This is a genomic window from Microbacterium abyssi (assembly GCF_015277895.1).
GTDB classification, from domain to species: domain Bacteria; phylum Actinomycetota; class Actinomycetes; order Actinomycetales; family Microbacteriaceae; genus Microbacterium; species Microbacterium abyssi.
Window position 1 is genome coordinate 2,032,521 of the sequence record NZ_CP063815.1, and the last position, 111,433, is coordinate 2,143,953.

Here is a 111,433-nt window from a genome sequence, read left to right on the forward strand (position 1 = left end):
GAGATGCGGCGACGCTCGAGGTCGATGTCGATGACCTTGACGAAGACCTCTTCGCCGACGGAGACGACCTGCTCAGCCAGCTCGACGTGCTTGCTGGAGAGCTCGGAGATGTGCACGAGGCCCTCGATGCCGTCTGCGACGCGGACGAACGCACCGAACGGAACGAGCTTGGTGACCTTGCCCGCAGCGATCTGGCCGATCGCGTGGGTGCGGGCGAAGACCTGCCACGGGTCCTCCTGCGTCGCCTTGAGCGACAGGGAGACGCGCTCGCGGTCGAGGTCGACCTCGAGGATCTCGACGGTGACCTCCTGGCCGACCTCGACGACCTCGGAGGCGTGCTCGATGTGCTTCCAGGACAGCTCGGAGACGTGCACGAGGCCGTCCACGCCGCCCAGGTCGACGAACGCACCGAAGTTGACGATCGACGAGACCTGGCCCTTGCGGACCTGGCCCTTGTGCAGGTTGTTGAGGAACGTCGTGCGCGACTCGGACTGCGTCTGCTCGAGCAGAGCGCGGCGGCTGAGGACGACGTTGTTGCGGTTCTTGTCCAGCTCGAGGATCTTCGCCTCGATCTCCTGGCCCAGGTACGGAGTCAGGTCACGGACGCGACGCAGCTCGATGAGCGATGCCGGCAGGAAGCCACGGAGGCCGATGTCGACGATGAGTCCACCCTTGACGACCTCGATGACCGTACCGGTGACGACGCCGTCGTCTTCCTTGATCTTCTCGACGTCGCCCCAGGCGCGCTCGTACTGCGCGCGCTTCTTGGAGAGGATCAGACGGCCTTCCTTGTCCTCCTTCTGGAGAACGAGAGCCTCGACCTCATCGCCGACCTTGACGACCTCGTTCGGGTCGACGTCGTGCTTGATTGAGAGTTCGCGGGAGGGGATGACACCCTCGGTCTTGTATCCGACGTCGAGCAGAACCTCATCGCGGTCGATCTTGACGATCGTGCCTTCGATGATGTCGCCGTCGTTGAAGAACTTCAGAGTCTTCTCGACCGCGGCCAGGAAGTCCTCAGCAGATCCGATGTCGTTGATGGCGACCTGCTTGGTGGCCGGGGCGGTCGTTGCGGTAGTCATGTAGTGGGTTGTCCTTGTTGGGTGGATACTCGGGCCCGCCCGGTTTCACGCACGCGTGATCTCACCGGAAGAGCGAATGGATTTGGTTGGATGACACTCAGGCATGCGTGTGCACGCCACGAGTGACACTTCAGAATACCAGAGAACGCGGCATAACGATTCTGTGGATAAGTCGGACGGGATTCCATGGGTTCGCGTTAGCGTGAGCGGGTGACCCTCCTCCGATCGAAGACGAGCCGGTTCCGGATGCTGGCGCTGCTGGCTATGGCCGGAGCGACGCTGAGCGCCTGCAGCCCGACACCGGAGCCCAGCCCCACGCCGACCGCCGCCTTCGCCAGCGAGGAGGAAGCCTTCGCCGCAGCGGAAGAGACCTATCGGGCGTACAACGACGCGGTGAACCGGCAACGAGACGGGGATGAATCCGTTGATCCTCTTGATTACCTGACGGGTGAGATGCTCGACTCGGAGATCGCTTCTATACGCGAACTCGAGGCATCCGGCATAACGCTCGAAGGCGACACAAAGATCATGAGCTTCACGGGGACAGAAGCCCAAACAGATCACGATGTCGCCGCAGTTGACGCACTGGTCTGCCTCGACATCACAAACGCGCGAGCAATCGATGCTACAGGAGTCGACGTCACCGCCGTAGGTCGCAGCGATGTCTACGGGATCTCTGTCACTTTCACTGGTAACCCTGATCACCTACTCATTAGCGAGTATGAAGTGGTTGCTGATACGCAGTGCTGACCGCACTTCTTCTCAGCGCGCTCCTGCTCGTTCCCGCTTCGGGCGGTACCGGAACGGGCTGCAGTGATTCTGTACTCGTCACCGGCGGGTGCGGCGTCGACAACAACGGCACCGAGATCGTCATCGACGGCTCGCACGACACCGAGCAGAATCCCGGCACCTCCCCCGTCAACGATTGGCAGCCGCCGCTCGACGACGCGTGGACTCCTCCGACACCGGAAGAAGAGCTCGACGAGTGCCTGCGCGAGTGGGACTCCTACATTCGCTGCTACGAGGCGTCCAAGGAGACCGAAGGCGAAGAAGCAGAAGAAGAGCCCGCCATCCCCGCGATCACGATCACCGATCTCGCACGGTTCGCCCCCGCCGGTTCCACCGTGACCGGCGAGCCGGACAATGTCGGCGTCGCGGGTCTGCCGACGAACTTCGTGACGACGGCATCCGTCCAGACCGTCACGGGCGACCTCTTCGGCTTCCCCGTCTCAGTGCGCTTCACGCCCTCCGCGTACGACTTCTCATTCGGCGACGGTGCGACGACGACCACGACTTCGGGCGGCACAACGTGGGCGGATCTCGACCAGGCGCAATTCACGCCGACCGAGACGAGCCACACCTATCGCGACCGCGGCAGCTACATCGCCCGGGTCGACGTCCGGTACACGGCCGAGGTCGACTTCGGAATCGGCTGGTTCCCCGTCAGTGGCGAGGTCACCTCGACGGGCGCGGAACAGGAGGTGCGCATCTTCGAGGCGCACACCGCGCTTGTCGCCCACACCTGCGCGCAGGCGCCCAGCTCCCCCGGCTGCTGACGTCCACTGGCCGCTCCGGCCGTGTCGTCGCCCTGTGACATGCTGAACGCATGAGCGACAAGCTGATGCTGCTGGACACCGCATCCCTCTACTTCCGGGCCTTCTACGGCGTGCCCGACAAGGTCAAAGCCTCTGACGGCATGTCCGTCAACGCCGCCCGCGGCCTGCTCGACATCATCGCGAAGCTCGTCACGCTGTACGAGCCCACCCACATCGTCGCCTGCTGGGACGATGACTGGCGCCCGCAATGGCGCGTCGACCTGATCCCGACCTACAAGACGCATCGCGTCGTCGAGGTCGTCGAGTCCGGCCCGGATGTCGAAGAGGTGCCTGACCCGCTCGAGGCGCAGATCCCGCTGATCCGCGAGGCTCTCACCACGCTCGGCATCCCGATCATCGGCGTGACCGCACACGAGGCCGACGACGTCATCGGCACCCTCGCCACCCGCTCGAGCATGCCCGTCGACATCGTCACCGGCGACCGCGACCTCTTCCAGCTGGTCGACGACAGCCGCGGCATCCGTGTCATCTACACCGCCCGCGGGATGAGCAACCTCGAGATCCTCACCGACGAGTCCGTCGTCGCGAAATACGGTGTGCTGCCGACGCAGTACGCCGATTTCGCGACCATGCGCGGCGACGCGTCCGACGGGCTCCCCGGCGTCGCCGGCGTCGGTGAGAAGACGGCTGCCACGCTGCTCAAGGCGCACGGCGACCTCGCCGGCATCCGGGCTGCAGCCGCCGCAGGCGAAGGCATGAGCTCCGGTGTGCAGGCGAAGGTGCTCGCCGCATCCGAGTACCTAGACGTCGCCCCGACGGTCGTCGAAGTGGCACGGAACCTCAACATCGAGGTGCCCGTAGAACCGGTCCGCGCGCTCGACGACGTTCAGACCACGGCAGCAGAGGCCCTCGCCGAGCAGTGGAATCTCGGCGGCTCGATGCAGCGCGCGATCAGCGCCCTGAACCGGTGACCCGTTCCCGGGCCGTTGATTCAGCGGCGCCGGAACGCCACGACCATCGCCGACATCAGCGCGACGGTATACACCAGCACGACGCCGGCGATCGCGAGCAGCGGCACCTGCCATCCCCCGCTCCCCTCGCGCATCGCGCCCATGATCGGCGCGCCGAGCGCAGCGAAGGCATACCCGCACCCCTGCACCAGCGCCGACATCGTGGCGGCTTCGCCGTCCGACCTCGACACGCGCACCAGCCCGGTGAAGATCAGCACGAATCCGCTCGAGTGCGTGATCGCGCCGAACGACGCCCAGACGCCCGCCAGCTCGGGGGCGATCAGCATCCCGACCACCATCACTGCGAAGAGCACGCCCAGCAGCAACGCGGAGTAGACCGCGCCGACGTACCGCATGAGCAGCGGAGCGATCATTGCGCCGACGATCGCGACGCCCTGGAACAGCGATGAGAGGGCGCCCGCTGCCGCGGCATCCACGTCGGTCGTGTCGAGCAGGATCGTCGGCAGCCACGTCGACATCGCGTAGTAGACCGTCGACTGGGAGGCGAACGCCGCCACCAGAAGCCAGACGATCGGACGCCGGATGGTCGCCGCGAAGCGGCTGTCGACCACTACCGGCATCGGTCCGGTAATGCTCGCCGCGTCCGCGCTCGGACCGGGACGCGACTCGGCCACATCGCCCGACGCACGCTCAGCCGAGCTCCAGGAGCGCGATCGCAGGATGTGGACGATCCACAGCGCGAGCCCGATGACCGTGAATGCGCCCCACAGCAGCAGCGCCAGCGACCACCCGGTCGCCTCCGCCAGCGGCACGGTCGCGAGAGCCGTCAGCAGCGAGCCCGCGTTCAGCGTCGCCGTGTACACGGCTGTCGCGACGGCGGTGCGCGCCGGCGGCAGGTCGCGTCGGATGATGACCGGGATCACGACGTTGCCGATCGTGATCGCCGCGCCGATGATGACCATGCCCGCGAGCATCGACCCGAACCCGGGGAGCGCTCGCACGAGCGTTCCGACCATGACACCGGCGAGTGAGAGGAGGAGCGCGATCTCGGCTCCAGCTCGGCGGATCACCAGCGCGGCCAGCGGCGTCATCACCGCGAACATGATGACAGGGGCCGTCGTCAGCAAGCCGGCGGACGCCGAGCTGATCCCGAGATCGTCGATGATCTCCGGCAGCACCGGCGTGAGCGCGATGATCGGTGCGCGCAGGCTGAGGGCTGCGACGAGGATCCCGATGAGGACCAGCCACGGGACGGTGCGTCGTGTCATTCCGCCCAGGCCCTCAGGCGTTCCAGTCCCCACGTGGTCACGATGCGCTCCGCGGGAACGCCGGCGTGCTCGGCACGTTCGGCGCCGTAATCGAGAAGCGAGAGCTGTCCAGGTGCGTGTGCGTCCGAGTCGATCGAGAACAGGCATCCGGCATCCAGTGCCATCGCGATCAGCTCGTCCGGCGGATCCTGCCGCTCCGGTCGCGAGTTGATCTCGACCGCCACACCGTGCTCTGCGCAGGCATCGAAGACCGCCCGCGCATCGAACTGCGACTGCGGTCTGGTGCCGCGCTCGCCCTGCACGAGCCGGCCGGTGCAGTGCCCGAGCACGTTCACATGCGGCTGAGTCACGGCGGCAAGCATGCGCCTCGTCATCTCACGCGATTCCATGCGCAGTTTCGAGTGCACGGATGCCACGACGATGTCGAGTTCGTCGAGCAGCGCGGGATCCTGGTCGAGCGCACCGTCCTCGAGGATGTCGACTTCGATGCCGGTGAGCGTCGTGAAGCCTTCGACTGATTCCGCCCGCACCTGCGGCAACTGCTCGCGCAGGCGCTCGGCTGATAGGCCCCGCGCCACCCGCAGCCGCGGCGAGTGATCCGTGATCGCCAGGTACTCGTGCCCGAGCGCCCTGGCCGCAGCGGCCATGACGCCGATGGGCGTCGTGCCGTCCGACCATTCGGTGTGCGCGTGCAGGTCGCCGCGCAGCTTCGCCCGCAGGGTGGACGTCCTCTCCGGCTCGACTTCACCGCGCAGATCGACCAGGTACTCGGGAACTTCGCCAGCCTGAGCCTGCCGGATCACCGAGAACGTCGACTCGCCGATTCCCTTGGCGGCACGAAGCCGCGTCGGGTCGTCGACGATGTCCTGCGGCAGCGCCTTCAGCGTCGCGGCCGCCTGACGGAACGCCTTGGCGCGGTAGCGCGATGCGCGTTCGCGCTCGAGCAGCGACGCGATCTCCAGCAGCGCGTCAACGGGGTCCATGGCGTCTCACGCTGCGGCGAGTTCCCGAGTGGCCGTGACCCAGGCGTCCAGCTTCGCGGCTGCGCTGCCGTCGTCGATTGCGGCCTCGGCGCGCGCGTAACCGTCTCGGAGGCGCTCGAGGATCGGACGCGTCGCCTGCGTGGCATCCTGCGCGAGCTCGTACGCGACGATGCCCGCCGCGGCGTTGAGGAGGACGATGTCGCGCACAGGCCCCTTCGTGCCGGCCAGCGTGTCGCGGAGCACACCGGCGTTGTGCTCGGGCGAGCCGCCGATGAGATCGGCGAGATCCGCCGTGGGGATGCCGAGATCACGAGGATCGAGGTCGTGCTCATGGATGTCGCCGCGCGACACCTCCCAGATCCGGCTGTGGCCGGTGGTGGTCAGCTCGTCGAGCCCGTCGTCGCCGCGGAACACGAGCGCTGTCGCACCACGCGTACGGAAGACGCCGGTGATCAGCGGTACGCGCTCGAGCTGAGCGACGCCGACCGCGTTCGCCTCGGCGCGCGCCGGGTTGCAGAGCGGGCCGAGCATGTTGAACACGGTGGGGACGCCCAGTTCGCCTCTGGCGGCGCCGGCGTGCTTGAAGCCCGGGTGGAAGGCGGCCGCCCACGCGAAAGTGATGCCGGTGCGATCGAGCACCGCGGCGACGTCCTCGGGAGAGATCGACAGCTGCAGGCCGAGTGCACCGAGCACGTCAGACGACCCGGACGAAGAACTGGCCGCACGGTTTCCGTGCTTGACGACCGGGATGCCCGTCGCACCGATGATGATCGCCGCAGTGGTAGAGACATTGACCGTGCCGACTCTGTCCCCTCCAGTGCCGACGATGTCGAGCACGTTCGCGGACACGGGGAGCGGCACGGCGGCTTCCAGGATCGCGTCGCGGAATCCGACGATCTCGTCGATCGTCTCGCCCTTGGCGCGCAGAGCGACCAGGAACCCGGCCAGTAGCGCGTCGGAGACCTTGCCCTGCATCACCTGGCGCATCGCCCAGGTCGACTCCCAGACACTGAGATCGCGCCCCTCCAGAAGAGTGGTGAGGACGTCGGGCCAGGTCGGGGAATCAGCCATGACAGAGATCCTATCGGCGCGAATAAATTCCTGGTGCGCGGCCCGTCGCTGTGCGATCTCCGGTTTCCGTTGAATTCACCGAGGATTCGCAGTGTTTTCTTAGGGTCCCCTAAGTCTACGAACACCGAAACGGGGATGCCGGGTGCAAGAATCACGGCCGCGGATCGGCCATAATGGAGGGGTGACCACCTCAGCGACCTATGCCCCGGCGGCAAGAACGATCAAGCGCCCGAATCCGGTAGCTGTCGGCACCATCGTGTGGCTCGGCAGCGAGGTGATGTTCTTCGCGGGACTGTTCGCGATCTACTTCACCCTTCGCAGCACCTCCCCCGAACTCTGGGCGGACCGCACCGAGCTGCTGAACGTCCCGTTCGCCGCCGTCAACACGGCCATCCTGGTGTTCTCCTCCGTGACGTGCCAGATGGGCGTGTTCGCGGCCGAGGACATGCAGGCCTACCGCATCAAGAAGGGGCAGCTCAACGGCGCAGGACGCCGTCGCCTCTTCGGCTGGGGAATGGTCGAGTGGTTCTGGCTCACCTTCGCGCTCGGCGCGATCTTCGTCTCCGGTCAGGTCTGGGAGTACGCCCAGCTGGTCGCCGAGGGGCTGCCGATCCAGGCTGACTCCTACGCGTCGGCCTTCTACCTGACCACGGGCTTCCACGCCCTCCACGTCACCGGCGGACTCATCGCGTTCCTGCTCGTCATCGGACGCGCGTTCGCGGTCAAGAACTTCACGCACAAGGAGGCGACCACCTCGATCGTCGTGTCTTACTACTGGCACTTCGTCGACGTCGTCTGGATCGTGCTGTTCTTCGTCATCTACTTCCTGAAATAAGAGCGGAGCTGACCTGCGAAATGGCACGAGAGAAGAAGCGTCGCTCGAACGGACGCCGTAGCCCCCTGGCCGCTGCGGCGCTGATCGGTGCGGGACTCCTGATCACCGGCGGCATCTACGCCGGCGCGTCCGCGGCGATCGCCGCGACCGAGACCCCGACGGCGGCGAGCACTCAGCTCACGGTCGACGACGGCGAGAAGCTGTTCCAGGCGAACTGTGCGACCTGTCACGGTCTCGACCTGCAGGGAACGGACAACGGCCCGAGCCTCTATGGCGTCGGCGAGTTGTCCGTCGAGTTCCAGGTCGCCACCGGTCGTATGCCGCTGCAGATGCAGGGACCACAGGCTCCACAGAAGCCTGTGCAGTTCACGCAGGACCAGATCGAGGCCATGGCCTCCTATGTCCAGTCAGTCGCCCCCGGACCCACCTACCCCGCTGACGAGATCCTCGACGGCGAAGGCGACGTGGCTCACGGCGCCGAGCTGTTCCGGATCAACTGCGCCATGTGCCACAACGTGGCAGCGGCCGGCGGTGCTCTCACCGAGGGCAAGTACGCCCCGCCGCTGACCAGCACCAGCGCCCTGCACATCTACGCGGCCATGGTCACCGGCCCGCAGAACATGCCGGTGTTCGGCGACATGAACCTGTCGGACGAGGACAAGCGCGACATCATCTCGGCGCTGCTCTTCCAGCAGCAGGAGGTCCAGGTCGGCGGCTTCACGCTGGGCTCGCTCGGACCCGTCTCCGAGGGCCTGTTCATCTGGATCTTCGGCATCGGCGCCCTCGTCGGCGCGACCGTGTGGATCACGGCGAAGTCCAACTGACGCATATTCATCGAAGAGGAACGTACGAGGAGCACCATGGCACACGACGACGACTCGCAGGCCCTTGACAGGGCCTACCAGCCCTCTCCGGGGCTGGGTGTCGCAGTCAGCGATCCCGTGCAGAACCCGGGTCTGCCGCCGCACCGCGAGCGGATGACAGACCTGGACCCGAAGGCCGAGAAGCGCGCGGCACGGACTGTCTACACGCTGTTCTACCTGTCGCTCGCCGGAAGCATCTGGGCCGTCGCTGCGTACATGCTGTTCCCCATCGAGGACGGCTCGATGGCGGCGATCCGCAACAACAACCTCTTCATCGGTCTCGGCATCGCCCTGGCGCTGCTCTCGATCGGCCTCGGTGCGATCCACTGGTCCAAGGCGCTGATGAGCGACAAGGAGTTCATCGAGCACCGGCACCCCACTCGCGGCAAGGACGCGACGCGCGAGGCCGCGATCCAGGCATTCGCCGAGGCGAACGAGGAGTCCGGCTTCGGGCGCCGCGTGATGATCCGCAACTCACTGATCGCCGCTGTGGTCGCCTCCGTCGTTCCCGGTGTCGCACTGTTCCGCGGGCTCGCACCGCACAGCACCCCCGAGAACCCCACGGCAGGCGACCCCGTCGCACTGCTGAAGCACACGATGTGGGCTGAGGGCCAGCGCCTGGTCCGCGACCCGGACGGCACGCCCATCCGCGCGGCAGACGTCACGCTCGGCTCGGCTTTCCACGTGATCCCCGAGGATCTGGCAACCCTGTCGCACCACGACGGATACCTCGAGGAGAAGGCCAAGGCCATCGTGCTGATGATGCGCCTCCGTCCTGAGCAGCTCATCGAGTCCGAGGAGCGCAAGGACTGGTCGTACGACGGCATCGTCGCTTACTCCAAGGTCTGCACCCACGTCGGCTGCCCGGTGGCTCTCTACGAGCAGCAGACGCACCACCTGCTTTGCCCCTGCCACCAGTCGCAGTTCGACGTCACCGACCACGCCAAGGTCATCTTCGGCCCGGCCGCGCGTCCGCTGCCCCAGCTGCCGATCACGGTCGACGACGAGGGCTACCTCGTCGCGCGCAGCGATTTCGAAGAACCCGTCGGCCCGAGCTTCTGGGAGCGCCATTGAGCACCGCAACGCTGTCCAAAGAGGACAAGGACAACCAGGCCCCCCTCGGCGGCCGCTTCGTCGGCGCCGCGTCGAACTACATCGATGAGCGCACCAGCCTCTCCGGCTTCGTCAAGGAGCTGGGCCGCAAGATCTTCCCCGACCACTGGTCGTTCATGCTCGGCGAGATCGCGCTGTGGAGCTTCGTGGTCGTGTTCCTGTCCGGAACCTTCCTGACGTTCTTCTTCGAGGCCTCGATGGTCGAGACGCACTACACCGGCGCCTACGCACCGATGCGCGGCATCGAGATGTCCGCCGCGCTCGAGTCGACGCTGCACATCTCGTTCGACCTGCGCGGTGGCCTGCTGGTTCGCCAGATCCATCACTGGGCCGCTCTGGTGTTCGTCGCCGGTATCGGCGTGCACATGCTCCGCATCTTCTTCACCGGTGCGTTCCGCAAGCCGCGCGAACTCAACTGGGTGATCGGCTTCGTGCTGTTCATCCTCGCGCTTGCCGAGGGCTTCACCGGCTACTCGCTGCCGGATGACCTGCTCTCGGGCAACGGCCTCCGCATCATCGACGGCATGGTGAAGGGCATCCCGCTCATCGGCACGTGGACCTCCTTCCTGCTGTTCGGCGGCGAGTTCCCCGGCACCGACATCGTCGGCCGTCTGTACACACTGCACATCCTGTTGCTGCCACTGCTGGTGATCGGCCTCATCGTCGTGCACCTGATGCTGATGGTCATCAACAAGCACACTCAGTTCGCCGGGCCCGGCCGCACGAACGACAACGTCGTCGGCTACCCGATGATGCCGGTGTACATGTCGAAGATGGGCGGCTTCCTGTTCATCGTCTTCGGTGCGATCGTGCTCATCGCGACGTTCTTCCAGATCAACCCGGTCTGGAACTACGGCCCGTACGACCCCTCCCCCGTCTCGGCAGGTACGCAGCCGGACTGGTACATCGGCTTCGCCGACGGCGCGCTGCGCCTGGCCCCGTCGAACTGGGACATCGTGTTCCTCGACCACACCTGGTCGTTCGGCATCCTCGTGCCTGTCGCGATCCTCGGACTGTTCATCGTCGCCGTGGCGATCTACCCCTTCATCGAGGCGTGGGTGACCGGCGACAAGCGCGAGCACCACATCGCCCAGCGCCCGCGCAACGCCGCGACGCGTACCGCGATCGGCGTGGCCGGTGTCATCTTCTACGCGGTGATGTGGGCTGCGGCCTCGTCCGACCTCATGGCGACACACTTCCACCTCACCATGGAAGGCGTCATCCACACGCTGCAGGCTCTGCTGTTCCTCGGACCGATCATCGGCTACTTCGTCACCAAGCGCATCTGTCTCGCGCTGCAGAAGAAGGACCGCGAGATCGTGCTGCACGGTTATGAGTCGGGCCGCATCGTCCGCCTTCCCGGCGGGGAGTTCATCGAGGTCCACCAGCCGGTCGACAAGTACGACCGCTGGAAGCTCATCGACGTCGACGGTTACGAGCCGCTCGTGGTGCGCCCGAACACGAAGGGCCGCATCCCGTGGACGCAGAACCTGCGCTCCTCGCTCTCGCGCTGGTTCTACGAGGACCGCCTCTCGCCGCTGACCCAGGCCGAGGTGAGTGCCGCAGATGCCCACCAGCACCACGTCACGACGCATATGGACGAGGCTGAGGCTGCCGAGATCCAGGGCGCTCACGAGCGCGCAGGCGCTCCTGACGCCCCGCTGTACCCGACCGAGACGCACGTCGACGAGACGGCGAACACGCCGAGTTCGGTGATCGCCACCGAGCCGGACGAGGACTCGCGGGAGAACAGAACGACGAAGCAGGAGGACGTGGACGGCGAGTAACGCGCCTCTCACCCTCCTCGATGGCCCCGACGCGATCTGCGTCGGGGCCATCGGCGTATCTGGAAGGATCCAGAGCATGCCCTCCACCCGCATCCGGATCTCCGGACGACCGTCAGACTTCTCTCTTGCCGCCGACATCGAGGCGGCGGCCGATGAGCTGCTGATCGGCCACCTGCATGCGGTCGACTGGCCTCCGGTCGACAGCGGGCAGGAGCGGATGGCGATGCCCGGCTTCCTGCTGCTCGCGGAAGAGGAATCCGACGGCTTCGTGGTCGGCTTCGCCCATGTCCTGGAGATCGACGGCTTCGTCCACCTCGAGCAGCTCGCGGTGCTGCCTGCACACAGCCGACGAGGCCACGGACGGATGCTGGTCGAGGCGGTCCTCGCAGAGGCAGTCGCACGCGGGTACACGGAGATCACGCTGCGCACCTACCGCGATGTGCCCTGGAATGCTCCGTTCTACGAGAGTTGCGGATTCCGTCGCAGCGATCCTGCCTCTCCCTTCCACGAGCATCTCGTGGACGTCGAAGCGCGTGTCGGTCTTGAACGGTACGGTGAGCGCATCCAGATGACGGCACGGCTCGATCGCTCCGGCCGCAGATCGGCATCGGAGCCGAAGTCCTAAGCTGGAGCCATGATCGAACGCGCTGACTACTTCGCCGCAAAGCTCGCCTACGAGACCGACGCCAGCGATCTGTACGCCCGCCAGAAGGCCGGAGATGGCGTCGTGATCATCGACGTGCGCTCGGATGAGGCATGGGCGCAGGGGCGCGTCGCAGGCGCCGTGCACATGCACTACAGCGAGATCGCTGCCAGAGCACATCAGGAGATTCCCCGTGGCGCCGATGTGGTGGTGTACTGCTGGAGCCCCGGATGCAACGCCGGCGCGAAGGGCGCTCTGGAGTTCGCCAAGCTCGGCTACCCGGTGCGCGAGATGATCGGCGGCTTCGAGTACTGGGCACGCGAGGGATACCCGGTCGAGGACCACGACGGCGTCCATCGCCGGCCGATCGACCCGCTCACCGGTGTGCCTCGACTCCGCACCCGACCCTGAGAAGTCTCGGCTGCGACCAAGCACGAAGAAGCCCTCCGGACGCATCCGGAGGGCTTCTGACGTGCGAACGTGTCTCAGCGGGCGAAGTGGCCTCGGTAGTACTCGTAGACCCACCCGACGATCGCGACCGCGAAGATCGCAATGCCGATCGGGAGCAGGAAGTGTCCCACCGCCATGCCGATCAGGAAGACAGCGGCGGATGCGGCGAGCACGAGCGGCCACCAGGACCACGGGCTGAACTCGCCGAGTTCCGGGTCACCGTCGTCGATGTCGGCGGTCAGGATGTCCTCGGGCAGCTCGCCGCCCTGCGCCTTGTGCGTGCGCTGCAGGTAGACCGCGACCATCGCAGACATGAACATGCCGAAGAACAGAGCGACCGTGCCGACCCACTCGACGCTCATTGGGCCGGTCAGTTCCGGGTAGGCGAGGATGTGCCACACCGTGTAGCCGGTACCGACCACGAAGAAGAAGCCGGCGAGGAGCCACCACAGAATGATGTTTGAACGCATGATTTACTTCGCCTCTCCGCTCGCATCCGAGACGCCGGACGCGGCGACTCCGACCGGGTGCTCCGCGGCCTCAGGGTGGTTCAGATCGAAAGCGGGCCGCTCGCTGCGAATACGCGGGATAGAGGTGAAGTTGTGCCGCGGCGGAGGGCAGCTGGTCGCCCACTCGAGCGACGCGCCGTAGCCCCACGGATCGTTGACCGTGACCTTCGGCGCCTTGCGGGCCGTAATCCACACGTTCAGGAAGAACGGCAGCATCGAGGCGCCGAGGATGATGGCGCCGATCGTCGACACCTGGTTTCCCCAGGTCCATCCGTCAGCAGCCGAGTAGTCGGCGTAGCGGCGGACCATGCCGTCCACACCCAGCCAGTGCTGGATGAGGAACGTCATGTGGAAGCCGACGAACAGCATCCAGAAGTGCACGTAGCCCAGACGCTCGTTGAGCATGCGGCCGGTCCACTTGGGCCACCAGAAGTAGAAGCCGGAGAACATCGCGAACACGACGGTGCCGAACACCACGTAGTGGAAGTGCGCGACGACGAAATACGAGTCGCTGAGGTGGAAGTCCAGCGGCGGCGACGCCAGGATGACGCCGGTAAGACCACCGAAGACGAACGACACCAGGAAGCCGAGCGCGAACACCATCGGCGTCTCGAAGGTCACGGACCCTCGCCAGAGCGTTCCGATCCAGTTGAAGATCTTCACACCCGTCGGCACCGCGATGAGCATCGTCATGAGCGCGAAGAACGGCAGCAGCACGGAGCCCGTGACGTACATGTGGTGCGCCCACACGGCCACGGAGAGCGCTGCGATCGCGATCGTCGCGTACACGAGCGTCTTGTATCCGAAGATCGGCTTGCGGCTGAACACCGGGAACACCTCGGAGACGATGCCGAAGAACGGCAGCGCGATGATGTACACCTCAGGGTGGCCGAAGAACCAGAACAAGTGCTGCCACAGCAGCACGCCGCCGTTCGCTGGGTCGTAGACGTGAGCGCCGAGGATGCGGTCAGCAGCGGCGGCGAAGATCGCAGCGGCGAGCACGGGGAACGCCATCAGGATCAGGAGGCTCGTGATGAGCGTGTTCCACGAGAAGATCGGCATGCGCCACATGGTCATGCCTGGTGCTCGCATCGTGATGATCGTGGTGATGAAGTTCACCGCACCGAGGATCGTGCCGAAACCGGACATGCCGAGCCCGACCATCCACAGGTTTCCACCGGCACCGGGCGAGAACGACGCGTTCGCCAGCGGCTGGTAGGCGAACCAGCCGAACGATGCAGCGCCCTGAGGCGTGAGGAAGCCGGCGACGGCGATGATCGAGCCGAAGCCGAACAGCCAGAACGCGAAGGCGTTCAGTCGCGGGAAGGCGACGTCGGGGGCGCCCAGCTGGAGCGGGAGGATCGCATTCGCGAATCCGGCGAACAGCGGCGTCGCGAACATCAGCAGCATGATCGTGCCGTGCATCGTGAACAGCTGGTTGTACTGCTCCTTGGTGGGGACGATCTGCATCCCGGGAGCGAACAGCTCGGCGCGAATGACGAGCGCCATCACGCCACCCAGCAGGAAGAACAGCACAGACGTGATCAGGTACATGTACCCGATCGTCTTGTGGTCAGTGGACGTGAGCCACTTGACGACGATGTTGCCCTTCTCCTCCGTGCGGGAGGAGCTCAGCAGAGCGGCCTGACGAGCCGGGATCGCGGTGGGGCGAGCGCCAGGAGCCTGGCTGGGGGCCTCAGTTGTTGACATGAGGATTACTCTCCCTCTTCCTCGGAGTCCGTTCCCTGGGCACCCGTGCCCGGGAGATTGCCGAGTCGGTCGTAAGCGTCGTTTATGTCGCCGACGTTGCCCTCCTCGCGGAGCGACTCGACGTATGCGTCGTATTCGTCCTGCTCGACGACCTTGACGTTGAACATCATCATCGAGTGGTATTCGCCGCAGAGCTCGGCGCACTTGCCGTCGTACTCGCCGACGCGGGTCGGGATGAAGGACCAGGAATTGTCCTTCCCGATGTACATGTCTTTCTTGTACAGGAAGTCGATGATCCAGAACGAGTGGATGACATCGCGCGACTGCAGGCTGATGTGCACCTTCTGGTCGACCGGAAGCACCAGCGTGGGCAGCTCTTCCTTGTCGACGTTGCCATCGGCATCGGGCTGCGCCTGGATCCCCATGGTCCACACGGCGTCGGACAGATCGTCGTCCTCGCCGGCGTACATGAAGTCGAACGCCCACTGCTTGCCGATCGCCGTGATCTCGACGTCCGCGTCGTCCCACTGCGTCTCGATCTCGGCCTGGTCGCGCGCCGTGAAGAAGAACATTCCCATGACGAGGATCAGCGGGATGACCGTGTAGAAGATCTCGATGGGCATGTTGTACCGCATCTGCACCGGCAGGCCGGTCTGGCCCTTCCGGCGACGGTACGCGATCGCAGCCCAGCCCATCAGGCCCCACGTGATCACGCCGACGGCGAGCAGCACGATCCAGGAGTTGACCCAGAGCGACGCGACACGGTCGGTCTGGTTCGTGGCGGCGGTGCCGTCTTCCACGAAGCCCGGGAGGAACCCGTGAAGCTCGGTGGGAGAGCATCCCGCCAGGACCACGGCTGCTGCAATTCCTACCGGAACTGCAGCCCAACGAAGGCGGCGTTTCGAGGGCACGATACACCTTTCAAGATCGCGGACAGGGCTCATCCCAGTCTAGGGCAAGCTCACACCTGATTCATGCCAACCACGCAGGTCGGACACGGCTGACGTTCAGTGGAAGCTGTCGCCGCAGGCGCAGCTTCCGGCCGCGTTCGGGTTGTCGATCGTGAAGCCCTGCTCCGAGATCGTGTCCTTGAAATCGATGGCTGCGCCGTCGAGGTAGGGCACGCTCATGTTGTCGACGATGACCTCTACGCCGTCGAACTCGACGGTCTCATCGCCATCCAGGTAGCGCTCGTCGAAGTAGAGCTGGTAGATCAGGCCGGAGCATCCGCCGGGCTGGACCGCCACGCGCAGTCGAAGATCCTCGCGGCCCTCCTGCGCGAGAAGGTTCTTCACCTTGGTGGCGGCAGCGTCCGTGAGGGTGACGCCGTGTGCGGTCTTGGTCTCGGAAGTGATGGTGGTGTCGCTCATGTCGCTCCTTGTGACGCGCCGCGCATGCGCACGGCTGGTGATGCGATTCTACCGTCGAGGGCTGAAGAAGGCTCCGGGTTCAGAGCGTGGCGGCGTTCATGCGCGCGAGCAGCAGCGCCTCGGTGGCGATCGCGTGACGGAAGGTGTCCAGGTGCAGGGACTCGTTCGGGCTGTGCGCGCGCGAATGCGGGTCCTCCACACCGGTGACGAGGATCTGCGCTTCTGGGAACTCCCGGACGAGATCGGCGATGAACGGGATGGATCCGCCGACACCGAGATCCACGGCATCCTTGCCGTAGCCGTCCGCCATCGCCTGACGGGCGAGGCCGACGGCCCACCCGCTGGTGTCGACGAGGAAGCCGTCCCCTAGGTCGACGTCGGAGAACGTCAGCTCGGCGCCGAACGGCGCGTTCGCACGCAGGTGCCTCTCCAGCGCCGCGTAGGCCTCTTCACCGGTCTGGCCGGGGGCGACTCGGGCGCTGATGACGACGGTCGCCTCGGGAAGGAGGGTGTTGGACGCCGATTCGACGCTGGTCGCGTCGATGCCGATGACGGTGACGGCCGGCTTGTTCCAGATGCGGCTGAGGATGCTGTCCCTGCCGATCGGCGTGGTGCCGGACAGGAGTCCGGCCTCATCGCGCAGCGTCTCCTCCGAGTACTCCGGGGTAGGTGCGTCGCGCTCGGTCATCCCCTCCACCGCGACGGCCCCGTCGGCATCCCACAGAGTCGACAGCAGACGCACCGTGGCCATCATGGCGTCCGGCACCGCGCCGCCGAACATTCCGGAATGCGACGCATGGTCGAGCGTGCGGACCTTGAGCGTGAAGCGGGCGTTGCCGCGCAGCGAGACGGTCAGACCGGGCGTCGTCGAGTCCCAGTTCCCGGAGTCGGCGACGACGATGGCGTCCGCCCGCAGAGCCTCCGCGTTGTCGCTGAGGAACTGCGCGAACGAGCGGGAGCCATACTCCTCCTCGCCCTCGATGAACAGCGATATGCCGAGCTCGAGGTCGTCGCCGAGCGCCTCGCGCACCGCGCGAAGTGAGGCGATGTGCGTCATGATCCCCGCCTTGTCGTCAGCGGCGCCCCGACCGTACAGCCGCCCGTCGCGCACGGTCGGCTCGAACGGCGGCGTCTCCCACAGCGCGTCGTCACCGGGAGGCTGAACGTCGTGGTGCGCGTACAGCAGGATGGTCGGCTTGCCTCCTCGTGCGGCCCTGGTCGCCAGCACGGCGGGCTGACCGTGCTCGTCCGTCCCGGGGATCGCGGCGCGAAGGACGCGAACCTCGTCGAAGACGCCGGTCGCCTCGGCGAGAGCCGCCACGCGCTCGGCGCTGCGCTCGAGCTGCGTCTGCTCGAACGACGGCCAGGCGATGCCGGGGATGCGCACGAGATCACCGAGATCTGCGAGCGCGCTCGGGATGCTGATCGCCACGGCTTCGCTGACGGCGGATTCGATGGCGGGGTCTGCGGTGGGCGGCACGGAGGTCATGCGAGTAATCTTAAGGCTTCACCCGAATCTTGATCCGAGGAGTCCCGTGGCCGCTTCCACCCCATCGACGAACGACGAGTCCGCCGAGACGCCGGTCGTCGGCAAGGGACGGCCGACTCCGAGCCGCGCCGAGCAGGAGGCAGCCCGCCGTCGTCCGCTCGTCGCGGACACCAAGGAGGCCCGTGCTGCGGCGAAGGCCCAGCTGCGCGAGCAGCGCGAGCGCGCACAGGCCGGCATGGCCGCCGGTGAGGACAAGTACCTTCCCCCGCGCGACAAGGGGCCGCAGCGACGCTGGGTGCGCGACTACGTGGATGCCGGCTGGCACGTGTCCGAGTGGGTGATGGCGCTGATGGTCATCGTCATCCTGGTCTCGCTCGTGCCCAACCCGACCTTCTCGTTCTACGCCTTCGTCGGCCTGTGGTGCTTCATCATCGTCGCCGTGCTCGACATGATCCTGCTGGGCGCGCGCGCGAAGCGGAAGGCCGCCGCGAAGTTCGGCAAGGAGCGCCTCGAGAAGGGCCTCGGCTGGTACGCCGCGATGCGGTCGCTGCAGATGCGCTTCATGCGCCTGCCCAAGCCGCAGGTCAAGCGCGGACAGTACCCCGCCTGATCCCGCTTTCCCTGCGGGTCGTTGAGCGAGCGTTAGCGAGTCGAAGCCGCTAACGCCGCCTGAGCTCACGGCTGATCTGACGGGCCCAGAACGGGCCGCGGTACAGGAACGCCGTGTATCCCTGCACGAGCGTGGCACCGGCATCCAGCCGCTCCTGGACGTCGGACGCGGTCTCCACTCCCCCGACGGAGATGACGCAGAAATCGCTCGGAACCGCCGCGCGCACGACGTGCAGCACCTCCATCGAGCGCTCCCGCAGCGGCGCACCGGACAGCCCGCCGGCGCCGGCGGCTTCGACGACCGCGGCATCCGTCTTCAGGCCCTCGCGGCCGATGGTCGTGTTGTGCGCGATGATCCCGTCGAGCCCCTCCGCCACGGCGAGCCGTGCGATCGCCGCGATCTCGTCGTCCGACAGGTCGGGCGCGATCTTCACCAGCAACGGGGTCGAGCCCGCCGCCGTCTTCACCGCACGCAGCAGCGGTGCGAGTGTCTCGACCGCCTGCAGCCCGCGCAGTCCCGGAGTGTTGGGGGATGACACGTTGACGGCGAGGTAGTCCGCGAGCGGGGCGAGCTTCGTCGCGCTCGCGACGTAGTCTGCGGTGGCGTTCTCGACCTCGATGATCCGGCTCTTGCCGATGTTCACGCCGATGATCGTCTTAGGACGGCGCCGGCGCAGCTTCGCGAGGCGCTTCGCCGCGGCATCCGCCCCGGCATTGTTGAAGCCCATCCGGTTGATGACGGCGCGGTCGGGCACGAGGCGGAACAGGCGCGGCTTGGGGTTGCCCTCCTGCGGAATGGCGGTGACCGTGCCAACCTCGACGTGCCCGAAACCGAGCGCCGCGAGCCCGCGCACGCCGACGGCGTTCTTGTCGAAGCCGGCCGCGACGCCGAACGGCGAGTCGAACGTGAGCCCGAGCGCCGACACCTTGCTTTCTGCCTCGGGCGCACACAGGGCACGGGTGATCCACGCGAACGGCGGCGCGCCGAGCCCGCGGATCACTGCCATGCCGGCGTGGTGCGCGAACTCAGGGTCGAAGCGCGACAGAACGGTGCGGAAGAGGAGGGGATACATCCCTGCCAGATTACCGGTCGGCCGTGGCCACCCCGGACTCGGCATGATCGGCGCGCAGATCGGTGATCGCGCTTTCGAAGTCCTCGAGCGATTCGAACGCCTGGTAGACGCTGGCGAAACGCAGGTAAGCGACCTCGTCGAGGTCGCGGAGCGGCCCGAGGATGGCCAGTCCGATCTCGTTCGCATCGAGTTGCGATACGCCGGTCTGCCGCACTGCCTCCTCGACGCGCTGCGCGAGGATCGCGAGGTCTGCCTCGGTCACCGGGCGCCCCTGGCATGCCTTGCGGACGCCCGAGATGACCTTGTCACGGCTGAACGGCTCCATGACGCCGGAGCGCTTGATCACGTTGAGGCTGGCCGTCTCGGTGGTGGTGAACCGGCCGCCGCACTCCGGGCACTGCCTGCGCCGACGGATCGAGAGACCGTCATCGCTGGTTCGCGAATCGATCACGCGGGAATCGGGATGACGGCAGAACGGGCAGTGCATGGTGTTACAGCGTAGTCGTTCCCCCGGCGTCAGCCTGGAAGCGCGCTTCGATGGCTTCGCCGTGCCCCGGGAGCACCTCGGTATTCGCCAGGGCGACGACGCCCTCACGGACGGCGGCGAGAGCGGCGTGATCGTAGGAGATGATCTGCTGCGGCCGCAGGAACGTGTAGGCGCCGAGCCCCGGCGCGTAGCGCGCCTGTCCCCCGGTCGGCAGCACGTGATTGCTGCCCGCCATATAGTCGCCCAGACTCACCGGTGTCTGGTCGCCGACGAAGATCGCGCCGGCGCTGGTGAACGCGGATGCCGCCTCCGGCGCGTCTTCGATGTGGAGCTCGAGGTGCTCGGGTGCGTAGGCGTTGCTGAACGCCGTGGCCATCGCGCGATCGTCGACGAGGACGATCGCGGACTGCTCGCCCGCCAGCGAGACGCCGACGCGTTCCGCGTGCTTCGTGGATGCTGCGAGCCGAGCGACCTCGGTGACGACGCGCTCGGCGAGACTCTCGTCGTCGGTGACGAGCACCGCCGACGCCTGCTCATCGTGCTCCGCCTGGCTCACGAGGTCGGCGGCTATGAGTCGCGCGTTCGCTGTGCGGTCGGCCACCACGAGGATCTCTGTCGCGCCCGCTTCGGAGTCTGTGCCGACGACGCCGGCGACGGCCCGCTTGGCAGACGCGACGTAGTTGTTGCCAGGGCCGGAGAGGACATCGACCGGGTCGAGGCCGAGATCCTCCACGCCGTACGCGAACGCGCCGATCGCGCCGGCGCCGCCGATGGCATACACCTCGGTGATGCCGAGCAGCCCGGCTGCGCCGAGAATCGTCGGGTGGATGCGGCCGTCTTCGGTGTGCTGCGGCGGCGACGCGAGGGCGATGTGCTGGACTCCGGCGACCTGCGCCGGAACCGCATTCATCACCACGCTCGATGCGAGCGGCGCCTTCCCGCCGGGGATGTACACGCCGACACGGTTCACCGGCTGCCAGCGCTGGGTGATGAGGGCGCCGTCGCCGATCTGTGTCACTCGGGTCTCCGGCACCTGCGCCGCAGATCCCAGGCGCACGCGGCGAATCGCTTCTTCGAGCGCCGCCCGGACCTCGGGGGCGAGAGCGGCGACGGCATCCTGGATGTGGCTTGCCGGCACGCGGATCTCGTGCCCGGTGACGCGGTCGAACTTCTCGGCCTGGGCGCGCAGTGCGGCTTCACCCTCGGTGCGGACGTCCTCGACGATGCGCGCTGCGGTCTCCAGGGCCTCGGCACGCGCCTGCGTGGCGCGTGGAACGGCGGCGAGCATGTCTGCCGGCGAGAGCTTCCGCCCCCGCAGATCGATCGTGCGCACGTCAGCCTCTCGTGATGTCTGCGATGTCGTGCAGGTAGCCGACGCGTCCGTCGTCGTGGCGCACCAGGTAGGCGCCGCCGCGATCCTCGATCACGAGGACCCAGGCCTCTGGCCCGACGCGGAAGAGCGCTTCACCGGCCTCGTCGAACACGTCGCGCTCGGTGGGGGCGAGCACCCAGAACGGCTGACCGAGCGCCTCGTCGGTTTCGTCGCCGCCGCGCGATGAGCGGACGTAACCGGGGACGTAGTCTTCGTCGAGCTCGGGTGCGGTGCCGAGCGCTCCGCCCGAGGCGTGCCCGGTCAGCGGCATGCTCTCGCCGAATCCCGGCTGCTCGGCGTCGTGCGTCGTGTCATCCACGAACTCGTCTTCGATGGCAGCCAGTGCCTCGTCTGCCGCAGCAGGAGCGGCGACCACGCGCTCCGGCTGGGGACGGGCGACGACCGGACGCACCGGATTCGCGTTGCGATGTGCGAGCGTGACCAGGCGCCCGCGGAAGTCGTCGCGCAGGCCCGGGATGATCGGCGCGCAGACCGTGAGCACCACCAGCATCAGCAGGACGACCACCTGCACCCACGGCACCCAGACGTTCAGCGAGGTGCCGGTCTGGGCCATCGCTGCGACGTACTGCCAGAGCTGCTGGATCCACCAGACGGCGGCGACTGAGAAAGCCACGGATGCGAACTGATCGATGCCCAGCGAGCCGACCCGGCGGATCCCCTCCGGCGAGAACCGGCGGAGGACGATGAGGAAGACGGCGACCGTCGGCACCCCGAGCGGCAGGATCCAGGCGATGCCCTGCGTCCACAGAGCCGGACTCCACCCGATCGGGAAGAACGACGTGACGAACACGACCAGCCAGGCGGCGACGATCAGCAGTTCGCGGACGGTGAATCCGAGGACACCGTGCTGAGGCGCGACTTCTTCTTCGTAGAGGACGCCGTCCTCTTCGGTGAAGGGCTCTTGCGTGAAGGACTCATCCGGTATGTCCGTGCTCATGTGTCCCTACCCTACCCGAGGCAGGCAGGGCCCAGCAGGGACTTGAGGTCGCCGAACAGGTCGGCGGACACCTTCACCGGCATGGGCACATCGAACACCTTCGCCGTCTGTCCGCGGTGCACTCGCAGCACCACCTCGGTGTCACCGTTGTGCCGGCGCAGAACGTCGGCGAGCTCGTTCATGACGTGCTCCGTGGCGCGCTGCTCGGCGAGCACGAGCGACAGCGGACCGGCGGTGTCGAAGGAGCCGACATCCGGTGAGAACGCGGACTGCGCGTGCAGGTTTAGCCCGTCGTCGCGGCGGGACACTCGTCCGCGCACAGCGAGGATGGCATCCTGCTGAAGCGTGTGCTGGAACTCGGTGTAGGTCTTGCCCATGAACATCACGGTGACCTCGCCGTTGAAGTCCTCGACGGTGATCATGCCGTACGGGTTTCCGCTGGCCTTGGCGACCCGGTGCTGCACGCTCGTCACCAGCCCGGCGACCGTGACCTGGTCGCCGTCCTGCAGATCTTCCGACGCGAGGAGATTGTGGATCGAGATCGAGGCATGTTTCGCGAGCGGGACCTCGAGCCCGGCCAGCGGGTGGTCGGAGACGTACAGCCCGAGCATCTCGCGCTCGAACGCGAGCTTGTCCTTCTTCACCCATTCGGGTCGCTCCGGCACCTTCGCCGGCGGGGCGTCCTCGTGCGCGACGTACAGGCTGTCGAAGTCGAACCCGATCGCCCCCTGGGCTTCGTTGCGCTTCTGGTCGACGGCGGCTTCCGTGGCATCCTCATGGATCTCCATCAGAGCTCTGCGGGTGTCGCCCATCGAATCGAACGCCCCCGCTTTGATCAGCGATTCGACCGTCCGCTTGTTCGAGACGTGCAGCGGCACCTTCTTGAGGAAGTCGTGGAAGGAGGAGAAGTTCTCCTTCTCGCGAGCCTCGATGATGCCGTCGACGACGTTGCTGCCCACGTTCCGGACGGCACCGAGGCCGAAGCGGATGTCCTCGCCGACTGCGGCGAAGAAGTTGATCGACTCGCGGACGTCAGGCGGCAGCACCTTGATCCCCATGCGACGGCACTCGTTGAGGTAGATCGCCATCTTGTCCTTGGAGTCGCCGACGCTCGTCAGCAGCGCCGCCATGTACTCAGCCGGGTAATGCGCCTTGAGGTACGCGGTCCAGTACGAGACGAGTCCGTACGCGGCCGAGTGCGCCTTGTTGAAGGCGTAATCGGAGAACGGCAGCAGAATGTCCCACAGCGCCTTGACCGCGCCGTCGCCGAACCCGTTGGCGTGCATGCCGGCCTGGAAGCCCGCGTACTGCTTGTCGAGCTCGGACTTCTTCTTCTTGCCCATCGCGCGCCGGAGGATGTCGGCCTGACCGAGGCTGAAGCCGGCGACCTTCTGCGCGATCGCCATCACCTGCTCCTGATAGATGATCAGGCCGTAGGACTCGTCGAGGATGTCCTTGAGGGGCTCTTCGAGTTCGGGGTGGATCGGTGTGATCGGCTGCAGCCCGTTCTTGCGGAGCGCGTAGTTGGTGTGCGAGTTCGCCCCCATGGGGCCGGGTCGGTACAGGGCGATGAGGGCCGAGATGTCACCGAAGTTGTCGGGCTTCATCAGGCGCATGAGCGACCGCATCGGTCCGCCGTCGAGCTGGAACACGCCGAGCGAGTCGCCGCGGGAGAGCAGGTCGTACGCTGGGCGGTCATCGAGTTCGAGGTGCTCGAGGTCGACCTCTTCGTCGCGGTTCATGCGGATGTTGTCGAGCGCGTCGGAGATGATCGTGAGGTTCCGCAGGCCGAGGAAGTCCATCTTGATCAGTCCGAGTGTCTCGCACGACGGGTAATCGAACTGCGTGACGATCTGGCCGTCCTGCTCGCGCTTCATGATCGGGATGATGTCGAGCAGCGGCTCGGACGACATGATCACGCCGGCTGCGTGCACACCCCACTGGCGCTTCAGTCCCTCGAGGCCCAGCGCGCGGTCGAAGACCGTCTTCGCCTCCGGATCCGTCTCGATGAGCGTGCGGAACTCGCTGGCCTCCTTGTAGCGCGGATGCGCGGAGTCGAACATGCCGTCCAGCGGCATGTCCTTGCCCATGACGGGAGGCGGCATGGCCTTGGTCAGACGCTCCCCCATGCTGAACGGGAATCCGAGCACACGCCCGGCATCCTTCAGCGCCTGCTTGGACTTGATCGTGCCGTAGGTCACGATCTGCGCGACGCGCTCGGAGCCGTACTTCGCGGTGACGTAGTCGATGACCTCGCCGCGGCGACGGTCGTCGAAGTCGACGTCGAAGTCGGGCATCGACACGCGGTCGGGGTTCAGGAAGCGCTCGAAGATGAGGCCGTGCTCGAGCGGGTCGAGGTCGGTGATCTTCATGGCGTACGCGACCATGGATCCCGCACCGGAGCCACGCCCCGGACCGACGCGGATGCCGTTGTCCTTGGCCCAGTTGATGAAGTCGGCGACCACGAGGAAGTAGCCGGGGAACCCCATCTGCAGGATGATGCCGGTCTCGTACTCGGCCTGCTTGCGCACCCTGTCGGGGATGCCGTTCGGGTACCGGTAGTGCAGCCCCGTCTCGACCTCCTTGATGAGCCAGCTGTCCTCGGTCTCGCCGTCGGGCACGGGGAAGCGCGGCATGTAGTTCGCCGAGGTGTTGAACTCGACCTCGCAGCGCTCGGCGATCAGGAGGGTGTTGTCGCACGCCTCCGGATGGTCGCGGAACATCTGGCGCATCTCCTGCGCGGTCTTGATGTAGTAGCCGTCGCCGTCGAACTTGAACCGGTTCGGGTCGTCCATGGTCGAGCCGGACTGCACGCACAGCAGCGCCGCATGCGCGTCGGCCTCGTGCTGATGCGTGTAGTGCGAGTCGTTGGTCGCCACCAGCGGGATGTTCAGATCCTTCGAGATCTTCAGCAGGTCGGAGATCACGCGCCGCTCGATGGACAGACCGTGGTCCATGATCTCGGTGAAGTAGTTCTCCTTGCCGAAGATGTCCTGGAACTCCGCGGCCGCCGCGCGCGCGGCGTCGTACTGGCCGAGTCGCAGGCGCGTCTGGATCTCGCCGGAGGGGCAGCCGGTGGTCGCGATGAGGCCCTTGCTGTACTTCTGCAGCAGCTCTCGGTCCATGCGGGGCTTGAAGTAGTACCCCTCAATGCTCGACAGCGAACTCAGCCGGAACAGATTGTGCATGCCCTCGGTGCTCTGACTCCACATCGTCGTGTGGGTATAAGCACCGGAACCGGAGACGTCGTCGCTCTTCTGATCGGGGGATCCCCAGGCCACCCGGGACTTGTCGCTGCGGTGCGTGCCGGGGGTCACGTAGGCCTCGAGCCCGATGATCGGCTTCACCCCGGCGTTCTTGGCGGCGTTGTAGAACTCGAACGCTGCGAAGGTGTTGCCGTGGTCGGTCACCGCGATGGCGGGCATGCCGTAATCGGCGGCCGCCTGGGTCATCGCGTTGATCTTCGCGGCACCGTCCAGCATCGAGTATTCGCTGTGCACGTGCAGGTGTACGAAGGAGTCGGATGCCACGAGATCGAGTCTACGTCGGGGTCCGGACACCGGCTTCCGGCGTCACCGCAGATCAAGTCGCATGAGCACTCTCGCGAACCCGTTGAGTACGGAGTCGGTCTCGGATGCCTGCGTGAATCCGGCGTTCTCGAACAGTGATTTCGTGCCGACGTACGCCATCGTCATGTCGACCTTCTCGCCACGGTTGTCCACCGGGTACGACTCCACGGCGGGCGCGCCGCACTCTCTCGCATAGGCGACGGCTCCGGCGACCAACTCGTGCGTGATCCCCTGCTTGCGGAACCCGGGGCGCACGCGGACGCACCATAGCGACCACACGTCGAGATCGTCGATACGCGGGATCCGTCGATTGTTCGCGAAGCTCGTGTTCCGCCGCGGCTGCAGCGCCGCCCAGCCGACCGGTTCGTCATCCAGGTAGGCGATCACGCCGGGCGGCGGGTCCTGGTGACACAACTGCCGCATGCGTTCGGCTCGCTGCGGCCCGCGCAGTGCGTTGTTCTCCTTCGACCCGATCCGGTAGCTCAGGCAGAAGCACACGTTCGACGTCGGTTTCTTGGGGCCGACGAGCGTCGCGACATCCTCGAAGACTGTCGCGGGCCGCACCTCGATGCTCATGCCGACAGTGTGGCGGATGCCACTGGCATCCGCCACCGCGTCACCCTGCGTCCGCCTCGACGATGTTCTGGTCGGTGTTCGAGTAGGAGATGGAATCGGCCGTGCTGCCGACCAAGCCCATGGTCACATCGAGCAGCCCCGGCTCGATCAGGTCCAGGGACGGTGGGGTGTCGGTGCCGAGCGTGAGCGGCTCGCCGCCCATCGAAGACGCCGAGACCGATCCGAGGTACACCGAGACGTTCCCCTTCAGCGACATCGTGTCGGCCGTGGTCACCAGTCCCGGCCCGTCGTGCGGGCGGACGGTGAGCGAGAAGCCGCTGATCGTGATGGAGTCCGCGCTGATCTTGAGTGCGCGGACGCTGCCGCCGTCCACTGTCGGCACGCTGACGATGCTGATGCCCTGCAGCCCGGTGAACGACAGCCCTCCGGAGCGCATCGATGCCGGTGTGCCCGTGAAGATCGGCGCGCCGTCGTCGACGGGCGCCGGCACCGGCGTCTCATCGGGTGCGGAGTCTGCCTCGCCCGGGTCCGCAGGCGTCTCGGCATCCGGGATCAACTCATCAACCACACCGGGGACCTCCGGGGCGTCTGTAGCTGGCGGAGTCGTGGTCTTCCCCGGCGCCGGGTCATCCTTCGGGCACAGGAACGACAGGAACGAGTCGCAGAAGCCGGCGGGACGCGGCGACGGAGCGGCGTTCACGATGAGCGGCGCCGTGATGAGCAGCGCGGCGATGACGGCACCTGCGCGCAGGCGACGCGACGTCACCCGGACTCCTCCGTCGGCGCCTCCTGTCGCGACCCGCGACGCGCCTTCGACTCCGCTCGCGCCTCGGGGGTCATCCATGCGACCACGAGCACGCCGCCGACGCACGCGATGATCGTGCCGAGCAGGAACCCGCCGAGATTGACGCCGACCAGCGCGTAGAGGCCCACAGCCAGGGAGAGCACCCCGTAGAACACGTGGTGAGCGGGCATCGTGATGGCGAGAACGCCCAGCAGCAGCAGCGCGATCGGGATGATCGTCGCCTGCAGCCCTTCGATGCCCAATTGCACGCGCAGATGGCCGATGTCCAGCTGGCCGGAGAAGAACATCTCGACACCGGACACGGCGAGCAGCAGCCCTCCGACGAACGGGCGGTTGCGGCGCCACGCCGCGAAGCGCCGCCATCGGCTGCGAGCGTTCCGGCGAGACACGGGCACGTCGACGCTCTCCGTCAGAAGCACGGGGTCGATCCGTCGGTCAGCTCGAGCGTCATGCCGGTCAGCGTGAACACCGAAGCCTGCGTGCTCCACGCGGTCTGCTGGAGGTTCGCGATGGAGACGGTGTCGGCATCCTGGGCGAAGTCGCCGCCGGTGCCCTTGGCGTCGGTCTGCACGGTCGACGCGTCGACGCCGATCCTGATGTTCCCGAACGACGCATCGCCCGCAAGTCCCGTCATCCCGATCTGCAGGTCGCTGGCGCTCGCAGGGTTGTCGCCCCCGCCCGCCTTGATGAGGACGCCGACGGTGCCGAGCGGCGTCTCGGTGATCACCGACTGGCACAGGTCGCTGAGCGTCGCGCTCTTGATGTTCGCGATCGCGACGGTGTGCTCGCCGCCCTCGGAGTCGGTAGCGACGCCCGCGTACTGCGAGAACCCGGTGCCCTCGAGCTGACTGGCGGAGATCTGGAACTGGCTTCCCGACACGGCGAAGGAGACCGGGACCTGCCCCTGCGCGACGCCGCCGAGGAGCAGCGCGGCGACGACGCCAACGGGTACCGCTGCGAGCGTGACGCGACCGGCGTGGGACTTCGTGAGTGACGGGAACTTCATCGATCCTCCTATGTCGGGCCGTCGTCGTCGGCGGCCGTGTTCGAGCATAGCCCTCATTGACTTCTAGTCAATATGGGTAGCCCTGCCCACTCGATAGGCTGAGCGCATGCCGGAGGAGCGTCGCAGTCGTCTCACGCCGGAGGACCGTCGCACGCAGCTGATGGCCATCGGGGTGAACTTCCTCGCCGACCACCCGCTGGACGAGCTCACGATGGACGAACTGGCTCGCCGCGCCGGCGTCTCCCGCGCGCTCGCGTTCCACTACTTCGAGTCCAAGCAGGGGATGCATCGTGCCGTGGTGACCACAGCACGCGACAGTCTCCTGCACGCGACGGCACCGCGCGCCGATCTCCCGCCGCGCGAGCGCATCGATGACACACTGCGACGATTCGCGATCTTCGTGCGCGATCATCGCGGCACGTTCCTGTCGCTCGTGCGGGGCGTCGCCAGCAGCGACCCCACCGTGCGCGCCCTGGTGGACGAGTCACGCGAGCTCAACGCGGAGCATCTCAGAGTGGCATTCGGAGAGCTCGGGATCGTCGACACGCGGGCGGTACGGATGGCGCTGCGCGCCTGGGTCGCGTTCGCCGAGGAGGTCTTCGTCAGCGTCGCCGCCGATGACCTGGCTGACGACGCCGAACTCGTCGCCCTCCTTGTGCGCACGCTCGATGCGACCGTCGCCGCCTCGCGCGACAGCGCGCTGTGACGCGGGCTCAGTCGCCGCGGAGCAGCTCGAGGACGTGCACGAAGTCGGCGGGGTAGTCCGACTCGAACTCCACCCACTCCCCCGTCGCCGGGTGCGTGAACCCGAGCCGGTGCGCGTGCAGCCACTGCCGGGTGAGCCCGAGCCTCGCCGACATCGTCGGGTCCGCGCCGTAGAGCGGGTCGCCGACGCAGGGATGCCGGTGCGCCGCCATGTGGACGCGGATCTGGTGGGTGCGTCCTGTCTCGAGATGGATCTCCAGGAGGGAGGCGCCAGGGAACGCCTCGAGCGTCTCGTAGTGCGTCACCGATGGCTTGCCGTCCGGGACCACCGCGAACTTCCACGAGTGGTTCGGATGCCGCCCGATCGGCGCGTCGATGGTCCCTGCGAGCGGGTCAGGATGCCCCTGCACCACCGCGTGATACACCTTCTCGACCGTGCGCTCCTTGAAAGCGCGCTTGAGGGCCGTGTACGCCGATTCCGTCTTGGCGACGACCATGAGGCCGCTGGTGCCGACGTCGAGCCGGTGCACTATGCCGGCGCGTTCGGCAGCGCCGCTGGTGGCGATCCGGAAGCCCGCTCCGGCGAGTGCGCCGAGGACGGTCGGGCCCTCCCAGCCGACCGAGGGGTGGGCAGCGACCCCTGTCGGCTTGTCGATCACCACGATGTCATCGTCGTCGTGGACGATGCCGAGCTCGGGTACTTCGATCGGGACGATGGCGGGGCCTTCTTTCGGCTGCCATTCGACATCGAGCCAGCCCCCGCTGCGCAGCCGGTCGGACTTGTCGAGGACGACGCCGTCGAGCCGTGCGCCGCCCGCCGCGATCACCTCGGTCGCGAACGTTCGCGAGAAACCGAGCATCTTCGCGAGCGCCGAATCGACGCGTGCCCCGTCGAGCCCGTCAGGCACGGGCAGTGATCGTGACTCCACGATCAGGCGCCCTTCTCGACGGCCCCGTGCTCGATGTCCGGTGCTCCGGCGTCGTCGGACTCGACGTGGTCCTTCTCGCGCGTGCCGTCGAATCGGATGCCGAGGACCACCAGCAGTGCGACCGTGATCATGCCGCACACGATGAAGATGTCGGCGACGTTGAAGATCGCGGGCATCATCCAGGGCATCGAGATCATGTCGACCACGTGACCGACGGCGAAACCGGGTTCGCGGAGCAGACGATCCGTGAGGTTCCCGAGGACCCCGCCGAGCAGGCACCCGAGCACGACCGCCCAGAGCCTGGAGCGCAGGTCGAACGCCTTCCAGATGATGATGCAGGCGACGACGGTGAGAGCGATCGTGAAGATCCACGTCACTTCGCTGCCCAGAGAGAATGCCGCCCCGGAGTTGCGGATGTAGTACAGCTGCAGGAACTCACCGAGCACCGGCACCACCTCGTGCAGCGGCAGGTTCTCGATCGTGAGGTACTTCACAAACTGATCGGCGGCCAGCACCACTGCCGCGAGGACCGCGACAAGGATGCCGGCCGCCGACCGGCGAAGCGGGCGACGTTCAGGCAAAGAGCTGACCTACAGACCGATCGCGGAGACCGGCGTCGAGTCCGTCGTGGCCGACTTCTCGTCGAGGTCGCGCAGCTGGCCCTCGATGTAGCCGCGGAGCTGCGTGCGGTAGTCGCGCTCGAAGTTGCGGAGCTCGGTGATGCGAGCCTCGAGCGTGTTGCGCTCGCGCTCGAGACGAGCCGACTCCTCGCGCTGCTTGGCCTGAGCCTCGGTGCGAATGCGGTCGACCTCGGCCTCGGCCTCGGTGATGAGCTGCTTCTTCTTCGTCTCGCCCTCGGCGACGTGCTCGTCGTGCAGGCGCTGCGCAAGTTCGATGATGCCGGCGGTGGCAGAGGTGGAACCTGCGGCGTCCGGAGCCTCGACAGAGGGTGCTGGAGTGGCTGCGACCGGTGCGGGCACCTCGTCGACGACGGGAGCCTGCTCGGCTGGCTTGGATTCAGCGAAGGGCTTCTCACCCGACTCGTATGCGGCGAGCTTCGCCTTCAGCGCGGCGTTCTCCTCGAGGGCCTTGCGCCACTCGACGACGATCTCGTCGAGGAAGTCGTCCACCTCGTCCGGGTCGAAGCCGTCCTTGAATCGGACGTGCTGGAACTGCTTGGTGACGACGTCATCCGGGGTCAGTGCCATTTTCTCGGCTCCTCTTTCGATGAGTTCTGTTGCCAGTGTCTGAAGCATGGCTCGGTATTGATGTGGCGCGTACCCGGGGCGCGCACCTCGAGCAAGCATAGCCCCCGATCAGATGAACTGCCTCACGATCGCCATCAGGATCAGCACGGCCAGCATCGTGAACGTGAACCCGAAATCCAAGGAGAGCGTTCCGATGCGCAGTGGAGGAATGAAGCGCCGGAACAGCTTGATGGGCGGGTCGGTGACCGTGTAGACGACCTCAGCCGCGATCAGACCGGCGCCCTTGGGGCGCCAGCCGCGGTTGAACAGCGGTATGTAATCGAGAATGAGTCGCGCGAACAGCACGAAGATGTAGATCAGCAGGATCAGGTGAACGATCGATGCGATCCAGGAGACGACTGCCACGACTTCGAGAAGGCTCTGCGGTTCAGGACTGGTCGAAGGCCGCAGACTCCGGGTCTGCGTGCGCGATGCCCCCGTGCCCTGAGACGGCGATGTTCTCGGGCGAGAGCAGGAACACCTTGCTGGTGACACGCTCGATCCGTCCGTACAGCCCGAGCGACAGACCGCTGGCGAAGTCGATCAGGCGGCGCGCGTCGGCATCGCTCATCTGCGACAGGTTGATGATCACCGGCACGCCCTCGCGGAAGCTCTCAGCGATCAGCTGGGCGTCGCGGTACTGCTTGGGGTGCACGGTGAGGATCTCGTTCACAGCGCCCGCGGAAGGCTGACGCACCGCCACAGGACGACGCAGCGGCGTCACGGGGGCGGGGGCGGCCTCATCCTGATCGCCACCGCGGTCGCGGTCGCGTTCGCGGTGCGCGCGTGTCGGCGTCGGAGCGGCCTGCTCCTCGTAGGCCTCTTCCTCGTCGGCAAGGCCCAGGTACACCATGGTCTTCTTCAGCGGGTTTCCCATCGTGTCCTCCGTGTTCGACGTGGGCTGATCTGTTTCGAGGTTAACCCCGGTCAGGCCGGGGTCCCGTGATTGCCGAGCCGATCCGCAGGTGTGTCGCGCCGGCCGCGATCGCTTCGGCGAAGTCGCCGGTCATGCCGGCGGAGATCCAGGTGGCGTCCGGTTCGACCCGGCGGATGGCATCGGCGACCCCGCGCAACCGCGCGAACGCGGATGCCGGGTCCTCATCGAGCGGCGCGACACCCATGACCCCGCGCAGTCGCAGTGACGGCAGGGCGAGGATGTGCTCGGCGAGCTGCTCCGCTTCCCCGGGCGCGGCGCCTCCGCGTCCGAGATCTTCGGTGAGGTTCACCTGCACCAGGACGTCGAGCACGCCGCCGTCCTCCGCAGCGCGGTGCAGCGCGTCGGCGAGTTTGATCCTGTCGACCGAGTGCACGGCATCTGCACTGCGCCTGATCGCGCCGGCCTTGTTGGTCTGCGCCTGGCCGATGAAATGCCAGCGCAGCCCATCGAGCTCGGCCTCACCGTGCTTAGCAGTGAGCTCCTGCTGCCGGTTCTCACCGACGTCCCGGACACCGAGCGCGTGCAACTCGCGTACGAGCTGCGCCGGATGGAACTTCGTGACGACGATGCGCGTGATCTCGCCGGCATCCCGACCCGCGGCCCGCGCGGCGTCCGCGATCTGCGCGTCGATCGCGGATAGCCGCGCGGCGAGGTCTGTCACAGCGGGAGTCCTCGGGTTACTTCAGGAACTCGGGGATGTCGATGTCGTCGTCGGCGAACGCCGGCTCGAGGCTCGTCGCCGGCGCGCGTGGCGCGGGCTTGGCCTCCACCGGGTCGGCGGCCTTCGGAGCCTCGGACTCGTCGTCCGACAGCGTGACCTCGGGCAGCGTGGCCGGCTCGGGGCGCGAGACGACCATCGGGTCCAGGCGCAGCGAGGGCTCGCCGTTGTCGAAGCCGGCGGCGATGACCGTGACGCGCACCTCGTCGCCGAGCGTGTCGTCGATGACGGTTCCGAAGATGATGTTCGCCTCGGGGTGCGCGGCCTCCTTGACGAGGTCGGCTGCGTCGTGGATCTCGAAGATCCCGAGGTTCGAGCCACCCTGGATCGACAGCAGCACGCCGTGCGCGCCCTCGATGGATGCCTCGAGCAGCGGCGACTCCACAGCGAGCTCTGCGGCCTTGATCGCACGGTCGGCGCCGCGGGCGGAGCCGATGCCCATGAGTGCGGATCCCGCGCCCTGCATGACCGACTTGACGTCGGCGAAGTCGAGGTTGATGAGACCGGGCGTGGTGATGAGGTCGGTGATGCCCTGCACGCCGGCCAGGAGCACCTGGTCTGCGGTGGCGAACGCCTCGATCATCGAGATGCCGCGGTCGCTGATCTCCAGCAACCGGTCGTTCGGGACGACAATGAGGGTGTCGACCTCTTCCTTGAGCTTCGAGACACCCGCCTCGGCCTGGCTCTGACGACGGCGGCCCTCGAACGAGAACGGCTTGGTGACGACACCGATCGTCAATGCGCCGATCGACTTCGCGATCCGCGCGACGACGGGGGCGCCGCCGGTGCCGGTGCCGCCGCCCTCACCGGCGGTGACGAAGACCATGTCGGCGCCGGTGAGGGCCTGTTCGATCTCCTCGGCGTGGTCTTCAGCTGCACGGCGCCCGACCTCAGGGTCGGCACCTGCGCCGAGTCCGCGGGTGAGCTCGCGGCCCACGTCGAGCTTGACGTCGGCATCGCTCATGAGAAGCGCCTGGGCGTCGGTGTTGACGGCGATGAACTCGACGCCGCGCAGGCCGAGTTCGATCATGCGATTGACGGCGTTGACGCCGCCACCGCCGACGCCGACGACCTTGATCACGGCGAGGTAGTTCTGGTTCTGGCTCATGGCCGGCCTCCGATATGTCGAGCCTGGAAAGAATGTGAACCTTAAACCTCAACTAGAGGTGTAAAGTATTTCCCGGTATTGCGTTCTCTTGATCGAAGGTATGCGTCGTTTCGGCGTGCGGACGCAGCGACACGGGCGTGTCGGCTGTTTCGGTGCGGAAAGGCGTTCAGCCGGCGACGACGACGTCGGGAGAGGACACGTCGATCTTGTTCGCGCCGGGATTCGCAGCCATGGCGGCGACGAGAGTGCGCGCCTTCTCGACGGACTCCTCCGCACTCCCCCACACCACGGTCAGTCCGCTCCCGAGTCGCAGCGTGACATCGTCCACGGTGCTCGCCGTGACCTCGACCAGCCCGTCCCGTACGTCGGCGGGGACTGACCGGACGACGAGCCCGACCGACTCGAATGCATCCGACTCGATGCCGCCCTCGACGTGCAGCACCGGCTGACCCGGGGGCTGCTCCGCCGTCGTCGAGAGAGCGACTCCCGCCGCGTCGACCAGGGTGTATCCGGCGTCCGACTCGATGACTCCGACAGGGGTGCGCTCGACGATGCGCACGGTGAGATCGTGGGGCGGCCTGGCCTCGAGCGCGTAGGTCTCGATCAGCGGGAACGCCACCAGGGCCGCCTTGATCTCGCTCTCGTCGACGAGCGCGAGCGGCGTGCCGATCTGCCCCGCAAGCGCGGCCTCGACCGTCGCCGGGTCGAGCGACGACGCACCCGCCACCGTGATCTTCTCGACGGCGAACAGGGGGCTGTAGGCGGCGACCACACTCCCTCCGACGAGGAGGACGAGCGCGCCCAGCGCGCCGAGCCAGATCAGCCGTCGACGACGCGATCGCTGTGTGAACCGGCGGATCTCAGCACGCAGGCGCTTGCGGCGGGCGCGGGCCGCGCGCCACACGTCACGCGCCGTGAGGCCGTCGAGGCTCTCCGGCTCACCGGGGCGATCATCCGCCGCTGCAGCCTGCTCGGAGTCGGTGCCGTGCAGTTCGACCGGGTCGCGCCACTCGTCGACCGCACGGCGACGTCCTGTCTGAGCCTGTACGGGCTCGGTCTCCTCCGGCGTCGGTGGAAGCGGCCCAGGGCGACGCATCGCTCAGTCTCCGGCGCTCGGACGCGGCGCCGCGCTCTGCCGCAGCGACTCGAGCACCTGCGGGATGATCAGATACACGTTGCCGCACCCGAGCGTGATCAGAAAATCGCCCTCGCGCGCGATGGACGCGGCATAGTCGGCCGCCTGCTGCCAGTCGGGGACGTAGTGCACGTGGCCCTGATCGGCGAAAGCGCCGCTGACGAGCTCACCGGTGACGCCGGGAACCGGGTCCTCGCGCGCGCCGTACACGTCGAGCATGACGGTGTGGTCGGCGTAGGTCTCGAGCACGTCGGCGAACTCGCGGTACATGTGCTGCGTGCGCGAATAGGTGTGCGGCTGCTGGATCGCGATGATGCGCCCGGCGCCGACGACGCCGCGCGCCGCCTCGAGAGCGGCCTTCACTTCGGTGGGATGGTGTGCGTAGTCGTCGAAGACGCTCACGCCGCGCTCGACGCCGTGCAGCTCGAAGCGACGCACGGTGCCGGCGAACCCCTCGACCGCGTGCACAGACTCCTCGAGGCCGTGCCCTAGCGCGAGCAGCACGGCGACGGCGCCGGCGGCGTTGATCGCGTTGTGCTCTCCTGGCACGGCCAGCTGCATGTGTGCGGTTCGCCCCGCGTGGGTGACGGTCGCCGCGACGGGCCCGGAGGTCGAGATCTCGCTGAGACGCACGTCGGCGTCTGCTGCACGGCCGAAGGTGATGACCTTCCCGTGCGACAGCCCGGCCTTGACCCTGAGCGCTCCGGGGTCGTCGCTCGAGATCACGACGGCATCGCGCGCGGCATCCGCGAATCGGATGAACGCGTCGTGGAACGCGTCATCGGAGCCGTAGTGGTCGAGGTGATCGGGGTCGACGTTCGTGATCAGCGCGATCGCGGTGTCGTAGAGCAGGAACGTGCCGTCCGATTCGTCCGCTTCGACGACGAACAGGTCGCCGGCACCCGACGCGCTCGAGGCTCCGAGCTGCTCGATCACGCCGCCGTTGACGAAGTTCGGGTCGGCACCGAGCGCCTGCAGCGCGGTGACGATCATCCCGGTCGATGTGGTCTTGCCGTGGGCTCCGGCGACCGAGACGAGCCGGCGGCCTCCGATCAGCCAGTGCAGCGCCTGCGAGCGATGGATGACGTGCAGACCGCGCTCCTTGGCGGTGACGAACTCCGGGTTCTCGGGCCAGATCGCTCCGGTGTGCACGACTGTGTCGGCATCGCCGAGGTGGGCCGCGTCGTGCCCGACGTGCACGATCGCTCCCGCGGCCGCGAGTGCGCGCAGATTGTCACTGTCCGAGCGGTCGGAACCGGACACGCGGATGCCGGCGTCCAGGAACATCTTCGCCAGTCCGCTCATGCCGGAGCCGCCGATTCCGATGAAGTGGGCGGCGGTGATGGACTCCGGGATCGGGAGCGAGAGGTCAGGTCTGATCATGTCGCATCCATCCTAATTCGCGAGCATCAGCGACCCGCGCTGAGCGCGCGGTCGATCATCGCGATGACATTCTCGGTGCCGGTGCGGGTGCCGACGTTCTCCGCCGCGGCGGCCATGGCCGCGATGCGGTCCCGGTCGCCCAGGAGGGGGATGATCCGTTCGCGGACCGTGTCGCCTTTGAACGTCCCGTCCTCGAGCAGGAAGGCGGCGCCGGCCGCCACCGCGGATGCGGCGTTCAGACGCTGCTCGCCGTTGCCGACCGCGTACGGCACGTATACGGCGGGGATGCCGAGGGCACTGATCTCGCTGACAGTCGCGGAACCGGCACGGGAGACGATCAGGTCGGCCAGTGCGAACGCGAGGTCCATGCGGTTGACGTACCGGCGCATCGCGTATCCGGGCACCTCGGGGTCGGCGAGGTCGCTGCGCTCCCCCGTGACGTGCAGCAGCTGCCAGCCGGCGGCGAGCACGTCCGCCCAGGAGTCCGCCAGCGCCTCGTTGAGCCGCTGGGCGCCGAGCGACCCGCCGAAGACGAGCAGCACGGGGCGCGCAGCATCCAGCCCGAATTCCTCAGCGGCGTCGGCGCGCCGCGCGGCGCGGTCGAGATCGACGATCTCGCGGCGCAGCGGCATGCCCACGACCTCGCTGTTCTTCAGCGGCGTTCCGGCGAAGGCGACGCCGATCCCGGCGGCGCTGCCCGCGCCGAGCCGGTTGGCGAGCCCTGGCCTCGCATTGGCCTCATGCACCACGAAGGGCACCTTCTCGCGACGGGCGGCGACGTACGCCGGGGCGGACGCGTAGCCGCCGAAGCCCACCACCACATCCACATCGTGCTCGCGGATGTGTCGGCGGACCTGCGTCACGGCCCGCCCGAACCTGCGCGGAAACGCGAGCGCCTGCGCGTTCGGTCGCCGCGGGAACGGCACCTTGTCGACGATCAGCAGTTCGTAGCCGCGCTCCGGCACCAGGCGCGCCTCGAGGCCCTCCTTCGTGCCGAGGACGAGCACGTCGTCTCCGGGCTCCCGGTCGCGGAGTCCGTCGGCGACGGCGAGCAGCGGATTCACATGGCCGGCGGTGCCGCCGCCGGCGAGGAGGTACGAGGTCACCTCGCGACCTTACCCCGCTCCGCTTGAGGAATCGTGCGCGCGAAGGCCAGCAGGACTCCGCACGCGAGCAGCACCGACAGCAGGGCCGTACCGCCCTGCGACATGAACGGCAGCGGGACGCCCATGACGGGGAAGATTCCGATCACGACGCCGATGTTGATGAGCGCCTGGCCGAGGATCCACACGGTGATGCCGCCCGTGGCGACGCGGATGAACGGGTCGTCGGTCTTGCGCATGACGTGGAACGCGCCCACGGCGAAGAACGTGAACAGGGCGAGCACGACGACGCATCCGATGAGGCCGAGCTCCTCCCCCACGATCGCGAAGATGAAGTCGTTCGCCGCCGCGGGAAGCCAGCCGTACTTCTCCTGCGAGTTGCCGAGGCCCAGTCCGAAGATGCCGCCGTTGGCCATGCCCCAGACGGCGTGGATGGACTGGTAGCAGTCGTGCTCGTAATTGCTCATGTCGGAGCAGACCGCCGTGATGCGCCGCATCCGGTCGGGACTCACGACGGCGAGGGCGATGACGCCCACCACGCCCAGCAGTACCGGCAGGATGAACAGCCGCAGCTTCACGCCGGAGAAGAACAGGCAGCCGAGCAGGATCAGCACGAGCACCATCGCGGTGCCGAGGTCGTTTCCCGCGATGACCGTGCCGATCGCGAGCAGCGACACCGGGATCACCGGAATGAACACGTGGTGCCAGATGGCGAGCCGGGTGCGCTTGCGCAGCAGCACGTAGGCGATCCACAGCGCCAGCGCGAGTTTGAGGAACTCGGACGGCTGCATCGTGAACCCGGCGACCCTGATCCAGTTCCGGTTTCCGGCGTCATCGATGCCGAGCGGGGTGAACACGAGCAGCTGCATGGCAGTCGCACCGACGAGCGCCGGCCACGCCAGCTTCTTCAGGAAGGAGATCGGGAGGCGGCTGGCCAGGAACATCAGCGGCAGGCCGACAGCAGCGAACATGCCCTGCTTGAGCGCCGTGTCCATGACACCGGACTCGGTCGCGCTGGTCGCGGAGATGACCATGATCAGACCGAACACCGTCAGCAGCACCGCAGTGGATGCGATGAGCATGAACTCGTTCGAGGGCGGTGTGAAGATGCGTCCCAGCGAGACGCGGGCGGCGAGTCCCCTGGACTCAGGGTTCGACGGGCGAGCCACCTGTGTCATCGGTGCTCCCCCTGTCGATCCATGTGCGCACCGCGTCGGCGAAACGGCGGCCCCGATCCGCGTAGCCGGCGAACTGATCGAAGGATGCCGCTGCAGGAGCCAGCAGAACCGTGCCCCCGTCGGTGGCGATTCCCGCGGCGAGTTCCACCACGCGAGTCATGACCTCTTCAGTCTCGCCAGTGGCGACCTCATACACCTGCACCTCGGGCGCGTGTCGTGCGAATGCCGAGACGACTTCGGTGCGGGAGGCGCCGATCACCAGTGCAGCGCTGGCCGTGCGCCCGGCATCCGCGATCAGATCCGACAGATCGACGCCCTTCAGGTCGCCGCCGACGACCCATACGGCGCCCGGGTAGGCCTGCAGGGAGGAGGCTGCGGCGTGCGGGTTGGTGGCCTTGGAATCATCGACCCAGGTGATGCCGCCGTGCCGTGCGATGACCTGGATCCGGTGCTCATCGAGACGGAAGGTCTCCAACGCGCTCCGGATCGCCTCCGGCCGCGTGCCGAGGGCACGCGCCAGCGCGCTGGCGGCGAGGATGTTCTGCACGACGTGAGGCGCGGCGAGCCCGACCCGTTCGAGGTCGGCGATCGTCGTCAGTTCGAGTGCGCTGTTGCGGCGGTCGTCGAGGAAGGCGCGATCCGCGAGGATGCCGTCGACGACGCCGAGGTCGCTGGGACCGGGGACGCCGAGGTCGAACCCGATGGCACGCGCGCCCTCGATGACATCGGCATCCTCCACCATCGCGCGCGTCGCCTCGTCGGCCTTGTTGTAGACGCAGGCGATACGCGTGTTGCGGTACACATACGATTTCGCCTCACGATATGCGCTGGCACTGCCGTGCCACACGAGATGGTCGTCGGCGAGGTTTAGGCAGATGGACGAGTGGGGCACGAGCTGACCGGCGGGTTGGCTGCGGCCGATGTACCAGAGCTGATGGCTGGAGAGCTCGACGACGAGCACGTCGAACCCGGCGGGATCGCGCACCGCATCCAGCACGGGGATGCCGATGTTGCCGCACGGCGCAGCTCGCAGCCCGCCCTCGACGAGCAGGCTCGCGGTGAGCTGCGTCGTGGTGGTCTTGCCGTTCGTGCCGGTGATCAGCACCCAGTCCGCCGGCGTGCCGTCTGCGCGCACGACCTTGTCGCGCACGCGCCAGGCGAGTTCGACGTCACCCCACAGCGCGATGCCGGCATCCTGCGTCCAGCGGATGAGCGGGTGCGACGGCGCGAATCCCGGGGATGCGACGATGACGTCCGGGGCGAACTCGAGGAGCTCGTCCGGCGCCGAGTCTAGGGAGCCGAGCACGAGACGAGCGCCGATGACGGGCACGAGCCTCTCGTACTCCTCCGAGGCGGATTCGGAGAGGACGAGGACGTCGGCGCCGAGCTCGGTGAGCGTGTCGGCGGCGGAGAACCCGGTCACGGACAGTCCGAGGACGGCCACCCGCAGGCCCTTCCAGTCGGCGTGCCAACTGGTGAGGCCATCCAGTCTTGCGGTCATATCAGGGTGAGCCATTCGACGTAGAACAGCCCGATCGCGGAAACCGCGAGGAGGCCGGCGATGATCCAGAGGCGCACGACGATCGTGACCTCGGGCCAGCCCCGCATCTCGAGATGGTGATGGAACGGGCTCATCAGGAACAGCCGTTTTCCGCGCGTGACCTTGAAGTAGGTGCGCTGCAGGATCACCGAGCCGGAAGACAGCACGAAGATGCCGGCGATCACGAAAAGCAGCAGTTCGGTGCGGGTGAGGATCGCCATGGCGGTGATGACGCCGCCGATCGCCATGGAGCCGACATCGCCCATGAACACCTTGGCCTTGGGGGCGTTCCACCACAGGAACCCGACGAGACCGGCGGCGAACGATGCCGCGACGATCGCGAGGCTGAACGGATCCCGCACCTGGTAGCAGGCATCGAGCGCGTCTCCTTCGACGCCGGTTCCGACGCAGGACTGCTTGAACTGCCAGAACGCGATGAGGCTGTAGGCGCTGACGACGAAGACGCCGGCGCCCGCCGCAAGCCCGTCAAGGCCGTCCGTGAGGTTGACGCTGTTCGACGTCGCGATGCCGATCACTGCTATCCAGATCAGGTAGACGATCCATCCGATCACGACCCCGAAGGCGAACAGGTTCAGCCAGGTTATGTCGCGGAACAGCGAGATGTAGCCGCTCGCGGGTGTCTGCTCGTACTGGTTCGGGAAGTTCAGCGCCACGATGCCGAACGGCACCATCACCAGGAGCTGGCCGATCACCTTCCGCCAGCCGGAGAGCCCGAGACTGCGCTGCGAACGCACCTTCATGAAGTCGTCGATGAATCCGACCGCACCGAAGCCCACCATCAGCCACAGCACGAGGATGGCCGACAGCGCTGGAGTGCTGCCGCCGGCGATGACGCCGGCGAAGTAGCCGACGATCGTACCGACGATGAAGATGACGCCGCCCATGGTCGGCGTGCCGCGCTTGGCCTCGTGACTCGGGTTGGCGATGTCCTCGGGGGTGCGGATGACCTGCCCCCAGCCCCACCGGCGGAACAGCCGGAGGAAGACGGGAGTCAGGAAGAGATTGAAGGCGAGCGATATCGCCGCCGCCATGAGGAGTGATCTCACGAGAACAATTCTCCCAGACGATCGCCGAGATGCCGCAGCCCCACGGAGTTGGATGATTTCACAAGCACTCGGTCTCCCTCGCGGAGTTCGGTGCGGAGGTACTCGAACGCGGCGTCCTGATCGGGCAGATGCACCGCCTCACTGTCCCAGGAGCCTTCGCCGACGGCCGCGAGGTACAGGCGTCGCGCCTCGGCGCCGACAACGACGATACGACGGATGTTGAGCCGGACCGCGAGCAGACCGATCCGATCGTGCTCCTCCCCCGCGTTCTCGCCCAGCTCGCTCATTGCGCCGAGGACGGCGACAGTGCGCTCGTCGGGACCGGTGATCTGCGCGAGCGTGCGGAGGGCCGCAGCCATGGAATCGGGGCTGGCGTTGTACGCGTCGTTGATGATGCGGACATGGTCGTTGCCCATCGGCTGCATCCGCCAGCGCTCGGCGACCTCGACGGACTCGAGCCGTGCGATGGCATCGGCGAGCGTGACGCCGAGCACACCGGCCGCGGTGATCGCCGCCAATGCGTTACCGATGTGGTGCGCGCCGAGCACCTTCAGGCGCAAGGGCTGCGACTCGCCGCCTGCGGTGATCGTCGCGCGCGTCCCGGAAGCCTCGACATGGACGTCGGATGCTCGTACGTCGGCGCCGGCGCTCTGCCCGAAGCCCATGACGGTCATGCCGCGGCGCTCGGCCGTCTCGCGCATGGCCGCCACCCGGGGGTCGTCGATGTTGAGCACTGCGACACCGCCGGGGCGGGATGCCGTGATGAGCTCCGCCTTCGCCTTCGCGGTCTCCTCGATTCCGCCGAATCCGCCGGCGTGCGCCATGCCGACCATGAGGATCACGGCGAGATCGGGCTCGACGAGTCCGGCGAGACGGGCGATGCTCCCTGGCGCGGCGGCGCCGAACTCGCTCACCAGGAACCGGGTGTTCTCGGTGACGCGCAGCATGGTCACCGGGGCACCGACCTCGTTGTTGTACGAGTCGATCGGCGCGACGGTCTCTCCGGCGGGTTCCAGGATGCGGGCGAGGAAGTTCTTCGTCGTGGTCTTGCCGTTGGATCCGGTGATGCCGACGATCTTCAGCATCCCGCCGGCGCGCACGCGCGCGACGACCGCGGAGGCGAGGGCGGCGAGTGCATCCACGACGTCGGCGACGACGATCTGCGAGACGGCGTCGTCGACCAGGTGCTCGACGAGGGCGAGGCCGGCGCCGTTCTCGACGGCTGCTCCGACGAACCGATGACCGTCGGTCTCCGCACCGGGCTTCGCGACGAAGATGCCACCGGCGCTCATCTTCCGCGAATCGGTGTCGACCACGCCGTGCACGACGGTGTCTGCTGTGTCGGGGTCGGCGGGGTGCAGATCACCGCCCGTGATGGTTGCGATCTCGGCGAGCGACAGGGCGATCATGACGTCTCCATGCGCGGCGCAGTGCCGGCTACTTGAACTTCGGGAGCAGCTCGCCCATCGGCTCTGTGGACGGCGAGACTCGGTAGGTCTTCAGCACCTGAGTCATCGCCTTCTGGAAGGCGGGCGCTGTAGCTGCGGATGAAGTCAGTTTAGTCGGCTCGTCGAGGGTGACCACGACGACGTACTTCGGATCGTCCGCCGGAGCGAAGCCCACCATGCTCGTGTAGTACACGCCGGACTTGTAGCCGCCCTTGCCGTCCGGCACCTGCGCGGTACCGGTCTTGGTCGCCACGCGGTACCCGGGAACCTCGACCTGTTCGGCGAGTCCACCCTGGACGGAGACGTTCTCCAGCATCCGCGACACGGTGTCCGCCGTCGACTCTGAGACGATCTGCTCGTGCTCCGGCGCCTCCGGCGTGACGACGGTGCCGTCGGCTAGCGTGCACGACTCGACGAGTGACAGGTCGATCTTCTCGCCGTGGTTCGCGATCGCCTGATAGGCGCCGGCGAGCTGGGGGGCGGTGACGGTGAAGTACTGGCCGAAGGTCGTCGTGTAGATCGACTGGTTGTCCCACTCGGATACCGGGTGGATGACGCCCTGGCCCTCACGCGGGAAGTCGATGGTCTTCTCGCCCACGCCGAACTTCTTCATGTAGTCGTAGCGCACCTGGGGCTCGACCATGGTGCCGAACTTCGACAGCGCGACGTTGGAGGAGTCGATGAGAGCGCCGGCGAGGGTGTAGTTGTAGGCGCCGTGCACGAAGGCGTCGTTGATGACCGCGCCGTTCGGGAACTCCTCGCGCCCGGCGGCCGACACCGTCGTGTTCAGGTTCACAGCCCCGGAGTCCAAGATGGCGGAGGCGGTGATCGCCTTGAACGTCGAGCCGGGCTCGAACGTGCGGCCGAAGACGCGGGTGCCCCAGTCCTTGGGAGATGAGGCATCCAGATCATTGGGGTCGAGGGCCGGCCACTCCGCGGCTGCACGAATCTTCCCCGTCTCGACCTCAGCGATGAACGCGGTGCCCGCCTTCGCGCCCTGCTTCTGCGCCTCTTCCGAGATCATCTGCTGCATGTACCACTGCAGATCGCTGTTGATCGTGAGCTGCACGGTGCCGCCGTCCACGGCATCCACCGTGCGGTCGCTGCCGGGGATGATCACGCCGTCCGTTCCGCGCAGGTAGGTGCGCTCGCCGTTCTCCGGCGCCAGGCACTCGGTCTGCATCTGCTCGATGCCGGCCTGGGCCTTGCCCGCGCTGTCGAGGTATCCGACCACGTTTCCGGCGACAGCGCCGTTCGGGTACACGCGCGTCTCGCGCGGGATCTGATGGACGTAGCTCAGACCCAGATCGCGCAGCTTCAGGTAGTCGGCAGTGCTCAGCCCCTTCTTCAGCGGGTAGTACTGCGATTCGGGATCCGCTGCGAGCGTCTCGGCCACGCCGGCGCGAAGGTCGTCGGCATCCAGCCCCGTGACCTCCGCGATCTTGTCGGCGGCTTCATTCCACGGCGTCTTCGGCGGGTTGTCCTCGTTCTCCTCCAGCAGCTTCATGACCTTGGGGTCCAGCTGCGCGTCGTAGACCTTGGTGCTCGAGGCGAGCAGGGTGCCATTCTCGTCAACGACCGAGCCGCGATTCCCTCGGAGTGTCTCGGTGTAGCCCAGCTGACCGACGTTCAGCGAATCCGCGACGTGGTCACTCGCGTTCACGACCTGGATGTCGACGAGCCGGACGACGAATGCGGCGAGGACGGCGAGGATCACCGCGAGGGCGACGACGGTCCTTCGGCGAGGTCCGCGCGTGGCTCGAGTCGTCATGCTGTGTCTCCCATCTTCGTCAGCGGGTCGAGGGGCTGGGGAGGCCGTCGGTGATGGGCGGGGGAAGATCCGGGTCGACGGCGGTGCTCGGGGCTTCGTCGGCTTTCGCGGCAGCGGCGGCCTCAGCCTCCTTCGCGTCGAGCAAGGCGTTGTCGACGGCCCCTGCGCCGGTCGGGTCAACGGTGGAGCGCCATCCTGCGCCCGTGTTCGCCCCGAGCACTGCGGAGTCGCTAAGTCGCAGGTACGAGGCGGAGCCGGCGACGACCATCCCCAGCTCGGATGCCTCCGTCGCCAGGTACTGAGGCGAGGCGATCCCGGCGAGGTCGTCCTCCAGCGCGCTGGTCTGCAGGTTGAGCTCACGCTGCTGCGAGTTGAGATCGGCCAGGACGTATGAATCGTGGGTGATCGCGAGCGAGAGCCCGATCTGCGCAGCGCCGATGGCGAAGGCGCCGCCGAGCGCGATCAGCGCGTACGCGAGCTTCGGCCGACGGCGGGGCGACGGAGCGGTGACCGGTCTGAGCGATCGAGAGGGACGGGTCTGGGCGGGCTTGTGCGGCTGCGGCAGCATCGCTGCGGCGGTGGCGCGACTCATGCGGCCTCCCTTACTCGTTCTGCGGCGCGCAGGCGCACCGGAATGGCGCGCGGATTGCGCGCCTTCTCTTCATCGCTGGCGAATTCTGCCCCCTTGGTGAGGGTGCGGAACCGTGGTGCGTGCTCCGGCAGCTCGACCGGCAGGCCGGCCGGGGCGGTGGATGCCGATGCCGCCGCGAACGCCTGCTTGACGAGGCGGTCCTCCAGCGACTGGTAGCTCATGACGACGATGCGGCCGCCGACCCTCAGCGCATCCATGGCCGCGGGGATCGCGTCGGCCAGCACGCTCAGCTCGGAGTTCACCTCGATGCGCAGCGCCTGGAAGACCCGCTTGGCCGGGTGTCCGCTGCGCTGGGCCGCCGCCGGGGTCGCCGTCTGAAGCAGGTCGACGAGATCCTGCGACCGGACCAGGGGGCTCGCGTCGCGGGCCTGGACGATGAAGCGAGCGTAGCGCGCGGCGAGCTTCTCCTCGCCGTAGCGCTCGAAGATGCGGCGGAGGTTCCCCTCGCTGTAGGTCGCGAGAACCTCGGCCGCCGTCACACCCTTGGTCTGATCCATCCGCATGTCCAGCGGGGCGTCCTTCGCGTATGCGAATCCGCGCTCGGCTTCGTCGAGCTGCAGGGAGGAGACGCCGAGATCCATGAGGATCGCCGACGCGCCCTGCGCGTGCAGGCCGATCTCGTCGTAGACGGTGTGCACGAGCGTGACCCTGTCGGCGAAGCGCTCCAGACGCTGCCCCGCGATGCGCAGGGCATCGGTGTCGCGATCGAGCCCGATGAGTCTGATGTTCTCGAAGCGCTCGAGCAGAGCCTCGGAATGGCCGCCCATGCCGAGCGTCGCATCGACGACGACGGCACCATCATGCTGCAGCGCGGGAGCCATCAGCTCGATGCAGCGCTCGAGGAGCACGGGAGTGTGGATGTCGCGGAGATTCATGATCGTTTCCGGTGACCTTGGCCCTGATCCCCCTCCGCATCTCGACCCGGCACCGGGGAAGTGTGTCGGGGCGGGAGCGGCGGGGCATCACAGCCGAGGTCAGAAGAGTCCCGGAATCACCTCCTGCTCCAGTTCTGAGTACGTGTCCTCGCCGGCGGCGAGGTAGTCGTTCCAAGCCGCGGCGTCCCAGATCTCGGCGTGTGCTCCGACACCGGTGACGATGAGTTCCTTCTCGAGCCCCGCGTACTGGCGGAGGTGCCCGGGGATGGTGATGCGGTTCTGGCTGTCGGGCATCTCGGCGCTTGCACCCGAGAGGAACATGCGCAGGAAGTCGCGGGCCTGCTTGTTGCTGAGCGGTGCTTGCCGGATCCGCTCGTGCATCGCCTCGAACTCCGCGGTGCTGAAGACGTACAGGCACCGCTCCTGGCCGCGGGTGACGACGATGCCGCCGCCCAGATCCTCACGGAACTTCGCAGGCAGGATGACTCGGCCTTTGTCGTCGAGCTTGGGTGAGTGCGTTCCCAGCAACATCGGCCATCACCCCCTCTGCGTCCGGCCAACTCGAGGTGAACCCCACTTTACTCCACTTTCCTCCACATTGATATGGAGAACCGCGAAAAGAATGCCACATCTCACGGGCTCACCACCCCGCTCCCCCGTCATTCCGCCGGAAGACACGGTGGAGCACCGGTGGAGGGCAGTGGAGGCCCAGTGGAGGAAAGTGCTCAGAAACGCAAAAAAACCCGGATGCCGTGGGCATCCGGGTCTGTGAAGTGGAGGTCAGTGACCGTCTTGACGACGATCCCAGCGATCGCTCATCCGATCCATGAAGGAGGAGGAGCCCTGCGGAGACTTGGAGGAGGGGGACTTCGCCTGGCGCGCAGGACCAGTTCGACGGGTCGGAGTGACGGCGAGGATGACGCCGGCGAGCATCGCTGCGAAACCGATCACGCCGATGATGATGCTGACGACCGGGCCGAGCTGGCTGCCGAGCGCCACACCCGCGACGAGAGCGCCGATGCCCACGAGCAGCAGCACGGCACCGTAGACGAGGTTGCGATAGCTCAGTGTTCGATCCCCCGACGGCGCGCTGACGATGTCAGCGTCGTTGTGCAGGAGATGACGTTCCATCTCATCGAGCAGACGCTGCTCCTGTTCAGACAGTGGCATGACGCCCCCCTCGGGTTAAGTGTCTTCCAGTCTACGCGCGCAGGACCGCGGAGGCTAGGTTTCGGCTGAGAACCTAAGCTGATTATCGTGCCCCTCTCCAGCCAAGTCCAGCAGGCCGTCGCCGCTCGCCTGGATCGCTTCCTCACCGACGCACGAGCGGAGTCGGCGCCCTACGGCCCTGATGCCGCGATGTTCCTGGATGCCGCAGCCGAGACGCTGCAGGGCGGCAAGCGTCTGCGCGCTCGGTTCTGCCATTCCGGCTGGCGCTCCGTCGCGCGTTCGGCGGATCGTACGGCCACGGAGACGGACGCCGTGTGGGATCTGTGCGCCGCGCTCGAGATCTTCCAGTCCGCCGCCCTCGTGCACGACGACCTGATCGACAACTCGGACACCCGCCGAGGGCGCGCGGCCGCGCACCGTGCGCTCGAGGCGCGGCACGGCGACCTCGCATGGTCGGGCGGCGCCGAGGCGTTCGGACGGTCGGCTGCGATCCTCCTCGGTGACCTCCTGATCGCGTGGAGCGATGACCTTCTCGAGCACGCCCTCGCGCAGCATCCGCATGCCGCGCCCGTTCGCCGGGAGTACGCACGCATGCGCCGGGATGTGACCACGGGGCAGTTCCTCGACATCGCTGAGGAGTCCGCGTGGCGCGTCAATCCCGACGCGAAGCACGCTGAGCGGGCTCTTCAGGTGGTCTCGCTGAAATCGGCGCGCTACAGCATCGAGCAGCCGCTCGTACTGGGGGCCGCGCTGGCCGGCGCCGACGCAGATCAGCAGGGCGCGCTGCGCGCCTTCGGGCACCCGGTCGGCATGGCGTTCCAACTGCGCGACGACGTCCTGGGCGTGTTCGGCGACGGCTCCGTGACCGGCAAGCCGGCCGGCGACGATCTGCGCGAGGGAAAGCGCACCGTGCTGATCGCCTTGACTCGGGAGCGTCTGGACACCTCTGCCCGCAACGTTCTCGACGACCTTCTCGGGGATGTGGACCTCGACGCCGGCCAGGTGGCGGCGCTGCAAGCGACGATAGTCGACTCCGGAGCACTCGAGCGGGTCGAGGACATGATCCGCTCCTACGTGGGCGAGGCCGACCGCGCACTTGCAGGGGCGCGCCTCGACAACGCATCGGTCAGCGAACTGCGCGAGCTTGCCCGCGCGGCGACCGTGCGCACAGCCTGACTGTCAGGCGAGCGCCCGCGCGATCCGACGGACAGCGCTCTTGTGTCCATCCAGCAGCGCGGCGATCGGTGTGCGCCCGAGCTCCTCGTCCTCTTCGAACAGCCAGTCGATGACCTCGTCATCGGTGAATCCGGCATCCGTGAGGACGATGACCGTGCCCCGCAACGATGCGAGCGGACGCCCGTCGACGATGAACACCGACGGCACCGCGAACGCCCCGTTCCGGGTGGAGCCGATCAGGTGCTGCTCGGCGATCAGGCGGCGCACCCGCCCGAGCGGCTCGTCGAGGATCTCGACCAGATCCGGTGTGGTCAGCCATTCGACGGCGGGTAGTTCAGCGGCATTCTCAGACACGACTCGACTATCTCACCTCCCGCCGAAGGACGCACATCGCCGCGCTGTGCACACCAGTCACATCCGTCACTTCTGTTGACTTCTCTTTACATCCGTGTCAGCGTTTCAGGAGTCTGAACAGGGGGGGAAGCCTTGAGACTCACTGCTTTGTCGAACCGTACCCGTTACGCCCAGCTCGGCGTTCCCGCAGCGGCGCTGGGGGTGCTGGCGAGTGCATTCGCCGCCGCGCCGGCGACCGCAGCCGCCCCGGCCTCCGCCGTGCCGGTCGACATCGGATCGCTCCAACGGCTGCCCGGTCTTCCACAGCCAGTGGTGGCCCCCGCGAAACCGGTCGCTGTGACACGATCCCCGGTCAAGCAGGCCCAGTCCGCGCCCGCCTCGTACACCGTCCAACCGGGTGACACCATCGCCGGGATCGCGCACCGGTTCGGCCTCGCGACTGTCGATGTCCTCGCCTGGAACGACCTCGGATGGCGTTCGGTGATCTACCCCGGGCAGACGATTCGGCTGTCCGCCGCTCCTGCTGCTGCTGCGGCGGCCGCGCCCGCACCGACCGCCACTGCGCGGACCCACGTCGTCGCCGCCGGTGACACCATCTTCGGCATCGCCCAGAAGAACGGCACCTCGGTCGATGCGATCCTCGCCGCGAACGAGCTGAGCTCCGGAGCAGTCATCTACCCCGGTCAGGAGATCGCCGTATCCGGCACGGCCGCCCCCACCGCAGCATCCGCACCCGCAGCGACTCCGCCAGCGGCCCCCGCTCCGGCGTCTGCGGCCGCATCGCACACGGTCGCCGCGGGCGACACGCTGTGGGCCATAGCCCAGAAGCACGGGATCACTGTCGCCGAGCTGTACGCCGCGAACGGTCTGGAGCCGTCGTCGATCATCTATCCGGGTCAGCGTCTCAAGATCGCCGCTGCAGCGGCGCCGGCATCCGCGCCGTCTCCTGCGTCGAAGGCCAGCACACCGCACAGCACGACGCTGAACTCACCGCAGGCCGAGAACGCCGCACTCATCATCAAGATCGGGCGTGAACTCGGCGTCTCCGACCGCGGCATCGCGATCGCCCTGGCGACCTCGATGGTCGAGTCGTGGCTGCGCAACCTCGACTGGGGCGACCGGGATTCCCTCGGACTGTTCCAGCAGCGCCCGAGCACCGGCTGGGGCACCGCCGAGCAGATCATGGACAGGGCGCACAGCATCCGCTCGTTCTTCCACGGCCAGTCGAACCCCGACGGCACGATCACTCACGGCCTGCTCGACGTGCCCGGCTGGGAGAGCATGCCCTTCGGCGACGCGGCGCAGGCAGTGCAGATCTCCGCGTACCCGGAGCGGTACGGTCCGTGGGAGGACGCCGCCTACGAGTGGCTCGCTCTCTACGGGTGAGTTACCCGACCGAAAGGGTGAGGCGCTCCGCGGGCTTGCAGTCACTTCTCCATAGAATCTGTACGTGACGACCAATCAGCAGGCCGACCCCCTCATCGGGCGGCTTGTCGACGGTCGGTACCGGGTTCGCGCCCGGATCGCGCGCGGTGGCATGGCCACCGTCTACGTCGCCACCGACCTCCGGCTGGAGCGGCGTATCGCCCTCAAGGTCATGCACGGCCACCTCAGCGACGACTCGGTCTTCCAGAGCAGGTTCATCCAGGAGGCGCGCGCTGCCGCACGCCTCGCCGATCCGCACGTCGTGAACGTCTTCGATCAGGGCCAGGACGGCGAGCTCGCCTATCTCGTCATGGAGTATCTGCCCGGCATCACGCTGCGCGAACTGCTGCGCGAGCAGAAGCGACTGACGGTCCCGCAGACCATCTCGATCATGGACGCGATCCTCTCCGGCCTCGCCGCAGCTCACAAGGCCGGCATCGTGCACCGTGACGTCAAGCCCGAGAACGTGCTCCTCGCCGAGGACGGCCGCATCAAGATCGGCGACTTCGGCCTCGCGCGCGCGACGACCGCGAACACGGCCACGGGGCAGCAGCTGCTCGGGACGATCGCCTATCTGGCACCGGAGCTCGTCACCCGCGGCACCGCGGATGCCCGCAGCGACATCTACGCCCTCGGCATCATGCTCTACGAGATGCTCGTCGGCGAGCAGCCTTACAAGGGCGAGCAGCCGATGCAGATCGCGTTCCAGCACGCGACGGAATCGGTGCCGCGCCCGAGCGTCCGCAACCCCGGCGTCCCCGAGCAGCTCGACGAGCTGGTGCTGTGGTCGACCGAGAAGGTGCCGGACGAACGACCGAACGACGCGCAGGAGATGCTCGACCGGCTGCGCGAGATCGAGCGCGATCTCGGCATCGCCCCCGCGCCCGCCACGACGGCGACCACACCCATGCGATCGCAGAGCGACTCCGGCGATGTCACGACGGTCATGCCCGCCACCATGGTGCTCGCGCCGGCGACCGGCCCGATCTCCCAACCGGTCGATAACGCGACCGTGCTGCGCCGCCGAGCCTCGAAACGCCGTGCACGGGGAGCGTTCCTGCTCGCGCTCGTGCTGTTGCTGGCGGTGCTGGCCGGCGGCGTCGGATGGTGGTTCGGCTCCGGACCCGGCTCTCTGGTCGCGGTGCCCTCGGTGGCCGGGCTCACGTACGAGCAGGCCGCAGATGCGCTCGAAGATGAGGGCTTCGTCGCCGTGCAGGCGGATGAGAGCTCTGTCGATGTCGAGCCCGGAATCGCGATCCACAGCGACCCATCAGAGGGCGAGCGCCGCGACAAGGGCACGGAGGTCACGGTGTTCGTCTCCACCGGGCCTGCGCCGCGCACCGTGGAAGCGCTCAACGGCAAGACCGCAGACGAGGCGCGCAGTTATCTGGCCGAGCTCGGCATCAAGGTCTCCGACGACGATCTCCTGCTCTATTCGGATGCCGCAGAGGGCGTAGTGATCAACGCCAGCGTCGCGCCGCGCGCCGGGGGCGACGCGGTCGCCTGCGGCGACGGCTGCGAGGTGTTCGAGGATGACACGGCCAACCTGATCGTGTCGTTGGGCGGCCTCCCCGACGTGGTGGGAATGACCGTCTCGGAGGCGTCGAGCGCGCTCGGCGGGAAGCAGATCAAGACCAGCACGGTCGAGGAGTACAACAACGACGTCGAAGAGGGGCGTGTCATCCGCACCGGCGATCGGCAGGAGCCCGGCAACTGGCGCCCCGGCGACACGATGACCCTCGTGGTCTCGCTCGGCCCGCAGCTGTTCGAGGTGCCCGACGTCGAGGGTCTCACGCGCGACGAGGCTGCGCAGAGCCTGCGTGACGCCGGGTTCGAGCCGACGAACGCCCCCCTCTGGAACGCCGCGCCGAATGACATCACAGAAGTGACCGGCACCGACCCTGGCGCGGGTTCGATGCGCCGCGCCGGCACCGAGATCTACATGCAAATCACCGCCGCCTTCTAACCCCGACCCGCGAGACTTCGCGTGTGTCCTCGTGACCGCGGGTCAGCGAGACTTTCGCGAAGTTTCGCGTGCGCGAATGATGCGCGCGATCAGAGCGGGAAGAGTTCGATCCGTGACGTCGTCTGCGCCGATCAGCATTGTGCGGTAGCCCGCGTCTTCGAAGAGCTGCACACGGGTGAGGTCCTCCAGCCACTGGTTTCGATCCGTCCGGTGCTGATCGCCCTGGTACTCGAACAGCAGCCGGAGCTCCGGATATCCGAGGTCCGCGTGTCTGAGCCCCTCAGCGGTGTGCACAGGCACCTGCACTTGGGGCTCGGGGAGTCCGAAGTCGACCATGGCCAACCGCAAGAAGGTCTCCTTCGGCGAGTGCACCGGAGCACGGGCCCGATCGACTGCTTCCCGGAGTGCCTTCACTCCGCGCTTGCCCGTGCGACGAGCGATCGCCGCCAGCAGATCCGCGCGAGTGCACAACGGTACTCGCCGGCCCTCTCGACGTGGTCCTGTCAACAGATAGTCGGCGACCGCGACCAGCCAACGGTGACCGAGGTTGCGCTTGCGCCCGTCGGCATCGACGCCGGTGGCACCGTGCACGGCGAGCTGACACCACACGTCAGCAGGAGCGAGGAGCGGCAGCCCTGCGTACGAACCGTGCGGAAGACCGGGCGTTCCGTCTCCCATCCGGCAACGCCCGGTCGTCGCATCGGCTGCGGATGATCGAGGTCCGGTCCCCTGAGCCGACTGCACGGCACTCCTGCCTCGGCCGCATCCTCGTACGTGAAGGCACCGCCGGAGAGTGTTATCGGCAGGGGACGATGTCGCGGCATCCCCTCACACTGCCGCCACGCGTCGATCCTCGTTCGCGTTATCCACAACCAACCGCGAGACTTCGCGAATGTCCTCGCGAACGCAGTTCAGCGAGACATTCGTGAAGTCTCGCGGAAGAGGGTCAGCGCTTCTCGAGCTCTTCGGCGACGAGGAAGGCGAGCTCGAGGCTCTGCATGTGGTTCAGGCGCGGGTCGCACAGGCTCTCGTAACGCGTGGCGAGACCCTGCTCGTCGATCCGCTCCGAGCCGCCGAGGCACTCGGTGACGTCGTCTCCGGTGAGTTCGACATGGATGCCACCAGGGAACGTGCCCACGGCACGATGCGCCTCGAAGAAGCCGCGCACCTCATCCACGACGTCGTCGAAGCGACGGGTCTTGTACCCCGTCGGCGTCGTGATGCCGTTGCCGTGCATGGGGTCGGTGACCCACAGCGGCTGCGCACCGGATTCGCGCACGGCCTCGAGCAGCGGGGGCAGCGCGTCGCGGATCTTCCCCGCTCCCATGCGGGTGATGAACGTGAGACGGCCCGGCTCGCGGTTCGGGTCGAGCTTGTCGATGAGCGCCAGCGCCGTCTCGCGAGTCGTGGTCGGGCCGAGCTTGACGCCGATGGGGTTGCGGATCTTCGAGAAGTAATCGACATGCGCGCCGTCGAGGTCGCGCGTGCGCTCCCCGATCCAGAGGAAGTGCGCCGACGTGTTGTAGGGCGTATTCGTGCGAGAGTCGATCCGGGTCATCGGGCTCTCGTAGTCCATGAGAAGGCCCTCGTGGCCCGTGAAGAACTCCACGCGCTTGAGCTCGTCGAAGTCGGCACCGGCCGCCTCCATGAACTTGATCGCGCGGTCGATCTCGGCCGCCATGCGCTCGTAGCGCTGGTTGGCCGGGTTCTGGGCGAAGCCCTTGTTCCAGGAGTGCACCTCGCGCAGGTCCGCGAAACCACCCTGCGTGAACGCGCGGATCAGATTCAGCGTGGATGCCGCGGTGTGGTAGCCCTGCAGCAGCCGTCCGGGATCGGCCTGCCTCGAGCCCTCGGTGAAGTCGTAGCCGTTGACGATGTCGCCCCGGTAGGCGGGAAGAGTCACCTCACCGCGCGTCTCTGAGTCGCTGGAGCGGGGCTTGGCGAACTGCCCGGCCATCCGGCCCATCTTGACGATCGGCATCGACGCACCGTACGTGAGCACGACGGCCATCTGCAGCACGGTCTTGATGCGGTTGCGGATCTGTTCAGCGGTCGCGCCGGCGAAGGTCTCCGCGCAGTCGCCGCCCTGCAGCAGGAACGCCCCGCCGGATGCCGCCCGCGCCAGGCGATCACGAAGGTTGTCGACCTCACCGGCGAACACCAGCGGCGGAAGAGCCGCGATCTGCCGCGAGATATCCGACACGCGATCGGCATCCGGCCACATGGGCTGCTGCTTGATGGGGAGGTCGCGCCAGGTGTCGAGATCGGCATCGTGCTGCTGAGGCATCTCCCCAGCTTACTGGCGCGGCACGTGCTCTCGCGCCGTCAGGAGTGGCGCCGCGTCCGCTCTTTCACCGACGATGCGTAGACGTCGTCGTACTGCTGCTCCCCCAGCCGCTGCAGCGCGACCATGATCTCGTCGGTCACGGAGCGCAGGATGTAGCGGTCATTCTCCATGCCCGCGTAGCGCGAGAAGTCGAGCGGCTCGCCGATCACGATGCCGACGCGCACGACGCGCGGGATGCTGCGTCCGATCGGCATCGCCGTGTCGGTGTCGACCATGATCACCGGGATGACGGGAACCTTGGCCTCCAGTGCCATCCGGGCGATGCCGGTGCGCCCGCGATACAGCTTGCCGTCGGGGCTCCGGGTCCCCTCCGGGTAGATGCCCAGTACATCGCCACGGCCGAGCACCTGCAGTCCGGTGTTCAGCGACGCCTCGGATGCTTTGCCTCCCGACCTGTCGATCGGGATCTGCCCGGTGGCCTTCATGAAGTTCTTCGTCGCCCAGCCCTTGATGCCACGACCGGTGAAGTAATCGCTCTTGGCGAGGAAGCTCATCGAGCGGTCGATCAGCAGTGGAAGGAAGATCGAGTCGGAGACGGAGAGGTGGTTGCTGGCGAGGATCGCCGCGCCGTTGCGCGGCACGTTGGAGCGCCCCACGATCCACGGCCGGAAGACCGCCTTCACGATGGGACCGACCACCACGTACTTCATCAGCCAGTAGAACATCGTCACGCAGTCTATCGCCGGGTATCCGGGCCGGCCATCGCGTCCCGAGCCGAGCGCCCGAAGGCCCCTGCGACTCAGTCTCAGTTGATACGCCACTGAATGCCAATTTTGATCGAGTTCGCGCGAGGTTGTGCCCTAGACTCAGGGAAAGCCGTGCCCGACCGGTACCGAAGGAGTTGCCGTGGTTCAATTCGAAGTCCCTGCGATCGTTCCCGCCGATCCCGAGGCGAACATCACCGATCTTCTGGTGAAGCGCGTCGAGGCAACGCCGGATCGCCCCCTCTTCTCCGTGCCGGACGGCGCGGGATGGCGCGACATCTCCGCCGCTGATTTCCAGACCGCGGTCATCGCGCTCGCCAAGGGCTTCGTGGCGGCCGGCATCCAGCCCGGCGAGAAGGTGGGGTTCCTGGCCCGAACCACCTACGAATGGTCGCTCGTCGACTTCGCGCTGTTCTACGCCGGCGCGGTCATGGTGCCGATCTACGAGACCAGCTCCCCCGCGCAGATCCAGTGGATCATGGAGGACTCCGGCGCCATCGCGCTGATCGTCGAGTCCGCAGACCACTTCTCCAAGCTCGATGAGGTGCGCGGCGACCTGCCGCTCATCCGCGAGGTGTGGCAGCTGCACCTGGGCGCGATCGACACGCTCACGGCGGCGGGAATCGACGTCGATGACGCCGAGATCGAGCGCCGGCGCAACATCGCAGTCGGCTCCGACATCGCGACCCTCATCTACACCTCGGGGTCGACCGGACGCCCCAAGGGCTGCGTGCTCACGCACAGCAACTTCGTCGAGCTGACCCGCAACTCGGCCAAGTCGCTCGACAAGGTCGTGCAGACGCCGGGCGCATCGACGGTGCTGTTCATCACCACGGCGCACGTCTTCGCGCGGTTCATCTCGATCCTCAACGTCCACGCCGGTGTGCGCACCGGGCACCAGCCCGACACCAAGCAGCTGCTGCCGGCGCTCGGATCATTCAAGCCGACCTTCCTCCTCGCCGTTCCGCGCGTGTTCGAGAAGGTCTACAACTCCGCCGAGCAGAAGGCCGAGGCCGGCGGCAAGGGCAAGATCTTCCGTGCCGCGGCCGCCGCCGCCATCGAGCACTCGCGACTGCTGGAGGAGGGCAAGAAGATCCCCTTCGGACTGAAGATCAAATTCGCTCTCTTCGACAAGCTCGTCTACAACAAGCTGCGCGAGGCCATGGGCGGCAACATCCAGTACGCCGTCTCGGGTTCCGCGCCGCTCGGCGCACGCCTCGGCCACTTCTTCCACAGCCTCGGCGTCGTGATCCTCGAGGGTTACGGCCTCACCGAGACGACCGCCCCGGCGACGGTGAACCTGGCGGACAAGTCGAAGATCGGCACCGTCGGTCCCGCGCTCCCGGGTGTCGGCGTGCGTCTCGCCGACGACGGCGAGATCGAGGTCAAGGGAGTCAACGTCTTCAAGGAGTACTGGAACAACCCCGAGGCGACCGCAGAGTCGTTCCATGACGGCTGGTTCCGCACGGGCGACATCGGCAGCTTCGACTCGGAGGGCTTCCTCACCGTCACCGGCCGCAAGAAGGAGATCATCGTCACGGCCGGCGGCAAGAACGTCGCGCCTGCCGCGCTCGAAGACCCGATCCGCGCGAACCCGATCGTCGGCCAGGTCGTCGTCGTCGGCGACCAGAAGCCGTTCATCTCCGCGCTGATCACGCTCGATCCCGAGATGCTGCCCACGTGGCTCGGCAACAACGGCCTGCCGGCGGACATGTCCCTCGCAGATGCGAGTTCGAACGCCGCCGTGCGCGACGAGGTGCAGCGCGCAGTCGACATCGCCAACAAGAGCGTCTCGCGCGCTGAGTCGATCCGCAAGTTCACGATCCTCGACAGCGAGTGGACCGAGGCGAGCGGTCACCTGACGCCGAAGATGTCCATCAAGCGCAACGTGATCGTGTCGGACTTCGCGGGTGAGATCTCCGCGATCTACGACGAGCCGGTGCAGACCACGAACGTACCGATCGGCTGACACGACTCGTACAGAAATGCCCCTGCGATCGCAGGGGCATTTCTCATGTGGGAGGAGGTTTCGACTCGTCGCTTCGCTCCTCGCTCAACCTTGACAGGCTGACGCATCAACGCCGCTTTGCGGCGTTGATGCGTCATCTGTCAAAACCAGTCGCTCTCGCGCACCTGGCGCATGGCGATCTTGCGGTCGGCGGGGGTGAGACGCGAGAGGTACAGCATCCCGTCGAGGTGATCCGTCTCGTGCTGGAGGGCCTGTGCGAGCAGCCCCTCCCCTTCGAGCACGACCGGTTTCCCATCCAGGTCGACCCCCTCGACTCGCGCCCACGGGTGACGCAGCGCGTCGTGCCAGAGCCCGGGCACCGACAGACACCCCTCGCCGGTGGGAACGGGCTCGCCGCGCACCTCGACCAGCACGGGATTGATGACGTACCCGATGTCGCCGTCGATGTTGTAGCTGAACGCCCGCACGGCGACGCCGATCTGCGGAGCGGCGACGCCGGCGCGCCCCGGCAGCTTCACGCTGTCGACGAGGTCGGCGACGAGTGCGCGCACCCCGTCGTCGATCTGCTCGACGGGAGCGCATACGGTACGCAGCACCGGGTCGCCGAAGACCCTGATCTCGCGAGCAGTCATCAGGCCGCGCTCACCCGCAGACCCTCGACGAGGACTGCTGCCAGTTCGCGGGCAGCCTGACGGGTCTCGGGCTGCAGGCCGCCGAACACGATCGCCCCGCCACCGGCGATCTGCGGGTCGTAGGGCATGCGCACGACGTGCCGTGCACGCGTGCGGAAGTGCGCCTCGAGCTCGTTGAGCCGCACGAGCGGGCTGCCCGGCGTCGACTGGTTGAGCACGATGATGGCGGCGCGCGCCTGCGCCTCGTAGCCGTTGGTCTCCAGCCAGGTCAGCGTCTCGGACGCGAGGCGCGCCTCGTCGACGCTCAGACCCGACACGATGACGATCTGGTCGGCGAGGTCGAGCGTCGCCGACATGACGGAGTGCACGATGCCGGTGCCGGTGTCGGTGAGCACGAGCGAGTAGTAGTGCGCCGCGACATCGGCGACGTTGCGGTAGTCCTCGTCGCTGAAAGCCTCGGCGATGCGCGGATCCGCGTCGGATGCCAACACGTCCAGGCGCGTCGAGTCCCTCGCCACGATCGCGGAGATGTCATGGTAGCCCTTGACCTCGTCATGGATGCGCACGAGGTCGCGCACCGACTTGCCGTGCGTGCGCACGATGCGATCGGCGAGCGTGCCGCGATCGGGGTTGGCGTCGACGGCGATGACGCGGTCGTCGCGGGCGTCGGCCAGCGCCATGCCGAGCAGTGCCGTGATCGTCGTCTTGCCGACGCCGCCCTTGCGGGACAGCACGGGGACGAACCGCGCCCCACCGGTCAGCGGACTCGCAATGCGGGTGCTGAGCGCCTTGCGCGCGCGTGCGCGCTTGCCGTCGCCGATGTTGATGCGGCGGCCGGACACAGTGTAGAGCAGGTGACTCCAGGCTCCCTCGGGCTCAGGTTTGCTGACCTGGCTCGGGTCGAGCAGCCGATCGGCTGTGAGCAGATCGGCCGTCTCTCGGGAGGACTGACCGAGCTGGTCGCCGAGCCGCTTCGAGGCCAGCGTCACCTCGGCCGGATGCTCCTTGGGCGTCGTGACGGGCGCGGCGGCTTCCTTCGGCGCCGGGGCGCTCGCCGCGGCGCTCGATACGGAGGCGCCCGACTTGGGCGCGCTCGATTTGGGCGCGCTCGACTTCGACGCGCTCGGCGCGGCTGCCGTCACGATGGCGATCGACTCGACGACGACCTCTGCCGTCTCGGCGTTCTCATCGCCGGATGCCGAGTTCTCGGCCTCCACGTCGGTGTCGTCTTCGTGCGCGGATTCGATCACGCCTTCGACGATCTCGCCCGAGAACTCGCCGTCCAGCACGGAGTCCTCGCCGAGATCATCGTCGTCATCGCTGCCTCCGGGCAGCGTCACGGTGACCTGCGCCGTCTGTCCGAGCACTCCGAGCGCGGTCGTGTCCACCGACGCGGCGTCGTCGAGCACGCCGAGGTCGTCGTTCTCCGCGTCGGGATTCTTCTTCGATGTCACTGTGTCACTCCAAGCCTGTGCGAGCGTGTCGCTCGCCCAAGATTACTTGTCCGGAGTGACCACGACCAAAAGGTCCCCGGCATCCACCTGCTGAGTCTCACCGATCGCGAGGCGTTCGACGACCCCGTCGACGGGAGCGGTGATGGCCGCTTCCATCTTCATCGCCTCAATCGACGCGACCGGTTCGCCTGCGCGGACCCTCGTACCGACCTCGACCTTGAGCGTGACGACACCCGAGAACGGAGCGGCGACCTGACCGGGTTTGGACGTGTCGGCCTTCTCAGCATCGTGGGCGTCGACGGCGATCGCGCGGTCGCGGACGAACACGGGCCGCAGCTGACCGTTCAGCGTGGTCATGACCGTGCGCATGCCACGCTCGTCGGCCTCGCCGATCGCCTCGAGGCCGATGTACAGCTGAACCCCTCGGTCGATCTCGATGAGGTGCTCCTGGCCCTGGACGAGCCCGAACAGGTAGTCGCCGGTGTCGAGCACGGACAGATCCCCGTACTGCTCCCGCTGCTGCTCGAACTCGCGCGTCGGCGCGGGGAACAGCAGGGTGTTCAGGCGTGCGCGCCGCTCGTCGCTCGTGCCGGCGAGTGCCTTCTCATCGTCTGCGGTGATGGCGGTGAGCCCTGTTCGCACCTGACGCCCCGCGAGCACCTTGCTGCGGAACGGCTCGGGCCAGCCGCCCGGCAGATCGCCGAGTTCGCCGGCCATGAAGCCGACGACCGAGTCGGGGACGTCGTACTTCTCGGGATTCGCCTCGAAGTCCGCTGGATCGGCCTTCACAGCAGCGAGGTGCAGCGCGAGGTCGCCGACGACCTTCGACGAGGGCGTCACCTTCGGCACACGGCCGAGGATGCGGTCGGCAGCGGCGTACATGTCCTCGATCAGCTCGAAGTCGTCGGCGAGACCGAGCGCCTTGGCCTGCTGGCGCAGATTCGACAGCTGACCGCCCGGGATCTCGTGGTGGTAGACGCGCCCGGTCGGCCCCGGCAGCCCGGATTCGAACGGCGCGTACTGGTTGCGCACCGCCTCCCAGTACGGCTCGAGGTCGGAGACACCGCTCAGGTCGATCCCGCTGTCGCGCTCGGTGTGCGCGAGCGCTGCGACGAGCGAGGACAGCGAGGGCTGGCTGGTGGTGCCGGAGAGAGGAGCGGATGCCGCGTCCACGGCATCCACGCCGGCCGCAGCGGCGGCGAGCAGGGTGGCGAGCTGACCGCCCGGGGTGTCGTGCGTGTGCAGATGCACCGGCAGGTCGAAGCGCTCTCGCAGAGCTCTGACGAGCTTCGCGGCGGCGCCGGGGCGAAGCAGCCCCGCCATGTCCTTGATCGCGATGATGTGAGCACCGGCGTCGACGATCTGCTCCGCGAGTCGGAGGTAGTAGTCAAGCGTGTACAGATCCTCGGCCGGATTCAGCAGATCACCGGTGTAGCACAGGGCCACCTCGGCGACGGAGGCGCCAGTGGCGCGTACCGCGTCGATCGCAGGACGCATCTGCTCGACGTCGTTGAGCGCGTCGAAGATGCGGAAGATGTCGACCCCACCGGACGCCGCCTCGGCGACGAACGCCTCGGTCACCGCGGTCGGATACGGCGTGTAGCCGACGGTGTTGCGCCCGCGCAGCAGCATCTGGATGTTGATGTTCGGCAGCGCCCCGCGCAGCTTGTCGAGCCGCTCCCACGGGTCTTCTCCCAGGAAGCGGAGGGCGACGTCGTAGGTGGCCCCGCCCCACGCCTCGACCGAGAGCAGTCCCGGCGTGAGGCGAGCGAGATAGGGGGCTGCGGCGACCAGATCTTTGGTGCGCACGCGGGTCGCCAGCAGCGACTGGTGCGCGTCGCGGAACGTGGTGTCGGTGATCGCCAGCGGTGCCTGCGCGCGCAGGCTGCGGGCGAACCCCTCGGGGCCGAGCTCCTGCAACCGCTGACGCGAACCGGGCTCCGGCTCGACGTTCAGGTCGATGTCGGGCAGCTTGGCAGCGGGATCGATGGTTCCGGGGTGCGGTCCGTTGGGCTTGTTGACGGTGACGTCGACGAGCCAGTTCAGCAGCTTCGTGCCGCGGTCCTTCGACACGCGGCCCTGCAGCAGGTCGGGTCGCTCATCGATGAACGATGTACTGATGTCGCCCGAGACGAACGCCTCGTCGGCCAGCAACGCCTGCAGGAACGGGATGTTGGTGGAGACGCCGCGGATGCGGAACTCGGCCAGCGCACGGCGTGCGCGCCCCACAGCAGCCTCGAAGTCCCTGCCTCGGCAGGTGAGCTTGGAGAGCATCGAGTCGAAGTGCGGGCTGATCTGCGCACCCTGGTGCACGGTGCCGCCGTCGAGCCGGATGCCGGCACCGCCGGGCGAGCGGTAGGTGGTGATCTTGCCGGTGTCGGGACGGAATCCCTGTGTCGGGTCCTCCGTGGTGATGCGGCACTGCAGCGCGGCGCCGCGCAGGCGGATGTCCTGCTGCTGCAGGCCGAGGTCGATCAGGCTCTCGCCTGCGGCGATACGCATCTGGGCCTGCACGAGGTCGACGTCGGTGACCTCCTCCGTCACCGTGTGCTCGACCTGGATGCGCGGGTTCATCTCGATGAAGACGACTTCGCCAGTGCGCTCTCCCGCCGTCTCGAGCAGGAACTCGACGGTGCCGGCGTTCTCATAGCCGATGGATCGTGCGAACGCGATGGCGTAGCCGTGCAGGGCGGTGCGGATGCCGTCATCGAGGTTCGGCGCCGGGGCGATCTCGACGACCTTCTGGTGGCGGCGCTGCACCGAGCAGTCGCGCTCGAACAGGTGAACGGTCTCGCCGGTCTTGTCGGCGAGAACCTGCACCTCGATGTGACGAGGCCGGACGACGGCCTGCTCGAGGAACATGCGCGGGTCGCCGAATGCGCTCTCGGCCTCGCGCATCGCCTCGGCGAGGGCGGGGGCCAGCTCGCCCTTGGTCTCGACCCGGCGCATGCCGCGGCCGCCACCGCCGGCGACCGCTTTGGCGAACAGCGGGAACCCGATGTCATCGGCCTGCGCGACCAGCGCGTCGACGTCGTCGGATGCCTCGGTCGAGCGCAGCACGGGAACACCTGCCTCGATCGCGTGCCGCTTCGCCTCGACTTTGTTGCCCGCCATCTCGAGCACGCGTGAGGGCGGGCCGATGAAGACGATGCCGTTCGCGGCCGCCTTTTCGGCGAGCTCGGGGTTCTCGGAGAGGAATCCGTATCCCGGGTAGATCGCGTCGGCACCGGATTCGCGTGCGACGCGGACGATCTCGTCGACGTCGAGGTAGGCGCGAACAGGATGGCCCCGCTCGCCGATCTCGTACGCCTCGTCAGCCTTCAGCCGGTGTTGCGAGCCGCGGTCCTCGTAGGGGAACACGGCGACCGTGCGCGCCCCCACCTCGAACGCAGCCCGGAATGCGCGGATCGCGATCTCGCCGCGATTGGCCACAAGGATCTTCTGGAACATGCACACCTCTGATAGCTCGATGCGCGGCACTGTCGACGCACACGGGGCGGGGCTGAGTGTTTTCCAAGCCTAGGGGAAGGTAACGTGGTCATCGTGCACGTACTCAGCGTCAGCTCCCTAAAAGGCGGTGTCGGCAAGACGACCGTGACTCTCGGCCTGGCCTCCGCGGCCTTCGCCCGGGGCGTCCGTACCCTCGTCGTCGACCTCGATCCCCAGTCCGATGTCTCGACGGGGATGGACATCCAGGTCGCTGGTCGTCTGAACGTCGCCGACGTGCTGGCGAACCCGAAGGAGAAGGTCGTCCGCCAGGCGATCACGTCCAGCGGCTGGGCGAAGGTTCACCCGGGAACCATCGACGTGCTCATCGGCAGCCCGTCCGCCATCAACTTCGACGGCCCGCATCCGAGCGTCCGCGACGTCTGGAAGCTCGAGGAGGCGCTGGCCGCCGTCGAGAGCGATTACGACCTCGTTCTCATCGACTGTGCGCCGTCCCTGAACGCGCTGACCCGCACGGCCTGGGCTGCGAGCGACCGCGTCATGGTCGTCACCGAGCCGGGTCTGTTCTCGGTCGCCGCGGCCGACCGCGCGCTGCGCGCCATCGAGGAGATCCGCCGCGGCCTCTCCCCCCGCCTCCAACCGCTCGGCATCGTCGTCAACCGCGTGCGCCCGCAGTCGATCGAGCACCAGTTCCGCATCAAGGAGCTGCGTGACATGTTCGGCCCGCTGGTGCTGTCTCCCCAGCTTCCTGAGCGCACCTCGCTGCAGCAGGCACAGGGCGCCGCGAAGCCGCTTCACATCTGGCCGGGTGACTCCGCACAGGAGCTCGCAGCGGACTTCGATCTGCTGCTGGATCGCATCGTGCGCACCGGCCGCGTGCCCGTCCCGGAGACCGGCGCTCAGGCCTAGGGCTCTTGCGGGTGGGCGAGACGTTTCGACTCGTCGCTGCGCTCCCTCGCTCAACGCGTTTCGTCTCGCTGCGCTCGCTCAACGACCCGCCCGAGCGCTCCGCCGTTGACCCCGCGGGTCGTTTAGGGGGCGCAGAGTGCCGCTGACCCCGCGGGTCGTTGAGCGGAGGGGCTGAGCGCCGCAGACGAAACGGGTTGAGCGAGCCGAAGGCGAGTCGAAACCTCGCCGAGAAGCAGAAACCGTTGGTTACGCGCTGCGCTTGGCGCGACGAGCACTGAGCTCGTCGACCGGGTCCGGTGCCGTGGGGTCGAACTCGACGAGAGTGGTCTCCACCTCGCGGAGGACCTTACCGACGGCGATGCCGAATACGCCCTGGCCGCGGCTGACGAGGTCGATGACCTCGTCGTTCGACGTGCACAGGTAGACGGAAGCGCCATCGCTCATCAGCGTGGTGCCGGCGAGGTCGCGGATGCCGGCGGCACGGAGCTGTTCGACGGCGACGCGGATCTGCTGCAGCGAGATGCCGGTGTCGAGGAGGCGCTTGACGAGCTTCAGGACGAGGATGTCGCGGAAGCCGTACATGCGCTGCGAGCCGGAGCCGCTGGCGCCGCGCACGGTGGGCACGACGAGCTCGGTGCGCGCCCAGTAGTCGAGCTGGCGATACGTGATGCCTGCGGCGCGAGCGGCGACTGCGCCGCGGTAACCGACCTCGTCATCCATCGCGGGCAGACCGTCGGTGAAGAGGAGCTCGGTCACGAACCGCGGGTCGCCGGTACGCTCATCCGCATTCATCTGAAGTCCTCTCTGAAACGATTACCTCCACGCTAGAGCAGTGCCCCGGCACCGGCAACGACATCCGCTTCGCGGTCAAGGTGTGTCGCAACCAGTTCGTTACGAAAGCACGCGCGCGAGCGCTTCTTTGATGAAGACCGCTCGCACCTCGTCGATCTTGCCCGCCAGCTCGGGCGCCATCTCGCGCGCCTTGCCTCGGGACGCGGCATCCGTTCTGCGCAGCAGTGCCGACATCGCGGACTCGATCAGCGAGACTTCGCGCTCGGCGCTCTGACGAAGCGTCCGCAGGTGCCGCGGCTCGATGCCGTGCCTGTCGAGGGCGACGAGCCCGCGCAGCAGGGTGACGGTCGACTCAGGGTAGGTCTCGGCCGCGGTGATGATTCCCGTGCTGATGGCGTCGTTGAGGATCTGCGGGCCGGCTCCGGCCGCCGAGAGCAGTTCCTCACGCCGGTAGCGGCGCGGTGCCGGCGCGATGGAGGGCGGCGGCGCGATGGCCGACACGGCCCCGCCATCGGCCTCTGCCTCATCGAGCTGCTCGCGTATGACGCTGAGCGGCAGGTAATGGTCGCGCTGGAGGGTGAGCCCGAGCCGCAGGCGATCGATGTCGGTCTGCGAGAACTTTCGGTACCCGGAGTCCGTGCGCGAAGGACTGACGATGCCCTGCACTTCGAGGAAGCGAAGCTTGCTGGAGGTGAGATCCGGGAACTCCGGGGTGAGTCTCGCGAGCACCTGACCGATGCTCAGAAGCCCCGCGGTCGCTGAGCGGTCGCGGGCGTGGAGTGCTGCCATCACTCAGTCGCCGCCGCGAGGTCGGTGGGCGACATGAAGAAGTTGAGACGGAACTTGCCGATGCGAAGCTCGTACCCGTTCGCGAGCGCACTGCGATCGACCCGCTCGCCGTTGACGTACGTGCCGTTGAGCGAGCGCTGGTCGATGATCTCGAACGAGCTGCCGGAGCGCGTGATCTCGGCGTGACGACGCGACACGGTCACGTCGTCGAAGAAGATGTCGGCCTCGGGGTGACGGCCGATCGTCGTGACGTCGGTGTCGAGCAGATAGCGCGCACCCGCCAGCGCACCCGAGCGGACCAGGAGCAGCGCCGACCCGGAGGGAAGTGCGGCGATCGCGGACTGCTCGACGTCGGTGAGCTCGGCGCCGAAGGGCACGAACGACAGATCGGAGTCGTGTCCGAATGTCTGTGTGGCGTCGTGCCTCTGCTCACCGTCGCGGTGAATCGACGCGTCGCGAGCCGGTCGGCTTTCGAAATCTGTCACGGGTGGCCCTCCTTCCGCTCCAGACTAACGGATCGACGGACCCCCGAGCGAGGGTCTGTACGACACAGCCGGTGCACAACGCCATTTCCTATGGTTGAGGTGTGCGCACACTCACATCCTCACGCTCCGTCGCTCCTCTCTCTCTCGCCGCGACGCTGCTCGCCGCGTTCGTGCTCCTGTTCGCCTGGCCGCAGCCGGCGGCCGCGCATGACTCGCTGGTCGAGTCGAGCCCCGCGGCGGACTCGACGGTCGAGACGCTCCCCGGCGAGCTGAGCCTGACATTCAGCGCCGCACTGATCGGCGGAGACGGCTCGACCGAGATCGTCGTGACGGATGCCGCGGGCGAATCGGTCACCGACGGCCCGGCGGAGCTGGACGGCGCGATGGTGACCCAGCCCCTTGTCGCAGAGGCGGATGCCGGCGAGTACCACGTGCTGTGGAAGGTCGTCTCCAGCGACGGACACCCCACCTCGGGCGAGTTCGGCTTCACCGTGGCCACGAGCACGCTGGCCGCAGAGCCGTCGGCCGCACCGACCGAGACCGTCGCGCCGGCGCCGGACGAGACGCAGGCGCCCGCGCCCGCCGACGACCCGGACATGGAATCCGGAGCGTCGTTCTCGCCCGGCTGGCTCATCGGCGGCGCCGTCGTGCTCGTCGTCGTCGCGATCGCGCTCTTCCTCTTGCTGCGTCGTCGCCGACCACGCGATTCCGAATCGGACACCCCTGCAGAGCGATAGGCTGGAGCCATGCCACACTACGACGTCGTCATCCTCGGCGCGGGCCCCGGCGGGTACGTCGCCGCAGTCCGCAGCGCACAGCTCGGACTCTCCACCGCGATCATCGAAGAGAAGTACTGGGGCGGTGTGTGCCTCAACGTCGGCTGCATCCCCTCCAAGGCTCTGCTGAAGAACGCAGAGCTCGCCCACACCCTGAATCACAAGGCCGAGTTCTTCGGCATCTCGGGTGACTTCACGATCGACTTCGGCAAGGCGTTCGACCGCTCCCGCGAGGTCGCCGAGGGCCGAGTCAAGGGCATCCACTTCCTGATGAAGAAGAACAAGGTGACCGAGTACAACGGTCGCGGCACCTTCACCGGCCCGAAGGCGATCTCGGTCGCGAAGGCCGACGGCACGACCGAAGAGGTCACCTTCGACAACGTCATCATCGCGACCGGCTCGAAGGTGCGTCTGCTCCCCGGCGTCGAGCTCAGCGAGAACGTCGTGACGTTCGAGGAGCAGATCCTCACCCGCGAGCTTCCCGAGTCGATCGTCATCGTCGGCGCCGGCGCCATCGGCATGGAGTTCGCGTACGTCCTCACGAACTACGGCGTGAAGGTCACGATCATCGAGTTCCTCGACCGCGCACTTCCCAACGAGGATGCCGACGTGTCGAAGGAGATCACCAAGCAGTACAAGAACTACGGCGTCGACATCCTCACCTCCACCAAGGTCGAGAAGGTCGTCGACAACGGTTCGTCCGTCACCGTCACCTACACCGGCAAGGACGGCCAGCAGGCATCCATCGAGGCCGGCAAGGTCCTCATGTCGGTCGGCTTCGCACCGAACGTCGAGGGCTACGGTCTCGACAAGACGGGTGTGAAGCTCACCGAGCGCGGCGCGATCGACATCGACGACCACATGCGCACCAATGTCGACGGCATCTACGCCATCGGCGACGTCACGATGAAGCTGCAGCTCGCGCACGTGGCCGAGGCACAGGGCGTCGTCGCAGCCGAGACCATCGGGGGAGCCGAGACCCAGACGCTGGGCGACTACCGCATGATGCCGCGCGCGACGTTCTGCTCGCCGCAGGTCGCCTCGTTCGGTCTCACCGAGCAGCAGGCGAAGGACCAGGGGCGCGAGATCAAGGTGTCGACCTTCCCGTTCATGGCCAACGGCAAGGCGCACGGCCTGGGCGAGCCGGTCGGCTTCGTCAAGCTCGTGGCGGATGCCGAGCACCTCGAGCTCATCGGTGCGCACATGATCGGGCCGGACGTCTCCGAACTCCTCCCCGAGCTGACGCTCGCGCAGAAGTGGGATCTCACGGCTCTCGAGCTGGCCCGCAACGTGCACACCCACCCGACGTTGTCGGAGGCGCTGCAGGAGGGCTTCCACGGCCTCGCAGGCCACATGATCAACTTCTGACACGAAAGGGCTCAATGCGCCGCAGGCGCGTTGAGCCCTTTCGTGTCAGGGTTGAGCGAGCGCAGCGAGTCGAAACCTCTACACCCGCTCCCAGAACGAGCGAGTCGAAATCCCTACTGCGGTCGTACATCACCCGAGCCGCGCCAGCGTCTCTCCCACGACCTGCGCGACGACATCCGCTGCCGCCGCCCGGTCGTCGCGAACCAGGCCGATGCGCGTGCGTCGGTCGAGGACATCGTCCGCATCGAGTGCCCCCTCGGCACGCACCGCGAACGCGACTTCGGCGCGGATGACGTCGATTCCCTCGGCGACGCGCTCGGCGCCGCCCGATCCGCCGGCAGCGAGGACTGCTGCGGCTTCCGCGCCGTAACGCGCGCGAAGCGTGGCGGACGACCGGCCCGAGGCGCCGGGATCCGCGATCGGCACCGGCGAGCCGGGGGCTCCGACCAGCGGAAGCAGATCGGTGCGGCATCCGGGGTCGTCGAGTCCTGCGTGCCGGCATGCGAGGTCGACGGCATCCTTCGCCATGGCGCGATACGTCGTCAGCTTGCCGCCGAGGATCCCGACGGACCCGTTCGTCGACACCTCGACGCGATGGCGGCGCGAGATGTCGGCCGTCGAGGCGACCGCATCGGACTCGACGAGCGGGCGGAGCCCGGCGAACGAGCCGCGGACGTCATTGCGAGTGAGCGGACGGTTCAGCGCTTGCGACAGCGTCGTCAGCAGGAAGTCGATCTCGTCACCGGTGGGCGACGGCACGTCCGGAATCGGACCGGGGGCATCGACGTCGGTGAGGCCGACGATGACGCGCCCGAGCTGGGTGGGCAACGCGAACACGAAGCGGCTGATGGATCCGGGGTGCGGCACGGTGAGCGCTGCGGTGGGATTGCCGAGGGTCGCGGCATCCAGGACGATATGCGTCCCGCGGCTGGGTCGTAGGTGGATGTCGGGGTCGAGCTGCCCGGCCCACACGCCCGCCGCGTTCACGACCGAGCGGGCGCGCACGCGGACCGATCCCCCGCCGAGCTCGTCGTGCAGGGTCGCACCGCTGCCGTCGACGTCGGTCGCCCGGGTTCGCGTGAGAATCGTGGCACCGTGTGCGGCGGCCGTTCGCGCGACGGTGACGACGAGCCGTGCGTCGTCGATGAGCTGGCCGTCGGTGCTGATCATCCCGCCCCGCAGGCCGCTTCTGCTCAGAGCGGGGAACATGGCGACGGCGCCCCTCGGCGACGCTCGATGCGGCCGGGGCAGGACGGTACCGGGAGTCCCGGCGATGCGGCGCAGCCCGTCGCCGAGCCAGAGCCCGATGCTCCCGATGGCGCGTTGTCTCAGCGACACACCGTCCACGAACGGCAGCAGCTGCGGCAGCGTGCGGGTCAGGTGCGGCGCGATGCGCGTGATCAGCAGATGTCGCTCCACGGCGCTCTCCCGCGCGACCGCGAAGTCGCCCGATGCCAGGTAGCGCAGTCCGCCGTGCACGAGCTTCGAGCTCCAGCGGCTCGTGCCGAAGGCGAGGTCGCGGGCTTCGGCGAGGACGACGGAGAGGCCTCGGCTCGCGGCATCCAGAGCGACGCCCGCGCCGGTCACACCACCGCCGATCACGAGCAGATCGACCTCACCGCCGTCGGCGAGGATGTCGAGTTCACGCGAGCGCCGCGTGGCGTTCAGCATCGATGAGGCGCGAACGCCGGCGTCGCCGGTCATGGCCGCAGGTATCCGTCCACGGCGCGGGCGAGTTCGGCGTGCCACTCGCCGGCGCCGATGAGCGAGGAGACAGCGTTGCGGGAGAGGACCGCGGATTGGACGATGAGCAGCAGCATCACCGACATGTCCCCCGGGTCACCCGCGCGGACCGTCCCGCCGTTCTGCGCGTGGGCGACGGCATCCGCCAGCCAGCGCAGCATGACGCGCTGACTGGATCCGACGCGCTCCAGGCTGTACTGCGTGAACGCCTCCGGCTCGCTGGAGAGCAGGCGTCCGAACACGGGATCCTCCCGGAAGAGATCCGCGAATCGCAGCACCTCTGCGACGAGCCCCTCCCGGGTGCTCACCTCGGGTTCGAGCCGACGCAGGATCATGACGGTCTGACGGAGGAGCGCCGCGCGCACCACCTCGTCGGCGCCGGACCAGCGACGGTAGATCGTGGGCCGGCTGACCCGCGCCTCGCGGGCGAGTTCGGCGATGGTGAGGCGTGCAGTTCCCCGGCCGGCGATGAGGGCGGAGGCCCGTTTCAGGATGTGCACGTCGGCGTCGTCCCAGTCCGGCGTCTCCGCGGCGGACGGCGACATCTCGGCTGCTTGACGCTCTTCCACAATGTGTCACACTGTAACGCATGACGACGGAGACGACACCTGCCGCGATGATGCGCTGGAACGGTTGGGGCGACCCGGCTCTCGCGAAGGATCTTCCCCTCGCCGTGCGGGCGCTGCTGCCCACCGTCCTCGGAAGGGTGCACCGCGCGGAGCCCGCAGTCGCTCTCGAGGACGTCCGTCTGTCCCCGTCCGCGCTGGCTGCGGAGGACCGCGCGGCGCTCACCGCGATCGTCGGCCAATCGCACGTCAACACCGACGACGAGGCGCGCATTCGGCACTCCGGTGGCCGATCGACGATCGATCTCGTGCGCCGGCGTGCCGCCGATCAGAATGCCCCGGATGCCGTCGTCTCCCCCGCCGGTCACGATGAGGTTCTCGCCGCGGTGCAGCTGGCCGCCGAGCGCTCCATCGCCGTCGTGCCGTTCGGCGGAGGCACGAGCGTCGTCGGTGCACTGGACCCGGAGCGCGGCAGCCACCGCGCCGTCATCGCGCTCGACCTGAGGCGACTGAGCGGCCTGCTGCACCTGGACGAGGTCAGCGGCGAGGCCCGATTCCTGGCCGGCACGACCGGCCCCGAGTCCGAGCGTCTGCTCGCCGAGCGCGGCTTCGAGCTCGGTCACTACCCGCAGAGCTTCCTGTACGCCACGCTCGGCGGCTTCGCCTCGGCTCGCTCTTCCGGGCAGAACTCGGCAGGCAACGGCAGATTCGACGCGATGGTCATCGCCCTGCGCGTCGCCACGCCCACGGGCGAGGTCGCCCTCGGCGGCGCGCCGGGCACGGCGGCCGGCCCCGATCTCATGCGCATGTTCCTCGGCGCGGAGGGGATCCTCGGCGTCATCACCGAGCTCACCCTGCGCGTGCACCGCCTGCCCGAGACCCGGATCCACCAGGGGTGGACCTTTCCGGACTTCGCGACCGGGGTCGAGGCCCTGCGACGAGTGGCGCAACTCGGCACAGGGCCGACCGTGATCCGTCTCTCCGACGAAGCAGAGACCGGAATCGGCCTTGCGCAGCACGGCAAAATCGGCAGGGCACTGTCGAAGGGATGCAGCGCCGTCACCGTGTTCGAGGGAGAGCACGAGGTCGCCGCCTCCCGTCAGGCGCTGACCGAGCACGTGCTCACCGCGGCGGGCGGCAGGACGACAGGATCTGCTCCAGCCGAGGAGTGGGCGAAGGGCCGGTTCGGTGCGCCGTATCTGCGCGACGCCCTGCTCGATCACGGGGTGTTCTGCGAGACGCTGGAGACCGCGACGATATGGTCGAACATCGCCCGGCTGAAGTCGGCGGTCACCGAGACGCTCCGCACAGGGTTCGCCGATCACGACGCCAAGTCGCTCGTGATGTGCCACATCTCGCACGTCTACCCCACCGGCGCGGCGCTGTACTTCACGATCATCGGGAACCTGCGGGGCGACGTCTTGGACCAGTGGGATGCGATCAAGTCGCGGGTGAACGACACGATCCTCGCGAACGCCGGCACCATCAGCCACCACCACGGCGTCGGTCGCGATCACGCACCCTGGCTGGCGCAGGAGATCGGCGCCGGGGGCATCCGGATCCTGCGGGCGGTCAAGGACGCGCTCGATCCCACCGGGATCATGAATCCCGGTGCGCTCCTCGCGGCTCCTCAGGCGGGCTGACGTGCGGAACGTCCACGTCCTGATCAACCCGGATGCCGGACGCGGCAAGGGGTCTGCGAGAGCGGAGGCCGCGCTCACCCGGCTGCGCGACCGCGGGATCGACCCCGTCGTGCACTCCGGGGGGTCGCCCGAGGATTCCCGTCGGTTGGCCGCCGATGCCGTCGCGGCAGGGCCCGATGCGCTCGTAATCGTCGGAGGCGACGGGACGCTGGCGACCGTGGTCGACGTGCTCGCCGGATCCGGCATCCCGCTCGTGCTCGTGCCGGCGGGGACGGGCAACGATCTCGCCCGTTCGCTGGGCATCCCTTACGGATCGGACGAGGCTGCGGCCGATGCGGCGACGGCCGCGATCGACGGCGTGCTTCGATCGCTGGACGTCGGCGAGGCGATCTGCCCCGATGCGACCGCGCGCTTCCTCACGGTCGCCGCGCTCGGCTTCGATGCCAAGGTGAGCGAGCGCACGAACCGCCTGCGCTGGCCACGCGGCCGTGCTCGCTACTACCTCGCGCTGCTCATCGAGCTGGCGCGTCTGGCGCCGATGCGATTCTCGGTACGCGTGGACGGCGCAGCGGCGCCGGTCGCGGACGGCACGCTCATCGCCGTCGGCAACACGCGCAGTTACGGTGGCGGGATGCCGGTGTGCCCGGGCGCCGACCCGCACGACGGTCTGTTCGACATCACTCACGTCGCCCATGTCGGACGGTTCCAGCTGCTCCGGCTGTTCCCGCGGTTGCTGCGCGGCACGCACGTTCAGCTGCCGCAGGTGACGACGATGCGCGGTCGAGAGGTCGAGGTGTCAGCGCCGGGACTCGTCGTCTACGCCGACGGCGAGCGCATCGGCACTGGCAGCGTTCGCATTCGAGTGGTTCCCGGAGCGCTCAGCATCCTCCTGCCGCACTGACTGCGGCCGCTCAGCGCGCCGCAGATGCTGACCTCCTTCGGGTCGTCGAGCGAGCGCAGCGAGACGAAACGCGGTGAGCGACGAGCATAGGCTTCGACTCCCTCCGGTCGCTCAGCCCGTTTCGTCTGCGGCGGCTCCGCCGCCTCCGCTCAACGACCCGCGGATGAACTCCGCGCGGGATGCTGGAGTCGCGGGTCGTTGAGCGAGCGCAGCGAGACGAAACGCGGTGAGCGACGAGCGCAGCGAGGAGTCGAAGCGTCGGCTCATCCTCCCCGCATGGTGATCATGTCGGCGGTGCGGGCGCGCACCGGGGGTACGCCCAAGGTGCGGATGAGGACGTTCCGCACAGCGAGTGCAGGGCCTCGAGCAGGGCGCCCCATCGTCATATAGAAGAACGAGCGGCGCTGCGCACGCGCTGCCGCGCGAAGCGTGCGTCGCTCGTAGTCGGCGAAGTCCGGCAGCTCGGCGCGCAAAGAGCACTCGATCGCCGCGGCGAGGCGGACCGCGGCCGCCCAGCCGAGGTTCATGCCCTGCCCGCCGATCGGGCTCGTCTCATGCGCGGCGTCCCCGACGAGCGCGATCCGTCCCGCCGCCAGCCGGGCGGCGCGATGCTGCCCCGCCCGGAACACGGTCGGCTGCAGATCGCCGGGGAGTGCGAGGTGGATGCCGGTGCGCTCGTGGATCGCGGATGCGAACGCTCTCGCCTCGCCGAGCGCGCGCCGCGAATCGGATGCGACCCAACGGCGACGTCCCTGCGGAAGAGGGAACGACTCGACGAGTCCGTCCGCCTCGCAATACAGTTGCGCGCGCGGTCCGCGGTCGATGTCGGGGATGTCGGCCATCGCGTAACAGCCGCTGCCCGGCCGCCCTCGCCAGCCGATGCCGAGCTGTCGCCGGATGCCGCTGCGCACACCATCGGCGGCGACCGCGAACGAGGCCGTGATGTCGCGCGCGCCATCGAACGACAGCCTGACGGCGGCACCTTCGTCCTGCACCCGGGTGACGCGGCGACCCGAGTGCAGCGCTCCTGCCCGCAGCGTCGACAGCCGCAGCCGGAGCAGCGCGTCGGTGCGGCGTTGCGGCAGGATCAGCACCCGCTGCCGCTCGTTGAACGACAGCGACGCCAGGACGCGGCCGTCGCAGATCACCTCGCCCCCGTCGAGCGCGAGTGCCTCCTCGCGCACCTCCGCGCCGATCCCTGCGGCGGCGAGGGCGGCGCGGCCCGGCGGGTGGATGCCGATCGCCCGCGACCGATCGTCGGCGCCGTCGCGCGCCTCGAACACCGCGACGTCAAGACCGCGGGTCGCGAGCAGGCAGGCGAGCAGCAGTCCGACCGGTCCTGCGCCGACGATCGCGACATCATGGTCGGGCATCCCACGCCTCCCATCGCAGCTCGAGCCGTGCGGGGAACGCCTGGCGAACCTGCCAGCCCGGCGCGACGACCTCTGCGATCTCGCCGGGCGCGTACGCGCGGCGGATGCTGGTGAGCCCGTCATCTCGGATGAAGGAGTCCGCGAGCAGATTCCTCGTGAACGGCAGGGTTCCGGCGGCGAATCCCCAGTACGCGAAGCGGCTGCGAGCGATGTCGCGATGCAGGACGAGCCCGTCGTCCGCGGCGAGCGCGACGGAATCCTCCAGCAGCGCGGGCAGCTCCTCTTCAGTCAGGTGGTGCAGCAGATGATTGGAGACCACGATGTCGAAGCGCTCTCCCGCAGCGACCAGTTCACCCGTGTAGGCGCGGCGGTATTCCACCCCGCCGCCGCGCTCCTGCGCCCAGCGGATCGCCCGCGCATCGGCATCCAGTGCCGTGACGGCCACCGACAGCGCATCGCGGCGTGCCCACCCTGCGATCGCCCGTGACACGTCGCCGCCCCCTGCGCCGACGTCGAGCAGCCGGATCGGCCCGCGCCTGGCCCGCGGGCGGATGTCGCGACGGTACACGGCGCGCCACCGGGAGACGACGGCGTTGACGAGCGGGAAGCGCTCATATGTCCGCTGCAGCATCCGGAGGTCCGCATCCGGATCATCCATCAGCTCCCGCGCGTCGACCGCGCGGGATGAGAGATCGACCATCAGGTCGGCGCGACGACGGTCATGAGCGCGGCCTCGGCGGTCAGTCCCGGTCCGAAGGCCATTGCGGCCACCCGATCGCCGTCACGTGCGCCCTCCTGCTCGAGGATCCGCCGGAGCACGAACAGAACGGTCGCGCTGGACATGTTGCCGTACTGCCGGAGCACCTCACGGGCGGGGCGGAGCTGGTCTTCGGTGAGTGCCAGCTTCTCCTCGACGCGGTCCAGGATGCTGCGCCCACCGGGATGGATCGCCCAGTGCGTCACCTCGTTCCCGATCGTCCCGTCATCGAACGCAGAGGCCAGTGCGGCCTCTCCGGCGTAGAGCGGGCGGAGGGCGTCTGTGATGTGGTCCCCGATGAGTTGCGGCACCGCGGTCGACAGAACCATCTCGAAGCCCTCGTCGCCGATCATCCAGGCCATGTCCTGCTTGCCCTCCGGGATGATCCCGGTGTGGAACCGGTCCAGTGCGAAGCCGGGGACGGCGGAGTCGAACGCGCGCGCGGTGACGAGACCGGCGGCGGCGCCGTCGGCGAACAGCGAGGTGGCCACGATCATGTCCGGGTCCTCGGAGGAGCGCAGGTGCAGGGTGCACAGCTCGACGCTGACCACGAGGACCACGGCATCCGGGTTCGCCGCGCAGAACTGGCCGGCTGCCCGCAGCGCGGGCATCGACGCGTAGCATCCCATGAACCCGAAGTGGTAGCGCTCCACGCTGTCCGGTAGCCCGAGGGCACGCACGATCTCGTAGTCGGGACCCGGCGCGTAGAACCCGGTGCACGAGACGGTGATCACATGGGTGATGTCGGCGGCGGTGATGTCCGGGTCGGACTCGAGGCTCTGCCGTGCGGCATCGACGTAGAGCTTCCACGCCTCGCGGACGTAGATCTCGTTGCGCGTCTTCGTCCCGGGCGACAGCAGGGCTCCGCTCTTCCGGTCGAAGAACTGCGGTGATTCCACCGTCGAGGAGAAGGACAGTTCGTCGAGCACGGTGTAGCGGGTGTCGATGCCGGAGCCGTTGAACGACGCCGTCACGATGCGCTTGGCCAATCTGCCGAGATCCGGCTGGGCGGCGAAGACGTCCCGCACCTCCTCCTGCCTCAGCTCGGTGCCGGGAACGATCGTCTGCAGGGAGCGAAGTGTGGCGGAGCGACTCATGAGGTCACTCAAGCACGCCGGAATCTTCCGGAGAAGGGGGTTGTGTCAGAACCGCAACGTCATCAATGACCCAGTGCACGTGCGAGTTTGGAATCGGATGCCGCCGGGCGGGCGCCTGCGGCGAAGACGACGGCTTCGACCGCGGCGAAGAGCGCGTCACGACCGGTGTCGTCCGTCGGGGCGGCCGGCCCCAGCTCGACCTCCCACTCCCGCCATTCCCTCTGCACCGGGTTGTCCGAAGGATCGGGTTGCCGCAGGTCAGTGGCGCGGACCCGGTCGTCGACGAACTCGGCGATGACGCCGTCCGGCCCGGTGAGCCGGTATGCGGTGCGGCTGTTCTCGATGCGCGCGAGGGGCGTCAGAGGTGCGGTCGTCCACCTGGCGAGGGCATCGGCGACGGCATCCGGAATCGTGTCGTCAGCACTCAACGGCCAGGCGATCTCGAGACGTCCGTCGCCCTCGCGCGGGCCCTTGATGTGCCAGCCGGCATCCGGCCCGCCGGTGCGGCGGCGAACCGCGACACCCGCACGGGCGAGCTCTGCGTGTTCCGTGTCGAAGTAGCGGGCATCCAGTTCGCGCAGCTCGCCGGAGCTGACGGCATCGACCTGCTCGATCCCGGTCCATGCGGGCAGGGGCGTATCGGCGTCGACGTCGTACTTGCGCTCGACCTCGACGGTCCGGGCGCCCTCAGTCATCGTTGCTGGTCAGACCTTCGAGCGCCTCGTCGAACCAGTAGTCGATCTCGGTGGGGCCGTCGTCGGAACCCGTTTTCTGCGCGTCGCCGCGGCGGTTGTAGACCACCTGCGTCTCGCTGTAGGGGACGATGAGCTTCTCATCGGCGTCCCCCAGGGGGACGATCTGCCCGTCCAGCGGGCCACCGTGGAGTCGTGCGATTGCCATGTGCTCACCATAGTCCTCACCCGATGGCGATGCCGAGAACCGCACCGATGATCATCCAGGGCCCGAATGCGATGCGGGTGGACCTGTTCGCGCGCCTGAACACCATGAGCGCGAGTGCGTAGAACGCGCCGAGGACGAAGGCGGATGCCGCGCCCACCGCCAGCACCTGCCAGCCGTTCCAGCCCAGCACCAGCCCGATGAGGGCGGCGAGCTTCACGTCTCCCCCGCCGATCCCGCCTCGGCTCACTCCGCGGAGCACCGCGTAGAAGCCGCCGAGGATCAGCATTCCCGCCAGCGCTCCGATCAGCGGGCCGCTGCGCTGCGTGACCAGCGCGTCTATCCCGGCCAGGCCGAGGGATGCCGCGAGGGTTGGCAGCACGATCCGGTTCGGGAGCCTGTGGGTGCGCGCATCGATCGCCAGCAGCCAGATGCCGATCCCCGCCAGCCCCGCATGCACGACGACGACTGCGACCTCGTACGGGGAGATGGACGGCATGGCGGAAGGTTACGAGAACCGCGGGCGTCGTGGTTGCGGCCTGTGGATAACGTCGATGTCCGATGTGCGAATTACGATCTGAGGACAGCTTGCTTTATTCGTAGATACATTCGAGGATGGATGCATGGGCACAGCACTTCCCGCCCCCGCGGCTCTCCCTCGCGAGAGCACCGCCTCCCGCGCGCAGGAGGTGCATCGCCTGCGCAGCGAGATCTCCCGCATGCAGCGGCGACGCAGCGACGTGCCCTTCCTCCCGCTCGATCCGGCGCTGGAGGGGCTGCTGCCCGATCCCGGCCTGCGCGTCGGCTCCGCGTACTCCCTCTCCCCGTCGCCGAGCCTGCTGGGCGCCCTGCTCGCCGCGCCGTCGCAGAAGGGGTCATGGTGCGCGATCGTGGGCATGCCGACGATCGGCGTCGAGGCGATGAGCGATCTCGGCGTCGAGTTGGAGCGCCTCATCCTCGTGCCCGATCCCGGCCCGCGCTGGCTCACTGTCGCGACGGCGCTCTCCGAGGTGATCCCGATCATCGCCGTGCATCCGCGCAGTCGCGTCTCGGATGCCGACATCGCCCGGTTGAACGCACGCCTGCGCGATCGCGGCTGCACGCTGCTGGTCACCGCTCCCTGGCCCCAGAGCGAGGCGACGATCCGAGTCGAGGAGACCGAATGGCACGGTCTGGGCTCGGGGTGGGGACTGCTTTCGGATCGAACCGTGACGCTGCGGGCCTCGGGGCGGCGCTTCGAATCCGGCCGGCGGGTGCGCGTGCAGATGCCGACCGAGCTCGGGCGCGTGGGAGACGCACCCGCTCCCCTGCAGCCGGTGAAACCGCTGCCGGTGGCGACGCCGCTGACCGTGATGCCGGCGCCCGATCGCTGGGCGGTGGCCGGATGAGCGCCCCTCCCCGTCATCTCGTGCTGTGGCTGCCGGACTGGCCGGTGCGCGCGGCACTCGGTGCACCACCCGGAGATGAGCCCGTCGCCGTAGTGCAGGCGAACACCGTCGTCGCCTGCTCGGCATCCGCCAGGGCGCAGGGAGTGCGGCGCGGTCAACGTCGCCGGCTCGCGCAGACCTGTTCCCCCGGCCTGAGGATCCTTTCCGCCGATCCGCTGCAGGAGCAGCGGATGTTCCTGCCCGTGCTCCGCCTGCTCGAAGAGCTGGTGCCGGGAGTGCAGCCTCTGCGTCCGGGGCTGATCGCGCTGCGGGCTCGCGGCGCCGCCCGCTACTACGGCGGCGAAGAGCAGGCAGCGCAGCATCTCATCGACGCGCTCGCCGAACATACCCACCCGGGTTCCCGCGCGGGCGTCGCCGACGGGCTGTTCACCGCCGAGCAGGCGGCGCGCCTGGCCGATCCGGTGCGCGTGGTCCCTCCCGGCGGTTCGCGTGATCTTCTCGCGCCGCTTCCCGTCCAGGTGCTGGCCGATGAGCAGATCACGGCGCTGCTGACGAAGCTCGGCGTGCGCACCTTGGCCGATTTCGCCGCGCTCGAGGTCGCCCACGTCCGCGACCGGCTCGGTGAGAGAGGCGTGCGGCTGCACGATCTGGCCGCCGGTGCCGATTCGCGGCCGCTGACACCGCAGAAACCCGAACCGCAGCTCGCGCGGGAGATCGTGTTCGACAGTCCCCTGGCGCAAGCAGAGCAGGTGGCCTTCGCTGTACGCCAGACAGCGGATGCCGTCACCGCGGCTCTCGCCGGGCTCTCGCAGGTGTGCACCGAAGTGCGCATCGACCTCACCGACGACGACGGGGGCGTCTCTTCGCGGGTCTGGATGCATCCGACCTCGTTCGAGGCGAGCGATCTGGTCGACCGGGTGCGGTGGCAGCTCGAGGGGATGGCGGCCGCGTTCGCCGAGACCGAGCGGGTCGGTGCGGGCATCCTCGAGGTGCGGATCACGCCGACTCGGGTCGACGACAGCGCACATCATCAGCCCGGGCTGTTCGGGCAGGGTCCGGAGCAGCGCCTTCACCATGCGGTATCACGAGTCCAGGCGCTGCTCGGGCATCGCGGCGTGGTCACCCCGCAGGTCACCGGAGGGCGCCGGCTCGCCGAGCGGCAGCTGTTCCAGCCGTGGGGCGACAAGACTCCGCACGAGCGCGATGCGGCTTCGCCCTGGCCCGGGAGCCTTCCGCCCCCGCATCCCTCCGAGGTTTTCGTCCCGCCGGTGCCCGCCAGGGTGACGGCCGCCGACGGCACCGCCCCGACCGTGGACGAGCGCGGCGCGCTGTCCGCACCCCCCGCCGTGATCGAAGACGCGCCCGTGCTCAGCTGGGCGGGCCCCTGGCCGCTGCGGGAGCGGGCGTGGGATGCCGGCCGCTCCCGCACGGCGCAGCGGTTCCAGATCGTCGACGAGTCCCAGCGCGCATGGCTCGTGCTGTGGGAGGACGGTGCCTGGTGGGCCGAGGGGAGGTATCGCTGATGGGCTGGCACAACCCGGCGATGCCGTGGAAGGAGCTCGAACGCACCCTCAGCGGGCGCCCCGCTCCCGAACCGTCGCCGTCCAGACCGGACCCGGGGCCGGTCAGCAGGCGCCGTGCGAAGGCATCGCCACCGCAGATCACACCTCCCGAGAACGCTGTGCCCTATGCAGAGCTGCACGCGCACACTTCGTACTCCTTCCTCGACGGGGCCTCCCCGCCGGAGGAGCTGATCGCCGAGGCCGCCAGGCTCGGTCTCACCGCGCTCGCGATCACCGATCACGATGGGTTCTACGGCGCCGCCCGGTTCGCGGAGGCCGCGGATCTCATGGGGACTCCGCTGCAGACGATCTTCGGCGCCGAGCTGTCGCTGGATCTGCCTTCTCCGCAAGGCGGTGTGCCCGACCCGGTCGGCGAGCATCTGCTCGTGCTCGCCCGCGGCATGGACGGCTACCACCGGCTCGCAGGCTCCATCACCAGAGCGCAGCTGCGCGGAGGCGAGAAGGGGCGCCCGGTCTACGACATCGACGATCTCGCGGCGAGCGCAGGCGGGCAATGGACGATCCTCACCGGCTGCCGCAAGGGCGGCGTCCGTCAGGGGCTGTCCAGAGGGGATGCCGCGACACCGCTGCGACGCCTCGTCGACCTGTTCGGGAACGACAGCGTGGCCGTGGAGCTGTTCGACCACGGCGATCCGCAGGACTCGCGCCGCAACGACGCCCTGGCCGATCTCGCGGCATCCCACCGGCTCCCCGTCGTGGCGACCAACAACGTGCACTACTCGGCACCCCGGCGTGCCGGTCTCGCCGAGGCGGTCGCGGCGGTGCGCGCGGTGCGCAGCATGGACGACCTCGACGGCTGGCTGCCCTCGCACGGATCGGCGCATCTGCGCAGCGGGGCCGAGATGACCGAGCGGTTCCGCCGCTACCCCGGTGCGATCTCGCACGGGCTCGCCATCGCCGAGGAGTCGGCGTTCGAGCTGCGCCGCGCCCGCCCCGCCCTGCCACGACAGAAGGTCCCGGAGGGGCACACGCCGATGACCTGGCTGCGGCATCTGGTGTGGGAGGCCGTGCCCGCCCGCTACCCCCGTCTCGACGACGACGGCCGGGCGCGGATCGAACGCGAGCTGAACGTGATCGACGATAAGGACTTCCCCGGCTACTTCCTCATCGTGCACGGCATCGTCACCGAGGCGAAGCGCCGCGGCATCCTCTGCCAGGGCCGGGGATCGGCGGCGGCGAGCGCGGTCTGCTATCTGCTGGGCATCACCGCCGTCGACCCGATCCTGTACGGCCTGCCGTTCGAACGCTTCCTCGCCAGCACGCGCGAGGAGGAGCCCGACATCGATGTGGACTTCGACTCCGGCCGGCGCGAGGAGATCATCCAGTGGGTCTATGAAGAGTACGGCCGCGAGTGCGCTGCGCAGGTGGCGAACGTCATCCAGTACCGTCCGAAGAACGCCGTGCGCGACATGGCGAGGGCGCTGGGCTACTCCCCCGGCCAGCAGGACGCCTGGTCGCGTCAGGTCGACGGCTGGGGCGCAGACCTGATGCCCGCGGACGGCCATGACATCCCCGAGACGGTGCTGGAGTACGCCGGCGAGGTGCTGAAGGCGCCTCGGCATCTCGGCATCCATTCCGGCGGCATGGTGCTCACCGCGCGCCCGGTGGGCGAGGTCGTGCCCGTCGAGCATGCCCGCATGGACAAGCGCACCGTCATCCAGTGGGACAAGGACGATGCCGCGTGGATGGGCCTGGTGAAGTTCGACCTGCTGGGGCTCGGCATGCTCGCCGCCCTGCAGAACTGCTTCGATCTCGTCTCCGCGGCGACCGGCGAGAGATGGATGCTGGAGACGATCCCCAAGGAGGAAGAAGCGGTCTACGACATGCTGTGCCGGGCCGACTCGATCGGAGTGTTCCAGGTCGAATCCCGTGCGCAGATCGGGCTGCTGCCACGTCTGCAGCCGCGGCGCTTCTACGATCTCGCCATCCAGATCGCTCTCATCCGCCCCGGCCCGATCCAGGGCGGCGCCGTGCATCCGTTCGTGCGGCGCAAGATGGGGATGGACGAGGTGACCTACCCGCACCCCAAGCTGAAATCGGTTCTGGAGCGCACGAAGGGCATCCCGGTGTTCCAGGAGCAGCTCATCCAGATGGCGACGACGATCGGCGACTGCACCGCCGACGAGGCGGACACCCTGCGGCGGGCCATGGGCTCCAAGCGCGGGCTGGAGAGGATCGACAGCATCCGCGAGAAGCTGTACGCCGGCATGGCGCGGAACGGCCTGTCCGCCGAGCAGTCCGATCGCATCTACGAGCAGATCCAGGCGTTCTCGCACTTCGGGTTCGCCGAATCGCACTCGCTGTCGTTCGCGCTGCTGGTCTATGCCAGCTCGTGGCTGAAGCTGCACTATCCGGCCGCGTTCCTCGCCGGGCTCCTGAACGCGCAGCCGATGGGGTTCTATTCGGCATCCACACTCACCGCCGACGCCCGCCGGCACGGCGTGCAGGTGCGGCGTCCGGATCTGCACGCCTCGGCGGCGTCGGCGGCGCTGGAGGCTCTGGACGATTCCGCAGGGATCGTCGGCCCCACCGGGCTCGGCTCCTGCGCCGTGTACGACCAGCCGACACCTGGCGAGTTCGACCGGGATGCACCGGACGAGTCGGTGGCGCATCGCCGTGATGGCGCGTTCGCCGTCCGGCTCGGGATCGGCAGCGTCCGCGGCATCGGCACGCCGATGGCGGAGCGCATCGTCGCGGAGCGCGAGACGCACGGTCCCTACCGGGATCTGCATGATCTGGTGCGTCGCACGGATGCCACGGCCGCTCAGCTGGAGGCACTCGCGTCCGCCGGGGCCTTCGAATGCCTCGGGCTGAGCAGACGCGAGGCGGTCTGGCTCGCAGGCGCTGCCGCAGAGGATCGCGCCCGGTACCTTCCCGGCACGACCGTATCGGTGCAGCCGCCGCTGTTCACCGATCAGAGCAGCTATGAGCTGCTGTCCTCAGATCTGTCGACCACCGGCGTCTCGGTCGACGACCATCCGATGACGCACTTCCGTGCGGCGCTGGACGATCGCGGCGTGCTCACCGCCGGGCAGCTGCGCGACCACGAGGTCGGCAGGCGCATCGAGGTGGCGGGGCTCGTCACCCACCGGCAGCGACCGGCGACGGCGGCCGGGGTCACCTTCCTCAATCTCGAGGACGAGCACGGCCTGGTCAACGTGGTCTGCTCGGCGGGGGTCTGGGGCCGCTACCGCCGGATCGCCAGAGACTCCCCAGCGCTGATCGTGCGCGGCATGCTGGAGCGCTCGCCCGAGGGCGTGATCAACGTGCTCGCGGATGCCTTCCAGGATCTGCGCACCGGGATCGAGCATCGCTCCCGTGACTTCAGATGATGGCGCCGATAGGTTCGGAAGCATGGTGCACCTGTCCGAGACGCTCGACCGCCCCGGTGCCACCCTGCACTATGAAGACACCGGAGGCGGCGGCGATGCCGTGGTCTTCACGCACGGCGCCGGCGTCGACCATGCGATGTTCGATGCGCAGTTCGACGCCGTCCGCGATGCCGGGTTCCGCGCGGTCACCTGGGACATGCGCGGTCACGGCATGTCAGCCCTCGATGACGGCGTCCGTTTCCGCGTCGAGGACGCCCTCGACGATCTCGCCGCGCTGATCACGCACCTCGGATTCCCCCGCTCGACGCTTGTCGGACACTCCCTCGGCGGCAACCTCGTGCAGGAGATCGCCCGGCGCGACCGCACGCAGGCCGGCCACCTGGTGATCGTCGACTCGACCTGGAACGCTGGACCGCTCACCCGGATGGAGCGGTTCGGACTGCGCATCGCCGCGCCGTCGCTGGCGATGATCCCCGCCTCCCGGTTGCCGAGGCTCATGGCGACGGCATCCGCCACCACTCCGGCCGCGATCGAGTACGCTCACCGCTGCTTCGCGCGGATGCCGAAACCCGTCTTCCTCGACGTCTGGCGCGCGACGGTGTCACTGGTCGACCCGGATCCCGGCCACCGCTCGACGGTTCCGCTGACCCTCATCCGCGGCGCGGCAGACCGCACAGGGAACATCGCGACGGCCATGCCCCGCTGGGCTGCGGCCGAGCGCATCGAGGAGCAGGTGATCCCCGGCGCCGGCCACATCGCGCCGATGGATGCACCGGATGCCGTCACAGAGGCGATCCTCGCCGCGCTGCGCTGACGCCCGCTGCAGCCCCCTCACCAGAAGCGCGGTGCCTCCGGCTCCGGCGTACGATCGGCGCCGCCCCAGCGCAGCGCCTCCTCCGTGACGGCGGATGCTGCGGCATCCGCACCGCGCAGCGCGACGTCGGCTTCCGCCGCTCCCGGCCCGACCGGATCCACCAGCAACGTGGTGCTGAAGCCCGCCCTGCTGGGATTTATGGTGCACTCCAGCACCCGGCCGACCCACGCTGCCGAGCCGGCGGTCGCGGCGCCGTGCTGATACCGGATCCGCGTCTCCAGATCCGTCACGCCGACGACCACGCGCTCACCACTTTCGTCCACGCGCTCGACCACCTCGACGCGATGTCCGTGCGGAATCGGAGCCGGCATCGAGATCACGATCGTCCTGTCCATGGCTACAGCCTACGAAGCGGAGCCGCAGAGGCAAGAGCTTCCTGCAGACGTGAACATCCGGTGTCTTTGCGCGGATCCTCAGGTGCGCTCTCCTACGCTGGAAGCCATGGATGCCGGAGCCGAGAACCTCAACGCCATCGCGGCGTGGGCCGTGACCCTCATGGAGACCCTCGGCGGCTTCGGTGCCGGCGTCGCCATCGCCCTGGAGAACCTGTTCCCGCCGCTGCCGAGCGAGATCATCCTGCCGCTGGCCGGATTCACCGCCGCGCAGGGCACGCTCGGTCTCGTCGAGGTGCTGATCTGGACCACCGTCGGCTCGGTCGTCGGCGCGCTCGCGCTGTACGGCATCGGCGCGTGGCTCGGCCGACGCCGCATGTACGCGATCGTCGAGCGGATGCCGCTGCTGAAGACCGAGGACGTCGAACGCACCGAGGCCTGGTTCGAGAAGCACGGGTCGAAGGCGGTGTTCTTCGGCCGCATGATCCCGATCTTCCGCAGCCTCATCTCGATCCCTGCGGGAATCGAGCGGATGCCGTTGCTGAGGTTCACGCTGCTGACCACGGCCGGCAGCGCCATCTGGAACACGATCTTCGTGCTCGCCGGCTTCTACCTCGGCGCGAACTGGCACATCGTCGAGGACTACGCCGGAATCTTCCAGAAGGTGGTCATCGCCGTAGTGGCCATCGCGGTCGTCGCCTGGATTGTCATGCGCGTACGCCAGATGCGTCGCAGCAAGGCGTCGGCCGAAGAGACCGTCAGCGTCGACTGACCCGCCCTACTCCCCCGATCCGGCTGCGCGCCGTACGATCTCGCTCAGCTGTTCCCAGGCTTCCTCGGTCGGGTCGATGAGCGCGTACGAGGTCGGCCAGAACCCGCTCGGCTCATCGAGGGCGGCCTGGACGCTCACCCCGAACGTCGAATAGCGCTCCTTGTCCATCTGACCGCTGCGGAAGAACACCACCGGCTTCCCGCCGCGGGCATACCCGGGCTGGCCGTAGTAGAGCTTCGGTGCGAGATCGGGAGCGACGCTCGTGACGATCCTGTGCACGCGTTCGGCCATCTCGCGGTCGCCGTCCGGCATCTGCGCGATCTTCGCGAGGAGCTCCGCCTCCTCCGCGGCGGCCTTCTCGGCGCCCTTCGCCCGCTTCGCGTCTGCTTTGAGCTCGGCCGCGCGCTCCTTCATCGCCCTGCGCTCCTCGGCGGAGAACCCGCCGGCGTCCTGCTTCGTCATGGTGCTCTCTCCTCGGTCGGGGTCATGTGGGGTCCACGCTACGGCGCAGCCCGCCGCCGGTCTTCTCGATTCCTGATGGATTCGGCATCCGGCATCCTCAGCCGGCCGGCCGCCTGACAGGATGGACGCATGGCGGAAGCGAACGATCGGGCCGACATCACTGTCATGCGCCGTGTGCGCGACCGTATCGACCGGGAATTCGCGCACCCGCTGAACGTCGAAGACCTGGCGCGCGGCGTGCACATGTCGGCCGGTCACCTGAGCCGTGAGTTCCGGAGGATCTACGGCGAGCCACCCTACGCCTATCTCATGACCAGGCGGATCGAACGGGCGATGACGCTGCTGCGCCGCGGCGATCTCACCGTCACAGAGATCTGCTTCGCCGTCGGGTTCTCGTCGCTCGGCACGTTCAGCACGCGGTTCTCCGAACTCGTCGGGGTGTCGCCGAGTGCGTACCGCGACGATCCATCCCGTTCGGTCGAGGGGATCCCGCCGTGCCTGGCAAAGCAGGTCACCAGACCGGTCAGGAATCGAGAAGCGCAGGCGGCGGCATCCGCCTAGCGTTGCCTGCATGAACATCAGCATCCACAACGCGTTCCTGCCCCACACCGACGCCGATGCGGCGCTCGGCTTCTACCGCGACCTGCTCGGGTTCGAGGTCCGCAAGGATGTCGGCTACGAGAACATGCGCTGGCTCACGGTGGGCCCTGCCGGCGAATCGACCTCGATCGTGCTCCACCCGCCGGCAGTCGATCCCGGCATCACCGACGAGGAGCGCGAGACGATCATGAACCTGATCGCCAAGGGCGTCTACACCGCCATCACCCTCGCGACCGAGGATCTGGACGGCCTGTTCGAACGTCTGGAAGCCGGCGGCGCGGACGTCGTGCAGGAGCCCACCGACCAGGATTACGGCGTGCGCGACTGCGCGTTCCGCGACCCGTCCGGCAACCTCATCCGCATCAACCAGCTCTGAGCCCGGACTGCGCGCCGGCCATACGATGGCCGGGTGGACACTCCGCGCGCCATCCAGACCCTCGGCATCCTCGGCGCCGGCCGATACGGCACCGTACTCGCCCGGCTCGCGGTGTCCGCGGGACTGCGCGTTCTCGTCGCCCGGTCGGGTGATCCGGCACCCATCGCGCAACGCGTGCGGGCGATCGGCGCGACGGCAGGGTCGACGACCGCCGTGATCGAAGGATCGGATGCCGTCATCCTCGCGCTTCCGCTCGGAAACTATCGGATGCTGCCCGCCGAGGCGCTGCGCGGCAAACTGGTCATCGACGCCATGAACTACTGGTGGGCGTCCGACGGCATCCGCGATGACCTGAATGATCCGCGAAACTCCACCAGCGAACTCGTGCAGGCGCATCTCGAAGGGGCCCGGGTCGTCAAGGCGCTGAGCCACATGGGCTATCAGGACCTCGAAGACGAACCTCGTCCTCGCGGGGCTGCCGGTCGCAAGGCCATAGCGATCGCGGGCGACGACCCCGACGACGTCGCGATCGTCGCCGCGCTCGTGGACGAGCTGGGCTTCGACCCGGTGCACGCCGGCCCGCTCGCTGCGGGGATCATGCTCGAGCCCGGCGCGGAAGCATTCGGGGCTGACGTCGATGCCGCGCAGCTGCGCACGATGCTGGACGGATTCTGGAACTCGCAGCGCGGCATCATCGTGGCGCGTGCTCGGAGATCCAGCGGCTCCTAGACCCGACTGACCATAGCGTCAACCCGGTTCAGCGCTCTGCCGGTCCTGGATACGCTCACCCCGCAGGAGAGGAGCGCATCATGAGCCACGAACCACGCGATGACGCGAAGCACGGACAGAAGCCCGATGATCAGGTGAAGCAGGACAAGCCGTTGCCGGAGGACACGGATGCGCCGGACCCTGAGCGTGCGTTCCGGCATGAGATGCCCGATGGCAGCGAGCACGACTGACGCGGGATCCGGCAGACGCGCATGAGACGCACTGTGGTCGAGTCGTCGGCCCTCCGGTCGGTCGGGTACGACGAGGATCTCGCATTGCTGGAGATCGAGTTCGTCAGCGGCGATGTGTATCGGTATCACGCGGTTCCGCGCGCCGTCCATGGTGCGCTGATGGATGCTGAGAGCAAGGGACGCTTCTTCGTCGAGAGCATCCGGGATGTCTACCCGACCGCTCGGGTGAGCTGAACCGGCGCATCAGGGTGATATCGCGACCAGACTCTCGCAGTTCCCGGCAGCGCATCGGCCGCGCGGATCCGCTGCCAGTTGCGTCCTCCGCGCGCCAGGGAAGCGTGCACGGAGGGCGGCGCCTGATCCCACGGGATCGGCGTCGGGATCCAATCACAGAGTCGGACGTGTACGAGATCGACGGCCCAGGCCCCTGGATCGGCGTCGTAGCTCCACCCGTCCCCGATGCGCCCCAACCAGAGGAAATCGTAGACGTTGCGGGTCCACACGAACGAGCCCTCCGACGCGCCGGCGAATCGCTCGAGGCGCCGTGCCGCGCGCTCGCCGTACGTCGCATCGGTCTGGAATATCGCGTCGGACAGCGACGTCGGAGGCGCGCCGAGCCGCCCGCCGATTCCGCACACTCCGTGTTCGAGCGCTCTGTCGACAGCGACGCCGGCGGGCACGTTGTCGTCGTGCGAACGCATCGGCGCGCGGAACACCTCCGGCTCCGGCATGCTATTCCTCTTCGACGGGCACTTCCAACGCTTGCTCCTGCACATCGGCCGGGTCTGCGTCGATGCGGGATCCGTCTGGACGCGTTTCACTCACGACCTGTTCGGGATCGATCGCATCGTCCTGCGCGGGGCGCTGCTGTTCCTGCACATCGGCCCCGTCGGCGTCCGCATCGGCCGCCGTGCCGGCATCCGATTCCATCATCATGCTGCTCTCCGTCCTGTTCACAGGTCCTCGGGCGAGAGGTCGCCCTGGCCTTCTTCGCCAAGCTCCGCGCTCACCGGTTCGTCACCCTGCGTCTCGGGCTGGGCGCCGAACCCTGGCAGGTCCTCAGCGGGGATCTCGTCTTCGGGATCGGGGATCTCGTCCGGATCACGGCCGGTCGCGGTCGCGTTCTCGAGATCGCTGCCCTCGTCGACGGCTTGCGTGCGCTCCCACTCCGCCTGCGCCGGATCGTCGGCAGGATCGGCGGTGGTGGTGGCGTCCTCGTCTCGGAGCGGCTGCATCGGCTCGTCCTCGCCCGCCGCGGAAACAGCATCAGGTGTCGATTCCATGATTCCTCCTCGTGGATTCTCGGAGGCGGACGCTCCGCCCTCACCGACAGTGTCCGGGAGCCGGCGATGTCCCGACGAGGGGGTTGACAGGTCTCCGGGATGACGAGGGCATGATGTCATCGCTCGGCGAGGCCGTCTTTCGCGCCGACGCGTCTGGAGGCGACAACGCGCAGCAGCCGACCAGCCTCAGCCCAGTGCAACCCTGTTAGCCTGGATACGTGCATCTGTACTTCCTGTGATCTGAGTCGACCGATCCGCCCACCCCACGGTTGCGGACGGTCTTTCGCGTATCTGCGCGCCATCGGTGGCGCGCCCGCACTCAGACTCAACGGAACCACCATGCCTATCACTCTTCCCGTGCCTGCCCGCGCGCAGGCGCAGTTGTCCATCTCCGACATCCACGTGGCGCGCGCTGGTCGGCCCGTGCTCAGCGGCGTCGACATGCTCGTCGCACCGCAATCGCGATGGGGTGTCGTCGGCGAGAACGGCCGCGGCAAATCGACGCTGCTTCACGTGCTCGCCGGTACCCTCACACCCGATGCCGGACACGTCCGCCTGCACGGAACCCTCGGCGTCGCCGAGCAGGCGCTGCCCATCCACGACGATCGCACCGTGGGCGATGTGATCGCCGTCGAGCTCGCGGCAGCGCACGCGGCAGTCGCGGCGCTGGATGTTGCGGCATCCGACCTTGCGAATGATCGAGACGGCGCCGCCGAGGCGTACGCCGACGCGCTCGACGCTGCCGAGCAGCTGGACGCCTGGGATGCCGACCGGCGCGTCGATATCGCGCTCGAATCGCTCGGCGCGGAAACCGACCGATCTCGGCCGCTGTCGACGCTGTCGGTCGGACAGCGGTACCGCGTCAGGCTGGCGTGCCTGCTCGGCGCCGACCATGACTTCCTGCTGCTGGACGAGCCGACCAACCACCTCGATGCCGCCGGTCTCGAGTTCCTCACCGGTGCACTGCGCGCCCATCGCGGCGGGGTCGTCCTCGTCAGCCACGACCGCGCGCTGCTCTCCGACGTCGCCACCGCGATCATCGACCTCGATCCCAGCATCGACGGCCGGCCGCGCGTGTACGGCGCGGGCTTCGAGTCATACCGAGAGGGGCGCGAGGCCGAGTGGAACCGCTGGGTCGCCGACTACGAGCAGCAGCAGGCGGATCACGCCCGGCTGACACAGGACCTGTCAGAGGCCCAGAACCGGCTCGTCTCGGGCTGGCGGCCGCCGAAGGGCACCGGCAAGCATCAGCGTGCGACGCGTGCTCCCGCGCTCGTCCGGTCGGTCAATCGACGCCGCGATGACCTGGAGAAGCACGCGATCACCGTGCCGCCGCCGCCATTGCGGTTCCGCATGCCCGAGCTCTCCGCGCGCTCCGGCACCGCGCTCCTCCGCGCCGAGGATGTGCAGGTCGCCGGTCGCCTCCGGACCCCGGTCTCGCTCGGGCTGGAGTCGGGCGATCGCCTGCTGATCGCCGGGCCGAACGGCGCGGGCAAGTCGAGCCTCCTGGGCGTTCTCGCCGGTGTGCTCGAGCCGACGAGTGGAACAGTTCGCCGGGCTCGCTCCACGCGTGTCGAACTGCTGTCCCAGGAGTCCTCACGGGAGAGCGGCAGAAGCGTGCACGAGCTGTTCGAAGCCCACCTCGAGCGGCTGGGCAGCGGATCCGTCTCGCTTTCGTCGCTGGGGCTTCTCAGCGCCGCGGATCGGAAGCGGCCGTTCAGCGCGCTGTCGATGGGGCAGCAGCGTCGCGTCGATCTGGCACTGGCGCTGGCATCCCGCCCGCACATCCTGCTGCTCGATGAGCCGACCAACCATCTGTCGATCGCGCTGGTCGACGAGCTGACCGAGGCGTTGGATGCCACGGCCGCTGCAGTCGTCATCGCGACACACGATCGGCAGATGCGCCGCGACCTCGCGGCGTGGCCGCAACTCAGGCTGACCGGATGACGGAGGAGCGTTCGAGGTGATGCTTCAGCGCCGTCGTCGCATCGGCGACGGCGCTGAGCTGCGCGGGCCGGAGCGCGTCGATGAACAGTTCGCGGATGTCGCGCAGGTGGGGCACGGAGCATCGCCGGAACGTCTCCGCTCCCTCGGCAGTGATCACGATCTCCGAGCCGCGGCTGTCATCCGCGCATGCGACGCGACTGATCAGTCCCCGTCGCTCCATGCGGCCGAGATGGTGCGAGAGGCGACTGCGCTCCCAGCCGATTTCGTCGGCGAGCACGGACGACCGATATCGACGATCCGGAGCCTCGCTGAGGGCGAGCAGCACCTTGTAGTCGGCGGACGAGATCGCGGACTCGGCCTGAAGGCGGCCACCCAGCTCGGACTGCAACTTCTCCGTCGTCTCGAGGAACTCCCGCCACACGTGCAGCTGTTCGCGCGTCGGCGTCTTCCGGCCAGTCGCACTCATGTGCCCCACCTCCTGATTGACATGTCAACCATATCGGTTCATAATTGACGTGTCAATCACATCCTCGTGCCCACCGACCCGAACAGAAGCGAGCATCTCATGATCGACATCAATGACATCGAGTTCGGCCTCGACACCTTCGGCGACGTGCCGCGCGACGACCAGGGTCGGCTCCTCTCCTACGCCGGCGCGATCCGCGCGGCTCTGGACGAGGCGATCCTCGCCGACCAGACGGGCGTCGACGTGATCGCCGTCGGCGAGCACCACCGCGCGGAGTTCGCGATCTCCACGCCCGAGACGGTGCTTGCCGGCATGGCCACGGCGACCAAGAACATCAAGCTCGCCTCCGGGGTCACGGTGCTCTCGTCCGATGATCCGGTGCGGGTCTTCCAGCGCTTCGCGACCGTCGATGCGCTGTCGAACGGTCGCGCCGAAGTAATCCTGGGACGCGGCTCGTTCACCGAGTCGTTCCCGCTGTTCGGATACGACCTGTCCGACTACGAGATCCTCTTCGACGAGAAGATCGACCTGTTCCACAAGCTTCTCGATGAGAAACCCGTGACGTGGGAGGGCACGACCCGCCCCGCTCTGCACCAGGCGGACGTGTTCCCCAAGACGGACTCCGGGCGTCTGAAGACCTGGGTCGGCGTCGGGGGCTCGCCGCAGTCGGTCATCCGCACCGCCCAGTACGGGTTCCGGCTCATGCTCGCGATCATCGGCGGCTCGCCTGCGCGATTCGCGCCGTTCCTCGACCTGTACCGGCGCGCGACCGAGCAGCTCGGCACGCCTGCGCATCCGGTGGGTGTGCACTCCCCCGGCTTCATCGCCGACACCGATGATCAGGCCAAGGAGATCGTCTACGAGGACTACAAGGCGATGCGCGATCGCATCGGCGCCGAACGCGGCTGGTCGCCCATGACCCGCGGCGACTTCGAGCACGAGGCGGCCCACGGCGCGCTGCACATCGGCTCGCCCGAGACGGTCGCACGCAAGATCGCCACCACCGTCCGCTCGCTCGGCGTCGGTCGGTTCGACATGATCTACTCCGGCGGCGCCGTCCCGGCCAGCGCGCGGCTGCGTGCGGTCGAGCTGTACGGCACGAAGGTGATCCCGATGGTGCGCGAGCTGCTCGCAGAGGGGAACTGACGATGGACACCACGATCGCGATCCTCGGAGCCGGCAAGGTCGGCACGGCCCTCGCACGTCTGGCGATGGATGCCGGCTACCGCGTGCTCATCGCCGGGTCCGGCGACCCCGAGCGCATCGCGCTGATCGCGTCAGTGCTCACGCCCGGTGCAACGCCGATGCGTTCGGCGGATGCCGCGCGTGAGGCTGTCATCGTCATTCTGGCGCTCCCGCTGGGCAAGTACGAGACGCTGCCCGCCGAGGCGTTCGAGGGGAAGTTCGTGATCGACGTCATGAACTACTGGTGGGAGACCGACGGCATCCGCGATGATCTGAACGATCCCCGCATGACGACCAGCGAGATCGTCCAGGAGCACCTCGCCGGAGCCCGCGTGGTGAAGGCCCTCAACCACATGGGCTATCACGACCTGGAGGACGAGGCCCGCCCCGCGGGTGCGGGCGGCAGGAAGGCGATCGCGATCGCCGGCGACGACGCGGCCGATGTCGAAGCCGCGGCTGTGCTCGTCGACCGGCTGGGCTTCGATCCACTGGTCATCGGCGAACTCGCTGAGGGTCGGCAGCTGCAACCCGGCAACCCAGCGTTCGGAGCGAACCAGCCGAAGGAGGAGCTCGCCGAAGTCATCGGTCAGAGCGTGAGCACGGCATCCTGATCACGCGGAGCCCCCGGGACTGTGCCAACCGTTCAGCGCGAGCCCTGCGCAACGAACTCGCGGAACTGCGCGACTGCGGGCAGATCAACCCAGAGCCGGATGCTCCCTTGTCTCGCCCCTGAGCCGTTCACGACCGCCGCGCCGCCGAGTTGATCGAGGAGCGGCTTCATGACTCGCGCTACATCGTCGGGCAGATAACCGACACCGCGGCCGTTCGAAGAGACGACGACACTGGCGTGGCCTCTCCGCGTGCGGCGCTCAGTGCGAAGGACATAAGTACGAGGCTTCCGGCTGTGGCGTTCGCGATCATTCACGAGATAGTGGGTCCGGTGCAACGCAACCGGTCGTGTTGGCAGGTGCCGTAGATCGGGCAGATCGTCGTGACGGCTGACACGACCGACCGTGATGTGCAGAAGCTCTTCCAGCCATGCGGGCACGAGTGCCCTCCCCTCGGATCGGTATGCCATCACCGAGGCGGAGCATGCTCCCAGTGTCGCAGGTCGCGATGTGCGCATCCTGACCGGGCTGATGGCACCGTCACCCGTGGCGGTGACCAGGGAGATGTGCTTGATCGCCGTCGTGGTCGAAGATGGTGAGGATCTCGGCAGGTGCACCGTGAGCCACGAGGGCGTGGGGGGTCATGGTGGAGAACTCGGCAGCCTGACCTTCATGTACGACGATGGTCCGTTCACCGAGCTGCAGATGGATGGTGCCTGTGAGCACCGTGAACCATTCGTATCCAGGGTGGACCTGCGGCCCGCCGAGGTCGCGGTCCGGGGTGATGCGCATCTTGGCGATGGTCACGCCCCGGCGATCTCGCTCTCGGGAGAGGAGCCATACGGTGGCACCGGCTATGGGTTCGGGTTCGGGACGGATCACCACGTCCTCGTCATCCTCGGGCTCCACGAGTTGATCCACACTCGTCCCGAGGGCACGAGCGATGGCGACAAGCTGTTCCAGCGCGATCCGGCGGCCGCCGGTCTCAATCCGGCTCAGCGTCGAGGTTGACATGAAACAGCGAGCGGCGAGCGTGTCGAGAGTCCAGCCTCTGGCCAAACGGAGCCCGCGTATCCTCTGACGAACGACCTCATCCAGCCTTTCTTGCGTCATAAGCAAAAGCCTATGCCACATTCGGGATTCCAGGTTAGCCTCGCCGTATGACCTCCGGCGACGCCACTCACGCCGCTCACCCCCTTCACGGGCACGAGTTCTCTGCAGCCTTCGCCGAGCACCTCGACCGCGAGGCGCTCCTGGCCACGGCCCTGACAGCGCGTGCACTGGATCGCGCCGCTTCTGTCTTGGATCGTCCGGCGCGCACGGTACTCGACCTGGGATCGGGCACCGGTGCCGGCACGGTTGCCCTCGCACGACGGTTCCCGGAGGCGCAGGTGCACAGCCTCGACGTGTCCACGGAACTGCTGGATCGACTCATCGGCGCTGCCGCCGCCGCAGGCGTCGCCGACCGAGTGCACGCCCACTCGGCCGATCTCGACGAGAACTGGACGAATCTCGTGCCCGCCGGCGTCGACCTGATATGGGCGTCACTGTCATTGCATCACGTTTCGGATCCCGCCCTCGTTCTGCGGCGGGTGCTGTCAGTGCTGCGACCAGGCGGCGTGCTGGTGGTGACGGAGATGAGCGGATCGATCGAGTTCACTCCCGACGACCTGGCCACCGGGCGGAAAGGTCTGGCGGATCGTGTCGCCGATGGTCTGGCCGCACTTGGCTTCCCGTCCACGGCAGATTGGACTGTCCCCCTGGCGGAGGCAGGTTTCGCACGCGCACAGCGCGAACTGACGGATCTGACGATGGCCGCCGATGATCCCGACCACGCGACGCAGCTGGCGACCCAGATGTCGGCATGGCATAACAACCTCACCCACAGGTTGTCGAGCGACGATCTCGTCGCACTGAAGGCGGCCGAGCGCGAGATCCGGGCCGGATCGTCACCGGTCCGCGGGATCTCCGGTCGTGCCGTATGGGTCGCGGTGCGTCCTGACGAAGAAACCGGTGCCGCAACGACTCCATCCGTCGAAGCTGCTCGAGTGTGACCCTTGTTCTGACTGGCTTCGCGCCTTTCGCGCGACTTGTCCTCTCGGGGTCCTCGGCCCCGGACCGAGTGCCAAGTCGTGAACCGACACCGCCTCAACCGCTACGGCGATCGCCAACTGAACCGGACACTGCACAACATCGTGCTCTCCCGACTCCGCTACGACGACCGCACCTACGCATACGTCGACAGACGCACGCAGGAAGGACGCAGCCGACGCGAGATCATCCGCTGCCTCAAGCGCTTCGGGACCGGGGATCTCGTCGGGATCACGGCCAGTCGCCGTCGCGTTCTCGAGGTCGCTGGCCTCGTCGACGGTTCGAGTGCGCTCTCACTCCGCCTGCGCCGGATCGTCGGCGGGATCGGCGGTGGTCGAGGCGTCCTCGTCTCGGAGCGGGTGCATCTGCGCTTTCTTGCCCGCCGCGGAATCGGCATCGGGTGTCGATTCCATGTTTCCTCCTCGTGGATTCTGAGAGGAGGACGCTCCGCCCTCGCGTCACCGCTCGACGGGAATCAGCTCCACTTCGACGCGCTCGCCGTCGATCACCGCGCGCATCATCGTGCACGTGGGTTGCCGTCGCCGGTCGGTCGACGAACCGGGGTTGAGCAGTCGCATGCCGGCAGGAGTCACGGTGTCCCATGGGATGTGCGAGTGCCCGAAGACGAGCAGGTCCGCGGCGGGGAACGCGGCGTCCATGCGCTCTTCACGCCGGGCGGCCGGGCCGGTCTCGTGGATAACCGCGATGTCGACCTGCTCGACTGTCACCCGGGCCGCCTCAGGCAATCGCGCTCGCAGCTCGGGTCCGTCGTTGTTGCCGTACACGCCGCAGAGCCGACGGGCGCGCGTCTCGAGCAGATCGAGCGTGGGGATGTCGATCCAGTCGCCGGCGTGGATGATCAGATCGGATTCGTCGACGGCGCGGAGGACCGCATCAGGGAGCATTCTCGCGCGAGCCGGCACGTGCGTGTCGGCGAGGAGGAGCAGCGTCGTGGTCACGATCGAAGGTAGGGAGCGAAGGATGCCGGGACGGTGACGTTGTCGGGCAGGCCGGTGAATAAGGGCGCCACTTCTTCGGGCGTGTACCCGGCGATCCCGCAGCCCACCGGAGTTAGCAAGAAGCGCAAGTCGGGTCGCGCTGCGGCGTAGGCGACGAAGTCGTTCGCCTCGCTGGCCAACACGTCGAGCCCGCTCATGGTGTCGATGGCGTAGCTCTGGCCATGGTGACCATGCCCTTCGCCCCACACCGCACCGAAGCGTTCGTGAGCGACGCGGGCGGCGCCGCCGCCGTGAAGTCCGCCGGCATTCGAGCCGAACACGAAGATCTCGTTCTGCTCTAGGTGTTCGACGACTTTCGGGGTCTTGTCCATGAGTGAAGGGTACGCCGACGGTCGTCGCGGGATCGAGTGATCCAACGTGGCAGCACCGCTAGTTCCGAGGACCGCACGCCGAGTCAAGTCAGGTAATCGCTGACGGCACCAATTCGTTCTCTGTCGTAGGGTCAAGCACAGGTTCACCGGTCTGCCGATACGAGTCGTACGCACTCAAGTGCAGAGCGTGAAGCCCGCCGACAGCAGACACTGGAATCAGGTAGTAATTCATGTCGCCGTCAATGATGAAGAAGTCGTCGATCTCGTCGGGATCATACGTTCGTCGAGTACCCCGAGTTGTCGAGAGAAACACCTTCCATGTTCTGCCAGCTCGCGTTCTCGTGGTCTTCACCTGCACCTGGCGGATTCCGGATTGAGTGGAAACGATCAGGTCGTAGCGACTCGGCTCAAGAGACCAAGACACATCACAGCCGCACAGGGTGAACCAGGCCGCGGGAGCAAGGGTCCAGCCCGGTCAACATTGCGAATGTTTGGAGCATGTTCAGGAGCGCGGGACGCTTGCGAAGACTTCAGGTGATTCGCATCGATGCCAAGCCTCGAGGCGTGCCCCTTCAAGAGCACAACTTCCGATACGTCGACATTGGGAAGTGCGATGGCGACGTCGTTCCATGTGTGCTCTCTGGCCACTGCCGTGCGCAGTTGATGATCGGTCCACCGACGACGCCCACGGAAGTGCGTGTAATCAAGGTCGAGTTGATCGGCGTATTGGCGCACCGACCTTATCGCGGTCGCCGAAGTCGCGGTCATGCCCAGTACTCTCAACGTTCCCCGCCAGCTTGTCGAGCCGCTAACCGCGACCGCGAGTTCCTCGTCGGTGTACCTGAGTGCGCGGCTCATGTGCGCGACGTTCCGCGTTACCTCCGACATCATCCCGTGGTCGGGAACACCCCAAAGACGATCGCATGGCCCGCTCGCGGTGCGCGGCACCGGGCGCCAACGGCCGAAACTCGATGTTTAGCACCACCGGAGTCGGTGTCGGACACTGGCCGTGCGTCAGGAACAGGCGCACGACGGGGCGTGATGAGCCAGCGGCCATCCCACTGGGCTCTGCCTTCGCGACGTCCTCTGCGATGCCGCGATGGAGATGACGCACGGCCGAATAATGACGAAGGACCGACCCATTCGGATCGGTCCTTCGTCGTTCGGTCGGGCTGACAGGATTTGAACCTGCGACCCCCTGACCCCCAGTCAGGTGCGCTACCAAGCTGCGCCACAGCCCGTTGTCGTGCGCTCACGCGCAGGCAACTCCCCTATCTTAGCCGCAAGCCAGGGCCCCGCGCGAACCGGCGTCCTTGCCTCATGTCCGCCCCCGGGCGTAGCCTGCCCGACATGCCGAACATCACCACCGCGCTCGCAAGTCCTGAGGTCTGGGACGATATCCAGCACGCGTTGAGCGGCGGCGGAGACGGACGCAGCTGCCAGTGCGTCTGGCCGGTGCTCACGAACAAGGAGTGGGAGACCACCGACCTCGACCAGCGCACAGCCCTGTTCCAGCAGGAGGTGGCATCCGATCGCCCGCCGGGAATCGTCGCCTACGTCGATGGCGAGCCGGCCGGCTGGATCCGCATCGGTCCCCGTCCCGCACAGCGCCGCCTCGCCCGCACCCGCAACATCATCGCCACGACACGTGAACCCCTCGACGATGACGAAGTCTGGGGCGTGAGCTGCTTCGTGGTGCGCAAGGAGCATCGCGGTCATGGGCTCAACGCCGTCCTCCTCGAGGCGGCGATCCGGTTCGCGCGAGAAGCCGGTGCCCGGGTCATCGAGGGCTACCCGATCGACACCGGCAAGACGAACGTCCGCGTCAACGACCTGTTCCACGGCGCCCTCTCGACGTTCCTCGCCGCCGGGTTCACCGAGGTCCCGGGCCCCAAGCCTGAGCGCCCGCTCGTCAGTCTCGAAGTCGCCTGACCAGTCACGCGAGCGTCGGACGCGGCGGCCTCACAGCCCCGCTCTACGATGGTGGGATGCCGCGCAGCACCCCGCTGAGAACACTCCTGCCCTGGGCGTTCCTCCCCTACATCGCGATGTCGGTGATCCACGTCGCCGCCCTCGCCACAGGCAGTGACATCGCGGGCCCGACCAAGCTCTGGCTGATGCCTCTGCTCGCGATCCCGGTGATCGCCTCGCTCCGTCTGCGCCCGGTTCTCGCAATCGTGCTGCTGCTCGCGGCGATTGCCCTCTCGTGGCTCGGCGACGGTGCCGGCGCGTTCTTCCCGGCCGGCCCCGAGCTACCGCTCATGCTGCTGTTCTTCGGCCTCGCCCACATCGCCTACATCGTCCTGTTCGCCCGCGTACTGCGCGTGCGCCGGATGCCGTGGTGGGCACTCGTCTATGCCGCATGGTGGATCGCCATGATCATCGTCCTCGGACCGCACACCGGAGCGCTCCTGCCCGCCGTCGCCGCGTACGGTCTCGTCCTCGGCGGCACCGCGGCGTTCTCCGCTCGGTGTCACCCGCTCATCGTCACCGGCGGCGTCTTCTTCCTCCTCAGCGACACGGTGCTCGCTTTCCGTCTCTTCCTCTCCGACGCGATGCCGGCGTGGACGAGCCCCCTCGTCATGCTCACCTACACGCTGGGGCAGGGACTCATCGTGGCGGGCTCCCTCGTCGCCCTGCGAAAGCGCAGTCCCCGATGACGGCGCAGAACGCGATGACGACCAATCCGGTACGGGTGGACAGTTGGCTGTGGGCGATCCGCGTCTACAAGACCCGGTCCGCCGCGACGACCGCATGCCGCGCAGGCCATGTACGGGTGAACGGCGACAAAGCCAAGGCCGCCCAGACCGTGAAGCCCGGCGACGAACTGCGCGTGCGGATCAGCGGTTTCGACCGCATCCTCGTCGTCCGGCAGACCCTCACCAAGCGCGTCGGCGCGCCCGTCGCCGCTCTCGCATACGAAGACCGCACGCCGCCGCGCGAACCGGTGGCCGCGCTCGGCGTCCGCGACCGCGGCGCCGGCCGACCGACCAAGCGCGAGCGCCGCGAGATCGACAAACTGCGGGGGCGCGACTAGGAAGTCAGCCGCTCGCGCAGGCGCGGCCACGCGTCGGCGAACCCGGGATGCAGCGGCCGCTCGGTCACGTCGTCGAACCGCACCCACTCCAGGGCGACGCTCTCCGGGTCGCTGATCACGGGTTCGAACGGCGTCACGACATCGGCGACGACCGTCGTGTAGGACCAGATGCCGAGATCCAGCACGCTGGTGAACCGCACCTGGACCGCACCGGCAGGGATGCCGGCTTCCTCGGTCGCTTCGCGCAGCGCACCGTCGATCGCGGACTCGTCCTCGTGCAGCGCCCCGCCGGGGAGCCCCCAGGTTCCGCCGAAATGGCTCCAGCTCACCCGGTGCTGCAGCAGGATGCCGCGCTCGGCATCCACCGCGAGCAGACCCGCAGCCCCGAACCGGCCCCAGTACCGCTCCCCCGTCTCGGCGACGACCCACGCATCGCCCGGGTCGCGCGGACCCAGCGGGCGCCGCGGCTCACCGGGTGCGGGGGGAACGATGCTCACAGGTCCAGCTTTTCACAGCATCCGGGCGCCGGGGCTGTGGACGACGGTGGGTTACCGGGACGCCTGGGTGACGTTTCGACTCGCCTGCGGCTCGCTCAACGCGTTTCGTCTCGCTGACGCTCGCTCAACGACCCGCAAGAGGGGCGCACGCTCGAAAGGCCCGAGGGGCAGGGTGTGCTCAACGACCCGCGGAACGAGACTCGAGGCTCGGGCGGGTCTGGGAGAATGAACAGGTGAAGCTTCTCGTCGCTGCCCTCGAATCCGAACTCGTCGCCTTCCCCGAAGATCTGCCCGGGTTCGACCGGCTGGTCACCGGCCCCGGCAAGCTCAAGGCGACCTACGCGCTCACCCGTGCGCTCGATGCCGCCGACTACGACGAGATCCTCGTGGTCGGCACGGCAGGTGCGCTCGACGTGACGATCGAGGCGGGCGTCCACGAGATCCACTGGACGTTCCAGCACGACGTCATCAACGAAGAGGGCATCCGCGGCGAGCACGTGTCGATGCCGCAGCGCATGCAGCTCGGCGAGGGCGACATCTCCATCGCCACCGGAGACAGCTTCATCGACGATGCCGAGGCCGTGCAGCTCATCCTGTCGCTCGGCGGTCGCCTGGTCGACATGGAGTCGTTCGCCTACGCCTGGGTCGCCGCGCAGTTCGACGTTCCGATCCGGATCTGGAAGGCCGTGTCCGACCGGGCCCAGGATGGTGCGAACACCACCTGGACCGAGGCCGTCACGGCGTGCAGCCACGAGCTGCGCGACCGGGTCCGCGAGGTGTACGGGGTTTAGCTGGCGAGTGCCGACGCCCCGGCGCGAAGCCGCTCGGCCGCGAGCTCTTCGGCGGCCGCGAGCGGGGTGATCGCGCGCTCCTCGGCGTCGGCGAGGATCCGGCGCACCGTGTCGCCGATCTGCGCGACGCGATCCATGATCTCGGCGCGCGTGCCCAACTGCTTCGCCTCGTGGTCGAGATAGATCACGCCGCCGGCGTTGACGACGAAGTCGGGCGCGTACAGGATGCCGCGCGCGGCGAGCCGCTCCGCACCGCTGTGCGAGGCGAGCGGGTTGTTCGCGGGACCGCACACCGCACGGGTATCGAGCGCGTCGATCACCTCGTCCGTGAGCAGACCGCCGATGCCGGCAGGGACGAAGACGTCAGAGGACAGCAGGTGCTCGGTGCCGGGCTCCGCCCACGTCGCGCCGAGCTCTCCGGCGAGGTGCCGGCGGTCAGGATTCACGTCGGTGACAGAAAGCTGTGCGCCTTCGGCCGCCAGCCGCACAGCGAGCCGGCCGCCGACCTGGCCGAGACCCGAGATCGTGATCCGGCGCCCGGCGACATCCGCGCTTCCGGTGGTGCGCTCGAGCACGGCACGCAGTGACTCGTAGACACCGAGGCTCGTCGGACCGGCAGGCTCTCCCGAACCGCCGCTGGCGTCCGGAAGGCCGACCACGTGGGCGGTGCGCTCACCGACGACGGCCATGTCGTTCATGGTCGATCCGACGTCCTCCGCCGTGCGGTACAACCCGCCGAACGATTCGACGGCGTCGCCGAGGTCGAGGAAGGCATGACGGCGACGCTCGGCGTCGAGGACCGTGCCCTTCTCCAGTCCGATGACGGACTTGCCGCCGCCGGCGTTCAGTCCGGCGGTCGCGTTCTTCAGCGTCATCGCGGCCGAGAGCCGCAGAGCATCGCCCAGAGCGTCGCTCCAGTGCGGGTAGGTCCACAGCCGCGCGCCGCCGAGGGCGGAGCCGAGCACGGAGGAGTGCAGGGCCACGGCGATGAACAATCCGCTGCGCCGGCCGGTGATCACCTCCACCCGCTCGTGGGAGAACTCGGGAAGGGGCAGGGTGTGCGACATTGCATCCTCTTTCGGCAGGCCTTGTGGGCAGCGGAGTATGGAGCCGTCAGGTTGCGGCATCCACCCTCCATTGCACCACTCAACTCGCTGACGGGCAACAGCGCGTCGGTCATGCCACCGCGATTTCCCGTTGACCGTCATGGCGAAGGTGCGATGTAGTGGTGCAGTGGAGATCTACGGGTTCGCCGAAACGTACCTCGATGCGGTGTCGAATGAACGCGATCCGAATCGTCGGCGCGAGGCGATAGACCGTCTGTTCGATGTGAACATGCGTTACATCGACCAAGACGGATCCGCGTCCGGTCGTGACGCGTTCACCCGGCGCATCGATGACCTCGCCGCGATGATGACCCCGACTGCGCGGTTCGAATTGCAGCGTCCTGCACAGTACGAGACCGATTGCGTCCTGTTTCGCTGGCAGCTAGCCGAACCCGGCAATCTGCCCCTGGTTGCGGGTGCCGAGGTCGCCGTGTTCACCGATGGCCGCGTGGTCAGCCTCTACTCGATCGTCGACTGACCGGCGACACTAGCGCTGGCGCTTCTCCCGCACGCGCATGTTGATGACGATCGGGGTTCCCTCGAACTCGTACAGCTCACGCAGCCGGCGCTGGATGAACCGCCGGTAGCCCGGGTCGAGGAATCCGGTCGTGAACAGCACGAACGTCGGCGGACGCGTCGACGCCTGCGTGCCGAACAGGATGCGCGGCTGCTTTCCACCGCGCAGCGGGTGCGGGTGCTCGGCGACGAGCTCGGAGATGAACGCGTTGAACTTGCCGGTCGGGATGCGCCGATCCCAGCTCTCCAGCGCGGTCTCCAGTGCGGGCACGAGCTTGTCGAGGTGACGCCCGGTCTTCGCGGAGATGTTGACGCGCGGCGCCCAGCTCACGTGCGCGAGATCCTGCTCGATCTCCCGCTCGAGGTAGCGACGGCGATCCTGGTTCTCCAGGTCGGGGTCGTTCAGGCGGTCCCACTTGTTGAACGCGAGCACGAGCGCGCGGCCCGACTCGAGCACCAGGTCGATGATGCGCACGTCCTGCTCACTGAGCGACTCGGACACGTCGAGCACGACGACGGCGACCTCTGCCTTCTCGAGCGCCGCGGAGGTGCGCAGCGACGCGTAGAAGTCGGCACCCTGCTGCAGGTGCACGCGACGGCGGATGCCGGCGGTGTCGACCAGGCGCCACAGCCTGCCGCCGAGCTCGACGACCTCGTCCACCGGGTCACGGGTCGTGCCGGCCAGGTCGTTGACGACGACGCGCTCCTCGCCGGCTGCCTTGTTCAGCAGCGACGACTTGCCGACGTTCGGGCGCCCGAGGATGGCCACGCGACGCGGTCCGCCGATCTCCTGCTTGGCGACCGCCGACACCTCCGGAAGCTTCTCGAGCACCGCGTCGAGCAGGTCCGCGACGCCGCGTCCGTGCACCGCGGAGGTCGGGTACGGCTCGCCGAGGCCGAGGTTCCAGAGAGCCGCGGCCTCAGGCTCCTGGCGGGTGTCGTCGATCTTGTTGGCGACCAGGAACACCGGCTTGCCGCTCTTGCGCAGCAGCCTCACGACGTGCTCGTCGGTGGACGTGGCGCCCACCATCGCGTCGACGACGAACAGGACGACGTCGGAGAGGTCGATCGCGACCTCCGCCTGGGCTGCGACCGAGCGGTCGATGCCCTTTGCGTCGGGCTCCCAGCCGCCGGTGTCGACGAGCGAGAACCGGCGATCGTTCCACTCGCCCTTGTACGTGACGCGGTCGCGGGTGACACCGGGGGTGTCCTCCACGACGGCCTCGCGGCGGCCGAGGATGCGGTTCACGAGCGCGGACTTGCCCACGTTCGGGCGGCCGACGATCGCGACCACGGGCAGCGCCGGCAGGAACTCGACGCCGCCTTCGGCGAGCGTGAGGCCGGCGAGCAGCGCGGCATCCTCCTCGTCGAGGTCGTAGTCGGCGAGGCCCGCGCGCAGAGCCTCCGCGCGCTGTTCGGCGAGCTGCTCGTCGAGCTCGTCCATCTTCTCGGCGAGGTGGTCGGGGCCACCTTCGTATTCTTCGTCAGCGGCCATGTTCCGCTCCTTGCTTTCGGTCGATCACCGCGAGTACGGCGTCGATGGTCTGTGGGAAATCGAGATGCGTGGTGTCGACCACTTCGACGCCGTCCGCGGCGTTCAGGAAGTCGACGACCGCGCTGTCGGAGGCATCGCGCTTGTGGAGTGCTGCCGCGACATCCGCGGCGTTCTCGCCGGCCAGCTCGCCGGCGCGTCGCGCGGCACGCACCTCGGGGGATGCCGTGAGCAGGATGCGCACGGGTGCGTCGGGGGCGACGACGGTGGTGATGTCGCGCCCTTCGACGACGACGGCCGGGTACGCGGCGTTCGCGACCAGGGAGCGGAAGAAGATGTTCACCTGCTCGCGCACGGCGGGTACGCGCGCGACGCCGCTGACGGCTCCGGACACCCGCGATTCGCGGATCGCGTCGGTGATGTCGGTGTCGCCGACCGCGACGGTGCGGTCGTCGGGATCGAGCCCGAGTCGGAGATCGAAGGCGGATGCCGCGGCGAGGACGGCGTCGACGTCATCCGTGTCCGACCCCTGCTCGAGAACGTGCCAGGCGAGGGCCCGGTAGGCGGCGCCGGTGTCGAGAAGGCCGTACCCGCGCTGTCGCGCGATCGCCTTCGAGACGCTCGACTTGCCGGAGCCCGCCGGCCCGTCGATCGCGATGAACTCACTCATTGGTCGCTCCTGCAATCCGCCATCCGCGCTCCTGCAGTCCCTCTGTCGCGCCGTGCAGCGCCGCGGGTGCCACGCTGATCTCGGCGAGCCCGAACTGCGCGCCCGGCGAATGCTCCAGGCGCAGGTCTTCCACGTTCACTCCCAGTTCGCCGAGTTCGCCGAACAGCCGTCCCAGCTGGCCGGGGGTGTCGTCGACCATGACGACGAGCTGCTCGAACTTCCGGTTCTGGCCATGCTTTCCCGGCAGACGCTCGACGCCGTCGTTGCCCTGCCGAATCGTCTCGGCGATGGCCCGTCGGGCGCCGGGCGCCTCGGGCGCACGGAGGGCTTCGGCCACCGTCGTCAGGTCGGCGGCGAGAGCGTCGAGCACGTCGACAACGGGTTCCGCGTTGGCGCCGAGGATCTGCACCCACAATTCGGGAGCGGATGCCGCGATGCGCGTCGTGTCGCGCACACCCTGACCGGCGAGCCGGAGCGCATCCTCGTCGGCGGTCGCGAGGCGTCCAGCGAGGAGGCTGGCGACGACCTGCGGTACGTGCGAGGTGAGCGCGACCGAGCGGTCGTGCTCCTCCGGCGTCATCTCGAGCGGCATGGCGCCGACGTCGAGCGCGAGATCCTCGACCAGCGCGAGGTCGGCGGCGCGAGTCTCCTCGTCGCGGCAGACGACCCAGGGGCGTCCGATGAACAGGTCGGCGCGCGCGGAGATCGCTCCCCCGCGTTCACGACCTGCCAACGGGTGCGAGCCGATGTACCGGGTGAGGTCGACGCCGCGGTCCTTGAGCGCGCGGAACGGCTCGAGCTTCACGCTCGCGACATCCGTGACGACGGCATCCGGGAACCGTGTGAGCTCGGCCTCGATGACGTCGGCGGTGACATCCGGCGGCACCGAGACGACGATCAGTGCAGGCGCGTCGTCGTCGCGGGCCGCGCGGCCGGCGCCGTAGTCGATCGCGAGGCGCAGCTGTGCCGGTGAGGTGTCGGCGAGGACGACGTCGACGCCCTTGGCGCGCAGTGCGTGGCCGATGCTCGCGCCGAGGAGGCCGGCACCGACGATGCGGACGGTCCCCGAGAGGCGCGGCGCGTTGCCGTTGCCATGGGTCCTGGCCGTGTCGCTCACTCTGTCTCCTGGGCGTCTCCCGGCGTGGCGTCCGCAGGGGCATCGTGGCGCGCGAGAGTCAGCAGCGCACCACGTTCGATTTTAGTCAGTTCCCTGGACTTCCCGGCCGGGAGGGTTCCCAGGTGGAGCGGCCCGAACTGACGGCGCACGAGTTCGGTGACCGGATGCCCCACCTCGGCGAGCATGCGGCGGACGATCCGGTTGCGCCCGGAGTGCAGCGTGAGCTCCACCAGGCTCGACGGGTTCGCGCCCTTCGAGGTGTCCAGAAGCCGGGCCTTGTCGGCCTTGATGAAGCCGTCCTCGAGCTCGAATCCGGTGGTGAGCTTCTGGATGACCTGTGCGGTGACTGCGCCCTCGACCTTGGCGATGTACACCTTGGTCACGCCGAACGACGGGTGCGCGAGGACATGCGCGAGTTCGCCGTCGTTGGTGAGGATGAGCAGGCCACTGGTCTCGGCATCCAATCGGCCGACGTTGTACAGGCGCTCCTCGTAGTCTTTCGTGAAGCGGCGCAGGTCCGGCCGGCCGTTCTCGTCCTTCATGGTGCTGACGACGCCGGTGGGCTTGTTCAGCATGACGTAGCGCTTGGAGACGTCGAGCTGTATCGCCGTGCCGTCGACGTCGACCAGGTCGTTCTCGGGGTCGATGCGGCGGCCGAGCTCCTCCACGACCACGCCGTTGACGCGGATGCGTCCCTCGACGATGTACTGCTCGACCACGCGGCGGGATGCCACGCCCGCGGCTGCGAGCACCTTCTGCAACCGGACGCCCTCCGGGACCTCGTTCATCATGCTTCCCACCCGTCTGTTTCTGTCTTGAGTACGCTCTGGCGCCCGTTTTCCGTGTACGCGGCAGAAATAGACGGGGTTGGGTCGGGATGCTGTGTCATCGGATGGTTCCTTCGTCGAATCCGTCGGCGCCGTCGTCGAGCAGCGGTGAGATCGGCGGCAGTTCGTCGAGCGAGTTGATGCCGAGGTTCTGCAGCAGGGCGTCGGTGGTGCCGTAGTTGATGGCGCCGGTCTCGGAGTCGGCGAACAGTTCGGTGATCAGTCCTCGTGCGAGCAGCGTGCGCACGACCGAGTCGACGTTCACCGCGCGGATGGACGCCACCTGGCTGCGCGTGACCGGCTGCTTGTAGGCGATCACGGCGAGGGTCTCGAGCGCCGCCTGCGAGAGCCGCGCGGGCGCCTGCCCGCCGACGAACTCTGCGACGAGATCATCGTGATCATCGCGCACGTACAGCCGCCAGCCGCCGCCGACCTCGCGCAACTCGAAGCCGCGCCTGGGGCCGGCGCCGTTGCCGTCGTAGTCGTCGACGAGCGTCTCGATCGCCTGGCGTACTGCGGGCACGGGCGCACCGACGGCAGCCGCCAGTGCGACGAGGCCGAGCGGCTCGTCGATGATGAGCAGGATCGCCTCGAGCTTCTCGGTCAGCGGATGGTCGATGTTCGCAGTCTCATCGGTCATAATCGGCCCCCAGGCTCGCGAGTGTCTCGTCCGACCAGGAGTCGGCGGCCCAGCGCAGCGTCAGCTCGCCGAGCGGTTCCAGTTGTTCGAAGGACAGCGCCGCGTGCCGGTACAGCTCGAGCACCGAGATGAACCGTGCCACGACGATGCCGGGTTCGGTGGTGCCGGCGACGAGCTCCCGGAAGGTGAGCGACTCGGTATTGCGCAGCAGGGTGACGACGATCGCCGCCTGTTCCCGGATGCTGACCAGCGGCGCATGCAGGTGGTCGAGGCCGACGTTCGGGATCTCCTTGGGCGCGAATGCGAGAAGCGCGAGGGCGGCGAAGTCATCGGCGCTGAGCGTCCAGACCAGCTCGGGCGTCTGACGCCGGTGCTTCTCGTCGAGGCGGACGGCGCGGGTGTGCCGACGATCTTCGCGCTGCAGGCAGCGGGCAAACCAGGCGGAGACCTCCTTGAACGCGCGGTACTGCAGCAGACGGGCGAACAGCAGGTCGCGCGCCTCGAGCAGCGCGACCGCCTCGGCGTCGACGAGCTCGCCCTGCGGGAGGAGACCGGCGACCTTCATGTCGAGCAGCGTCGCCGCCACCACGAGGAACTCGGATGCCTGATCCAGCTCCTCTTCGGCCTCGAGCTCCTTCAGGTACGAGATGAACTCGTTCGTCACGGCGCTGAGCGACACCTCGGTGATGTCCATCTCGTGCTTCGAGATGAGGTTCAGCAGCAGATCGAACGGGCCGTCGAAGTTCGTCAGCGAGACGCGGAAGCCGGTCTCCGTCCCTTCGACAGGCTCAGGGATCGTCTGCTCTGCGTCAAGCGACGGCGCCACGGGCGACCAGCTCCCGCGCCAGTCGCAGGTACGCCTGGGCGGCGGCATGCTCCGGCGCGAACTCGGTGATGGGGACCCCGGACACCGAGGCGTCGGGGAACTTCACGGTGCGTCCGATCACGGTCTCCAGCACGTCGTCGCCGAATGCCTCGACGACACGCTCGAGCACCTCGCGCGAGTGCAGGGTGCGGGCGTCGTACATGGTGGCGAGCAGCCCGTCGAGCTGGATCGCGGGGTTCAGCCGATCTCGCACCTTCTCGATCGTCTCGATGAGCAGGGCGACACCGCGCAGCGCGAAGAACTCGCACTCCAGCGGGATGAGCACGCCGTGGCTCGCGGTGAGCGCGTTCACCGTCAGCAGGCCCAGCGAGGGCTGGCAGTCGATGAGGATGACGTCGTACTCGCCCGCCACCTGGCGCAGCACGCGGGCGAGGATCGTCTCGCGGGCGACCTCGTTGACGAGGTGCACCTCGGCTGCCGACAGGTCGATGTTCGCGGGCATGACGTCGAGTCCGTCGACGTTGGACTTCACGATCGCGTCGTGCGCGTCGCGCTTGGTGTCCAGCAGCAGGTCGTACACGGTCGGAACATCGTGCGTCTGGATGCCGAGGCCTGCCGAGAGAGCGCCCTGCGGGTCGAAGTCGACGGCGAGCACTTTGCGGCCGTACTCGGCGAGAGCGGCCGCCAGGTTGATGGACGTGGTCGTCTTGCCGACGCCGCCCTTCTGGTTGCATAGCGCGATGATGCGCGCCGGCCCGTGCGAGGCGAGCGGTGCGGGGGTCGGGAAGCCCTGGTAGGGGCGCCCGGTGGGACCCATGGGAGTGTCGTCAGCCTTCGACGTCTTGCCCTTGGTCTTCGCCGCGTTCTGAGCCACCGAATCTCCTGCTTCCCTCATGCTTGGTCGATTCTAGCGATTCGCGTGCGGATCCGCGGGGTCACGCCCCGGCGATCCCGCCGAATGCCTGCGTGGCCGCTCTCAGCGGGCACGCGGATGCGATGTCGCGTAGATGTCGCGCAGCGTCTCCACGGAGACGTGGGTGTAGATCTGGGTCGTCGCCACCGAGGCGTGCCCCAGCAGCTCCTGCACGACGCGCACGTCTGCTCCGCCCTGCAGAAGATGCGTGGCGAACGAATGCCGCAGTGTGTGCGGCGAGACCTCCGCGGTGATCTGCGCATGTTCGGCCGCTGACCGGATGACAAGCCACGCGCTCTGCCTCGACAGCGGCGCGCCGCGTGCGCCGAGGAACAGTCTCGCCGATGCCTTGCCCTTCGTCGCGAGTGCCGGCCGGACCCGCGTGAGGTAGGCGTCTACGGCATCCCTCGCGAACGACCCGATGGGCACGATCCGCTCCTTCGAGCCCTTGCCGCGCAGCCGCAGCACGTCACCATGCGCGAGATCGTCGACATCGAGGCCGACGGCCTCGGAGACGCGGGCCCCGGTCGCGTACAGCAGCTCCAGCAGCGCACGATCGCGGATTCCGATGGGCTCATCCGCTGACGGCGCCGCCAGGAGCCGCTCGACCTGATCGATCGTCAGGGCCTTGGGCAGCCGCTGCGGCATCTTGGGCGGTCGCAGCCGCCCGGTGGGATCCTCGACCTCGATCCCCTCGCGGACGAGGAAACGGTGCAGCCCGCGCACCGAGGACTGCAGCCGAGCCAGGCTCGTCGCCGCCGGCACCGGCACCATGGCGGAGCGGTCGGCGATGAAGCGGCCGATGATCGCACCGGTCACCGCCGTGGTGTCATCGATGCCGGCATCCGTCAGCCAGTCGAGGTACACGGCGAGGTCGCGGCGGTACGCGCCGACCGTGTGGTCGGACAGGCCGCGCTCGATCGTGATGTGGCGCAGGTAGGCGTCGATCGCACGATCCAGGCGCACGTCAGCCCCGCAGTCTCCGCTCGGCCGCGAGCACACCGAGAGCCAGGATGCCGTTGCGCAGCCGTCCGTCGAGCACGGCATCGACCGCGTCGGAGAGCGGAACCCACTCCAGCCGAATGTCGGCTTCCTCGTCCTCCCTGGCGAACGCGTCGGGTGCCGCCTGGATGCCGGTGGCGAGGTAGATCTGGATCAGCTCGCTGTTGCCGCCGGGCGTCGTCCACGTCGACACGAGCGCCTCCCAGTCGCTTGCGACGAGATCTGCTTCCTCGGCCAGCTCGCGCTGCGCGGCGAGCATCGGATCCTCACCTTCGATGTCGAGGAGCCCTGCGGGCAGCTCCCAGTCGCGATGGCGGATCGGATGCCGGTACTGCTGGATCAGCAGCACATGGCCGTCCTCATCGAGTGCGAGGACGGCGACGGCACCGGTGTGATCGACGTACTCGCGGACGATCTCCCCGTCGCCGTACGCGACGCGGTCGGAGCGGACATCCCACACCCAGCCCTTGTAGACCAGGTCGCTCTGGATGACCTCCGGCTCGAACGGCTCGTCCCTCAGCAGCTCGCCTCGAAGCTCAGGCATCTGCTTCGACGTCGAACAACTCGCTGGAGCGGTGGCGTTCGATCGCCGCGCCGATGAGACCGCGGAACAGCGGGTGCGGGTCGGTCGGGCGCGAACGAAGCTCGGGGTGCGCCTGCGTGGCGATGTAGTACGGGTGCACATCGCGGGGCAGCTCGACGAACTCGACGAGGTCGAGCTCGGGGTTGAGGCCCGAGAACACAAGTCCGGCGTCCGAAAGACGGTCGCGGTACGCGTTGTTGACCTCGTAGCGGTGACGGTGACGCTCGGAGATCCTGGTGCTGCCGTAGACCTCGGCTGCCAGCGATCCCTCGTCGAGGGCCGCTTCGTAGAGGCCGAGGCGCATGGTGCCGCCGAGGTCTCCGCCGTCGAGGATCTCGACCTGCTCTGCCATCGTGGCGATGACGGGCGCGGTGGTCTCCGGATCGAACTCGGTGGAGGACGCTCCGTCGATGCCGGCGATGGTGCGGCCGTACTCGATGACCATGCACTGCAGTCCGAGGCACAGGCCGAGGGTCGGGATGCCCTGCTCACGGGCGAAGCGCAGCGCGCCGAGCTTGCCCTCGATGCCGCGGATGCCGAAGCCGCCGGGAACGCAGATGCCGTCCAGGTCGGAGAGCGCCTTGGCAGCGCCCTCGGGCGTCTCGCACGAGTCGGACGGGATCCAGCGGATGTTGACGTGCGCCTCGTGCGCGAAGCCGCCGGCGCGCAGCGCCTCGGTCACCGACAGGTAGGCGTCGGGCAGGTCGATGTACTTGCCGACCAGGCCGATCGTGACGTCGTGCTTGGGGTTGTGGACCGCCTGCAGCACCTTCTGCCAGCGCGACCAGTCGACCTCGGACGCAGCCTTGCCATCGAGGCCGAGGCGGCGCACGATGTACGAGTCGAGGCCCTGATCGTTCAGCGTCGAGGGGATGTCGTAGATGCTCGGCAGGTCGACGGTGTTGATGACGCCTTCGACGTCGACGTCGCACATCAGCGCGATCTTGTTGCGGTTGCTCTCGCTGACCGGGCGGTCGCTGCGCAGCACGAGGGCGTCCGGCTGGATGCCGACCTGGCGGAGCGCTGCGACCGAGTGCTGGGTGGGCTTGGTCTTCTGCTCACCGGATGCGCCCATGAATGGCACGAGCGAGACGTGCACGAAGAAGACGTTGTCGCGGCCGAGCTCGTGACGCAGCT

General features: G+C 67.9%; 116 protein-coding genes, 1 tRNA gene and 2 pseudogenes (2 of these 119 only partly in view). 40 read left to right on the forward strand and 79 right to left on the reverse strand.

From position 1 onward, the window contains the following. Positions 1-1,082, reverse strand: partial view of a 30S ribosomal protein S1 gene (gene rpsA, locus IM776_RS09865; protein WP_194419891.1) — the 5' portion only. It extends 382 nt beyond the left edge of the window; only the first 1,082 of its 1,464 coding nucleotides appear in the window; it begins with the start codon at positions 1,080-1,082; the stop codon falls past the left edge of the window. Positions 1,083-1,292: 210 nt separating this feature from the next. Here rpsA and IM776_RS09870 point away from each other — a divergent pair, with 210 nt between their 5' ends. Genes IM776_RS09870 through IM776_RS09880 form a run of 3 tightly spaced genes read left to right on the forward strand, consistent with a single transcriptional unit; the run spans position 1,293 to position 3,609 of the window. After that, complete coding sequence (locus IM776_RS09870) at positions 1,293-1,832, forward strand: hypothetical protein (RefSeq protein WP_194419892.1); 540 nt, start codon at positions 1,293-1,295, stop codon at positions 1,830-1,832. Then, on the forward strand, positions 1,826-2,638 hold the full coding sequence (locus tag IM776_RS09875; RefSeq protein WP_194419893.1) for a hypothetical protein: 813 nt from the start codon (positions 1,826-1,828) through the stop codon (positions 2,636-2,638). Before IM776_RS09870 ends, IM776_RS09875 begins: the two co-directional genes overlap by 7 nt. 50 nt (positions 2,639-2,688) lie before the next feature. Beyond that, positions 2,689-3,609 carry a 5'-3' exonuclease gene (locus IM776_RS09880; protein ID WP_194419894.1) on the forward strand — a complete coding sequence of 307 codons (921 nt, stop codon included), beginning with the start codon at positions 2,689-2,691 and terminating at the stop codon, positions 3,607-3,609. Between the two features lie 20 nt (positions 3,610-3,629). Here the strand turns inward: IM776_RS09880 and IM776_RS09885 are convergent, their stop codons facing one another. From IM776_RS09885 to trpD, 3 genes are read right to left on the reverse strand one after another with little or no spacing between them, the layout of a single operon-like run. Continuing rightward, positions 3,630-4,877 (reverse strand): MFS transporter, encoded by a 1,248-nt coding sequence (locus tag IM776_RS09885; protein ID WP_194419895.1) that lies wholly within the window; start codon positions 4,875-4,877, stop codon positions 3,630-3,632. Then, positions 4,874-5,860, reverse strand: coding sequence for a PHP domain-containing protein (locus tag IM776_RS09890; protein WP_194419896.1), 987 nt, complete (start codon positions 5,858-5,860; stop codon positions 4,874-4,876). Before IM776_RS09890 ends, IM776_RS09885 begins: the two co-directional genes overlap by 4 nt. A 6-nt stretch (positions 5,861-5,866) precedes the next feature. Beyond that, the gene (gene trpD, locus IM776_RS09895; protein ID WP_194419897.1) at positions 5,867-6,931 is read right to left on the reverse strand and encodes an anthranilate phosphoribosyltransferase; all 1,065 of its coding nucleotides are present in this window, start codon (positions 6,929-6,931) and stop codon (positions 5,867-5,869) included. A 181-nt stretch (positions 6,932-7,112) separates the two neighbouring features. Here trpD and ctaE point away from each other — a divergent pair, with 181 nt between their 5' ends. The 6 genes from ctaE to IM776_RS09925 all read left to right on the forward strand — a co-directional run bounded on the left by ctaE (position 7,113) and on the right by IM776_RS09925 (position 12,583). Then, positions 7,113-7,766: an aa3-type cytochrome oxidase subunit III gene (gene ctaE, locus IM776_RS09900; protein WP_194419898.1), complete on the forward strand. Its 654-nt coding sequence runs from the start codon at positions 7,113-7,115 to the stop codon at positions 7,764-7,766. Positions 7,767-7,786: 20 nt separating this feature from the next. After that, positions 7,787-8,590 carry a cytochrome bc1 complex diheme cytochrome c subunit gene (qcrC, locus tag IM776_RS09905; RefSeq protein WP_194419899.1) on the forward strand — a complete coding sequence of 268 codons (804 nt, stop codon included), beginning with the start codon at positions 7,787-7,789 and terminating at the stop codon, positions 8,588-8,590. Positions 8,591-8,626: 36 nt separating this feature from the next. After that, the gene (gene qcrA / locus IM776_RS09910; RefSeq protein ID WP_194419900.1) at positions 8,627-9,703 is read left to right on the forward strand and encodes a cytochrome bc1 complex Rieske iron-sulfur subunit; all 1,077 of its coding nucleotides are present in this window, start codon (positions 8,627-8,629) and stop codon (positions 9,701-9,703) included. Beyond that, on the forward strand, positions 9,700-11,529 hold the full coding sequence (gene qcrB / locus IM776_RS09915; protein WP_194419901.1) for a cytochrome bc1 complex cytochrome b subunit: 1,830 nt from the start codon (positions 9,700-9,702) through the stop codon (positions 11,527-11,529). The genes qcrA and qcrB overlap by 4 nt, the downstream gene beginning before the upstream one ends. A 76-nt stretch (positions 11,530-11,605) precedes the next feature. Continuing rightward, complete coding sequence (locus IM776_RS09920; RefSeq protein WP_194419902.1) at positions 11,606-12,154, forward strand: GNAT family N-acetyltransferase; 549 nt, start codon at positions 11,606-11,608, stop codon at positions 12,152-12,154. A 9-nt stretch (positions 12,155-12,163) separates the two neighbouring features. Next, positions 12,164-12,583: a rhodanese-like domain-containing protein gene (locus IM776_RS09925; protein WP_194419903.1), complete on the forward strand. Its 420-nt coding sequence runs from the start codon at positions 12,164-12,166 to the stop codon at positions 12,581-12,583. Positions 12,584-12,657: 74 nt separating this feature from the next. On the opposite strand, the gene IM776_RS09930 is transcribed toward IM776_RS09925, so the two are convergent. The 5 genes from IM776_RS09930 to IM776_RS09950 form a co-directional block, all read right to left on the reverse strand. Then, a complete protein-coding gene (locus tag IM776_RS09930) occupies positions 12,658-13,092 on the reverse strand; it encodes a cytochrome c oxidase subunit 4 (protein WP_194419904.1) in 435 nt (144 codons plus the stop codon). Between the two features lie 3 nt (positions 13,093-13,095). Beyond that, on the reverse strand, positions 13,096-14,841 hold the full coding sequence (ctaD, locus tag IM776_RS09935) for an aa3-type cytochrome oxidase subunit I (protein ID WP_194419905.1): 1,746 nt from the start codon (positions 14,839-14,841) through the stop codon (positions 13,096-13,098). 5 nt (positions 14,842-14,846) lie between these two features. Next, a complete protein-coding gene (ctaC, locus tag IM776_RS09940; RefSeq protein ID WP_194419906.1) occupies positions 14,847-15,752 on the reverse strand; it encodes an aa3-type cytochrome oxidase subunit II in 906 nt (301 codons plus the stop codon). A 96-nt stretch (positions 15,753-15,848) separates the two neighbouring features. After that, entirely contained in the window at positions 15,849-16,211 is a 363-nt protein-coding gene (erpA, locus tag IM776_RS09945) for an iron-sulfur cluster insertion protein ErpA (protein ID WP_194419907.1), read from the reverse strand. A gap of 79 nt (positions 16,212-16,290) precedes the next feature. Then, complete coding sequence (locus IM776_RS09950; protein WP_194419908.1) at positions 16,291-17,700, reverse strand: dipeptidase; 1,410 nt, start codon at positions 17,698-17,700, stop codon at positions 16,291-16,293. On the opposite strand from IM776_RS09950, the gene IM776_RS09955 reads away from it, so the two are divergent. Next, complete coding sequence (locus IM776_RS09955; protein ID WP_194419909.1) at positions 17,699-18,310, forward strand: DUF3043 domain-containing protein; 612 nt, start codon at positions 17,699-17,701, stop codon at positions 18,308-18,310. The two genes, IM776_RS09950 and IM776_RS09955, sit on opposite strands and share 2 nt — an antisense overlap. A 49-nt stretch (positions 18,311-18,359) precedes the next feature. Here IM776_RS09955 and IM776_RS09960 read toward each other — a convergent pair whose 3' ends face one another. The 9 genes from IM776_RS09960 to IM776_RS10000 form a co-directional block, all read right to left on the reverse strand. Further along, on the reverse strand, positions 18,360-19,382 hold the full coding sequence (locus tag IM776_RS09960; RefSeq protein ID WP_194419910.1) for a quinone-dependent dihydroorotate dehydrogenase: 1,023 nt from the start codon (positions 19,380-19,382) through the stop codon (positions 18,360-18,362). Between the two features lie 10 nt (positions 19,383-19,392). Then, positions 19,393-19,869: a transcriptional regulator NrdR gene (gene nrdR / locus IM776_RS09965; protein ID WP_194419911.1), complete on the reverse strand. Its 477-nt coding sequence runs from the start codon at positions 19,867-19,869 to the stop codon at positions 19,393-19,395. Positions 19,870-19,873: 4 nt separating this feature from the next. Then, positions 19,874-21,202, reverse strand: a complete 1,329-nt coding sequence (hisD, locus tag IM776_RS09970) for a histidinol dehydrogenase (RefSeq protein WP_228479706.1) — start codon at positions 21,200-21,202, stop codon at positions 19,874-19,876. Position 21,203: 1 nt separating this feature from the next. After that, a complete protein-coding gene (locus IM776_RS09975) occupies positions 21,204-22,199 on the reverse strand; it encodes a hypothetical protein (RefSeq protein ID WP_194419912.1) in 996 nt (331 codons plus the stop codon). 11 nt (positions 22,200-22,210) lie between these two features. Next, positions 22,211-25,681, reverse strand: coding sequence for a DNA polymerase III subunit alpha (dnaE, locus tag IM776_RS09980; RefSeq protein WP_422730947.1), 3,471 nt, complete (start codon positions 25,679-25,681; stop codon positions 22,211-22,213). A 90-nt stretch (positions 25,682-25,771) separates the two neighbouring features. Then, positions 25,772-26,344: a GNAT family N-acetyltransferase gene (locus tag IM776_RS09985; RefSeq protein WP_194419914.1), complete on the reverse strand. Its 573-nt coding sequence runs from the start codon at positions 26,342-26,344 to the stop codon at positions 25,772-25,774. A 40-nt stretch (positions 26,345-26,384) separates the two neighbouring features. Further along, a complete protein-coding gene (locus tag IM776_RS09990) occupies positions 26,385-27,110 on the reverse strand; it encodes a hypothetical protein (protein ID WP_194419915.1) in 726 nt (241 codons plus the stop codon). After that, a complete protein-coding gene (locus tag IM776_RS09995; protein ID WP_194419916.1) occupies positions 27,107-27,568 on the reverse strand; it encodes a DUF6114 domain-containing protein in 462 nt (153 codons plus the stop codon). Before IM776_RS09995 ends, IM776_RS09990 begins: the two co-directional genes overlap by 4 nt. Then, positions 27,559-28,155, reverse strand: a complete 597-nt coding sequence (locus tag IM776_RS10000) for a DUF6230 family protein (RefSeq protein WP_194419917.1) — start codon at positions 28,153-28,155, stop codon at positions 27,559-27,561. The genes IM776_RS09995 and IM776_RS10000 overlap by 10 nt, the downstream gene beginning before the upstream one ends. 106 nt (positions 28,156-28,261) lie before the next feature. On the opposite strand from IM776_RS10000, the gene IM776_RS10005 reads away from it, so the two are divergent. Beyond that, positions 28,262-28,861, forward strand: coding sequence for a TetR/AcrR family transcriptional regulator (locus IM776_RS10005; protein WP_194419918.1), 600 nt, complete (start codon positions 28,262-28,264; stop codon positions 28,859-28,861). A 7-nt stretch (positions 28,862-28,868) separates the two neighbouring features. On the opposite strand, the gene IM776_RS10010 is transcribed toward IM776_RS10005, so the two are convergent. The 19 genes from IM776_RS10010 to IM776_RS10100 form a co-directional block, all read right to left on the reverse strand. Next, positions 28,869-29,789 carry an RluA family pseudouridine synthase gene (locus tag IM776_RS10010; protein WP_194419919.1) on the reverse strand — a complete coding sequence of 307 codons (921 nt, stop codon included), beginning with the start codon at positions 29,787-29,789 and terminating at the stop codon, positions 28,869-28,871. A 2-nt stretch (positions 29,790-29,791) separates the two neighbouring features. After that, positions 29,792-30,370: a signal peptidase II gene (gene lspA / locus IM776_RS10015; protein ID WP_194419920.1), complete on the reverse strand. Its 579-nt coding sequence runs from the start codon at positions 30,368-30,370 to the stop codon at positions 29,792-29,794. 9 nt (positions 30,371-30,379) lie between these two features. After that, on the reverse strand, positions 30,380-30,997 hold the full coding sequence (locus IM776_RS10020) for a DivIVA domain-containing protein (RefSeq protein ID WP_194419921.1): 618 nt from the start codon (positions 30,995-30,997) through the stop codon (positions 30,380-30,382). A 108-nt stretch (positions 30,998-31,105) separates the two neighbouring features. After that, on the reverse strand, positions 31,106-31,402 hold the full coding sequence (locus IM776_RS10025) for a YggT family protein (RefSeq protein ID WP_194419922.1): 297 nt from the start codon (positions 31,400-31,402) through the stop codon (positions 31,106-31,108). A 22-nt stretch (positions 31,403-31,424) separates the two neighbouring features. Next, positions 31,425-31,913 carry a cell division protein SepF gene (locus IM776_RS10030; RefSeq protein WP_194419923.1) on the reverse strand — a complete coding sequence of 163 codons (489 nt, stop codon included), beginning with the start codon at positions 31,911-31,913 and terminating at the stop codon, positions 31,425-31,427. A gap of 40 nt (positions 31,914-31,953) precedes the next feature. Continuing rightward, the gene (locus tag IM776_RS10035) at positions 31,954-32,634 is read right to left on the reverse strand and encodes a YggS family pyridoxal phosphate-dependent enzyme (protein ID WP_194419924.1); all 681 of its coding nucleotides are present in this window, start codon (positions 32,632-32,634) and stop codon (positions 31,954-31,956) included. 16 nt (positions 32,635-32,650) lie between these two features. After that, positions 32,651-33,799 carry a cell division protein FtsZ gene (gene ftsZ, locus IM776_RS10040; protein ID WP_194419925.1) on the reverse strand — a complete coding sequence of 383 codons (1,149 nt, stop codon included), beginning with the start codon at positions 33,797-33,799 and terminating at the stop codon, positions 32,651-32,653. A 166-nt stretch (positions 33,800-33,965) separates the two neighbouring features. Beyond that, positions 33,966-34,895: a cell division protein FtsQ/DivIB gene (locus IM776_RS10045; protein WP_194419926.1), complete on the reverse strand. Its 930-nt coding sequence runs from the start codon at positions 34,893-34,895 to the stop codon at positions 33,966-33,968. 3 nt (positions 34,896-34,898) lie between these two features. After that, positions 34,899-36,317, reverse strand: coding sequence for a UDP-N-acetylmuramate--L-alanine ligase (gene murC / locus IM776_RS10050; RefSeq protein ID WP_194419927.1), 1,419 nt, complete (start codon positions 36,315-36,317; stop codon positions 34,899-34,901). Positions 36,318-36,343: 26 nt separating this feature from the next. Continuing rightward, positions 36,344-37,423, reverse strand: coding sequence for a UDP-N-acetylglucosamine--N-acetylmuramyl-(pentapeptide) pyrophosphoryl-undecaprenol N-acetylglucosamine transferase (locus tag IM776_RS10055; protein WP_194419928.1), 1,080 nt, complete (start codon positions 37,421-37,423; stop codon positions 36,344-36,346). Then, positions 37,420-38,598 carry a putative lipid II flippase FtsW gene (ftsW, locus tag IM776_RS10060; protein WP_194419929.1) on the reverse strand — a complete coding sequence of 393 codons (1,179 nt, stop codon included), beginning with the start codon at positions 38,596-38,598 and terminating at the stop codon, positions 37,420-37,422. The genes IM776_RS10055 and ftsW overlap by 4 nt, the downstream gene beginning before the upstream one ends. Beyond that, positions 38,567-40,099, reverse strand: coding sequence for a UDP-N-acetylmuramoyl-L-alanine--D-glutamate ligase (gene murD, locus IM776_RS10065; protein WP_194419930.1), 1,533 nt, complete (start codon positions 40,097-40,099; stop codon positions 38,567-38,569). Before murD ends, ftsW begins: the two co-directional genes overlap by 32 nt. Beyond that, complete coding sequence (gene mraY, locus IM776_RS10070; RefSeq protein ID WP_194419931.1) at positions 40,096-41,205, reverse strand: phospho-N-acetylmuramoyl-pentapeptide-transferase; 1,110 nt, start codon at positions 41,203-41,205, stop codon at positions 40,096-40,098. Before mraY ends, murD begins: the two co-directional genes overlap by 4 nt. Then, positions 41,202-42,614, reverse strand: a complete 1,413-nt coding sequence (locus IM776_RS10075) for a UDP-N-acetylmuramoyl-tripeptide--D-alanyl-D-alanine ligase (protein ID WP_194419932.1) — start codon at positions 42,612-42,614, stop codon at positions 41,202-41,204. Before IM776_RS10075 ends, mraY begins: the two co-directional genes overlap by 4 nt. Before the next feature lie 28 nt (positions 42,615-42,642). Beyond that, positions 42,643-44,424: a peptidoglycan D,D-transpeptidase FtsI family protein gene (locus tag IM776_RS10080; RefSeq protein WP_194419933.1), complete on the reverse strand. Its 1,782-nt coding sequence runs from the start codon at positions 44,422-44,424 to the stop codon at positions 42,643-42,645. 19 nt (positions 44,425-44,443) lie between these two features. Further along, positions 44,444-45,016 carry a cell division protein FtsL gene (gene ftsL / locus IM776_RS10085; RefSeq protein ID WP_194419934.1) on the reverse strand — a complete coding sequence of 191 codons (573 nt, stop codon included), beginning with the start codon at positions 45,014-45,016 and terminating at the stop codon, positions 44,444-44,446. Then, positions 45,013-45,951, reverse strand: coding sequence for a 16S rRNA (cytosine(1402)-N(4))-methyltransferase RsmH (gene rsmH / locus IM776_RS10090; RefSeq protein ID WP_194419935.1), 939 nt, complete (start codon positions 45,949-45,951; stop codon positions 45,013-45,015). Before rsmH ends, ftsL begins: the two co-directional genes overlap by 4 nt. Positions 45,952-46,050: 99 nt before the next feature. After that, positions 46,051-46,482 (reverse strand): division/cell wall cluster transcriptional repressor MraZ, encoded by a 432-nt coding sequence (gene mraZ / locus IM776_RS10095; RefSeq protein WP_147039480.1) that lies wholly within the window; start codon positions 46,480-46,482, stop codon positions 46,051-46,053. Between the two features lie 249 nt (positions 46,483-46,731). Next, positions 46,732-47,121 (reverse strand): DUF3040 domain-containing protein, encoded by a 390-nt coding sequence (locus tag IM776_RS10100; RefSeq protein ID WP_194419936.1) that lies wholly within the window; start codon positions 47,119-47,121, stop codon positions 46,732-46,734. A gap of 87 nt (positions 47,122-47,208) precedes the next feature. Between IM776_RS10100 and IM776_RS10105 the strand changes: the two genes are divergently transcribed. Beyond that, positions 47,209-48,297 (forward strand): polyprenyl synthetase family protein, encoded by a 1,089-nt coding sequence (locus IM776_RS10105; protein ID WP_228479707.1) that lies wholly within the window; start codon positions 47,209-47,211, stop codon positions 48,295-48,297. Between the two features lie 3 nt (positions 48,298-48,300). On the opposite strand, the gene IM776_RS10110 is transcribed toward IM776_RS10105, so the two are convergent. Next, positions 48,301-48,651, reverse strand: a complete 351-nt coding sequence (locus tag IM776_RS10110) for an Rv2175c family DNA-binding protein (protein WP_194419937.1) — start codon at positions 48,649-48,651, stop codon at positions 48,301-48,303. Between the two features lie 147 nt (positions 48,652-48,798). On the opposite strand from IM776_RS10110, the gene IM776_RS10115 reads away from it, so the two are divergent. Both IM776_RS10115 and pknB read left to right on the forward strand, forming a co-directional pair. Then, the gene (locus tag IM776_RS10115; RefSeq protein ID WP_228479708.1) at positions 48,799-50,037 is read left to right on the forward strand and encodes a muramidase family protein; all 1,239 of its coding nucleotides are present in this window, start codon (positions 48,799-48,801) and stop codon (positions 50,035-50,037) included. Positions 50,038-50,101: 64 nt separating this feature from the next. Further along, positions 50,102-52,042, forward strand: coding sequence for a Stk1 family PASTA domain-containing Ser/Thr kinase (gene pknB, locus IM776_RS10120; RefSeq protein ID WP_194419939.1), 1,941 nt, complete (start codon positions 50,102-50,104; stop codon positions 52,040-52,042). A gap of 42 nt (positions 52,043-52,084) precedes the next feature. Here the strand turns inward: pknB and IM776_RS10125 are convergent, their stop codons facing one another. From IM776_RS10125 to IM776_RS10135, 3 genes are all read right to left on the reverse strand, one after another. Continuing rightward, positions 52,085-52,720: a hypothetical protein gene (locus IM776_RS10125; protein WP_194419940.1), complete on the reverse strand. Its 636-nt coding sequence runs from the start codon at positions 52,718-52,720 to the stop codon at positions 52,085-52,087. 268 nt (positions 52,721-52,988) lie between these two features. Beyond that, a complete protein-coding gene (locus IM776_RS10130) occupies positions 52,989-54,329 on the reverse strand; it encodes a class II 3-deoxy-7-phosphoheptulonate synthase (RefSeq protein ID WP_194419941.1) in 1,341 nt (446 codons plus the stop codon). Positions 54,330-54,367: 38 nt separating this feature from the next. Then, entirely contained in the window at positions 54,368-55,054 is a 687-nt protein-coding gene (locus IM776_RS10135) for a lysophospholipid acyltransferase family protein (RefSeq protein ID WP_194419942.1), read from the reverse strand. Between the two features lie 181 nt (positions 55,055-55,235). Between IM776_RS10135 and IM776_RS10140 the strand changes: the two genes are divergently transcribed. After that, positions 55,236-57,062: an AMP-dependent synthetase/ligase gene (locus IM776_RS10140; protein ID WP_194419943.1), complete on the forward strand. Its 1,827-nt coding sequence runs from the start codon at positions 55,236-55,238 to the stop codon at positions 57,060-57,062. 140 nt (positions 57,063-57,202) lie between these two features. Here the strand turns inward: IM776_RS10140 and def are convergent, their stop codons facing one another. The 3 genes from def to IM776_RS10155 are packed head-to-tail and all read right to left on the reverse strand — an operon-like array spanning position 57,203 to position 62,598. Continuing rightward, positions 57,203-57,694 carry a peptide deformylase gene (gene def, locus IM776_RS10145; protein ID WP_194419944.1) on the reverse strand — a complete coding sequence of 164 codons (492 nt, stop codon included), beginning with the start codon at positions 57,692-57,694 and terminating at the stop codon, positions 57,203-57,205. Then, positions 57,694-59,148: a MinD/ParA family ATP-binding protein gene (locus tag IM776_RS10150; protein ID WP_194419945.1), complete on the reverse strand. Its 1,455-nt coding sequence runs from the start codon at positions 59,146-59,148 to the stop codon at positions 57,694-57,696. Before IM776_RS10150 ends, def begins: the two co-directional genes overlap by 1 nt. 42 nt (positions 59,149-59,190) lie before the next feature. Then, complete coding sequence (locus IM776_RS10155) at positions 59,191-62,598, reverse strand: pyruvate carboxylase (protein ID WP_194419946.1); 3,408 nt, start codon at positions 62,596-62,598, stop codon at positions 59,191-59,193. A gap of 93 nt (positions 62,599-62,691) precedes the next feature. Here IM776_RS10155 and IM776_RS10160 point away from each other — a divergent pair, with 93 nt between their 5' ends. Next, positions 62,692-63,504: a ParA family protein gene (locus IM776_RS10160; RefSeq protein ID WP_194422596.1), complete on the forward strand. Its 813-nt coding sequence runs from the start codon at positions 62,692-62,694 to the stop codon at positions 63,502-63,504. A 246-nt stretch (positions 63,505-63,750) separates the two neighbouring features. Here the strand turns inward: IM776_RS10160 and IM776_RS10165 are convergent, their stop codons facing one another. The 3 genes from IM776_RS10165 to IM776_RS10175 form a co-directional block, all read right to left on the reverse strand. Beyond that, positions 63,751-64,296, reverse strand: coding sequence for a MerR family transcriptional regulator (locus tag IM776_RS10165; RefSeq protein ID WP_194419947.1), 546 nt, complete (start codon positions 64,294-64,296; stop codon positions 63,751-63,753). 99 nt (positions 64,297-64,395) lie between these two features. Further along, complete coding sequence (gene ftsR / locus IM776_RS10170; RefSeq protein ID WP_194419948.1) at positions 64,396-65,085, reverse strand: transcriptional regulator FtsR; 690 nt, start codon at positions 65,083-65,085, stop codon at positions 64,396-64,398. After that, on the reverse strand, positions 65,085-65,570 hold the full coding sequence (locus IM776_RS10175) for an FHA domain-containing protein (RefSeq protein WP_147040221.1): 486 nt from the start codon (positions 65,568-65,570) through the stop codon (positions 65,085-65,087). Before IM776_RS10175 ends, ftsR begins: the two co-directional genes overlap by 1 nt. 101 nt (positions 65,571-65,671) lie before the next feature. On the opposite strand from IM776_RS10175, the gene IM776_RS10180 reads away from it, so the two are divergent. Together IM776_RS10180 and lpdA are read left to right on the forward strand one after the other, a co-directional pair. Beyond that, positions 65,672-66,307 (forward strand): copper resistance CopC family protein, encoded by a 636-nt coding sequence (locus IM776_RS10180; protein WP_194419949.1) that lies wholly within the window; start codon positions 65,672-65,674, stop codon positions 66,305-66,307. Positions 66,308-66,316: 9 nt separating this feature from the next. Continuing rightward, positions 66,317-67,714: a dihydrolipoyl dehydrogenase gene (gene lpdA / locus IM776_RS10185; RefSeq protein WP_194419950.1), complete on the forward strand. Its 1,398-nt coding sequence runs from the start codon at positions 66,317-66,319 to the stop codon at positions 67,712-67,714. A gap of 129 nt (positions 67,715-67,843) precedes the next feature. On the opposite strand, the gene IM776_RS10190 is transcribed toward lpdA, so the two are convergent. Together IM776_RS10190 and IM776_RS10195 are read right to left on the reverse strand one after the other, a co-directional pair. Then, positions 67,844-69,418, reverse strand: coding sequence for a glycerol-3-phosphate dehydrogenase/oxidase (locus IM776_RS10190; protein WP_194419951.1), 1,575 nt, complete (start codon positions 69,416-69,418; stop codon positions 67,844-67,846). Continuing rightward, positions 69,415-70,002 carry a TetR/AcrR family transcriptional regulator gene (locus IM776_RS10195; protein ID WP_194419952.1) on the reverse strand — a complete coding sequence of 196 codons (588 nt, stop codon included), beginning with the start codon at positions 70,000-70,002 and terminating at the stop codon, positions 69,415-69,417. Before IM776_RS10195 ends, IM776_RS10190 begins: the two co-directional genes overlap by 4 nt. A 44-nt stretch (positions 70,003-70,046) precedes the next feature. Here IM776_RS10195 and IM776_RS10200 point away from each other — a divergent pair, with 44 nt between their 5' ends. Both IM776_RS10200 and IM776_RS10205 read left to right on the forward strand, forming a co-directional pair. Continuing rightward, complete coding sequence (locus IM776_RS10200) at positions 70,047-71,666, forward strand: FAD-binding oxidoreductase (RefSeq protein ID WP_228479709.1); 1,620 nt, start codon at positions 70,047-70,049, stop codon at positions 71,664-71,666. A 1-nt stretch (position 71,667) separates the two neighbouring features. Next, the gene (locus IM776_RS10205) at positions 71,668-72,567 is read left to right on the forward strand and encodes a diacylglycerol kinase (protein ID WP_194419953.1); all 900 of its coding nucleotides are present in this window, start codon (positions 71,668-71,670) and stop codon (positions 72,565-72,567) included. 263 nt (positions 72,568-72,830) lie between these two features. On the opposite strand, the gene IM776_RS10210 is transcribed toward IM776_RS10205, so the two are convergent. The 6 genes from IM776_RS10210 to IM776_RS10235 all read right to left on the reverse strand — a co-directional run bounded on the left by IM776_RS10210 (position 72,831) and on the right by IM776_RS10235 (position 77,190). Next, a complete protein-coding gene (locus IM776_RS10210) occupies positions 72,831-73,940 on the reverse strand; it encodes an FAD-dependent oxidoreductase (protein WP_194419954.1) in 1,110 nt (369 codons plus the stop codon). Further along, positions 73,927-74,640: a methyltransferase domain-containing protein gene (locus tag IM776_RS10215; RefSeq protein ID WP_228479710.1), complete on the reverse strand. Its 714-nt coding sequence runs from the start codon at positions 74,638-74,640 to the stop codon at positions 73,927-73,929. The genes IM776_RS10210 and IM776_RS10215 overlap by 14 nt, the downstream gene beginning before the upstream one ends. Continuing rightward, positions 74,640-75,794: a type III polyketide synthase gene (locus IM776_RS10220; RefSeq protein ID WP_194419955.1), complete on the reverse strand. Its 1,155-nt coding sequence runs from the start codon at positions 75,792-75,794 to the stop codon at positions 74,640-74,642. Before IM776_RS10220 ends, IM776_RS10215 begins: the two co-directional genes overlap by 1 nt. 62 nt (positions 75,795-75,856) lie before the next feature. Then, positions 75,857-76,489 (reverse strand): CYTH domain-containing protein, encoded by a 633-nt coding sequence (locus IM776_RS10225; RefSeq protein ID WP_194419956.1) that lies wholly within the window; start codon positions 76,487-76,489, stop codon positions 75,857-75,859. Then, positions 76,482-76,694: a response regulator gene (locus tag IM776_RS10230; RefSeq protein WP_194419957.1), complete on the reverse strand. Its 213-nt coding sequence runs from the start codon at positions 76,692-76,694 to the stop codon at positions 76,482-76,484. Before IM776_RS10230 ends, IM776_RS10225 begins: the two co-directional genes overlap by 8 nt. Positions 76,695-76,710: 16 nt before the next feature. Continuing rightward, positions 76,711-77,190, reverse strand: a complete 480-nt coding sequence (locus tag IM776_RS10235) for a prepilin peptidase (protein WP_194419958.1) — start codon at positions 77,188-77,190, stop codon at positions 76,711-76,713. Between the two features lie 124 nt (positions 77,191-77,314). Here IM776_RS10235 and IM776_RS10240 point away from each other — a divergent pair, with 124 nt between their 5' ends. Genes IM776_RS10240 through IM776_RS10255 form a run of 4 tightly spaced genes read left to right on the forward strand, consistent with a single transcriptional unit; the run spans position 77,315 to position 83,808 of the window. After that, positions 77,315-78,079, forward strand: a complete 765-nt coding sequence (locus tag IM776_RS10240; protein WP_228479711.1) for a hypothetical protein — start codon at positions 77,315-77,317, stop codon at positions 78,077-78,079. Further along, complete coding sequence (locus tag IM776_RS10245; protein ID WP_194419959.1) at positions 78,076-79,602, forward strand: DNA polymerase Y family protein; 1,527 nt, start codon at positions 78,076-78,078, stop codon at positions 79,600-79,602. The genes IM776_RS10240 and IM776_RS10245 overlap by 4 nt, the downstream gene beginning before the upstream one ends. Then, positions 79,602-82,994, forward strand: a complete 3,393-nt coding sequence (locus IM776_RS10250) for an error-prone DNA polymerase (RefSeq protein ID WP_194419960.1) — start codon at positions 79,602-79,604, stop codon at positions 82,992-82,994. Before IM776_RS10245 ends, IM776_RS10250 begins: the two co-directional genes overlap by 1 nt. 22 nt (positions 82,995-83,016) lie before the next feature. Further along, positions 83,017-83,808, forward strand: a complete 792-nt coding sequence (locus IM776_RS10255) for an alpha/beta fold hydrolase (RefSeq protein WP_194419961.1) — start codon at positions 83,017-83,019, stop codon at positions 83,806-83,808. Between the two features lie 17 nt (positions 83,809-83,825). On the opposite strand, the gene IM776_RS10260 is transcribed toward IM776_RS10255, so the two are convergent. Next, entirely contained in the window at positions 83,826-84,203 is a 378-nt protein-coding gene (locus IM776_RS10260) for a hypothetical protein (RefSeq protein ID WP_194419962.1), read from the reverse strand. 106 nt (positions 84,204-84,309) lie between these two features. On the opposite strand from IM776_RS10260, the gene IM776_RS10265 reads away from it, so the two are divergent. Continuing rightward, a complete protein-coding gene (locus IM776_RS10265) occupies positions 84,310-84,972 on the forward strand; it encodes a DedA family protein (RefSeq protein WP_194419963.1) in 663 nt (220 codons plus the stop codon). A 6-nt stretch (positions 84,973-84,978) separates the two neighbouring features. On the opposite strand, the gene IM776_RS10270 is transcribed toward IM776_RS10265, so the two are convergent. Beyond that, positions 84,979-85,434, reverse strand: a complete 456-nt coding sequence (locus tag IM776_RS10270; RefSeq protein WP_194419964.1) for a DUF1801 domain-containing protein — start codon at positions 85,432-85,434, stop codon at positions 84,979-84,981. Positions 85,435-85,563: 129 nt separating this feature from the next. Between IM776_RS10270 and IM776_RS10275 the strand changes: the two genes are divergently transcribed. The 5 genes from IM776_RS10275 to IM776_RS10295 all read left to right on the forward strand — a co-directional run bounded on the left by IM776_RS10275 (position 85,564) and on the right by IM776_RS10295 (position 87,603). Then, positions 85,564-85,995 (forward strand): helix-turn-helix transcriptional regulator, encoded by a 432-nt coding sequence (locus IM776_RS10275; RefSeq protein ID WP_194419965.1) that lies wholly within the window; start codon positions 85,564-85,566, stop codon positions 85,993-85,995. Between the two features lie 10 nt (positions 85,996-86,005). Further along, positions 86,006-86,410, forward strand: a complete 405-nt coding sequence (locus IM776_RS10280; RefSeq protein ID WP_194419966.1) for a VOC family protein — start codon at positions 86,006-86,008, stop codon at positions 86,408-86,410. 33 nt (positions 86,411-86,443) lie between these two features. Next, positions 86,444-87,139 carry an NADPH-dependent F420 reductase gene (locus IM776_RS10285; protein ID WP_228479712.1) on the forward strand — a complete coding sequence of 232 codons (696 nt, stop codon included), beginning with the start codon at positions 86,444-86,446 and terminating at the stop codon, positions 87,137-87,139. 80 nt (positions 87,140-87,219) lie between these two features. After that, complete coding sequence (locus IM776_RS10290) at positions 87,220-87,369, forward strand: hypothetical protein (protein ID WP_194419967.1); 150 nt, start codon at positions 87,220-87,222, stop codon at positions 87,367-87,369. A gap of 21 nt (positions 87,370-87,390) precedes the next feature. Next, complete coding sequence (locus IM776_RS10295) at positions 87,391-87,603, forward strand: KTSC domain-containing protein (RefSeq protein ID WP_194419968.1); 213 nt, start codon at positions 87,391-87,393, stop codon at positions 87,601-87,603. On the opposite strand, the gene IM776_RS10300 is transcribed toward IM776_RS10295, so the two are convergent. Genes IM776_RS10300 through IM776_RS10310 form a run of 3 tightly spaced genes read right to left on the reverse strand, consistent with a single transcriptional unit; the run spans position 87,579 to position 88,652 of the window. After that, complete coding sequence (locus tag IM776_RS10300) at positions 87,579-88,100, reverse strand: GAF domain-containing protein (RefSeq protein ID WP_194419969.1); 522 nt, start codon at positions 88,098-88,100, stop codon at positions 87,579-87,581. The genes IM776_RS10295 and IM776_RS10300 overlap by 25 nt on opposite strands. Position 88,101: 1 nt before the next feature. Then, positions 88,102-88,305, reverse strand: a complete 204-nt coding sequence (locus IM776_RS10305; protein WP_228479713.1) for a hypothetical protein — start codon at positions 88,303-88,305, stop codon at positions 88,102-88,104. A 17-nt stretch (positions 88,306-88,322) separates the two neighbouring features. Further along, entirely contained in the window at positions 88,323-88,652 is a 330-nt protein-coding gene (locus IM776_RS10310; RefSeq protein WP_194419970.1) for a sugar ABC transporter ATPase, read from the reverse strand. 339 nt (positions 88,653-88,991) lie between these two features. Between IM776_RS10310 and IM776_RS10315 the strand changes: the two genes are divergently transcribed. Further along, a complete protein-coding gene (locus tag IM776_RS10315) occupies positions 88,992-90,599 on the forward strand; it encodes an ABC-F family ATP-binding cassette domain-containing protein (protein WP_194419971.1) in 1,608 nt (535 codons plus the stop codon). On the opposite strand, the gene IM776_RS10320 is transcribed toward IM776_RS10315, so the two are convergent. Next, positions 90,583-91,065: a MarR family winged helix-turn-helix transcriptional regulator gene (locus IM776_RS10320; RefSeq protein WP_194419972.1), complete on the reverse strand. Its 483-nt coding sequence runs from the start codon at positions 91,063-91,065 to the stop codon at positions 90,583-90,585. The two genes, IM776_RS10315 and IM776_RS10320, sit on opposite strands and share 17 nt — an antisense overlap. 99 nt (positions 91,066-91,164) lie before the next feature. Between IM776_RS10320 and IM776_RS10325 the strand changes: the two genes are divergently transcribed. After that, complete coding sequence (locus IM776_RS10325; RefSeq protein ID WP_422730909.1) at positions 91,165-92,211, forward strand: LLM class flavin-dependent oxidoreductase; 1,047 nt, start codon at positions 91,165-91,167, stop codon at positions 92,209-92,211. 2 nt (positions 92,212-92,213) lie between these two features. Beyond that, complete coding sequence (locus IM776_RS10330) at positions 92,214-92,861, forward strand: NADPH-dependent F420 reductase (RefSeq protein ID WP_194419973.1); 648 nt, start codon at positions 92,214-92,216, stop codon at positions 92,859-92,861. 32 nt (positions 92,862-92,893) lie between these two features. Here IM776_RS10330 and IM776_RS10335 read toward each other — a convergent pair whose 3' ends face one another. Further along, positions 92,894-93,298 carry an efflux RND transporter permease subunit gene (locus IM776_RS10335; protein ID WP_194419974.1) on the reverse strand — a complete coding sequence of 135 codons (405 nt, stop codon included), beginning with the start codon at positions 93,296-93,298 and terminating at the stop codon, positions 92,894-92,896. Positions 93,299-93,398: 100 nt separating this feature from the next. Next, positions 93,399-93,971, reverse strand: a complete 573-nt coding sequence (locus IM776_RS10340) for a helix-turn-helix domain-containing protein (protein ID WP_194419975.1) — start codon at positions 93,969-93,971, stop codon at positions 93,399-93,401. Positions 93,972-94,018: 47 nt separating this feature from the next. On the opposite strand from IM776_RS10340, the gene IM776_RS10345 reads away from it, so the two are divergent. Both IM776_RS10345 and IM776_RS15875 read left to right on the forward strand, forming a co-directional pair. Continuing rightward, entirely contained in the window at positions 94,019-94,912 is an 894-nt protein-coding gene (locus IM776_RS10345) for a class I SAM-dependent methyltransferase (protein WP_194419976.1), read from the forward strand. 75 nt (positions 94,913-94,987) lie between these two features. Continuing rightward, positions 94,988-95,158, forward strand: a pseudogene (locus IM776_RS15875) (transposase); the annotation flags it as partial. 249 nt (positions 95,159-95,407) lie between these two features. Here the strand turns inward: IM776_RS15875 and IM776_RS10350 are convergent. The 4 genes from IM776_RS10350 to IM776_RS10360 form a co-directional block, all read right to left on the reverse strand. Beyond that, on the reverse strand, positions 95,408-95,908 hold the full coding sequence (locus IM776_RS10350) for a metallophosphoesterase family protein (RefSeq protein WP_194419977.1): 501 nt from the start codon (positions 95,906-95,908) through the stop codon (positions 95,408-95,410). Continuing rightward, positions 95,905-96,279, reverse strand: coding sequence for an A1S_2505 family phage non-structural protein (locus IM776_RS10355; protein ID WP_194419978.1), 375 nt, complete (start codon positions 96,277-96,279; stop codon positions 95,905-95,907). The genes IM776_RS10350 and IM776_RS10355 overlap by 4 nt, the downstream gene beginning before the upstream one ends. Positions 96,280-96,367: 88 nt before the next feature. Then, positions 96,368-96,703, reverse strand: coding sequence for a group I intron-associated PD-(D/E)XK endonuclease (locus tag IM776_RS15950; protein ID WP_422730910.1), 336 nt, complete (start codon positions 96,701-96,703; stop codon positions 96,368-96,370). Positions 96,704-97,446: 743 nt separating this feature from the next. Then, positions 97,447-97,520, reverse strand: a tRNA-Pro gene (locus tag IM776_RS10360). Between the two features lie 109 nt (positions 97,521-97,629). Between IM776_RS10360 and IM776_RS10365 the strand changes: the two genes are divergently transcribed. The 3 genes from IM776_RS10365 to IM776_RS10375 are packed head-to-tail and all read left to right on the forward strand — an operon-like array spanning position 97,630 to position 99,316. Next, complete coding sequence (locus IM776_RS10365; RefSeq protein WP_194419979.1) at positions 97,630-98,211, forward strand: GNAT family N-acetyltransferase; 582 nt, start codon at positions 97,630-97,632, stop codon at positions 98,209-98,211. A gap of 56 nt (positions 98,212-98,267) precedes the next feature. Then, positions 98,268-98,939 carry a lysoplasmalogenase family protein gene (locus tag IM776_RS10370; RefSeq protein ID WP_194419980.1) on the forward strand — a complete coding sequence of 224 codons (672 nt, stop codon included), beginning with the start codon at positions 98,268-98,270 and terminating at the stop codon, positions 98,937-98,939. Beyond that, positions 98,936-99,316 carry an RNA-binding S4 domain-containing protein gene (locus IM776_RS10375; protein WP_422730911.1) on the forward strand — a complete coding sequence of 127 codons (381 nt, stop codon included), beginning with the start codon at positions 98,936-98,938 and terminating at the stop codon, positions 99,314-99,316. Before IM776_RS10370 ends, IM776_RS10375 begins: the two co-directional genes overlap by 4 nt. A 5-nt stretch (positions 99,317-99,321) precedes the next feature. Here IM776_RS10375 and IM776_RS10380 read toward each other — a convergent pair. Then, positions 99,322-99,813, reverse strand: a pseudogene (locus tag IM776_RS10380) (NUDIX domain-containing protein); the annotation flags it as partial. 233 nt (positions 99,814-100,046) lie between these two features. On the opposite strand from IM776_RS10380, the gene IM776_RS10385 reads away from it, so the two are divergent. After that, positions 100,047-100,604, forward strand: a complete 558-nt coding sequence (locus tag IM776_RS10385; protein WP_194419982.1) for a phosphorylase family protein — start codon at positions 100,047-100,049, stop codon at positions 100,602-100,604. On the opposite strand, the gene IM776_RS10390 is transcribed toward IM776_RS10385, so the two are convergent. After that, positions 100,601-101,671: a Glu/Leu/Phe/Val dehydrogenase family protein gene (locus IM776_RS10390; RefSeq protein ID WP_194419983.1), complete on the reverse strand. Its 1,071-nt coding sequence runs from the start codon at positions 101,669-101,671 to the stop codon at positions 100,601-100,603. The two genes, IM776_RS10385 and IM776_RS10390, sit on opposite strands and share 4 nt — an antisense overlap. Before the next feature lie 139 nt (positions 101,672-101,810). Between IM776_RS10390 and IM776_RS10395 the strand changes: the two genes are divergently transcribed. Continuing rightward, a complete protein-coding gene (locus tag IM776_RS10395; protein ID WP_228479981.1) occupies positions 101,811-102,188 on the forward strand; it encodes a nuclear transport factor 2 family protein in 378 nt (125 codons plus the stop codon). A gap of 9 nt (positions 102,189-102,197) precedes the next feature. Here the strand turns inward: IM776_RS10395 and der are convergent, their stop codons facing one another. The 10 genes from der to IM776_RS10445 form a co-directional block, all read right to left on the reverse strand. Beyond that, positions 102,198-103,721, reverse strand: a complete 1,524-nt coding sequence (gene der / locus IM776_RS10400) for a ribosome biogenesis GTPase Der (RefSeq protein WP_194419985.1) — start codon at positions 103,719-103,721, stop codon at positions 102,198-102,200. After that, the gene (cmk, locus tag IM776_RS10405) at positions 103,711-104,388 is read right to left on the reverse strand and encodes a (d)CMP kinase (protein ID WP_194419986.1); all 678 of its coding nucleotides are present in this window, start codon (positions 104,386-104,388) and stop codon (positions 103,711-103,713) included. Before cmk ends, der begins: the two co-directional genes overlap by 11 nt. Next, positions 104,381-105,505, reverse strand: coding sequence for a prephenate dehydrogenase (locus IM776_RS10410; RefSeq protein WP_194419987.1), 1,125 nt, complete (start codon positions 105,503-105,505; stop codon positions 104,381-104,383). The genes cmk and IM776_RS10410 overlap by 8 nt, the downstream gene beginning before the upstream one ends. After that, positions 105,502-106,293 carry a pseudouridine synthase gene (locus IM776_RS10415; protein ID WP_194422604.1) on the reverse strand — a complete coding sequence of 264 codons (792 nt, stop codon included), beginning with the start codon at positions 106,291-106,293 and terminating at the stop codon, positions 105,502-105,504. The genes IM776_RS10410 and IM776_RS10415 overlap by 4 nt, the downstream gene beginning before the upstream one ends. 97 nt (positions 106,294-106,390) lie before the next feature. Next, positions 106,391-106,972, reverse strand: coding sequence for an SMC-Scp complex subunit ScpB (scpB, locus tag IM776_RS10420; protein WP_194419988.1), 582 nt, complete (start codon positions 106,970-106,972; stop codon positions 106,391-106,393). Beyond that, entirely contained in the window at positions 106,962-107,798 is an 837-nt protein-coding gene (locus IM776_RS10425) for a segregation and condensation protein A (RefSeq protein WP_228479714.1), read from the reverse strand. Before IM776_RS10425 ends, scpB begins: the two co-directional genes overlap by 11 nt. After that, entirely contained in the window at positions 107,782-108,615 is an 834-nt protein-coding gene (locus IM776_RS10430) for a ParA family protein (protein WP_194422605.1), read from the reverse strand. Before IM776_RS10430 ends, IM776_RS10425 begins: the two co-directional genes overlap by 17 nt. Before the next feature lie 159 nt (positions 108,616-108,774). Further along, complete coding sequence (gene xerD, locus IM776_RS10435) at positions 108,775-109,677, reverse strand: site-specific tyrosine recombinase XerD (RefSeq protein WP_228479715.1); 903 nt, start codon at positions 109,675-109,677, stop codon at positions 108,775-108,777. 1 nt (position 109,678) lies between these two features. Continuing rightward, the gene (locus tag IM776_RS10440; protein WP_194419990.1) at positions 109,679-110,257 is read right to left on the reverse strand and encodes an NUDIX domain-containing protein; all 579 of its coding nucleotides are present in this window, start codon (positions 110,255-110,257) and stop codon (positions 109,679-109,681) included. Further along, a protein-coding gene (locus tag IM776_RS10445) for a CTP synthase (RefSeq protein ID WP_194422607.1) crosses the window boundary here: on the reverse strand, positions 110,250-111,433 show its 3' portion. 514 nt of this gene lie beyond the right edge of the window; the window shows 1,184 of its 1,698 coding nt (coding positions 515-1,698); the start codon falls outside the window, past its right edge; it ends in the stop codon at positions 110,250-110,252. The genes IM776_RS10440 and IM776_RS10445 overlap by 8 nt, the downstream gene beginning before the upstream one ends.

Coding starts and splice junctions, on each gene's coding strand:
- IM776_RS09880 (WP_194419894.1), top strand. CDS start 2,689: ATGAGCGACAAGCTGATGCTGCTGGACACCGCATCCCTCTACTTCCGG.
- IM776_RS09885 (WP_194419895.1), bottom strand. CDS start 4,877: ATGACACGACGCACCGTCCCGTGGCTGGTCCTCATCGGGATCCTCGTC.
- IM776_RS09890 (WP_194419896.1), bottom strand. CDS start 5,860: ATGGACCCCGTTGACGCGCTGCTGGAGATCGCGTCGCTGCTCGAGCGC.
- trpD (WP_194419897.1), bottom strand. CDS start 6,931: ATGGCTGATTCCCCGACCTGGCCCGACGTCCTCACCACTCTTCTGGAG.
- qcrC (WP_194419899.1), top strand. CDS start 7,787: ATGGCACGAGAGAAGAAGCGTCGCTCGAACGGACGCCGTAGCCCCCTG.
- qcrA (WP_194419900.1), top strand. CDS start 8,627: ATGGCACACGACGACGACTCGCAGGCCCTTGACAGGGCCTACCAGCCC.
- IM776_RS09920 (WP_194419902.1), top strand. CDS start 11,606: ATGCCCTCCACCCGCATCCGGATCTCCGGACGACCGTCAGACTTCTCT.
- IM776_RS09925 (WP_194419903.1), top strand. CDS start 12,164: ATGATCGAACGCGCTGACTACTTCGCCGCAAAGCTCGCCTACGAGACC.
- IM776_RS09930 (WP_194419904.1), bottom strand. CDS start 13,092: ATGCGTTCAAACATCATTCTGTGGTGGCTCCTCGCCGGCTTCTTCTTC.
- ctaD (WP_194419905.1), bottom strand. CDS start 14,841: ATGTCAACAACTGAGGCCCCCAGCCAGGCTCCTGGCGCTCGCCCCACC.
- erpA (WP_194419907.1), bottom strand. CDS start 16,211: ATGAGCGACACCACCATCACTTCCGAGACCAAGACCGCACACGGCGTC.
- IM776_RS09955 (WP_194419909.1), top strand. CDS start 17,699: ATGCGAGTAATCTTAAGGCTTCACCCGAATCTTGATCCGAGGAGTCCC.
- IM776_RS09950 (WP_194419908.1), bottom strand. CDS start 17,700: ATGACCTCCGTGCCGCCCACCGCAGACCCCGCCATCGAATCCGCCGTC.
- IM776_RS09960 (WP_194419910.1), bottom strand. CDS start 19,382: ATGTATCCCCTCCTCTTCCGCACCGTTCTGTCGCGCTTCGACCCTGAG.
- nrdR (WP_194419911.1), bottom strand. CDS start 19,869: ATGCACTGCCCGTTCTGCCGTCATCCCGATTCCCGCGTGATCGATTCG.
- IM776_RS09975 (WP_194419912.1), bottom strand. CDS start 22,199: ATGAGCACGGACATACCGGATGAGTCCTTCACGCAAGAGCCCTTCACC.
- dnaE (WP_422730947.1), bottom strand. CDS start 25,681: ATGCTGGACGGTGCCGCGAAGATCAACGCGATGACCCAGGCGGCCGCC.
- IM776_RS09985 (WP_194419914.1), bottom strand. CDS start 26,344: ATGAGCATCGAGGTGCGGCCCGCGACAGTCTTCGAGGATGTCGCGACG.
- IM776_RS10000 (WP_194419917.1), bottom strand. CDS start 28,155: ATGAAGTTCCCGTCACTCACGAAGTCCCACGCCGGTCGCGTCACGCTC.
- IM776_RS10005 (WP_194419918.1), top strand. CDS start 28,262: ATGCCGGAGGAGCGTCGCAGTCGTCTCACGCCGGAGGACCGTCGCACG.
- IM776_RS10020 (WP_194419921.1), bottom strand. CDS start 30,997: ATGGCACTGACCCCGGATGACGTCGTCACCAAGCAGTTCCAGCACGTC.
- IM776_RS10030 (WP_194419923.1), bottom strand. CDS start 31,913: ATGGGAAACCCGCTGAAGAAGACCATGGTGTACCTGGGCCTTGCCGAC.
- ftsZ (WP_194419925.1), bottom strand. CDS start 33,799: ATGAGCCAGAACCAGAACTACCTCGCCGTGATCAAGGTCGTCGGCGTC.
- IM776_RS10045 (WP_194419926.1), bottom strand. CDS start 34,895: ATGCGTCGCCCTGGGCCGCTTCCACCGACGCCGGAGGAGACCGAGCCC.
- murC (WP_194419927.1), bottom strand. CDS start 36,317: ATGATCAGACCTGACCTCTCGCTCCCGATCCCGGAGTCCATCACCGCC.
- ftsW (WP_194419929.1), bottom strand. CDS start 38,598: ATGACACAGGTGGCTCGCCCGTCGAACCCTGAGTCCAGGGGACTCGCC.
- murD (WP_194419930.1), bottom strand. CDS start 40,099: ATGACCGCAAGACTGGATGGCCTCACCAGTTGGCACGCCGACTGGAAG.
- IM776_RS10075 (WP_194419932.1), bottom strand. CDS start 42,614: ATGATCGCCCTGTCGCTCGCCGAGATCGCAACCATCACGGGCGGTGAT.
- IM776_RS10080 (WP_194419933.1), bottom strand. CDS start 44,424: ATGACGACTCGAGCCACGCGCGGACCTCGCCGAAGGACCGTCGTCGCC.
- ftsL (WP_194419934.1), bottom strand. CDS start 45,016: ATGAGTCGCGCCACCGCCGCAGCGATGCTGCCGCAGCCGCACAAGCCC.
- rsmH (WP_194419935.1), bottom strand. CDS start 45,951: ATGAATCTCCGCGACATCCACACTCCCGTGCTCCTCGAGCGCTGCATC.
- mraZ (WP_147039480.1), bottom strand. CDS start 46,482: ATGTTGCTGGGAACGCACTCACCCAAGCTCGACGACAAAGGCCGAGTC.
- IM776_RS10100 (WP_194419936.1), bottom strand. CDS start 47,121: ATGCCACTGTCTGAACAGGAGCAGCGTCTGCTCGATGAGATGGAACGT.
- IM776_RS10125 (WP_194419940.1), bottom strand. CDS start 52,720: ATGGGAGACGGAACGCCCGGTCTTCCGCACGGTTCGTACGCAGGGCTG.
- IM776_RS10130 (WP_194419941.1), bottom strand. CDS start 54,329: ATGCCTCAGCAGCACGATGCCGATCTCGACACCTGGCGCGACCTCCCC.
- IM776_RS10135 (WP_194419942.1), bottom strand. CDS start 55,054: ATGTTCTACTGGCTGATGAAGTACGTGGTGGTCGGTCCCATCGTGAAG.
- def (WP_194419944.1), bottom strand. CDS start 57,694: ATGACTGCTCGCGAGATCAGGGTCTTCGGCGACCCGGTGCTGCGTACC.
- IM776_RS10155 (WP_194419946.1), bottom strand. CDS start 62,598: ATGTTCCAGAAGATCCTTGTGGCCAATCGCGGCGAGATCGCGATCCGC.
- IM776_RS10165 (WP_194419947.1), bottom strand. CDS start 64,296: ATGAATGCGGATGAGCGTACCGGCGACCCGCGGTTCGTGACCGAGCTC.
- ftsR (WP_194419948.1), bottom strand. CDS start 65,085: ATGGCAGCACTCCACGCCCGCGACCGCTCAGCGACCGCGGGGCTTCTG.
- lpdA (WP_194419950.1), top strand. CDS start 66,317: ATGCCACACTACGACGTCGTCATCCTCGGCGCGGGCCCCGGCGGGTAC.
- IM776_RS10190 (WP_194419951.1), bottom strand. CDS start 69,418: ATGACCGGCGACGCCGGCGTTCGCGCCTCATCGATGCTGAACGCCACG.
- IM776_RS10195 (WP_194419952.1), bottom strand. CDS start 70,002: ATGTCGCCGTCCGCCGCGGAGACGCCGGACTGGGACGACGCCGACGTG.
- IM776_RS10200 (WP_228479709.1), top strand. CDS start 70,047: ATGACGACGGAGACGACACCTGCCGCGATGATGCGCTGGAACGGTTGG.
- IM776_RS10210 (WP_194419954.1), bottom strand. CDS start 73,940: ATGCCCGACCATGATGTCGCGATCGTCGGCGCAGGACCGGTCGGACTG.
- IM776_RS10215 (WP_228479710.1), bottom strand. CDS start 74,640: ATGGTCGATCTCTCATCCCGCGCGGTCGACGCGCGGGAGCTGATGGAT.
- IM776_RS10220 (WP_194419955.1), bottom strand. CDS start 75,794: ATGAGTCGCTCCGCCACACTTCGCTCCCTGCAGACGATCGTTCCCGGC.
- IM776_RS10225 (WP_194419956.1), bottom strand. CDS start 76,489: ATGACTGAGGGCGCCCGGACCGTCGAGGTCGAGCGCAAGTACGACGTC.
- IM776_RS10230 (WP_194419957.1), bottom strand. CDS start 76,694: ATGGCAATCGCACGACTCCACGGTGGCCCGCTGGACGGGCAGATCGTC.
- IM776_RS10235 (WP_194419958.1), bottom strand. CDS start 77,190: ATGCCGTCCATCTCCCCGTACGAGGTCGCAGTCGTCGTCGTGCATGCG.
- IM776_RS10240 (WP_228479711.1), top strand. CDS start 77,315: ATGGGCACAGCACTTCCCGCCCCCGCGGCTCTCCCTCGCGAGAGCACC.
- IM776_RS10245 (WP_194419959.1), top strand. CDS start 78,076: ATGAGCGCCCCTCCCCGTCATCTCGTGCTGTGGCTGCCGGACTGGCCG.
- IM776_RS10250 (WP_194419960.1), top strand. CDS start 79,602: ATGGGCTGGCACAACCCGGCGATGCCGTGGAAGGAGCTCGAACGCACC.
- IM776_RS10255 (WP_194419961.1), top strand. CDS start 83,017: ATGGTGCACCTGTCCGAGACGCTCGACCGCCCCGGTGCCACCCTGCAC.
- IM776_RS10260 (WP_194419962.1), bottom strand. CDS start 84,203: ATGGACAGGACGATCGTGATCTCGATGCCGGCTCCGATTCCGCACGGA.
- IM776_RS10265 (WP_194419963.1), top strand. CDS start 84,310: ATGGATGCCGGAGCCGAGAACCTCAACGCCATCGCGGCGTGGGCCGTG.
- IM776_RS10270 (WP_194419964.1), bottom strand. CDS start 85,434: ATGACGAAGCAGGACGCCGGCGGGTTCTCCGCCGAGGAGCGCAGGGCG.
- IM776_RS10275 (WP_194419965.1), top strand. CDS start 85,564: ATGGCGGAAGCGAACGATCGGGCCGACATCACTGTCATGCGCCGTGTG.
- IM776_RS10280 (WP_194419966.1), top strand. CDS start 86,006: ATGAACATCAGCATCCACAACGCGTTCCTGCCCCACACCGACGCCGAT.
- IM776_RS10290 (WP_194419967.1), top strand. CDS start 87,220: ATGAGCCACGAACCACGCGATGACGCGAAGCACGGACAGAAGCCCGAT.
- IM776_RS10295 (WP_194419968.1), top strand. CDS start 87,391: ATGAGACGCACTGTGGTCGAGTCGTCGGCCCTCCGGTCGGTCGGGTAC.
- IM776_RS10300 (WP_194419969.1), bottom strand. CDS start 88,100: ATGCCGGAGCCGGAGGTGTTCCGCGCGCCGATGCGTTCGCACGACGAC.
- IM776_RS10305 (WP_228479713.1), bottom strand. CDS start 88,305: ATGATGATGGAATCGGATGCCGGCACGGCGGCCGATGCGGACGCCGAC.
- IM776_RS10310 (WP_194419970.1), bottom strand. CDS start 88,652: ATGGAATCGACACCTGATGCTGTTTCCGCGGCGGGCGAGGACGAGCCG.
- IM776_RS10315 (WP_194419971.1), top strand. CDS start 88,992: ATGCCTATCACTCTTCCCGTGCCTGCCCGCGCGCAGGCGCAGTTGTCC.
- IM776_RS10320 (WP_194419972.1), bottom strand. CDS start 91,065: ATGAGTGCGACTGGCCGGAAGACGCCGACGCGCGAACAGCTGCACGTG.
- IM776_RS10325 (WP_422730909.1), top strand. CDS start 91,165: ATGATCGACATCAATGACATCGAGTTCGGCCTCGACACCTTCGGCGAC.
- IM776_RS10330 (WP_194419973.1), top strand. CDS start 92,214: ATGGACACCACGATCGCGATCCTCGGAGCCGGCAAGGTCGGCACGGCC.
- IM776_RS10340 (WP_194419975.1), bottom strand. CDS start 93,971: ATGACGCAAGAAAGGCTGGATGAGGTCGTTCGTCAGAGGATACGCGGG.
- IM776_RS10345 (WP_194419976.1), top strand. CDS start 94,019: ATGACCTCCGGCGACGCCACTCACGCCGCTCACCCCCTTCACGGGCAC.
- IM776_RS10355 (WP_194419978.1), bottom strand. CDS start 96,279: ATGGACAAGACCCCGAAAGTCGTCGAACACCTAGAGCAGAACGAGATC.
- IM776_RS10365 (WP_194419979.1), top strand. CDS start 97,630: ATGCCGAACATCACCACCGCGCTCGCAAGTCCTGAGGTCTGGGACGAT.
- IM776_RS10370 (WP_194419980.1), top strand. CDS start 98,268: ATGCCGCGCAGCACCCCGCTGAGAACACTCCTGCCCTGGGCGTTCCTC.
- IM776_RS10375 (WP_422730911.1), top strand. CDS start 98,936: ATGACGGCGCAGAACGCGATGACGACCAATCCGGTACGGGTGGACAGT.
- IM776_RS10390 (WP_194419983.1), bottom strand. CDS start 101,671: ATGTCGCACACCCTGCCCCTTCCCGAGTTCTCCCACGAGCGGGTGGAG.
- IM776_RS10395 (WP_228479981.1), top strand. CDS start 101,811: ATGGCGAAGGTGCGATGTAGTGGTGCAGTGGAGATCTACGGGTTCGCC.
- der (WP_194419985.1), bottom strand. CDS start 103,721: ATGGCCGCTGACGAAGAATACGAAGGTGGCCCCGACCACCTCGCCGAG.
- cmk (WP_194419986.1), bottom strand. CDS start 104,388: ATGAGTGAGTTCATCGCGATCGACGGGCCGGCGGGCTCCGGCAAGTCG.
- IM776_RS10415 (WP_194422604.1), bottom strand. CDS start 106,293: ATGAACGAGGTCCCGGAGGGCGTCCGGTTGCAGAAGGTGCTCGCAGCC.
- scpB (WP_194419988.1), bottom strand. CDS start 106,972: ATGACCGATGAGACTGCGAACATCGACCATCCGCTGACCGAGAAGCTC.
- IM776_RS10430 (WP_194422605.1), bottom strand. CDS start 108,615: ATGGGTCCCACCGGGCGCCCCTACCAGGGCTTCCCGACCCCCGCACCG.
- IM776_RS10440 (WP_194419990.1), bottom strand. CDS start 110,257: ATGCCTGAGCTTCGAGGCGAGCTGCTGAGGGACGAGCCGTTCGAGCCG.